Raw genomic sequence first — 96,106 nt, 5'->3', positions numbered from 1 at the left:
TCATTTCTTCTGCCCCCTTCCCTTCTATTTTACCATACTTTCCGGGCGGGGGGGATTAAATCAGTGGTTCCTTAGAACGGTAAACTGCCATCATCCGCAGGCTCTCCAAAATTCGGAGCGAAGCCGCCCGACAGGCCGCCAAAGGGGTCGCCGCCAGCCGCCTCCACAGGTCCGCCGACGCTGGCCGGGGGCTCCTGATCTTCCTTTGTTTTGGAGTCGCCGAAGTAAATATTCTCCGCGACGATCTCAGCGGAGCGGCGCTTGTTGCCCTCCTTGTCCGTCCAGTCCCGCATCTGCAGGCGGCCGGAGACCACAGCCATGCGGCCCTTGGTGAGATACTTGCTCGCAAACTCGCCGGTGGCCCGCCAGGCCACAATGTCGATAAAATCGGTGGCCCGCTCGCCGGTGCTCTTGTCCTTGAAGTCCCGGTCGCAGGCGATGGAAAAGCTGGCAACGGGGACTCCGGACTGGGTGTGGCGCAGTTCCGGGTCGCGGGTCAAGCGCCCCATGACGGTGATGTGGTTCAACATAGAATATCGCTCCTTTTCTTTAATTCTTAGCTTTCAATTCTTTTTCAGGCGTGTAGCGGAGAAGGTTTTGATTCACATACTGGCTTGCATAGTGCGTCAGTACGCCGCACAGCTCGCCCATGATCTTAGCGGCCTCCAGGTCGCGCTTCAGTGTCTTTATCGTGCCAATGGGGAGCACAAAGCGTCCCGATTCATCAAATTTTCCCGTTAGATAGCAGTCGATGTAAATGCCCTCGCTGCCACCCCAATTAAGGTGCGCCTCGAAGTCAAATTCGTAGGCAGTCAGCTCCACCTGCTCTTTCCGTCCCGTTTCATGGGCACAGGGCAGAATGTAATCCAGAATCGCCTCCGCCTTGCCGAAGTCGCCGTTCTCTCTGGCCATATGAATGGCTGTGCAGAACAGGCTGCCGCCGGTATCTCGAAGGACTTCCCCAGGCTGGAGCGGATAATTCTTTTCCAGCCACAGGCGGGCGCTCTCCCGGTCATAGTCGTGGAACAGGTTCAAGAACTCTTTGCTGCGGGCAAATTGGGACCGTTTGTCCCGCCGGGCGTAAAAATCGCTGCGCTCCTTGCAGAGGCCGTGGTAGCCAACCTGAGGCAGGAACGTGTCATAGGGGTGGGCGGTCTGCATGGTATTATAGATGCTTTTCAGCAGATCGTCGCCGGCAAGCCCCTTGGGGAGGAGGATCATCTCCTCCAGATCCTCATAGCACCGCTTACAGTAGCCCGTCAGGTGGATGGCGCCGCATTCGCTGAGTTCACAATAGACCAGCTGCCAGCCTCTGGGAATAAAATGGCTGTTGTAAAAGTTTGCAGCAGCTTCATCGCTGCCCGCCATGTGGCGGTTACATTGACAATAGGAAAAAACCATCTTATTTAACTCCTTTTTTATGTTCCCGGCCCCTGAAGGGGCCGGGAAATTCTTCTTATTGCAAGGCGGCCAACTGCTCCAGCGGCGTGTAGGTGAAGCCTACCGCCTCATGGGCCTGACGGCTGATGCTCTCCAGGTCGGTCAAAAGTCCGTCTGTCATTTGCTGCTCACTGTCGCTCTGGGCCTCGGAGGCCAGCTTCTGCTGGTCGCCATACAGCCGAAGCAGCTCACCCCGCAGCTTAATCAGGGCTTTGCGACCAACCTGTTCCTTGGCCGCGTCAAATTCCTCCTTGGCCTCGGCCGCCATGCCCCGGATGTTGTTCACCTTGTCTTGCATGGGGTTGATGCACATGCGGTTCAGTTCCGACTCCACCACAGACCGCTCCCCCGGTTTCTGCCAGAGGTAGTTTTTCAGCGCCAGAAGGTCCTGGGGCTCCACCTGAGTGTGCCCGGACAGCCACGCCTTAGCCTGTGCGATGGGGTAGTAGTTGAGGTATTTGCGGTCGGACACGGGAATGTCGTCCTTGCGCAGCTGGCACAGGATATCGTCAGCCAGTTCGTTGATGGCCTCCGGAACCGGAAGATTTGCAACCTCCTCCTGCATCTGCTTCAGTTCATCCAGAGTGATGGAGGCGGTGATTTGTCCGGTGCGGCCAGCCTGCTTGTCCCGCAGGACGGCCAGCCGCTTGTCCCGGTCCTCAATGTTTGCCGTTACCACCTTCAGTTCCAGACGGTCATACAGGGCCTCAAGGATTTTCTCCTGGGGATCGCTGAAATTGGGCACCTCGTTTGACGCCGCAAAGAAGAAAATGGTAGGGATAGGGTATGTACTGCCCTCGTTGGTGTATTTGCGCTCGTTTAGAGCGGTGAGCAGGGAGTTGAGCACCCCGTCGTTGCACTTGAAAATTTCATCCAGGAACACAATGTCGGCCTCGGGAATCTTACCGGCGGTCTGTACCATAGGCTCCCCCTTGTGCAGGGCAGCTACGGCGGAGCAGTAGGTTTCCAGCTTCTCCGTCGCCTTTCTGATGAATTCAAAGGTTGCAGGAGTGTCCTGTTGCTGACCGTCCATCGCACATTTCAAATCGAAGCGAAGATTATGATAGACACTATCCTGCTCCAAAATATTTTCTGGCACAGCGCCAGGGATCAGACTGGACAGGTCTATGCGGCCGAAAAGCTGTTCCTCATCCGTCTGCTTGGACAGAAGCCGCTCAAACTGCCGGGCTCCGGTGATCCGGCTGCGGAAAGCGTTGATGGCGTAGCTCTTGGCCTGACCGGGAGCGCCCAGAATAAACAGGTTCTTCCGGGTCAGCAGGGCGATGGCGATCATCTCCACCAACTCCTCCCGCTCGGCCACCTGGGCGTTGACATCGGTAATTACGGCAAGCATAAGCAGCCTCCCGATTCAATTCAATCTCACATAACTCAATAACCTGCTGGCACTGGTCCATCTCAAAGCCACCAATATGGGCGTTTTTCTCCGGAAGGTCCATCCGGCCAGCCAGCCACTTGTAGGCCCTGGTTCTGGTCATGCCGTTTTCCCGCCAGAAGGCGTCAAAAACCTGGTGGGTCTCCCGCCGTTTGAGCCGCAGCACCTCATTGGCCACGTTGCCCAGGGGACGGTTGGTCCCCTTATGGCAGCCCACCCGGGCGTTGCAGTTCTGGCAGAGGTAGATGTTCTCATTGGTAAGGCCCAGCCGGTCGGTGGAGGCCCCATAGATTTTTCGGGCCGGAACCAGTCGAATCACACCGCCGCAGTAGCGGCAGATGGTGGGAATTTTCATTTGTGTCCACCCCCTACGCCGCTTTCTTTTCTGCGGGCGGCCGCTTCGCCGCCTTTTTCGGCTGTGACCCTCCAGGCCGAACACCCGTTTGCATATAGAAGGCATTTTCCGTGTTCAGTGTCAGCATCCCGCCGGCGGCAACACCCAGCGTGGCCGTCCCGGACAGGGACCGCAGGCAGCTGCTCAGCCGCTTGGTGAGATACCAATATTCCCCCTGGGGCATTCCGGTCAACGGGGCCACGGTAATGTCTGGACATAGTATCTGGGAAGTCGGGGACAAAACCGCGCCCAAAAGTTTCGTTTCTTCAAGAAAAGACCTCCTATACAAACCGGCGAGGATGTGATATACTTGCCTCTCGGTGATGTAAAATGATTTTTGTTTGTGATAAATGCTATTTTCTCTTTAGCCGTTCCACTGAACCAGAGCAGTGTCCTGACTGCGGCAAGTACGCCGTCCGTCTGGCGAATGAAGCGGAGCGGCAGGAGTATGAGGAACATTTGAAGGAGTTTCAGTCCTAAGCATAGACCATCTGAGAAATGGCGCCAATGTGCCGGGCAAAGCAGGCCAGGAGCAGCGGATTAAAGATGCCGCAGGCCCCGGACACAATCATGTCACTGGCCTGTTCCTGGGGGTAGGCCGGCTTGTAGACCCGAGGATGGATGAGCGCGTCAAAGGCGTCTGCCAGCCCCACCACCTGGACCCAGGGAGTGATGCTGTCCCCGGCCAGCCGGTCGGGATAACCACTTCCATCCCACCGCTCATGGTGGTGACGGCACACGTCGCAGATCAGAGGGAACGCCTCACACTCCCGCAGCTCCGGGATATTCTCCAGTAGTTCACAGCCCTGGGTTGTGTGGGACTTCATCACCTCAAATTCTTCCTGCGTCAGACGCCCGGGCTTGTTGAGTATTTCCTGCGGAATGCTCCGCTTGCCCACATCATGGAGCAGGGCCAGGGTGGCGTACAGCCGGATTTCTGCCACAGTCAGCGGCGGGATGACAGCTGCGGCGGAAAAGGTGCGCAGAAGCTGTCTGGTCAGGTTTTCAAACTGTACGCTGTGGGGAGCGTGGTCCATGAGAAGCTGCTCCCGACGCAGAACGGTAAACGTAGATTCTATGTTCAATTTTGTCACCTCGTTGATAAGATAGATAAACAATCGGCAGGAGGAATTTCCACATGAGTATCGTGATAAATCTGTACTATACAGGAGAAACCGGGAACGCCCGCAAATTTGCGGAGGAGATGGAGCGTAGCGGAACCGCTGATTTAATCCGTCAGGAGAGCGGAAACGAGCGGTACGCCTACTTCTTCCCGATGGACGACCCTGAGACGGTTTTGCTGATCGACATTTGGAAGGATCAAGCCTCCATTGATATGCACCACGCCTCTCCGATGATGAAAACGATTGCCCAACTGCGGGAAAAGTACGATTTGCATATGCGGGCGGAGCGGTATGTCACAGATACGGATGGGATGCCTTCTGCTGATTCGCAGTTCATAAGGCGTTAAGTTGAAGGGACGGCCCATTGCTGGACCGTCCCTCTGTTTTGGCTTAATAGCCTGTCTTGGGGAGGGTGGGAATAACGGTGTTGGTCAGCTTGCGGATGACCGTCACCCAGGTAGCCTGGGCGGTCTGCCATGTTCCCTGATACTTGCCGCCTGCGTCGGCCCGGTTGATCAGCTGGTAGCCGTTGGCCGCCGTCCCGCTGACGGTAACTGTCAGGGTAGGATTGGCAACCGACTGGAAGCCAACCGGAACCTTGCCGAAATCGCAATAAATATCAGTGACATACTCCCCGGCCTGCATGGGGATAGCGTTCAGGCTGAAGGAATAGTTGCTGCTGGTAATCAGGTTGGACGCCAGCACCTGATAGGTTGCCGAGTAGTTGGTCTTGTAGAGAATACGGTAGTTCAGCCGGGCGCTGTAAGTGCCGGTGGTGAAAATGGTCGCCCGGGCTGCGTCGGTGGGAATGCGATCATGCCAGTAAAAATCGGAGAGCGCCACGTTGCTGGTATTCGCCACTGTGAAATCGTAGCGCATCTGACTCCCGGCCAGGGCCTCGGCGTTGCCCCGCTTGGTGATGGTCACACCCAGGTTGGAGGGCTTGTCGTAGTCGCTCACCTTGATGATCTGCCCAGAATATTCAAGCGTTTCATCAAAGGTTTTCCCGCTGAGCTGCCAGTAGGTGGGAGCGGTTACCTCCACAATTTTGTAGCGCCCTAACGGGAGGGGCTTGGAGGCGGCCACACCTCTGGCGTCGGTGGTGATGTAATCGACGACCTTGCCCGAGCGTGCTTCGCTGATCTCATACACAGCACCCTGGAGGGGAGCGCCTGCGGGGGTGCCGGTGACCTCGTTGTACTCGGCGGCGTACTTGTAGATTTGGAATTGACCGGTAATCGGGGTGTTTTCCCACTCGATTTCCACCGTTTTGCCCGGCTGGACATAGACAGTCTTGTATTCCTTATCCAACTCATAGCCGGGTGCGGCCTCCAATTCGCGGATATAAAGCCGTCCCTTGCCCTGGACAGTGAGGTCGTCGATGTAGATGTACCCCTGGTCATCGGTGGAATACTCGCCAATGGGGTTCTTGTTCTGGTCGTAGACCAAAAACTTTACGTTGTAAATCCCCAGGCCGGTCACGCTGTCAATCTTGTGGAGGATAATCCCGCTGAAGGGGGCGTTGGTCACGGTCAGCGTAGTGGTCTTGTTGTCCTGAATGGTGAAATAGTGGGGTGTGGTGTCGATTTTGAAGCCCTCGGCGGCCTCAATCTCCACACAGTAGTAGTCACCCGCATCCAAGGACACATGGACACGGCCATTGTCCCCGGTGGTCACAGTGTCCACCAGCGCGCCGTCCATCTTCCGGATTTCAAAGGTGACACCCTTGATCCGCTGGGACTTGTCCGCCTCGGATACCTTAATCAGCTCCAGCCCACCGATGGGGGCGTTGTAGAAGGTCAGCGTTTGCACAGAACCGGACTTGATCTCAATGCTCTGGGGCGTGGAATCCAGCACATAGCCGTCCAAACTTTTGGTTTCGCGGGCGGTTATGACCGTTCCAGGGGTGAGGTCCTTGATGGTAATGCGGCCAAACTGATCGGTTTTGTAAATACCATTGTTCGGTCCCACAAAGGCCCCGCTGCTGTCGGTAATCAGGAACTCCACCCCAGCCAGGGGCTGGTCCTTGCTGCCAGTGACAAACTTTTGGATGACCAGCGCCTGGGTGGGTACGTTGTAGACAGTCACGGTCTGCGTATCGTTGGCGTTGACCTGGACGGTCTGCGTGCGGTACTTTTCCTCGATATAGTACCCCGGAATTGTCTCAATCTCGGTAATGATCACCGTTCCGACAACACCGGAAATCTTGATCTGCCCATTGGCATCGGTGGTGTAAATACCGTTGGTAGAGGTCTTGCCGCCGTCCTGGTCCACGTTGGAACCGTCCGCATAGGTAATTTTGAAGGTTACTCCAGCCAGGGGGTGCTTGTCGATTGCGTCCACCTTATTGATAATGAGATTGCCTGCCTTCTGGTTGACAAAGCGGAGGGTCTGGCCACCAATGCCGCCCTCGATTTTAATGCTCTTGGGGGTGGGGTCCAGCACCACGCCGTCGGGCACGCGAATTTCCCTGGCGGTGACGGTAATTCCAGGCTCCAGGTTGGGGATCACGATGCGGCCATTTTCATCGGAGATGTACTCACCATTGTTGGGACCGATAACCGCACCGCTGGAATCGGTGACAAGGAATGTCACGCCCTTTAGGGGCTGTTCTCCGGTTTCCGTTTCCAGGTACTTCTCAATGGTCAATGTTGTCTTGGGCAGGTTTTCTACGGTCAGGTTGTTCCCGCCGCCAGATGTACCAGTGCTGCCGCCGTTGACGATTCCTCCACTGCTGTTCCCGCCGCTGGCAACACTGTTGCTGCCGTTGCGGACAATGATAGTGCGGGGTGTGGGGTCCAGCACATAGTTAGCGGGCACCTTGGACTCCACGACCACTACCGTGGAATTGGGGATAAGACCGGTGACGGTCACAGTCCCGTCGGCTCCGGTGGTGTAGCGGCCCAGGATATTGCCGTCGCCGTCCTTTAGCGTAAATTCCGTGTTGGGTACGGGCTTTCCGGTGGTTGCGTCCACCTTCCGAATGGTGAGAGAGCACAGGGGCTCATTGAGGAACACCAAAGTCTGGGTGTCCATCGGGTTGACCGTGACCGTCTGGGTCTGGGTGCTCTGGTCAATGACATAGCCGGGGGCCGCTTTGACCTCTTTTGCTACCACCGTTCCGGTGATGCCGCTGATTCTGATTTCGCCTTTGTCGTTCGTGGTGTAGAGGCCGTTGCTGCTCAGGTGGCCATTGTCGTTATCCACAAACCCACCGTTGGCGTAGGTCAGCTGGAACTGCGCGCCGGAAATAAACGCACCGGACACACTATCCTTTTTCTGGATTACCAGAGTCCCCGCTTTGGCGTTCCAGAAGGTCAACTGCTGGACCCGACCGCCCTTGATAAGAATATCCTGGGGCGTTCCGTCCAGCACGAAGCCCTCCACGGTCTTGATCTCTCTGGCAATCACCGTGGTTCCGGGCTCAATGCCTTCCAGGACGATTTCTCCCGCCTTGTCGGTGTAATAGCAGCCATCGTCCGGGCCAACGGCAGCCCCAGAACCGTCCACCACCTTGAAGCACACCCCGCTCAAGGGCTCGTTCTCAGTGCCCTCGATGAACTTCCGAATTATTAAGGTAGTACCTGGTTCATTATCGAAAATCAGGCTGTTGGAAATACCGGACTTCACCACAATGCTTTTGGGCGTCTCATCCAAAATATAGCCGGTTGGGGCTTTGGTTTCGGACACCATAATCGTGCTGCCGGGCTCCAGGCCGGAGACGACCACCGTACCGTCCGTCCCGGTTTTATAGATGCCATTGGTGGGACCGACCGCGTGACCTTCGCTGTCCCGGACGATAAACTCAGCGTTCGCCAGGGGCTTACGGGTCACAGCATCCCGTTTCGTGATGGTCAGGGTGGCCTTGGGGGTGTTGGTTATGATGACGGTCTGGGTATCGCCGCCCGAACCGATGACCACATTGGTGCTGGGGCTGTCCATGACGTAACCGTCCGGGGCCTTGATCTCCGAAAGTACATAGGCGCCGGGCGCGAGATTGGTGATCCGGATTTCGCCCTGGGAATCGGTAGTAAAAATGCCGTTGGAGGTCAGCGAGGATGTGCCGATCACACCGTCCAGGCCCACCTCGCAGCCAGCGGCGGTAGTGATACGGAACTGTGCGCCGGGCAAAACCTGGTTGGTCTGACTGTCCCGTTTCTGGATGATCAACTGGCCACGGGGCTGGTTCTTCATGGTCACACTGACCGTTTTTCCTGCTTGAATCACGATGATTTGGGACTGCGTATCAATGAGGAATCCCGCCGGCGCTTTTGTCTCAGTCACCACCACGCTTTTTCCGGGAATGAGGCCCTCAATGCGAACCTCTCCGTTTTCGTCCGAACGGTAAACGCCGTTGGAATCCCCAATGAGGCTACCGTCTGAGTAAGTCACCTTGAACTCCGCGTTTGCCAGGGTGACGCTGGGATTGACGCTGCACACCTTCCGAATGAGCAGGGAGCCGGTGGGCTGGTTGCGGAACTCCAGGGTCTTGGTCTCGTTGGACTCAATCTTGACCGTCTGGGGCACGTCGTCCAAAATGTACCCGGGTCTGGTCCGGGTCTCCTTTACCACCAGCGTGGTTCCCGGCATGATGTCGGATACCAGGATAGTACCAGCGCTGTCGGTGGTGAAGTAGCCGTTGCCGTTGCCCACAACCGCACCGTCGCTGGTGGTGATAAAGAACTGAATGTCACTCAACGGCTCCTTCGTGATACTGTCCACCTTCTTGACCAGGAGGGAACCGTACTTGCTGTTGGTGAAGGTGAGGGTAATGCAGTCCTGCTCCTTGCCGCTGATGTAGGCCGTCTGGGGCGCGGTATCCATGACGTAGCCGTGGGGTGCTGAGATTTCTTCACACACATAAGTACCTGCGTCTAGGCCGGTGATCACGATATTGCCGTTGCTGGAGGTCGCATACTCGCCTATAATCGTACCGCCGCTGCCGGAGGTCCCGCCCAGGTAGCGGACCCGGAACCAGGCGTTGGCCAGAGGCGCGCCGGTATCCGAATCAATTTTCCGGATGACCAGGGCGGATTTTGGGATGTTCTCAAAGGTCACTTCCACGGAGGTGTCATGCTCAATATAGATGGTCTGCTCGGAGGGCTCTTTGAGCATGAACCCTGCCGGCGGCTCCACCTCGATGATTTTGTACCAGCCCGTGTCCAGGTTGTCCAGGTGGATGATGCCATTTTCATCGGAATAATAGTAGCTGCTGGTCAGCTGCTGGTAGGTGCCATTCTGGTTCTTGTCCTTGGACACCCAAATTTCAAACTTAGCGCCCTTGATTCCGTCTCCGACGATAGAATCTACCTTATAGATGGTGAGGCCGGGCTTCTTCTCGTTCTCAATGCTGACTTCGGTGGTCTTGCCGGGCCGCAGATAGACCTCGTGGGGCGTAGTGTCCAGAATGTACCCCGCCGGGGCCTGTTTTTCGGTGATGATGTAATATCCTTCGGTGAGGTGCTTCTGAGGGACGGTGATCGTGCCGTCCGCGCCTACCGGGAAGTCACCGATTTTCACGCCGGCCTTGGTCTTGACTTCAAAAATAGCGCCAGTCAGGTGCTTGCCGTTGATATCCACCTTCACGATCTTCAAGGTGGGCCGCTGGTAGTTTTGGAACTCCACCTGGGCCTCTTTGTTGGGGAACAGGGTCACGGTCTGAGGCGTGGTGTCCAGAATGTAATTCTCCGGAACGCTCTGCTCGGTGACGGTATAGACGCCGGGCAGGAGGTCGGTGATGACTATTTTTCCGTCGGCCCCCGTGGGCTTGGTGGTGATGGTGGGGCCGTCCGCGCCCCGCAGGGTAAAGGTCACGCCGGGGATGGGATCGCCGGTGTCCTTGTCCCGCTTGCTGATGATCAGGCTGGGCCGCTTGTCGTTGCTCAGCCGCAGTTCCGCAGTCTTGCCGGGAGACAGCTCCACATGATACTCAGTGGTATCCAGGATGTGGTCGGGCAACGTGGCGGTCTCCACAACGGAGTAAATTCCGGGCTCCAGGCCCTCCACCAGAATCTCACCGCCGTTCTGGGTAGTGCGGTCGATGGAGTGGCTGGCGTCCCCTATCGGAGTGATCTTAAAGGTAACACCATCCAATGCAGACCCGTCCGCGCTGGTTTTGATCAGCCGCAGGCCGGGCTTTTTTGTATTCGTAAACACAAATTCAGCGGTGTCGTTGGCTCGCAGGTGGATGATGCGCTGGGCGTTGTCCACCACATAGCCGGGGCACTCCAGCTCCGTTACCTCGTAGGAGCCGGCGGGGAGATTGCTCAGGTCGATCTCGCCATTTCCGTCCGTGACAAACTCCTGGGGGCCGTAGCTGCCGTCGATGGCCCGGATGCTGAACTTCACACCAGGAATGGTTTTGGACGGGTCAGAGCTGTCAACCTTCACCAGCTTCATGCCGGGCTTGGTATCATTGAAGAAAAACAGCTCCTTAATGCCGCAGCCAGCGGTCAGCTCGATCTCCTGGGGGGCGGTGTCCTTGATGTGGCTGTCGTCCCCGGTGTCCACCTCCACTGCCCGGTAGGTGCCGGGTTCGATGCCGGTCAGGAGATCTCGCCGCTGGCGTTCGTCTCATAGTTGCCCAGAGAAACGCCGTCCCGGAAAATCTCAAAGGTGACGTTCGCCATGGGCCGGTGGCTCTGCCGGTCATATTTCACGATCTTCAGTCCGACCTTCGCCAGATTTTTGAAGACAAGGGGGCCGGCGGGGATGGGGTTGCCGTTGGCGTCCAGTTCCAGCTTGATTTGCTGGACCTCGGTGGTGGGCTCGTAATTGGGGGGCGGGACCAATTCCGTTACAGCGTACTCACCGGGCTTGATATACTTCCCGGACGCCTCGGTGGGGTCCCACCACTGCACGCTCTCTAACACGCCAGCTTCATCGGTGTCAAACTCATACACTCCGTTGGTGACGGAGCTGAACTCGAAGGTGGCGGGGCCGACGCCGGTGTTGGTCAGCGCGTCCCGCTTGAACAGAAGGGCTTTCCCCGGCTCGGGGATGCCGCCGTTCTCGATCCCGCTTGCAGGGCCGACCTGGACCGCGCCCGCCGCCGTGCTGTTCTCCGGGGCCTTGCAGGTCACAGTGAAGGGGGAGGCCAGCGGAGTACAGCCGGCGGGGGCCTTTGTCTCCTTGACGTACAGGGTCACAGAGCCACCATCCTCCACAATGTTGGGGACGGAGGTGCTGGCTGTGCCGTCAGCGCCGGTGGTCATCACGGCCAGAGGCGTTCCGCTGCAAGAGGAATCTGCATAGACAGAGAACTCCGCGCCGGAGAGAGGCCGCTTGTCCGTGGCGGCGATTTTCTTCAGCTTCAGATAAACGGGCTTTTTCTCAGTGATCGTGGTACCATTAGTAAAGGTCACTTTGGATGCTCCGCCGCTGCTGGTGAACTTCTTGGCCGCCATGTCCGCAATGCCGCCAGTTCCAGTGATACTGGTCAACTGGGATGAGTCGTCCTCTGTGACTTCAAACCGGAAAGAGGTATCTGCTTCAAAGTCAATTCGGATTGTTTCATCAGCCTTTAATGTAAACTTTAGCCCACTAATTGTATTTTCAATTTGGCTAGTACAATCGGCTCCATTTTTTAATGCAGTAAAGTTCGTGGGACTACCTATTGTGTATTTTTACAGAAAATGGTTGATTATCTCAAAAAAGCCTTGATTTACGGGCATACAAGCAGGATTTCAAGCTGAATTTACTACCAATTTACTACTTTTGAGGGAAAGAGCCTTGATATGCCGCCCGGAACCCTGCCAGCCCAGCCACCAGCACACAGCATTGAGAAAGAATAAATGAAAACTGAATACGACGCAAACGCGGCGTTTCTCTATCCCTAACCGGGAGAACAGGAACGCCGCTTTTTTTATGCCCTCATGTTACGCAGTAGGGGCAAAAAGAGCCTTGCTATATGCGGCTTTGCGGGCGCACTTTTGCCGGGGACAGGGATTTATACCTAACCCCGGCAAAATGGCGTTCTATCGCGTAACAAATCCACAACCAAAGGAGTGATGAAGCTATGGCAGTTTTCCGAGTGGAACGCAACAAGGGCTATACCGTTATGAGCAACCACCATTTACGCAACAAGGAGCTAACCTTAAAGGCAAAGGGGCTTTTGTCGCAAATGCTTTCCCTTCCCGAAGATTGGGACTACACCCTTGCGGGGCTGTCACAGATCAACCGGGAAAAGATAGACGCTATCCGGGAAGCCATAAAGGAGCTGGAACGCGCCGGGTATATCGTCCGATCACGGGAGCGCGACGAGAAAGGACGCTTGCGGGGAGCCGATTATGTAATCTATGAGCAGCCGCATACAGAACCTACGCCGGATTTACCTACATTGGAAAATCCAACATTGGATAATCCAATGCAGGAAAAACCAATGTTGGAAAAACCTACGTTGGAAAATCCAATGCAATTAAATAAAGATATACAAAGAACTGACTTACCAACAAAAGAAAAAAGAAATACGGATTTACAAAGTACCCATTCCATTCCTATCCATTCCCCTAACCCCTCTCCTTTGGAGCAGGAAGCGGCTACGCCGCCGGAACGGAAACGAAAGGAAGCGGAAGCACAGACCGCTTTTGAGATTTACCGGGAGATCATCAAGGAAAATATCGACTATGACATTCTCATACAGGATATGAAGTTTGACGGGGACAGGCTGAATGAAATTGTAGACCTCATGCTGGAAACCGTCTGTACCCGGAGAAAGACGATCCGCATTGCCGGGGACGACTACCCCGCCGAGCTGGTAAAAGCAAAGTTTATGAAGCTGGACGCTGAACATATCCGCTTTGTGCTGGACTGCATGAAAGAGAACACAACCAAAATCCGCAACATCAAGCAGTATTTACGGGCGGTGCTTTTCAATGCCCCGTCCACAATCGGCAACTATTACACGTCCCTTGTGGCTCACGATATGGCAAGCGGCGCACTTGCGCCACAGGAGCCGCACGACCCCTATTCATTCAAACCGGGCGAAAGCCTGTAACCACCCACAACCACAAAAGGAGGATTTTATTATGGCACAGAAAATGACGGGAGCATTGGTATTTGACGAGCGCACAGACCGCTACGACATTCGCTTTGACCTTGCCAGCTATTACGGCGGGCTGCATTGCGGGGACTGTTTCGACGTGTTCACACGCGGCAAGTGGAAGCCGACCCGCATTGAAATGAATATGGCGCAGGAATGGTACTTGGTGGGTATCAGAGCCGACGACTTAAACGGGCTGCGGGTGCGTATCTGACCGCCGCCCCATAGACTACCCCGAAAGGAGGGACAGACCCCATGCAGGACGAAATCAACGAAAAAACCGTTGCCCTGTATATCAAGACCGGGAAGCTGACCGCCGAAGTGCTGCAAAAGGCAATCAAAAAGCTGCTCTCACAGGCAAAGAAAGAGCTTGACAGACAGGCAATCCCCCACGGGAAGCAGACCCTAAAGCAGCTTATGAAGCAGAATACAGGCGTTTCCAACATTGAGATCACAAAGGACAACATCAAAGCCTTTGAGAGTACAGCGAAAAAATATGGTATCGACTTTGCGCTGAAAAAGGACGCGACGGAAACCCCGCCCCGCTACCTTGTATTCTTCAAGGGCAGGGACGCGGACGCGCTGACCGCCGCTTTCAAGGAGTTTTCCGCAAAGAAGCTGACGCAGGATAAAAAGCCCTCAATCCGAAAGGCATTAGCCGCTTTCCGGGAAAAGGCAAAGGAGCTGAACGCCAGCCGCCAGCAGACCAAACACAAGGACAGGGAGGTATCGCTATGAAGCCGGAAATCAAAAAGCTGCTTATTCTCAATCTCCCGTATCTGCTCTTTGTGTACCTGTTTGACAAGGTAGGCGCGGCTGTCCGGCTTTCCCCCGGCATGGACGCAAGCCAAAAGATTTTACATCTTGGGGAGGGCTTCACAGCCGCCTTTGCCAGTGCCGCGCCCAGCTTCCACCCCGCCGACCTGCTGATCGGCGTTGCCGGGGCGGTGATTATCCGGCTTGCCGTTTACCTAAAAGGCAAGAACGCGAAGAAATACCGCAAAGGCATTGAGTACGGTTCCGCGCGTTGGGGAACCGCCGACGATATAAAGCCGTACACAGACCCGGTATTTGAGAACAATATCCCATTGACACAGACGGAACGGCTCACCATGAACAGCCGCCCGAAGCAGCCGAAATATGCAAGAAACAAAAATATCCTTGTGATCGGCGGTTCCGGCAGCGGCAAGACAAGGTTTTTCGTCAAACCGTCGCTTATGCAAATGCACAGCAGCTATGTTGTCACAGACCCGAAAGGCACTGTCTTAATCGAGTGCGGGAAGCTCTTACAGCGGGGCGGCTATCGGATAAAAGTGCTGAACACAATCAATTTCAAAAAGTCCATGCGCTACAATCCCTTTGCCTATCTGCGGAGCGAGAAAGACATTTTGAAGCTGGTAAATACCATAATCGCCAACACCAAAGGCGACGGGGAGAAATCCGGGGAGGATTTTTGGGTAAAGTCGGAACGGCTTTTTTACTGCGCCCTTATCGGCTATATCCACTATGAAGCCCCGGAGGAAGAAAAGAATTTCACGACGCTGCTTGAAATGATAAACGCCAGCGAAGCCCGCGAGGACGACCCGGAATTTCAAAGCCCGGTTGACCTCATGTTTGAACGGCTGGAAGAAAAAGACCCGGAGCATTTCGCTGTCCGGCAGTACAAGAAATTCCTGTTATCGGCGGGCAAGACGCGAAGCTCTATCCTCATTTCCTGCGGTGCGCGGCTTGCGCCATTTGACATACGGGAGCTGCGGGAGCTTATGGAAACGGACGAAATGGAGCTTGACACGCTGGGGGACAGAAAGACCGCCCTTTTTGTCATTATCAGCGATACCGACGACACTTTTAACTTTGTCGTGAGCATACTCTATACCCAGTTATTCAACCTCTTATGCGACAAGGCAGATGATGAATACGGCGGGCGGCTTCCCGTCCATGTAAGGTGCTTACTTGATGAATTTGCGAATATCGGGCAGATACCGAAGTTTGAAAAACTCATAGCCACCATAAGGAGCCGGGAAATATCGGCTTCCATCATTTTGCAGAGCCAGTCACAGCTAAAGGCAATCTACAAGGACAACGCGGACACCATAAGCGGGAATTGCGACACGACGCTTTTCTTAGGCGGCAAGGAAAAAACGACGCTCAAAGAAATGTCGGAGCTTTTAGGAAAAGAAACCATAGACAGCTTCAACACGTCCGAAACGCGGGGGCGGGAGCTTTCCCACGGGCTGAACTATCAGAAAATGGGAAAGCAGCTTATGACCGAAGATGAAATCGCGGTTATGGACGGGGGCAAGTGCATTTTACAGGTGCGCGGGGTACGTCCGTTCTTTTCGGATAAATTCGATATAACGAAACACCCGAAATACAAGTACCTCTCCGACGCAGACCCGAAAAACGCCTTTGACATGGAAAAGCACATCAAACGCCGCCCCGCCATTGTGAAGCCGGACGAGGAATTTGACTACTACGAGATTGACGGGGAGGGCTTACAGGAGGACACAGACCATGAATGAACACCCCGGAAATGATAAGCGGCGGTTTACGGTGCTTATCAACCCGAAAATCCGGGAGGAACAGCGGCGGCAAGCTGCCTTACGGAAGTTTATCAAGGATTGTGAACGGCTTTACGAGAAGAACCGGGCGCATTTACAGGAGGACGCAAGAAATGAATAAGCGTATCAGAAAGAAACAGGAGAAACAGCGGAAGCAGCTTGAAATGAAGTGGCTGCTGGAAACGGCAAACGCCATTGACGCAGCAATACAGGAATATTGGCAGTGGCGGGAAGAAATGGAACGCCGTTATGTGGAGCTTTACGCGGAGGAAATAGCCCGCCGCATGGGGCTTGTCCCGAAACAGTGACAGGGCATAAAAGATTTGCGCCGTGGAAATGTGGATAACAGGCTATGGGGCTATGGAAAACGCCATTCACAGCACATGGAAAAGCCAAAGTGCGGCTTTCCCACGTCCTGCAAACAGCGTTTCCCACAGCCCCAAAAGAGCAGCCAGTTATCCACATTCCCACACCGCCGACTGCTACGGAAAAAGACCCTTTCCTACCTGTCATTCATAAAAAGATTTTTTAAGGAGCTGATCGGAAATCAAGAACGTAAACACGGGCTACATGGTACGCGCCCCTACCGGGGGACGTACCGCCCAACCCTTTACAACTGAATACCGCCGCGCCGCAGAACTTACGCAGCGCGGGGACACCGCCTTTATCACAGGGCGGTTTTTTTATGCGGCGGCGACCAAACGCTGACCGCCTTTTGTCCGCTTGCCGGACAGCCGCAGACGCGGCAGAAAGGATTTTACATGGCATTTTTTAATTCAGCAGTAGACGTTTTGCAGACCCTTGTTGTGGCACTTGGAGCCGGACTTGGCATTTGGGGCGTGATCAATCTCATGGAGGGCTACGGCAATGACAACCCTGGCGCGAATGCTCATGTACGGTAAAGAAGCAAGCAACCGAAAACAAGAGATAGACTGCCAGCACCACACTATTCCGAATCATAAAAATCAAAGACCCAAAGACAAGCATTGTGGAAATGTGCATAACAGGCTATGGAATCATGGATAACTCTATTCACAGCACATGGAAAAGCTAAAGTGCAGCTTTCCCACGTCCTGCAAACAGAGTTACCCACAATTCCATAAGACAGCCAGTTATACACATTCCCACAATGCCGACTACTACGGAACTCCCCTCATTCTTTCTTTGATATTTCCCTATCAACAAATTTATATAAAACCTGTTTTAGTCGTAATGTTCTTTGAAATATGCAAAACTCTATAAAAGTTATTTTTATCCTATTGACATGACTGATATTTCTGGATATACTGTATATGTCTTTTAATATACAGTTGAAGAGAGGTGATTGCTTGCATATTGTAATATCAAATAGTTCTGATTTGCCGATTTATGCGCAGATAAAGGAACAGGTAAAAGAACAAATCTTAACAGGGGAACTTGCAGAAAATGAAACGCTTCCTTCGCTTCGGCAACTGGCAAGAGATTTAAAAATAAGTGTGCTAACCACTACACGAGCCTACAACGAATTGGAACAGGAGGGTTTTATTACAAGCCGTCAAGGTAAAGGCTTCTTTGTGATGTCAAGCGGCTCAAACTTAATTAGAGAGCAGCTAATCAAAGAAGTAGAAAAAAACCTTAACAACGCAATACTGGCAGCCGGGCGCATCCCTATGTCTGATGATGAAATTGTCAGTTTGTTAAAACTTTTATTGGAGGTAGACCATGACTAAAAAATGTTTGGAATTAAAAGGTGTAAGCAAGAACTTTCAAGGGTTTAGACTCAATCATATCAGTTTTACTTTGCCGCAAGGTTACATTATGGGACTGGTTGGTTCAAATGGCGCTGGAAAAACAACAACGATACGGCTTATTCTTAATATGCTTGAAAAGAATGAGGGAGAAATCCTGGTTTTTGGCAAAGATAATGTACTTCACGAAAAGGCGGTAAAACAGGAAATCGGTGTTGTATTTGACCATATGTTTTATGTTGACAGTTGGACAGTAAGGGATACAGAAAAGGCGATTTCTATTTTCTATGACGATTGGCGGCACAATACGTTTGACGATATGATAAGACGTTTTTGTCTGCCACAAAATAAAAAAGTTGGCGACTTATCACGTGGTATGCAGATGAAACTAATGCTTGCCTGTGCCTTTTCACATAATGCAAAGCTGCTTATATTGGACGAACCAACAAGCGGGCTTGACCCTGTTACCCGTGACGAGTTTTTAGAAATTCTGCAAGACTATATAAAAGATGGGGAACGGAGTGTTTTATTCTCAACGCATATTACTTCTGATTTGGAGCAGGTTGCCGATTACATTACGTTTATCAATCAGGGCAATATGATTTTTACGGGCAGTATGGAGGATTTGATAAACAGTTATCGGCTTGTCAAAGGCAGACCGCAAGACCTCACGCCGGAGCTTGAAAAAAATATTGCCGGATTGCGTAAAACAAATATGGGATTTGAGGGGCTTATTACCGCAAATGAAGCAGCTCAATACGGGCATTGTATTCTTGATACTGCCACGATTGATGATATTATAATTTATATGAGCAAAGGAGGTATAAAGAAATGAGAGCTTCTATGAAAGTCGCAAAACTGGATTTTTTCACGATGAAATCACAGCTATTTTCATATTTGTCGTTGGCAGCAGCCGTTTTGATGTTTGGATTTATGGGTTCCTCTGTTACTGTGTTATGTATTACGGGCGCATGGTTCGTAGCATTGCAGGCTTCCAGCATTTTTGCCATACAGGAAAAAAACAACCTTGACCACCTATATGGTTCTGTCTCCGTTGGTTTAAATGATATTGTTCTTGGACGATATATTTTTATGTATGTAAACTATCTTATCACTTTTTTGGCGGTTATTGCCCTATATTTTGGCTTTGCGTTTTATCGAAACGCAGCGATTAGTATACAAGATATCATGTTTGGATTCAGTTTATCTTTTTTGGTTTTTTCTGCAATAACGGGAATACAAATGCCCTTATATTTCAAAATGGGCTACACCAAAGCCAAAATGTGGTCTTTGATTTCTTTTGTAGCAGTAATGGCATTCGTGTTAATTCCTTCTTTTGTATCCGCATTGTCTGGAATTGTAAAAAGTTTGCAGTCGCACACAATCATTTTAACGCTTGGAGGTATAGCGGCAGGCAGTATGATTCAATTCATTTCGTATCGAATTGCTGTTGTTCTTTATCTTAAACGAAAATAAGAAACAATAATTCAATGTGAGGAGGCAAAATATGTTTTTCAGTAAGTGCAAAAAGTGTGGCGGCAAAAAAGTTTCCATCATCACTAATATCGACATTGAAATACACGGAACCATGCGGAAAGCAACAAATGTTCCGGCAAAACAATGTGAAAAATGCGGGGATATTGTTGTGAATGATATTATATTAGAACGCCTGAAAAAATATGCCCATGATTATCCATCAAGGAATCTTGATTATGCAAAATATGAAGAGGAAGAAAGCGCAGCGTCACAAATCCTTTTTTAGCTGAATGATAAATATGCAACCGTAAACCATGCACCGCCCCATGTGGGAGAAAGGGGGAATCATTTATGCCTTGCACAGAAGCATACAAAGAACATATCATGTATACGTTCAACGGCTTTTGCAAGACCGTCATACGCTTTGCGGCACTCAACGCATGGCGTGACAGAAGCAGACGGCGGCAAAAAGAAATATCCCTTGAATACCTCACAGAAGAAAAATTTTACCCTTTAGGCACAACAGACGAATATTTTGAAGCACCCTATGAAGAATACCCCATAACGATATGCGGGCAGACAGTTATCCTCACCAATGGGGAGCTTGCCGCCGCCCTGTTATCCCTGCCGGAGAGAAACCGGGAAATCATATTCCTTTATTTTTTCGGGGATTATGCGCAACAGGAAATCGGGAAAATGTACGGACGTTGCCGGAGTACGACCGGGTATCTAATCCGCAGGACGTTAAAACTCCTGCAAAGGAAAATGGAGGTGCTTTCACATGGGGAATCCGAATCTTTTGCCCTATGAAACGATTGTCCGGGCGACCAGCTGAGAGCCGGAAGCCGTGGACGAGGTTTTACGGCATTACAGCAAGCGTATCCGAATCGCCGCCATTGAAAACGGGCATATCGACAGGGATACCGAGGACAGCATAAAACAGCGGCTTGTCACTGCCCTGTTCAAGTTCCGTTTTGATGAACAGCCATACCGAAAAACTGAATAACCGCCGCTACATAGAAGCGGCACACCAAGACAGGAAATCAAAAAAGGTTTCCTGTTTTTTTGCGCCCATTTTTGGCATTTTCAAAAATCGCCAGTATTATGCCGTGCAAAGGGGGATAAAAAGAAATTTCTCAAAATTCCCGCCTATTCCGGCTTGCGTGGTGTTGTAAGGAATGAGGGGAAATTTCCACAAATCAACGTCCATTTTGCTTTTTGCTGGTTTGTAGGTATCAGAGGGAGAAATACCGCCGCTGCTTTGGCAAAATCCCCGCTTGCGGCACTAAAGGTATTGAGGGAAGCCAGCACAGAGGAAGCCGCCACTTTCTTAGAGCAAGATTCTACCACAGTACCAAATTTCGCTAATCGCTCATTTTGTCCTATGGGAATCTTGTTGGGGTTGCCACCCCAAGCCCGCCTTTTTGCGGCTTGCGCCGCTTGAAAAAATCCACCCATGAAAGGAGGTTCACAGCCATGAAAAGATACAACACGCCCCACCGCCACCGGGTAATCAAAACACGCTTGACCGAGGAAGAATACGCCGAGTTTTCCGAGCGTGTCACCCTCTGCAAAATGAGCCAAGCCGAGTTTATCCGGCAAGCCCTTACCAAGTCAAGAATACAGCCTGTTATTACCGTTTCCCCGGTCAATGATGAACTGCTCTCTGCCGTTGGGAAACTCACAGCCGAGTACGGGAAAATCGGCGGCAACTTGAACCAGATTGCCCGCTGTCTGAATGAGTACGGCGCACCTTATAACGCCCTCTCCCAAGAGGTACGAACCGCCACAGCGGAGCTTGCCGCCTTGAAGTTTGAAGTCTTGCAGAAAGTAGGTGAAGCCGTTGGCAACGTTCAAACATATCAGCTCTAAAAATGCCGACTATGGGGCGGCTGAACAGTACCTAACCTTTGAGCATGACGAGTTTACCATGAAGCCCACACTGGACGGAAACGGGCAGCTTGTTATCCGTGACGATTACCGCATTTCCTCTTTGAATTGCGGTGAGGAAGATTTTGCAATCGCCTGTATGCGCTCCAATCTGAAATACGGCAAGAACCAGAAACGGGAGGACGTAAAGAGCCACCATTACATTATCAGTTTTGACCCCCGTGACGCACCAGACAACGGCTTGACCGTAGACCGGGCGCAAGCATTGGGAGAGGAATTTTGCAAGACGCATTTCCCCGGACACCAAGCCCTTGTCTGCACCCACCCGGACGGGCATAACCACAGCGGCAACATTCATGTGCATATCGTAATCAATTCCCTACGGATTGCGGAAGTGCCGCTGCTTCCCTACATGGAAAGACCAGCGGACACAAGGGAGGGCTGCAAGCACCGCTGTACGGACGCAGCTATGGAGTATTTCAAAGCGGAAGTCATGGAGATGTGCCACCGGGAAAACCTCTATCAGATTGACTTATTGCATGGGAGCAAGAACCGCATTACCGAGCGTGAGTATTGGGCAAAGCGGAAAGGACAAGCCGCACTGGATAAAGAGAACGCTTCCCTTGCCGCCACAGGCGAACCGCTCAAACTTACAAAATTTGAAACCGACAAGGAGAAGCTGCGGCGCACAATCCGAGCCGCCCTGTCCTCTGCTGTTTCCTTTGAGGATTTTTCCGGGAAGTTGCTACAACAGGGCGTGACCGTCAAGGAGAGCCGGGGGAGGTTATCGTATCTCACGCCGGACAGGACGAAGCCCATCACCGCCCGGAGATTAGGTGATGATTTTGACCGTGCCAACCTACTGGAAACACTCACCCAAAACGCACAGAACGCCGCCAGAGCCGCCGAAACACCCGCACCCAAACAGGAATACCCCCGCAGCATAAAAGACCGCTTACAGCGCAACAAAGCCGCCATAAACGCCCCGAAACAGGACAGCGTACAGCGCATGGTAGACATAGCCGCCAAGAAAGCCGAGGGCAAGGGGAAAGGCTATGAGAAATGGGCGACCTTGCACAACTTGAAGCAAATGGCGGCTACCGTGAGCGTTTATGAGGAATCCGGCTTTTCTTCCCCGGAAGAACTGGAAGCTGCCCTTGCCGCCGCCAATGCGGGCTTGCATGAAACCACCGGGAAACTGAAAGCCGTGGAAAGCACTTTACGGGAGAAAAAGGACTTGCAGAAACAGCTATTGGCGTATATCAAGACCAAGCCAGCCCGTGACGGACTTAAAGCGCAGAAAACGGAGAAAGCCCGGAGAGCCTACCGTGAGCAGCATGAAAGCGAGTTTATCATTTCTGAATCTGCCGCCCGGTATTTCAAGGCACAGGGAATCTCCAAGCTGCCAGCGTCCAAAGCCCTACAAGCGGAGATTGAGCAGCTTATGAGGGAAAAGAACAGCCTTTACAACGAATACCGGGAAAAGAGGGAGAAAACAAAGGAATTACAGACTATAAAGAGCAACATAAACCAAATCCTGCGCCGTGAGCCGGAACGGGGAAAGGGGCGGGAAAATGAACGGTAAACGCCCCTACATGGACTACCCACAGTACAGAGCCGCCCGCCGCCTTGTACATGAGTGCTGCAACTACGATAACGGCAACTGTATCTTGCTGGATAACGGCGAGCCTTGCGTATGCGTCCAGAGTATCAGCTATTCGCTTATATGCCGCTGGTTCATTACCGCCGTTCTGCCGCTGGACGGGAAGCTGGAAGCCGCCCTTTTGCACCGGGCAGACAGGAAACGCTGTACCGAGTGCGGCGGGTATTTTCTCCCAAAGTCCAACCGTGGGAAATACTGCCCGGATTGCGCCGGACGCATGAAAAGAATCAAAGCCGCACAGCGCAAGCGGAAACAGAGGGATAAATGTCACGCTTTAGGATATTCCAAACCCCCGTAAATCAAGGCTTTTTTGACCGCCCTCAACGGGTAGGCGGTACATTTATCCTTTACCCCCACAAAAGCCGCTTTAATTGCGTAACAGAAGCCACAGAACAGACCAAAGGAGGAACGAATGGCAGACAACCGCAAATATTACTACCTAAAGCTGAAAGAGAGCTATTTTGACGAGGACGCTATCGTGCTGCTGGAAAGTATGCAGGACGGTATGCTCTACTCAAACATTCTCTTGAAGCTGTACCTAAAATCACTGAAAAACGGGGGAAAGCTCCAGATTGCCGAAAATATCCCCTACACCGCACAGATGATAGCCACAATCACCCGCCAGCAAGTCGGCACAGTGGAAAGGGCTTTGCAGATTTTTATGAAACTGGGGCTTGTAGAGCCGTTGCAGAACGGGGCTTTATACATGAGCAACATTGAACTCTTAATCGGTCAGTCCTCTACCGAGGGGGAGCGCAAACGCCGGGCAAGGCGGGCTTTGCAGGAACAAAAGGCATTGCCGGAAGCCGTGGCGGACAAACGTCCACCAGACGGGGCGGACATTTGTCCACCAGAGATAGAGATAGAGAAAGAGATAGATATAGAGTTAGAGATAAAGAGAGAGGGAGAGCTAAAGAAAGGACAGACAGCCCCTGCCCCTTTTGGCAGATACAAAAACGTATTCTTGTCAGAAAAAGAGCTTGCGGAGCTGCAAGAGGAGCTTCCCGGCAAATGGGAGTATTACATTGACCGTCTATCCAGCTATATCGCTTCCAGCGGGAAGAAATACAAGAACCATGCCGCCACTATCCGGCGTTGGGCGGCTGATGACAGGGCAAAGGGGAAGCCGAAAAAGGGAATCCCCGATTATTCCTACAAAGAGGGCGAGAGCCTTTGACCGCATAGACACAACGCCCCGTAAACAGGGCGTAAAAGACCATGAACAAGGAGGAACGATTTTATGAGTGATTATGATAACGCTATTTTCCGGCTTGCCACGGCACAGGAAGCAGAGCCGGAGGACTACACGGGCGAGGACGGGCTTTTATATTGCGGGAGCTGCCGCCAGCCCAAAGAAGCCTACTTCCCGGAGGGCAAGACCTTTTTCGGACGTGACCGACACCCCAAAGAATGTGACTGCCAGAGAAAACGCCGGGAAACGCTGGAAGCCAGCCACAGGGAATACAAGCACCGGGAGGAAGTGGAACGACTGAAACGGACAGGCTTCACCGACCCGGCTATGCGGGAATGGACGTTTGAAAACGACAACGGGAAATGCCCCCAAATGCACAAAGCCCATGCTTATGTAGAGTGTTGGGAGGAAATGAAAGCCGGGAATATCGGCTATCTGTTATGGGGCATGGTAGGCACAGGCAAAAGCTACTTCGCCGGGTGTATCGCCAACGCCCTCATGGAGAAAGAGGTTTCCGTGTGCATGACAAACTTTGCCCTTATCCTCAATGACCTTGCCGCCAGCTACAAGGACAGGAACGAATACATAGCCCGCCTTTGCAGCTTCCCTCTGCTTATCCTTGACGATTTTGGCATGGAGCGTGGCACGGAATACGGGCTTGAACAGGTTTACAACGTGATTGATAGCCGATACCGCAGCCAAAAGCCGCTGATTGTCACAACAAATTTGACGCTGGAAGAATTGCAGAACCCGGAGGACACCGCCCACGCCCGCATTTATGACCGCCTTACAGAAATGTGTACCCCCGTCCGTATTACCGGGGAGAATTTCAGAAAAGCCAAAGCAAGGGAGAAAATGGAACACCTTAAAAAGCTGCTGAACAGAAAGGAGAGCCTATGACCGACACCCCCAACAGAAGCACCGCCACTACCGCCCGCCGCCCGGATTGCGTGACAGAAGTACGCCGGGGGAACACCGTCCTTGTGGTTTCCGGCTACTTCAAGCAAGGCACGACCGCCACCGCCGCCGACAAGATGATGAAAGTGCTGGAAGCGGAAAGCGCAGCCGGGGGAACAGCCGCACACGCTATGTAATGCGATAAGCCTTAATAAAATAATGTGATATTTTTCGACATAAAGTAGCAAAAAGGACTGTACAGCAAGCCCCGCCCTATGGTATAATAAACCTACGGAATAGTGGGGCTGGCTGTCGGAAATGGAGGAAACCATGACAAGACAGACCACCCAAAAACTGATTACCGCCCTATATCCGAGATTGTCGCACGAGGACACGCTCCAAGGCGAATCCAACTCCATAAGCAACCAGAAGCGAATCCTTGAAGCCTACGCAAAACAGAACGGCTTTTCCAACCTCAAATGGTACACGGACGACGGATTCTCCGGGGCAAATTTCCAAAGACCCGGCTTCCAGTCCATGCTTGCCGACATTGAAGCGGGGCTTGTGGGAACGGTTATCGTAAAGGATATGTCAAGGTTAGGGCGAAACTATCTTCAAGTGGGAATGTACACAGAAATGATTTTCCCACAGAACGGCGTCCGCTTCATTGCAATCAATGACGGCGTTGACAGCGCACAGGGCGACAACGATTTTGCGCCTTTGCGTAACATTTTTAACGAATGGCTGGTGAGGGATACGAGCAAGAAAATCAGAGCAGTCAAGAGGTCAAAAGGCATGAGTGGGAAGCCTGTCACAAGTAAGCCCGTGTACGGCTACCTCATGGACGAGGACGAAAATTTCATCATTGACGAAGAAGCCGCCCCCGTGGTGAAGCAGATTTACAGCCTTTGCCTTGCCGGGAACGGACCGACCAAGATAGCCCGTATGCTCACGGAGCAGGAAATCCCCACGCCGGGAACGCTGGAATACCGCCGGACAGGGAGAACCCGCCGCTACCACCCCGGCTATGAGTGCAAATGGGCGGCGAATACCGTGGTACATATCCTTGAAAACCGGGAATACACGGGCTGCCTTGTGAACTTCAAGACCACCACACAATCCTACAAGTGCAGCAAGATTATCTACAACAGCGAGGACAAACAGGCAATCTTCGAGAACCACCACGAGCAGATAATCGACAAGGACACATGGGAGCGTGTGCAGGAGCTACGCAAGCAGCGCAAACGCCCTAACCGCTATGATGAAGTGGGTTTGTTCTCCGGCTTGCTCTTTTGTGCCGACTGCGGCAGCGTCATGTACCAGCAACGCTATCAGACGGACAAGCGGCGGCAGGACTGCTATATCTGCGGCAGCTACAAGAAGCGCACGGCAGACTGTACGGCGCACTTTATCCGCACCGACCTGTTGACCGCCGGAGTGACCGAGAACCTACGGAAAGTCACCAGCTACGCCGCCAGGCACGAAGCCCGGTTTATGAAGCTGTTGACCGAGCAGACCGAGAACGGGAGCAAACGCCGGAACGCCGCCAAGAAGAAAGAGCTGGAAGCGGCAGAAAAACGGATTGCGGAACTCTCCGCCATCTTCAAGCGGCTGTATGAGGACAGTGTGACCGGGCGCATATCGGACGAGCGTTTCACGGAATTGTCGGCAGACTACGAAGCCGAGCAAAAGGAACTGAAAGAGAAAGCCGCCGCTTTGCAGAGCGAGCTTTCTAAAACGCTGGAAGCCACGGCAAACGCTGAAAAGTTTATGAAAGTGGTACGCAAGTACACCAGCTTTGAGGAACTTACCCCTACCCTGTTACGGGAGTTTGTGGAGAAAATCGTAATCCACGAATCGGAAGCCCTTGACGGGAAACGCCGGGGGAAGCTCCGCAGACAGGAAATCGAAATCTATTACTCTTTTGTCGGCAAGGTAGAATTGCCCGACTAAAGCCCGACCCGTCCGGCAGTCAGCCGGACAGGGAACGGCAAAATTTTTTACACTTCTTTTACTTCTTTATCTCACATGAGCAAAATCACAGGGCATGAAGCAGCTCATGGCGGGCGGCGGCGTTGCCCTGATCGGCATGACCCTTGTACCCCTGCTTTCCGGGCTGTTCGGTTAAAAAGCGCAGGTAAGAGCCTATGCAGAGCATACTTGACGCGATCACGGAATGGATAAAGGAAATCCTCATAGGAGCCATTAACGGGAACCTGTCAACTATGTTCGGGGACGTAAACGAGAAAGTCGGCACAATCGCCGCCGAGGTAGGGCAGACCCCGCAGGGGTGGAACGCGGGCATTTTCAGCATGATACGCTCATTATCAGAAAATGTCATTGTCCCCATAGCGGGGCTTGTCATTACTTACGTCCTATGCGTGGAGCTAATCAGCATGGTAACGGAAAAGAACAATATGCACGACGTTGACACGTTTATGGCTGTATCAAAGGGTACGGCTTGATGAATTGGAACTGAACACATTTTTGACTATGAAAGGAGTTTTACACTATGGCAGCAAACAAGATTGACCGTATCAACCGGGAGATTGAAAAGACCCACGAGAAGATCACCGAGTATCAGAACAAGCTCAAAGGGCTGGAAGCGCAGAAAACCGAAGCGGAGAATTTGCAGATCGTCCAGCTTGTGCGCTCTATGCGGCTTTCCCCGCAGGAGCTTACCGCCATGCTGCAAAACGGGGCAATCCCCGGCATGACCCCCGCGCCCGTTTTAAGCGGCGCAGACAATGACGAACAGGAGGAAAACGAAGATGAAGAATAAGAAAACCCTTAAAATGCTTTTGACCCTTTGCGCCGCCCTTATCCTCATGGGCGGCTTTTCCGTCACCGCCTACGCGCAGACCCCGGAGGGACAGGACGACGCGACCGACGACAGCGGCGTTGTCTACGAGGAACCCGAAAAGGAAGAACCCCTCACCCCGGACGGGAACGCGACGCTGGTTGACGATTTCGGCGGCAACAAGCAGCTTATCACCGTGACGACCAAAAACGGCAATTGTTCTAACCGGGATTGCACCTTTACCATGTGGAAAAACGACCGTTTCTTTGAGGAAAGGAAAGTCACGTTTTCCGCGAAGATTGCCGCCGCCCTCTTAAAATCCGGCAAGGCGAACGTCAAGGGCTTGTATTCCCCGAAAACAGGCAAAACCTATGACGGAACCGTTGTTTTAGCTGATACGGGCGGGAAGTATGTCAACTACAAGATAGAGATACCGAAGAAAAAATAAGTTCCGTAGCAAGCATAGGAAAAGAGTACCCTTTGCCGCCCGTCCCACAGCTCAAAGATTTTGACATGGAGCTTGCCGCCTACAAGGAACACGTCAAGGCAGAAATCGCACAGGAAGCGGCAGACGCGGGAATGACCGTGGAGGAATACGCCGCCAACGGGTACGAGCCTTACACCGCGCCGGAGCCGGAAGCAGCGCAGACCGCCGAACCGCAGGAGCCGGGAGAACCCGAAGCACAGGAAAAGCCGCAGGAGCCGGAAAGCCCCGTTTCTGAAAAAGCAGATATGCCGGAACAAGCAGAGCCAACCACCAGTGAAGCGGCGCAGACTTCCACCCCGGAGCCGACGGAAACAACGGTTACATACTACCCGATCAATGAGAACGCCGCCCGCCGCGCAAAGGAAGCAATCAGCTTTTCCGATTACAATCCCGGAAGCGCAACGGCAGAATACCGCCACTATGTAGACGAAGCCGCCGAAATTGCCGCAAGGCAGAAAAAGCGTGTTGACCCCTCTTTCCATGAAAAAATTGACGGATTGCTTGACGCTTACGCCCGGAAGCTGGCGGCGAACATGAATAAAGGCTATGAGATCACCGCCCGCGTCCCGTCCATTATGATTGCCGGGGGAAGCAATTTCCCTGTCCGTAAAAAGGAGAAGCAGAACGCCGCCGCAGATAAGAACATGGAGGAATACCGGGAGATACAGGGCTTGCTTGACAAAATCCGCAGTACGGGCATGGGCGGTATCAGTGCCGACGACCCCAACGCCGTTTCTAAGTTGGAAAGCAAACTTGCAAAGCTGGAACAGGCACAGGAAACCATGAAAGCGGTCAACGCCTATTACCGAAAGAATAAGACCCTTGACGGCTGCCCCCACTTATCCCCGGAACAGATCGAAAAGCTGAAAGCGTCCATGTCCGGCAGCTACCGGGCGAACCCGAAACCCTTTGAGAGCTACCAGCTATCCAACAACAACGCGGAAATCCGCAGATTAAAAAACCGAATTACTGCCCTTACCCGGAGGAAAGAGCTTGGATATGTGGGCTGGGAGTTTGACGGGGGACGTGTGGAAGCCAACACAGCGGATAACCGCTTGCAGATTTTCTTTGACGAAAAGCCGGATAAGGAAATCCGGGAGGAACTGAAAGGGAACGGCTTCCGTTATGCGCCCAGCACGGAAGCATGGCAGCGGCAGTTAAACGACAATGCGATCTATGCCGCCGATTGTATCAAGTGCATACAGCCCCTTACCGGGGAACGCCCCACCGAGTTACAGAAACGGGCAAGGCAGGAAGCCGCCGCAGAAAAAGCAGCCGCCCCGGAGCAGCCGCAGGACACCGAGCCGGGAACCGCAGACGCGCCGGAGAAACCCACTACGCCGGAAACCTTTTACAAGGTGCGGCAGAACCCATACAGCGACAGCCCGGAAAACAGCTATCTCTTGCAGGAGTATGTGGCACAGGATAACGGCATGGCGAAGCTGGGGGATATTCTCTACACAGGAACCCCGGAGAAGTGCCGGGAGCTTTTGGGGAAGCTGGAAACCGGGGAGCTGACACAGGGCGACGTGAAAGACCTCTACGCAAAGGCACAGGAAGCGCAGACCGCAGCCGAGCCGGGACAGGAAGTGCCGGAGCCGACCGCCGACAAAAAAGAGCCGGACAAAGACACCTTTTCTATTTACCAGCTAAAGCGCGGCGACGAAACAAGGGACTACCGCTTTGAACCTTACGACCGCTTACAGGCGGCGGGGCTTTCCGTGGAAGCGGCAAATTATGACCTTATCTATACCGCGCCACTTGCGCCGGATATGACGCTTGAAGATATTTCCGTCCGTTTCAATATCGACCACCCGAAAGATTTTAAGGGACACAGCCTTTCAACCTCTGACGTGGTAGTGCTTCATCAGAACGGACAGGACACCGCCCACTATGCAGACAGTTACGGTTATCGGGAAGTGCCGGAGTTTTTACACGAGCAGACCCCGCAGCTTACCCCCGACACCCGCATGACCGGGGAGCAGATCAGAACGCCACGGGGGAGCTTTTCTGTAACCGATATGACCGCCGAGCAGATGAAAGAAGCCGGGTATGGATTTCACCACACGTCGGAGGACGGGAAGTATCTCATTATGGGGAACGGGACACAGGCGTTTGCAGTCGCCGCAGAGCAGCCGGAAAAGGCAAACCCCTTAAAGCACGTCGAGGACGCTATCGAGCAGAACGACAATAATTTTGACGGTATCATCAACAACACGCCCACCCCTACCGCTGACGAGCTGGAAGAAAAGGCGAGAAGCGGCGAACAGATCTCCCTTGCCGAGTATGCCGCCGCGCTGAAAGCGGAAAAGGGACAGGGCAAAAAAGCGGAGCCGGGAAAAAAGCCGGAAAAGAAGCCCTCTATCCGGGCGCAGCTTAAAGCCGACAAGGAACGGGCGGCGCAGAAGAAACAGGCAAGAAGTAAGTCGCAGGACTTGGAAAGGAGCTGACCCTATGGGGAAACGGAATAAATTTGAAAATGTGGACGTGCTGGCTTCCCTTGAAGCCATTCTGAAACAGAACACAGGATTTTATCAGAGTGATTTTGACATTGATAAACAGATCATTGCGGAAAAGGCGGCAAGCCCCAGCAAGGAGGATAAAACCCTCTTGTGGCTTTCCCGCCCGTCCGGGACGTACTGTTTCCGGGAGCGTGACGTTTTCATCAGCGACACCGCCCCGCATAATACATGGCGTTACTACAAGGAGCAGAGCCGTGACCCTATCCTTGCGTATGCCGTGGAACTGACCGGGACAGAGGGCGGGAAGATCAAGGGCAACCTGTATGAGCTGGACTATGAAAAGCACTATGAGCGCGTCAAGGACAATACCCTTGCCGCCGGGACGGTGACGCTTGTGTATGAGCATGGTACGCGGGAGCAGCCCGCAGACCGACGCTTTGACGGTTATCCCGACCCCCAACTTGGGAAGTTTGAACGCTTCGAGGTACAGCCCAAAGACCCGGAAGCCCTGCAATTTTTGTTACGGGAGGAAAAGGAAAGCCGGGATAAGCTGAAACCGGGGGATTTTAAGGAGCATATCGCCGCATTGCATGAGGGCATGATCGAACGGGAAGCGCGGCGCATTGTGGCAGACATGAAAAAGCTGTCTGCCCCCAACAGCCCGGATAAATCTCATTTCATGGTGGAGCTGTCCCCGTCCTTTATGCGGCTTGCTTCTACAAAGGACACAGAACGCCTTTTCTCCATGCTGCCCTATAAGACCCTTGCTTTCTCACAAATCAAGAACAGCTACGGCACATACGCGCTGATCGGCAAGGACGAGAACCGGGACAGACAGATAAGGAAGCCCCGCCCCTCTGTCCGGGCGCAGCTTGCACAGGACAAAAAGAGAACCGCCCCGAAGAAAGCGGCGGCGAAAACAAACAATCACGGATTGGAGGTATGAGCATGAACACATATAATCATTTTACGGTTGAGGAAACCAACCTTTTGAGTATCTACATGACAGGCAGCAAGGAGGGGCTTTTGGTGGCTATGAACGCCGCGCTGCCCTTTATGGAGGGGGAAATGCGGGACTTTGCCGCCCGCACCCTTGCCAAAGTAGGGCGCATGACCGAAGCGGAATTTGCGGGGCTTGCCCTTTACCCCGCTGACGAGGTATGAGCGACATTAAGCGGCTAACGCCGCCCCAAAGCCGGAAAGTCAACGCCCTTGTGCGCCGGACTTGCTGCAATTATGATAGTGGAAACTGTATCTTGCTGGACGACGGGAACGAGTGCGTATGTCCGCAGCTTATTTCCTATTCCCTGCTCTGTAAATGGTTCCGCATTGCGGTACTGCCCGCAGATAAGGAGCTGTACGCCGAGCTTTACCATGCGGAGGATATGCGGCGGTGTAGCGTGTGCGGCTTACCTTTTGCGTCCAGCTCTAACCGGGCGATCTACTGCCCGGACTGCCGGAAACGTATCACCCGCAGACAGACCGCCGAGCGCATGAGGAAGCTACGGGCGAATGTGACGCGATAGGGGCGAAATGAGCCTTGATTTATGCGGCTTTCCGGGCGGGAAAATAAGGCGGCAAGGGATTTATACCTTTAACCCTCAAAATGGCGTCCTATTGCGTAACAATCCAATCTCTGCACCCATGAGAAAACCGGGGCGCGGTGGCTATCTGATAGCTGCCGCGTCCCGGCTTTCTTTTTATTCGGACAGTTCTTTTATATCCTTTATTCGGTTTCCCACTAAGATATAAAGTTCCCCGTCCTCTACCCTTATAATCAGAGTATCATTTTCATCGGGATAAGTCCCATATTCCACACGTTCTATATAGCCAGTAAGTGTATTTCCGTCCTCAAAAGTAATTTGCAGTTTACTATCTGCGTCAATATAGGTTTCCATTCCATAGCTGCCATTTTCTAATGTTATTCTGTAACATGGTGTAATATCAACGATTTTCATAATTATTCCCGTTCCTTTCCTTTCTCCCGTTCCGGCTGCTTCTCTGCCTGTAAAATGCTATCTATGTTCCGCTTGATAATGTCATATTCCTGTACCTGTTCTTTCAGCTTGCCATAGTCGGCATAAAGGCTTTCTTTCTGCGCTTGGAGCTTTTCATACTCTGCTTGCAGGGCGGGGACGCTGGGGAGCTTGCCGCCGATCTGCGCCGCCTTTAGTGCTTTTACCGCCGCTTCATGGAGGATAATACCCCGTTCATGCTCTGCCCGGTATTTCTCCTTATTCCGGGCTTTGCGGTAGGCTTCATAGAGGGGCTTTGTCTTTTGGTAGGTAGTGACATTCTTAATGAGCAACGCCATATCCGAAAGACGCTTTTCCGCTTCCTTTAGGCTGTCCCCCGCCTGTTCGCTTGCCGTGGCGATTTCCTCTATCCGGGTAAGCAGATCGGCGTACTGTTCAATCTTGTTTTCGGTAAGGAAGTTCATAGTCTTTGCCGCCTGTTTCAGATTGTGGATTTTCGCCCACTGTTCATAGCCCCGGCTCTGCTGCGCCTTGATACTGTTCTCAATGTCAATGAGAAGATTAACTCCTTTGCGTTCTGCCTTTGGAGCTTTGGCGGCACGGGTGCGCTTGCCCGCTATCCGTTCTTTTATGGCTTCCTCTGTATAATCTGCGCCGAGGGTTTTTAGACGGGTAAAGCGTTCCTGTCCCGGTGCGCGGCATGAGATATATTTTCCCGGCTTGATCTCATAGCCCGCCGCCTGTAACCGCTGCAATAATTCCTCAAAACTGGACACTTGGGGAATGAGCGCGTCCACGGCGATCTTTAACTTGCCTTTCCAGCTTGTCCCGGTTTTCTCCGCTTGGTACTCCGCATAGCTTTTTCCTTTGCTGCCCTTACCGGGGACGACGACGGAAAGCCCGTTGTCCCGGCATAGCTTGTCACTCATGTTCCGTATGCCGTAATACGTCCGCTTGTTGGAAACGTACTTATGATGATCTACGAAGTTGACTGCGCAGAAAATAATGTGGTTATGGATATGTCCCTTGTCAATGTGCGTCGTGAGTACATATTCATGCTGCCCTTTTGTTACCGCGTCGGCAAGCTGCCGCCCGATCTCATGGGCTTTCTGATAGTCCACTTCCCCCGGCGCAAAGGACTGTATCAAGTGAAAAGCTAAATTGTTTCCCTTATCCCGCGCTTGTGAGAGGGTATAGCCAAACTCAATATCTGCCGTTTCATAGCTGCACCCAAAAGAGGACACCAGCATTTTTCCGTCCGTCTTGTCCGGGTTTTCGATATAGTCAAGGGCTTTGCTCAAAGTGCTTTTAACAGGCTTAATCTTTGTAACCGCCATATCTCCGCAAGCACCCCCTTAATTTCCTCTATATCCTCTTTATAGGCGTTTCCCGTCGCGTTTACGCGACGTGCGATCTGATTGACATTGACACCGATTTTCTGTATCTCTGCTGTCATTGCCTTTATGTCCGTGTGGTCTACTTGGATAATATACCCGTCAATAGCAATCTTGCGCAGATATGCCGCCATGTTGCTTGTGGGGACAAGTTTCATTTTTTCCTCAATCAGTTTCCGTTCTTCTTCTGTCACATAGAATTTGACCTGTACCGTCCTTTTCCGTCCGTTCATGGTTTTTCGCTCCTTTCCGTTTTCATAGAGGGTTTGGGACACTTCCCAACAAGCAATTTCTAACCGACCGGGCGGGCAGAAATACGGAAAAGGGTACTCTTTTCCTATGCTTGCTATGAAAGTTTTTCTCTACTCCCTACAACACAGAAAAAAGCGATTATGCCAAACTCCATAAAAGAAAAACGCTGCAACCTCAAAAGATTTGCAACGCTTCATAGCCACTATTCAATTTTAGACGGACAGTGTTATTTTTCCTCACCCTCAACCTCTGCAATCTCCCGCGCCGTAGCGGTGACTATCCGTATTCCCGTATCGCTCATATCGTCCAGCAATGCGTCAAGCTGCCGCCGCTGGGTATTCTTCCCGGTGGGCTGCGCCAAAAGAAATTGATCTACTGAGATATTGTAACGCAGCATAAGCTCAAAGAATATCTGTAAGCTGGGGTGCTGCCCCTTATTTTCAATATTTGCAAGGTAGCGAGGGGATATATACATTTCGTCGCATACCTTTTTCCGGCTCTCCTTGCGTCCTGTCCGTGCCGCCTTGATTGCCGCCCCAAAAGCCATAAAGTCATATTGTGGTACTGGTCTTTTTGCCATAATTATTCACCCTGTTACATTTTACTGTTCACCTTTCTTTTTGGATATGCTTACACAGTTCCATTGATTAGCTTGAATAATTCCTTAAATACAATGTAGAAGTCTTGAATTTATTCGTCTAACCGCATATAATTATATTGATAGAGTTTAGCAAAAAGGAGAATGAAAAATGTTGGAGTTTATTTCTGCCCCGGAAGCAGCGAAGAAATGGGGCATTTCCGAAAGGCGGGTACAGAAGTTATGTGAGGAAAAACGCATACCCGGTGTGGCAAAATTTAGTCGCTTATGGTTAATACCAAAGGACGCAGAAAAACCTGTCGATAAATGTCTAAAAGGGGAAAGGGATAAAAATGAGTAAAATATTATTATTGGAAGATGATTTAAGCCTGATAAATGGATTAACATTCGCTTTTCAAAAGGCTGGATTTGAATTAGACATTGCACGGACAGTAAAAGAAGCTGATACCGCTTGGACGGAGGGAAAGTATGATTTACTGATTTTAGATGTTTCTCTCCCCGACGGTTCCGGCTTTGAAATTTGCCGGAAAGTCCGGCAGACATCAAAAGTACCAATCATATTTTTAACGGTTTCAGACGAGGAAATCAATGTGATTATGGGCTTGGATATGGGCGGTGACGACTATATTACGAAACCATTTAAGGTTAGCGTGTTAATGTCGCGGATCAATGCCCTGCTTCGTCGGGCAAATGACTTTGGCTCTGCTAATACAGAGCTTCACTCAAATGGTATTAAAGTCTTGCTCCTGCAAGGACAGGCATATAAAAACGGGGAAATATTGGACTTGACCGCAGCGGAATATAAATTGCTTTGTCTGTTTATGCAAAATCCTAACGTCCTGTTGTCTAAAGAGCAGATATTACAGAAATTATGGGACGGTGACGGAAATTATGTTGACAGTAATACACTGACTGTTTATATCCGCAGACTGCGTATCAAAATTGAGGATAATCCCAGCGAACCGCAAATGCTTCTCAATGTTCGGCGTATGGGGTATAAATGGAATATTATTTGTTGAGGTGAAGCATGGAATTGTTTACAAACAGAGATACCAAATTTTTATTTACAGGCATAACCGCTTTTATAGCTGGATTTTTATTATTGACGCAGATAGGAATATGGATATTCCGTGATAGCTGCATACCATTCATTTCTATTCTTTCTCTTATATCAGGAGGCGGCATAGCGGCTGTTTGCTTTTGGTATTTTTATCAGCAGCATAAATTGATTGGGGTGGCTGTATCAGCAATAGACAAATATCTGAAAGGCGATACCAACGCCCGCATTGATTGTGACAGAGAGGGTGAATTATATAAACTGTTCCATTCGGTGAACACTTTGGCTGCTGTATTAAATGCCCATGCTGAAAATGAATTTCGTTCAAAGGAATTTTTGAGAGATACCATATCAGATATTTCACATCAGCTTAAAACGCCCATTGCTGCTTTGAGTATATATAACGAAATGATACAAGGTGAAACAGACGATTTACCTGAAATAAAGAAATTTACTGTATTATCAGAGCAGGAACTAAACAGAATTGAAACATTGGTACAAAATTTGCTGGAAATTACGAAGTTAGACGCTGGTACTATCATCATAGAAAAAAGCGTTGAAAACATAGCTGATATGATAAGAGATATTGAACTGCATTTTGCATATCGGGCAAAACAGGAAAGAAAGGAAATTGTTTTATCCGGGGCTGATAACATCACACTCTTTTGTGACCGTGACTGGATTATTGAAGCAATCAGTAACATTGTGAAAAATGCTTTAGACCATACAGGCACAAATGATCGGATTGTAATTGAATGGAAAGGGCTTCCTGATTTGACACAGATTACAATAAAGGATAATGGCAGCGGTATTCACCCGGAAGATATACATTACATTTTCAAACGCTTTTACCGCAGCCGCTTTTCTAAAGACACACAGGGAATAGGGCTTGGTCTGCCGCTTGCCAAAGCGATTGTAGAAGCCCACGACGGAAACATTACCGTAGACAGCGAGTTAGGCAAAGGAAGTGTTTTCAATATCACTTTTCTAAATTCAGCTAAAATTACAAAATTGTAAGTTTCAATTCACTTGGGAGTAGGAAATAGATGTTATTCTTCTTGATAGAACGAAAGGAGGATAACATCTATGACTTTTTTACAATTTAAGAAGATAGCAAGGTGGTCTGGTTTACGGGCTGCTTTGCTTGGGGCAATGGGGCTTGTAACGCTTTTGTTCCCGGAATTTCTAAAAGGCAGTATAATCTATGCAGTTGCGGCTTATGCCATTTTGAATGGCGTATTAGGTATCTTAGACTTTCTTTCCGGCAGGGGCAAAGAGGAAAAGCATATTGCATACTTAAATCTTTTTGTAACGGCTGCGGCAATCCTGTTTGGCATTTTAAGTATGGTTTATTTCCGATACCTGATTAGTATTATTCCTGTTTTTTCGGGCGCATTGCTGCTGATTGAAAGTGTCGTATACTTTATAGCTGCCTTGTGTGCGGAAAGCAAACTGAAAGCTCTTTTAGTCGTTCTTTCCCTGCTTGTCGCAGGCGGCGGCGTAACGCTTTTGGTATTTACCTTTGGATTTGGCGGTTTAGAGCCACTTGCAAGAATTTTCAGCGGTCTGCTATTTTTATCTTGCGTAATAGAATTGCTGTTTGGACTGACTTACAAAAAAGTAAATTGTAATGGAGGTACAATATGAAAAGCTATCTTGATTTGATTCCCATATCTGCCAAAAACCACAAGAAGCAAGGAAGAATGACATTATTTTGTATTATCCTTTCCGTGTTTTTAGTGACAGTCATATTTGGTATGGCAGAAATGGCAATCCGTAGCCAGCAATATCAGGAGATTAAAACTGGCGGGAATTGGCACGTTATTTTTTCTGACATTGATCAGGAAACAGGGGCGTTAATACAGGTTCGCCCGGAAGTTGCCTGTTCCAGTTGGTATGCTTATGTGAAAGAAGCAAGCGGATTTTCTATTGACGGAAGAGCCATTGGCATAGCAGGAATAGATGGGGAAGCCTATGCTTCCATGTTTGAGCATGAACTTGTCGAAGGCAGTTTTCCAAAATCTTATAATGAAATTGTGTTATCAGAATCCGCCAAGTCCATATTAAAAGTGAAACTTGGAGATATGATCACAATTGATGGCATAGGGGAAACCTTTACAATTTCCGGCTTTGCCGCTGCTTCGGCAAACCAGATGCGATATGAAAGTTTTTCAGTATTGCTTTCAATGGAAGCTTTTCGCCGCCATATTCCGGCTGAAGATTATACAGAACAGTTAGTAGTGCAGTTATCTACTTTTTGCAATATGCAGAAAGTAATTGCAGATATCACACAGACCTTTCATTTGAATGAAAAGCAGGTGGCGCAAAACGGTAATCTGCTTATGGTTCTTGGACAGAGCAATGATAATTTTGTTATTCAGCTTTATGGCTGTGCAGTAGTATTGTTCTTTTTAGTATTGATTGCGAGTGTATTGATGATTACGAGTAGCCTTAATAGTAATGTGATGCAGAGGACAGAATTTTTTGGTATGCTCCGTTGCATCGGAGCTACAAAAAAGCAAATTATGAGTATTGTCCGCAGAGAAGGATTACGCTGGTGCAAATTTGCAATCCCTGGGGGTCTGGCAGGGGGCGTTGTGGTGGTATGGATTTTATGTGCAGTCCTTAAATGGATCAGCCCTGAGTATTTTGCGGAAATGCCCGTCTTTCGTGTGAGCGGAATCAGTATTTTCTGTGGAATTGCGGTAGGGCTTCTGACTGTACTGATTGCGGCGCAGTCACCTGCCAAAAAAGCTGCCGGTGTTTCACCGCTCATGGCGGTTTCCGGTAATGCCTATCAGATAAAGTCGGTCAGGACAACAGCTAATACACGTTTCTTTAAAATTGATACATCATTGGGTATTCACCATGCTGTATCGAATCACAAAAATTTCATTTTAATGATCGGCTCGTTTGCAATAAGTATTATTCTGTTTTTGGCATTCTCTCCGGCAATCAACTTTATGAACCATGCAATCAATGCCGTGGAACCATACACACCGGATGTTTCCGTTATCAGCAAGGATAATTCTCTTTCTGTGCCAAAAGAGTTGGCGGAACAGTTTGGAGATCAGGATTTTGTGAAACGAGTGTATGGCAGAATGTTCGCCTATGATATACCAACTGAGGAAAACCGGCAAATAAATCTCATTTCTTACGAAGAACATCAATTTGACTGGGCTGACGAAAATTTGATCGAAGGGGCTGTCGAAGATGTATTTTCCACAGAAAATGCGGTGTTAGCCGTTTATAATTCGGATTATTCACTACATGTAGGCGACAAAATTATTCTGGATGCGAATGGTGTGTCACAGGAATTAAATATTGTGGGCGTTCTTTCTAAGAGTCCTTTTACGAACACTCCGGGAACCGCTAACATCATTTGTACGGAGGACACATTTCAGCAGCTATGGGGAGAATCACAATATACGATTTTAGATTTGCAGTTTAAGCGAGGGACAACAGATGAAGATGTAAATGCTATCCGTGAGATGGCTGGTTCGGAGTTCACTTTTTCGGATCGCCGCCAAAGTAATCAGCAGGCACTTGGAAGTTACTATTCGTTTGCATTATTTGTTTATGGATTTTTAGCAGTTATAGCTTTGATTACTGTATTTAATGTAATAAACAGTATTAGTATGAGTGTATCTGCCCGAATGAAGCAATATGGGGCTATGCGTGCTATTGGCATGAGTACCCGACAACTTGTAAAAATGGTAACTGCGGAAGCAGTGACATATTCGCTTGTGGGAAGTCTGGCGGGCTGCCTGATTGGATTGCCTATACACAAATATTTATTTGAACATATGGTAACTGGTCGATGGGGTGATCCGTGGAATATTCCAATCTCTATTTTAGCCAGTATTGTTTCAATGGTAATAATAACCGCTATTGCCGCTGTCGGAGGACCCACCAAACGTATTCATAATATGTCTATTATTGATACAATCAGTGCGCAATAACTTATAAAAACGTAAATAATAATGGAGGTACAATATGAACTTATTAGAGGTAAATTCTATTTATAAAACTTACGGCGCAGGTGAAACCGCCGTCAACGCATTAAAGGATGTAAATTTTTCTGTTGCGAAAGGAGAGTTTATTGCGGTTGTTGGAGAATCCGGCTCTGGAAAAAGCACACTTCTCAATATGATTGGTGCGCTTGATACGCCAACTTCGGGCAAAGTGTTTATTGACGGAAAAGAAACATTCACATTAGAAGATGAAGAACTTACGATTTTTCGCCGCCGAAATATCGGATTTATCTTTCAGGCTTTTAATCTCATACCTGAATTAAATGTTGAACAAAACATTACATTCCCGTTACTGCTTGACTATAAGAAACCCGATCTTGCTTATTTAGAGGAAATATTAACCGTATTGAATTTACAGGAGCGGCGGTATCATCTTCCCCGGCAGTTATCAGGCGGACAACAGCAGCGTGTAGCAATCGGCAGGGCATTGATTACCCGCCCTATGCTAATCTTAGCGGACGAACCGACCGGAAATCTTGATACACAGAACAGTAATGAAGTCATTGCACTTTTGAAAAATGCGTCCAAACGGTATGAACAGACAATTATTATGATTACGCATAACAGGAGCATTGCTTCTACCGCTGACCGTGTACTGCAAGTGTCGGACGGTATCATAACAGATTTTGGGAGGTGCGGCGAATGAAAGGCTATCTTGGTCTTGTTTCAGAATATGCAAAAGTCCATAAAAAGAAAAACCGCCTTACTATTATCTGTATTGCCATTTCTGTCATGCTGGTAACGGCAATTTTCGGAATGGCAGATATGAGCCTGAAAGCCCAAAAAGATGAAGCAATACGGCGGTATGGAAACTGGCATACGATAATTTCCAATATCCCTTTAGAAACAGCGGACGCTATCAGCAATCGAAAAGACGTGTCTGTTTCCGGCTTTTTGGGTATGGCTTCCAGCACAACCTATCAGGGAAAAGAATTGATTATCCAAAGTAGCAGCGAGGAACTTGCAAAACAAATGAATTTATCAGTTACGCAAGGTCATTATCCTGTTTCGGAAACAGAAGCATTGTTAGACAGACAAGGTTTGGAGCAATTCGGTCTTTCTATTGGAGATATGATTGAAATTGTATATAGCGACGGGCAGACAAGACAATATCAGATTTCAGGCACTTATGGCGATTTTTCCAGTTTGCAGGGAACAGACGCGCACGGATTACAACTGGCAGAGGGTGGGCTGCGCTTCCTGCCGGAAACAGAGTATCAAGAGTATAATTATATCCAATTTAAGAATGGAACCAATATTAACCGTGCAAATGAAGAAATAAAAACCGAATTTTCCCTGACAGATGAACAGATTTCCACAAATGTTATGCTTCTTGGCTTAATGGGGCAAAGCAAAGACACTACCATGTTGGAAGTCTATCTTACTGCGGCAATTCTTTTTCTTCTTGTTGCCATGACTGGAACATTTATGATCGCCAGCAGCTTTAATATGAGCATTTTAGAGAGGACACAGTTTTTCGGCTTATTGCGTTGTCTTGGGGCTACAAAACGGCAGATCAAAAGATATATCCGCAGGGAGGGATTATTATACTGCCTGAAAGCAATTCCCGTCGGATTACTTTCGGGGAGTGTCATTCTATGGATTGCAATTTATGTATTAAATGCAATTAACTCACAATATCTCCCGGAAATGCCACAGTTTCAATTTAGCTTCCCCGGTATATTAGCGGGTACGGTAATAGGCGTTTTTGTTGTAATGCTTGCGTCAAGTTCTCCGGCTAAAAATGCCGCAAAGGTATCTCCGCAAACAGCCGTAACAGGGAATATCAATCAGACTGCTCACCAAAACTTCAAAAAAGCGTCTAACACAAAAGCATTTCATGTAGATACGGCTATGGGACTGCGCCACGCCTTTTCTAACAGGAAAAGTATGGTTTTAATTGCGGGTTCTTTTGCAATCAGTATTACCCTGTTTTTGTGTTTTACCATATTGATTACGTTTATGAACCACGCGTTAAGTCCTTTGAAGCCTTATGCGCCGGATTTGTCGATAGAGGGAAATGCGCCGCATATTTCTCTGCCCCATTCCCTGAAAGAAGAAATAGAACAGCTTCCGGGAACAGATAAAGTATATGGGAGAATGTTTTGTACGGATATTCCCGCAAATGACAAAAAAGGCTCCAATATGGCAACTTTAGTTTCTTATGACGACCCTCAATTTTTATGGGCAAGCAATGTGCTGATTTCCGGGGATATTGAAAATGTTCAGAATGGAAACGGCGTTTTAGTGGATTATGGCTATTCACAGGAATTTAATTGGGAGATTGGCGACATTATCACATTGGATATTAACGGCACAACACATGAAACAACGGTTTCCGGCATTGTGTCTGATGTTCCACTGGATTCTTCCAATGGGGAATGGATTATTGTCTGCTCCGAAAATACGTTTACCGCTTTAACGGGAATTACAGATTATAAAATTATTGAAGTTCAGGCAAATACAGATATAGCCGGACAGATTAGGAACCTGATTACTCCCGATATGAAACTACTTGATATGCGGCAACACAATGAGGAAGTGCGCACAGGGTATTTTGCTATGGCGGTTTTTGTTTATGGATTTCTGATTGTGATTGCGTTGGTAGCTTTAATCAATATTATTAACACTGTCAATGCAAGCGTTTCCAGCAGGATCAATCATTATGGTGTCATGCGGGCAGTCGGAATGTCGGGGAAACAAATTCAAAAGGTAATACGGGCAGAAGCCGCAGCTTACGCTATCACTGGCAGCATTGCCGGGGCTATATCAGGGTTATTCCTGCACCGCTTTTTCTTTGAAATGCTTATTACTTCTAATTGGGGACAGAAATGGGAACCGCCATTCTTGGTTCTTGCCGTAGTAATTTCAGCGGCAATCCTGACTACATTTATTGCTGTCATTGCACCGTCCCAAAAAATTAGAAAGACAAGTATTGTAAATGTGGTAAATGCGGGGTGACTGACTATGAAAAAAATCTTAATTGTAGATGATTACCCTGAATTTTTAGAGGGATTAAGCTATGTTCTGAAAGACCATTATGAAGTAACGACCGCAGGCAATTTGACAGAAGCCAAAAAACAGTTGTCAACCACTTCATTTGATGTGATTTGCTCTGACTATGCAATGCCGGACGGGACAGGGCTTGATTTGTTAGAATTTTGCAGACACGAAAAGTTTTCTACATTATTTATTCTTATGTCTGCTACACGGGAAAACCATATTGTCGCAGAAGCAAAATTTTATGGTGCGATATTTATGGAAAAGACAGATAGTGATTTGATTTCGCTTCTTCGAGAAAGTGCAAACTAAAAATTCATATATAATTGTATTCCCTGCCGCACGACGGCAAAAGAAAAAAAGCCGTCGTACAGCAGAGATATTTTCACACGCCTATTCTTACACGGCGGCTTTTGAGAGATCAAAGCCGCCGTTTCTTTTTTATCTTCTCAAGAAATGACGCGGTTTCACTGGTAAAAGCGGCGGCTAAAGGAGGTAGCCGCCATGAAGCACAAACCGTATCGACAAATTCCGACGGTCATTGACATATCAAAAAAAGCACGTCCACCACCGGGGCATACTCTACCCATGAATATGAACTGTCTAATCAACTAAATACTGCTTACAATTCCTTTGCGTCCGTTTGCATTTTGCAGACGGGCGTATTTTGCTTTATCCTCAAAACTTTTTTCAAAAAGACCTGCTTTCGTTTGGCAGTTTTTGAAATTTTTGTGGTGTGGGGTATGAAAGGGGAAATCAAACAATCACCCGCTTTCGCGGACGCGAAAGGAGGTGAGAACATGAACGAACCTAATCGTACCGAATGGGAAATACGTTGCGCTTTTAACGGTTTCTGCAAACGGGCGTTGAAGTATGAAGCAAGCAACGCCCACCGTGACGTAAGACACCACCAACTGCGTGAAGTTGCTTTTTCAAGCCTGTTGCCACAGGAAGAAGAACAGCTTTACACAACTGACCGTCATTTTGCGAATGAAGAAGCTGATGATAAGTCTTTTTATGTGGCTGGAATGGAAATTACGCCGAAACTTTTGGCTGACGCTATACACGCGCTGCCGGAAGAAAAACGCGACACGGTATTACTGTATTATTTCTTTGAAATGAGCGACCCGGAAATAGCGAAGCTCCTTAATATTTCAAGGAGTACGGTACAGTACCGACGGACAAGCTCTTTTGAGCTGCTGAAACGCTATTTGGAGGAACGAGCCTATGACGAAGAACAGTAACAGCGATTATGACGAACGCGGTTTGTTGCCGTTCCCGGTAATCATAGCCGCGACCAAAGGCGACCCGGACGCAATGAAAATTGTGTTGAGCCATTACGAGGGCGATATGCTTGCCCTGTCTGTCCGCAAAATGCGCGACGAGCGCGGTAATACATATTACGGGACAGATCAGGACATATACGACCGTCTGCGTTCCCGGCTTATCCGGGCGGTATTGGATTTCAAGGTCTGATATATCCCCGTGTTTACGATCCCCTTTCCGCAAACACGGTATGTTTGACCTGTTTTGAACCTTGACAAAGAAAGCGGCGCAAGATAACGGCGGCGCAGCATAGGGCAGATCGGGTACGTCCCTTTTGCGCCGAGCCATACGGCGGGTGCGCCATGACACTATCCCGGTAGGTTTTTTCCTGCCGGGACAGCCGAGCGACTAACACCGCGCCGGGGAGCAAGTTTAGCAGCTTGCGGGCGACGACCGCGCAGAATATACAATGATACTCCCTTACCGCCACAGTCCGAGCGTTCAAAGCGTCGCAGGCAATGGGTAGGGCTGCATGAGAACCATGCAGGGGTGAAACTCCCGTGAGGTTATGCTGATAACCGCCCGATCACAGCCCCTTTTTAACTATTAACCTTTTACCCATTTTGAAAGGGGGATTTATAGAAATGAACAATGCTGATGTGCCTATTTGGGAAAAGTACACGCTTACCATTGAAGAAGCGTCAAAATATTTCCGCATTGGGGAAAACAAGCTGCGGAAACTTGCAGAAGAAAATCCCACGTCGGGCTGGGTGATCTTGAACGGGAACCGTATTCAGATCAAGAGGAAACAGTTTGAAAAAGTCATTGACACGCTGGACGCAATTTAGCAAAAAGATAGTGAAAAAGAGCCTTGAATATGCTATAATAGATGTAGGCATATCAAGGCTCTTTCCGACACGGAAAGGAGCAAAACAATGTCGGAGAAAAGACGTGATAACAGAAACCGCATTTTGCGTTCGGGAGAGAGCCAAAGAAAAGACGGGAGATATGCTTACAAATATACTGATACTTTTGGCAAAGTGCAATTTGTCTACGCTTGGAAGTTAGTACCTACGGACAAGACCCCTGCCGGGAAGCGTGACGACATATCCCTTAGAGAAAAGGAAAAAGAGATACAGAAAGACCTTGACGACGGGATAGACACAATCGGTAAGAAAATGACGGTCTGCGAGCTTTACGCGAAGCAGAACCGCCACCGGGGAAATGTAAGGTACAACACCACAAAAGGGCGTGAGCGGCTTATGAAGCTGCTGGAAGCAGATAAACTTGGTTCCTGCCCTATTGATAGTGTGAAGCTGTCCGACGCGAAAGAATGGGCGTTGCGCATGAAAGAAAAGGGAATATCCTACAAGACCATAAGCAACGACAAGCGTTCTCTGAAAGCTGCTTTTTACACAGCGATACAGGACGATTGCATAAGGAAGAACCCCTTTGACTTCCAGCTCAACACCGTGATCGAGGACGACACAGAGCCGAAAGTACCTCTCACAGCGGAACAGGAAGAAAGCCTTTTATCCTTTATGGAAAGTGATAGCGTCTATCAGAAATACCGTGACGAGGTTATCATACTGTTAGGGACAGGGCTTAGGATTTCCGAACTCTGCGGGCTGACTGAAACCGACCTTGACTTTGAAAACCGGGTAATCAATGTAGACCACCAGCTTTTACGGAGCGCAGAAACCGGGTACTACATAGAGAAGCCCAAAACGCAGAGCGGTATCAGACAAATTCCAATGAGTGAAAAAGTGTATGAAGCGTTGGGGCGCGTGTTGGAGAACCGCAAGGGAGCAAAGGCGACCACCATTGACGGGTACAGCAATTTCCTTTTCCTCAACCGGGACGGTTGCCCGAAAACGAATGTGAACTATGCTACCATGTTTCGGGGGCTTGCAAAGAAATATAACAAGTGCCATGAGGAAGCGTTACCGAAAGTAATGACACCCCACACCCTACGCCATACGTTCTGCACCAACTTAGCCAATGCCGGAATGAACCCGAAAGCGTTACAGTACATTATGGGACACTCCAATATCACCATGACGCTGAACTACTACGCACACGCTACATTCGCTTCCGCAAGGGCTGAAATGGAAAGGCTGATTGCATAGCCATAAGCAGAATTTACTACTTCTTTTACTACCGTTGAGAGGGAAAACCTAAAAGGTTTTGAGAGTATATGAGAACTTCTCCCCATATCTAAAATGCCGGGAAAGCCCGAAAATACGGGCTATACCGACATATAAGAACTTCTAAAGAGATAATCTAAATTCACCCATAATTTTACACTAAAACTCCATTCTTTTCCATTTAAGATGCCAGTCCCCACTTTTTTTGTTATTTCTAAGGAAGGGTTTGTGGGTTCTGTTTCAAAGTTAAATGGAGAGAAAATATGTAGACCGAAGGAGCGGCGCTCAGAGAAAATGGTATCCCGGATTGGTCGGGGATATTGGATGGTATCTACATAACTGTCGCACTCTCGGAAACCATTGGTGGAGTGCAGCTCCTCGCCGGTGGGAACGCCGCTTTCATCTAGCGGATACTCCAAAAATTGGTTATCTTTTCCCTGCCGCATCCAACGGGCCATATTGACCATTGTGGACGCCTGATCCCAAATCAAGTTACCCTTGACTTGGGACTCACTATTGTAAATGGAATAGGCCATCATCTCCCGCAGAGTATAAGCTCGGCGCACACCGTCAGGATCTCGGAACACGCCTCCAGTCTCTACAATGACCCGATACTTGGTGCGTAGATTGCCGTCCGCGTCGTGGATATACTCGGACCAACGCTCCATCGCCTCATCCTTGCTCCAACCGGCAACGTCGCCGCCGGACTGATTGTCCTGTTCACTCAGCCGGCCCAGGAGATAGAGGAAAGCGTCATTAGCCTTATAGACCTTGTATAGGTTGCCAGGAGTCACAGACTCAGCGTCAGTGCCCCACATGGAGGTATAGTCGCCGTCCTTCCAACCAGAGGACCAGGAGTTGGAATTGCAATGAAACATCTGCTCCTTTTGCTGATCCGTAATACCGCTTTCCGCCTGAAATTCGTCAGCGGTAGTTACCCAGCGTTTATTATGGCCAGAGGTAGCATCGTAGGAATAGACGCCCTGCGTCACAGAAGATCCAGCCATAAGCTGGGCTGCGTCAGCGCCTTTTCCGTTGTACTGCATGGCGCAGGAGTTGTACCAGGTGATGTCGCTGCGGCATTTGTCGGCGGACCAGCCGTTACTCCAGACCACATTAAGGGGAGTACCAACGACATGCCAAGTGCCCCAGTCATTGGTGTTCAGGTCAGTGACAACGCCCTGGGGGAACTCGATCAGGGTGAACCGGAGGAATGTCCGCTCCGGGTCAGTAGACCAGTCTACATTGGAAGTGGTAGGCTTTTTGCCGCCGGGACTGCCAGGGTTGTAGGCCCCCACGCCCCCAGTGGGATCGTTGGCGCTGACCTTGGCAGGAGCGCGGTAGACCGTCTGGGGACAGAATTTGGTCAGCGTCACGCTGGGGTCGGCACTGTAGGCTCGGTCGATGACATAGGGCAGCTCATAGCTGAGGTCGCTCAGTCCGTCATCCTGGGATTCGTACTCCGTCCAGCTGTCGTACTTCCAGTAGGGCACTCCGTCCAAAGTGTAGCTGTGCAACTGTGCAGGGTCACCCTTGGCCCGGCTGACGCTCACCATCTGATCGGATTGGCGGATCACCAGAGTCTCACCGCTGGCCATTGCTTCTTTCTGGAGCAGAGCTAACTGCTCAGCCAGTCCATAGCTGGCAGGAATGACATACTCAAACCGGGTCAGGCGGGAACTGAACTGCTTGCCGCTGTCCCGGTCATAAGCGATGCTGGGAATTACATCGGGCAGGTTGACCAGAACACTGTCCTTGTTGGCCCAGCCAGTGCCGTCCAGGTCGCTGCCGATCCAGCCGCTGTCCTGGTAGCCGATCTTGATGCGTTCGCCGCCCTTGTCCTCCAACAAGGCGAAGGGTACGGCGGTAGGAATCGTGGTCGCCTGAGCGGTGCCGCTCTCGGTGCGATAGACGGTCATGGGCTGGTTGCCGCCATTCCAGCCGGTAGTGCCTGCCACGTTCAGCTCGAAGCTGCCGGTGGGTGCGTAGGGGTTAGAACTGTTATCTGCGGCAAAGGCGGAGATTGGGAGCATACCAGCGGCCATAATGACAGCCAGCAGACCGGAAACAGCTCGTTTCCAGTGCGCTTTCATACATTTTAGCATTAAAACTTCCTCCTCGTATAACGGATTTTGGGGATGAAAAAGGACCGCACAGAATTGTGCAGTCCTTGCGGATGTGATTCTTTACTTGTAATTGGGGCTGTTCATGTGTGGGATAGGTGGTTTTAAGTGCATTCTTCCTCCTAGCTGTTATTTACATTCCATACATCAACACTACTTCCAGTGTAAGAAACACGATCAGGATAGCGAGTCCAAACTTCTAAGTGATAGGTTTTGTTGTCTCCTCGATAGCTGTCCAAATTGCCCATGTTGCTGTATGGGTTTTGAATATCAGGCCACTGAACTGTCTCGCCAGCATTCCCATCAGTGTAATAAAATGCGTTTATATGATTGGGAGAGCCCAAGGCTATAACCACATGCCATATTTTCCCGTTGTCGTTCCGTACTCTAAAAATAATATCTCCGGGCCTAATTTGGGCCAGATCCTCTAACCGGCGTCCAGGATTAACTGTATCTCCAAAAATGAGCGAACTAACCATACTGGCATAGGCTCCACAACCATAAACATTGCTGACATGATAACTACGCATAATCTGTCCGCTCACAGTACTTGGAATCTCGTTTTTGTGAGTACCAGGGGTGTTGTGAGTTCCCCAGACAGTGTCGGTAGGCCAATCTTTTTCAATCTCCCGAAGCAGCTCCAGCACATTTTCTTCTGTGATAGGCTTGCCGTTGGTGAGGTAGCCATCCCCAATGCCTTGAAGTGCAGCCTGTCCATCTCCAGGCTTTCCACCGTTCAGCGCCCGGTAGATCAAAACGGCGATATTCCCCCGGGTGATGGAGGCCCCGTCCACCGCACAATCTGGGAGCAGGCCCAGCTCAGCCGCTTTGTCGCAGGCGGTGGCATAGGTCCACTGGTTGGCTGGGTAGTCCAGATAGCGGAGCATGACGGTACAGGCCGCCGCCGGGGTTACCGGATCGTTGGGGCCGAATTGCTTGTTTCCATACCCGGCCATCAGCTTTTTTTCTGCGCAGTAACCGGCAAAGGGCATAGCCCACTCCGGAACATCAGTAAAGGGACAGATGGTGCGGTAGTAGGCGGCATTCCGGTCCATATCCCCGGTTTCATCCGAGAGCCGGGTCAGAATAACGGCCAGCTCCGCCCGGGTCAGGCCAGAGGATAGGTTCAGATTGCCGTTCTGGTCCCCGGTCAGGATGCCGTTTTCTTTCAGCCAGGCCGCCGCCGTTTCCTGCTCCGTTTGGACGGCCAGGGCAGGAATGGCAAGCGACAGGGTCAGTGCGGCACTTAGCAGCAAGGTCAAGATCCGTTTCATTGTCAATGCCCCTTTCATACTCATAAACTCAATTTTTCGGTTTGTTTCCCGGGATAATTTGAGCATAATACGGAACTTGCGCCCTGTCAAAGGATTATTCCAAATCCCTTTGCCGATATTTTGAACTTTGCCGGATTTATTTGATTATTTGTTTCTCACCTCCGTTTTTGAGCGTATTCCCTCACAAAAAGTTATTTGTAAACCTTTTATGAACGAACCTCCACCGCTTGTACCACGACCCGGCTCTCCGGGTGGTCGGCCAGGCAGGTGGTGAGGGTGAGGCGGTTGTCGGCGGTGGCCTGGAGGTAACTCCAGTCGGTGTTGGAGATGATCTTTACCGTCTCCACCGCATAGGTCCGGGTGCCGTAGATGGTGGTGTAGGTGATGGTGTCCCCCTGCTTCAGGTCCTTGATGGCACCGATGGCGTACTTGGTTCCCCGGTTATGGCCACATGCCCCGACGTTGCCGTCCCAGGCGGAGGTGGAGCTGTAATGCCCCAGGCCCTTGGACATACTGGTACTGGTTTCACCCTCCCAGACCTTCATGTTGATCTTGAGGGACGGAATCTTGATGGTGCCGATGCTTCCATCCTTGTAGGCCATCCCCTCCACGCTGGTATAGGCGGGCTGCTGATAGGTGGGATAGGTGGGGGTGGTGGGGACCGTGGGCGTCTGAGTGCCGGTGGAACTGCCAGGACTGCCAGCCTCCACCAGCACCGTAATGGGGCCGCCGCCGCTGACGCCATAGCCGCCCCCGCCGGTTGTCACCGTCTGCTGGAGGCCGGGGAGGATGGTCCGCTCCATCACGCCAGTCATGGTGGTGCTCTGGAGACCGTACTCCAGTTCGGGAACCTGGTAGTCCACCACGTTCCTGCCGCCGTAGTTATACTGGCTGCCGTAGATGTCCTCATAGCTGGTACTCTTGTAGTAGTCCTGGGGCGCGTCTGTGGTGAAGGAGTAGTCCGCCGCCGCATAGACGGAGGGGGTCAGCGCCAGCAGGGCCAGAATAGGCAGGATCGCTTTGGTCAGGTTTTTCCAGGTTTTCATTTTGCTTCCTCCTCTTGCTCAGTTTCTTCTTCCGGTTCTTCCTCCTGGAACTGCCGCAGCGCCCGGCGGGAGCGGAACAACAGCACACCCAGGGTGGCGATGGTTCCCGCGCCCAGAATCCCCAGGGCATAGGGCAGGACCTTCCCGGGCAGACCAGCCATAGCAGCGCTGTCCCGATCCGGGAGGATATTGATGCCGCCGGTTTCGGTCCCCAGGTAGGTCACCTTGTAAGTGACACTCTCCACATCGCTGCGGGTGATTTCCCCCACATAGTCAGCGGAGGTGACATACCCGGTGGCCACCTTGGAATACGTCTTGCCGGAGTAGGTCGCCACCGCCTGATAGGAGGCCGGAGCCAGAGCGTCCCCCACCAGGTCAGTGCCGATAACCTGCCAGTCCACGTTGGACAGATTCAAAGTCACGCCGTCCTTGACGGTGGTGGCCGGGACGTAGGACATATCGTTGCGGTCCAGCGGCCCGATTGTCTTGGTGGCGGTGACAGTCCTGGCCTGGCTGGTATAGCCGGCGGCCTCAGTGCGGATGGCGGTGTGGTCCAGATTCAGAACGCCGGAGTAGGTACCGTCATCGTAGTCCAGCGTAGCCGCCAGTTGGGTCAGGATGGTCCCCAGGTCCTTGGTATCGGTTTCCAGCGTGACCGTCTCGGTGTGGTACTTCCGGTCCGACACTTGGTTTTCCTCCTTCACAATATCCGCGAAGGTGTAGTGCCAGCCCTCCTGTTCAAAGGGGTCCTCAATCAGCGTCTGAGGGTCGGTGCCAGGGGGCAGGGTGTAGGTCTTGATGAGCTGCTGGCTGCCGTTGAGGTTCTGAACAGTGGTGTCGGTAGGCACCTCCAAGGCGCAGGCGTTGGTCACCAGCGCCGCCGCCAGCAGCAGACAGGCGAGCAGTCGCTTCATTGCCGTTTCCTCCTTCTCCAGAAAAATACCGCGCTGAGCAAGGCCAGTGCGGCCGCCAGGGTGATGGGTGCGATGAGTTTCATGCTTGTTTTTCCTCCTTGACGATATATTCTACTGCGTACTCCGGGTGGTCCCAGAGCGACGCCAGCAGTCTGAGTGAGTGCTCCAGCGCCTTTTCGGTGTCCCGCTTTTGGCGTTTCACAAAGGCGTGCAGGAGCAGGTAATCCCCGTTGGGGCAGGGGGTGAAGATGATCCGCACCACCACCCGGCCCTTCTCCCGAAGTTCATAGAGGCTTTGGTACTTTTCAATGGAGAAGTGCTTGTAGTGGGGCTCTTTCAGCTCCGGGAGGGGCGTCTGAGAGAGATAAAAAATCTGCCGGACCAGCTTGTCCCGCAGCTTGGGCTCCAGCCCCTCAATAAACTCCGCCGCTTGAGCAGGACTATCCGAGGGCTTATAAATTTTGATACGATCCATGTTCTCTTCCTCTCTTATGTAGTTTCTGCCAGCCGTTTGAGGTGGGCCAGGAAGTCCTCGGCAAACAGCTCCGCAAAATCCGGGCTGCCGCTGATCCACCACACCGGGTCGGGCAGGGAGCGGTAGATGTTGTCATATTGCAGGCAGATCAGCAAAAATTTCTGTTTGGGGTCGGCCTGTTCCGCCGTGTGAAAAATCTGGGCGATGGTCTCCTGGACGTTCTCATAGTCCTGATAATAGTCACAGAGATCGTCAAAGAACTGGCCGGCGAAGATGCTTCCAAATACGGCCATAGCATCCCGTTCCGGGGAGCCGTCCTCCGTCGTCAGTCCCATCCGCCGCAGCCGCTGGGCGGCGGAGTCCTCAAAGGGACTGTGGGGGCGTTGGTGGTTTGTCATTGCTGTCACCTCCTTTTGGGCATAAAAGTAGCCTGACACCCGCAAGTGTCAAGCTTATAAATGAAAATTTTATATGACGAAACCGACCTATAAATTGACCAAAAGGCTTTTGTGTGCTATACTGTTTACAGTAAAGAAAGAAGTGGAGTGCTGCTCTATGCCGAAACAATATACCATTACTCCGCTCAGCGAACTTCCGTTACGAAACGATTTTATGTTCAGCCAGGTTATGCGGACGGAAGAAATTTGCAGATTGTTTCTGGAATCTCTGCTGGGAATTGAGATTCAGCGTATTGAGTTTCTTGACCGCCAGAAAGACTTTACCGATAGTTATGAGTATCACAGCATTCGCTTGGATGTATATTTGAAGGATGAACAGGGTACTGTTTTCAATGTGGAAATTCAAGCGGACCGCCGGGATAATCTGCCCCGCCGGGTCAGGTTTTACCAGAGCGGCATTGACCGCGGCGAACTGCCCAAGGGTGCGGACTATGCCAACCTTTCCGAGAGCTATATTATTTTCATCTGTGATTTCGACTGCTTCCACATTGGCAAGGCGGTGGGTGAGCGGGCAGCTTTCTTGAAGGATACCGACGTCCCTTACGAGGATGGCTCTCATGTGTTTTTCCTCAACAGCCGGTACACAGAGGCCAACGCCAGCAAACCTATTTTGGAGTTTTTAGACCTGGTTCGTACAAACGATGTGGAAAAGCTGTACGAGACGCCCCTGGGACAAATGGCCAGAGAGCGGATGCAAGAGGTACGCAGTGACAAGGAACTGGAGGTGTCGTATATGACGTATGCGCAGAAAATGATGGATGAACGTAGAATCGGATATATGGATGGCTTGGAAGATGGTATGGAAAAAGGCATGGAAAAGGGCATAGAAAAGGGTATGGAAGAAGGACTAAAAAACGCCGTTGCCGCTTTGAAGGGCGTTCTTGACCCCACAGTCATTGCGGAGCGTTTCAAAATGTCCCTGGATCAGGTCATGGACATTCTCGGTCAGAAATAGTCTTTATGAAATCAGGGCGGCCCCAGTATGATGAGACTGCCCTGATTTTATTTATGAGACCTTGGCCCTTTCTTGCAGAAACTCCAGGAACAGTTTTTCGATTTCCTGGTCGCTGCCGAACTTGTCCAGATAAGGAGCAAATTGTTTGCGATTGAAAGAAATCTTCTTGGGTGGAGCCGTCAGCCGTTTTTCCGCTGCGTCTCGGGCTTCGCGCCAAGCCGCGTACATTTTCTGTCGGCCGGCAGTTGGAGGAGGACATTTGCGGACAATGTGCTGCATGATGGCCTTGTTCATCGGATAACCCTCAATAGAACACATCTCGGTAAACGCTTGCTGAGACTCAGAGTCATAGTCAGCCATGAGATCAGCGCAGGCCAGGTTCAGCTGCTTGGGCTTCTGCTCCAGAATATCAGCTAATTCGGGGATGAGCTGTGTCAGCTTGATGGCTTTCCGAATCTCATACTCGGTGACACCAAAAAATTCGGCAACCAACTTGCGAGCGTTGTACCTTTGGCGATTTTCGCCAAAGGTTTTGTCACCATCTGCATCTTCCGACCTTTGGCGATTATCGCCAAAGGTTTCTAATGTGGCATTTCTCTGACCATTCCGATTTTTGGCATCCAGAAGGGCTTTATACGCTTTTCCCCGCTCCACAATGGAAAGGCCCTGCCGCTGGATCAGGTTGGTGGAGGTAGCAATTACGATGGCTCGGGCATCATCGGCTTCCACAACCTCCGCAGGGATTGTAACCCATCCGGCCAGCCTCGCGGCAACTACACGGTTATGGCCGCTCAAAATCTCATACATGTTTGCGTTGCTGGGCCGGACGATGATCCTGACGAACAGTCCATCCTCCTGAAGCTGCTCCGCCAGAGCCGACAACTTCTCCGGGGGATAGGGACGAAAGCCGATGTCCGCTGTGCAGAAGGACACCAGTCTGTCCAGTGGGAGATCGCTGAGTTCAGCGGCAGAAACCGGCACTTTCTCCCGAAAAATCTGCTGGTAGGCTTCATCGCTGGTTTGTAATTCTGACGCCTGCTGAGTAGCTGCCATACGCTTTCTCAGCATATCGTTCATTTTTGCTTTAGGCAAGTCTCAGCACCTCCTCCGCCAGACTGCGGTAGGATTCAGCGGCGGCGTTCTTGGGAGCGTATTCAAAAATGCTCTGCCCGGCGGCAGGACACTCCGCTACCTTAATGGAGTATTCAATGGGCCGCTCAAAAACATGGAACGCCTCGCCGTAGATCTCGCTCACGCTCTCCCGGACACTGTGGCACAGTTGAGGGCGAGATTGATACATGGTCAGCAGGATACCGGCAATTTGGAGTTTGGGATTGAATTTCTCCCGCACCGACTTGACCAACTCCAGCACTTCCGGGATACCCTCACTGGCCAGAAAGTGAGCCTGGACTGGGACAATGCAGTAGTCCGATGCCACTAAAGCATTAACAGTTAAAAGTTCATGTTTCAATCCGCAGTCGATTATGATATAATCATAGCTGGCCCGCAGGTGGTTTAACAGATCGGCCATGATGTGCTCACTGACTCGTTCTGCATCCCCCACAGCATTGTACTGAGAAAGCTGCATAACCTGGAGCCGGGCTGCGGCATCTGCCAGCCGGCGGTTGGCAGGGATCAGGTCAATGCCGGTATCCGTGTGAATGATAGCCTTCTGCAAGTGGTAGTCCAGGTCCTCCGGGTAGTCGATGGCAGCCAGCAGAAGGTTGGCCAAGGTTCGGGGCTGCTCGGCGGGAGTGTAACCCAGGCCAGCGGTCAAATTGCCTTGGGGGTCATTATCAATCAATAAAACTTTTTTATTTGCCGAGTTCAGTGCGGCTCCGAGATTGATTACAGACGTGGTCTTGCCGACGCCGCCCTTTTGGTTTGATACAGAAATCGTTTTGTTTGACATATTCAGATCCTCCTAAAATTTTTCTTCTGTAACTTCGGCGATATAAGGCCAAAATCTCCATTTGCAACCCATTTGCAAAACGGATAACAAAGTATAAAAAAGGAAGGGAAAGAATAACAAATAGGGTGATATCCGGTCTATTTGCAATAAAGTCCCGAAAGCCTTGCGAATACTGGGGTCGGTGGTTAAAAAGAAAACCGGGCTATGAGTCTTTTTTACAAAAACTCATAACCCGGAGGTTGCAGGTTCAAGTCCTGTCCCCGCAACCAGAAAAACAGCCGTTTTCAATAGGAAAGCGGCTGTTTTTATAACTTTTTGATAGTCTTACATTTTTATCCATATAGAATAATTCAACTTTAGTTCAACTCGCTTCTAAAACTCACCCGTTTTTCAGAAATACATTGGCGAGTATGTCGGCGTTCTTCTGGTCGGCTTGCTCCATGACATGAGCGTAAATGTTCGCTGTGGTGGATACCTGAGCATGTCCCAGACGTTTACTGATGGACACGCTGTCAACCCCGTTGAAGTATAGGAGACTTGCCATTGAATGACGGAAAGCGTGTGGATTGATATGTGGCAATCCGTGGCGCTTGCTGAAATTCTTCAGCCAGGTGTTCACGTTGTCCGGGTGCATGGGCTTGCCACTGTCCTGAGCGAATAGAAAGCCCTGGTCTTGATAGTATCCTCCCAAGCGTAACCGCTCCCCACTTTGCCACGCCCGGTATTGGCGTAGAAGCTGCATTGTCTCAGGGGGTAGGGTTATGAAGCGGTCAGAGGTGGACGTCTTTGGCGTGTCCTCATAAATACCCCGGTCGGAACTGTAAAGGACATTGTTACAGATATGGATTCTGTTCCCCTCAAAATCTACCTTGTCCCATTTCAGCCCCAGTAACTCACCCCGGCGGGCCCCCGTGATAAGGAGCAAGTGGACCAGCGTTTTCCACTTGATGGGCTCCCGCTCCAATGCGGACCGGATAGCAGCCACCTGTTCCAGCTGGAAGTAGTTGACCTCTTTCCTCTGGACTTTTGGCAAGGTGGCTTTGCTTGCCACGTTGAACGGGACAAGGCCCTCTTTCGATGCCTGGTCTAACACAGTACTGATTAACCGATGATGTTCAACAACCGTTTTTGGGGACAGTGTACGGATATTCTTCTCTACGGTAAAGGTCTTATCCAGGGCACGCCCCAGGGCCTCAGAAATGGCTTTTGCGGCCTCCACGTTGACCGGCTTACCCTTCACAGCGGCATATACCGCCCGGAGGGAAACGCCCGTGGAATCGGCGATACTGGCCCGTGTTAGGCTGTTTTTCTTTATGAGCGGGACAAGATCAATTTTTGCTGTGGCGTGGGTGCTCCCGGCCCCGCTCCCCTCTTTCCCCAGGGTGGTATAGAGGGCATTGAGATGATCAGCCCGGAGGTCTTTCAGCTTGATATGACCGATGACGGGATAAATCCGCTCTGTCAGTTCCCGATAGCGTACAATGGTGCTGTGTTTGGCCCCCCTGGCCTCTTTCGTCTCCAGAACATAATCACAATATGCCTGGAATGTTTGGCGGCTATCCGATGTGATCCCCGCCCGGCATTCCTTCTCAAAGGTCGCTGCAAAGTCAGCGGCCTTTTTTCGTGCGCTCTTTTCTGTCCAGGTGGGAGACACGTCAAAGGTGGCCGTCCAGGGCTTCAACTGCTTCCCGTCTGGCCCCCGGCCACGGTGGACACGGATAGAATAAGAGATTAGCTTGCCGGTTTTGTTGCGGCGCTCTTGGAGATTAGCCATTATTACTTCCCCTTTCGCAAATTTTTCTAATTTTAAACTCTAAAAAATCAAAAACATCATCAATCAAGGATTCATATTCATATACACTGCATCGTCCGATTTCTTTTCCATTCTTTGTAAGTTGATATTCAATTTTGTCTAAATCCTGACTCATTTCTACAATATGGTCTGCAATATCTATAGGACCCATGTTTTTTATATCTGAAAAAGTTAAATCTGCATGTTTACTATGGTCTAAAACACTTTTATCATATCCAAGTGAAAAGAGAAGGGCAGAGAACAATATCCTCTTGTCACATATCTCAGAAATCATTTTTTTTAGAGGAGCAGATTCAAAATCTGCATTTGTTTTGAAATCATCATATCCCATTAACCACTCAAATCGAACGGGTGAAAACAACTTGACAATCAACTCAGCTGCATCAGCTGTCAAATTACGACGTCCATTGACAATATAAGAGACATGCTCTTTTGTATATCCTATTTTCTCTGCAAGGTCTTTTTGGCTTATACCTTTTTCTGATAACAAAATTTTTAGTCTTTCACCCCTTATCGTGTTAATTTTAGTACTTTTCTTTTCCATAAAACACCACACCTTAAACAGTCAAAAATGTTTTTTGACTGTTTATATAATTAACTTTTTATGTTATAATTAAACCACGATACCGAAAGAAATGCAAGCATTTTCTTTTTATATCGTGTATTATTTTTTAGGAGGGTAGTTTTATGGCGACTTTCAAGACAATTCGACAAACAGCAGCTATGGGGTTCATCACAGAAAATTACATCAGGCTAATGGTAGCAGAAGGGCGGTGTCCTGGTATCCGTGTCGGGAACAGATTCATGGTAAATGTGGAAGCCCTTGCAGAACAACTGGACAAGGAAAGCCGTGAGGTGGTGGCAAAATGACAGACATGAAAATGACCCACCCCACGGCGGCAACCGTGGAGCGGGTCGAGGCGGGAGCGGAGACTGGACAGGCCACCACTTCCACCACAAATGATACCACACCCACCCCAACAGGGCAAGCGGTGAAAATTTCCGATTTGCTGGGCCACGGCCAAAGCGCCGCTGTCCCGCTCCGGCACCTGAAAGAGCTGGCCGGTCTCCCTGGCCGGGAGGTCCGGCGGATGATCCAGTCCGAACGGCTGCGGGGTATCCCGATTTTGTCCGACAATATCAGCGGTTACTATTTGGCCGGTGATGCCCAGGAGCAGGAGAAATTCATAAAGTCCATGCGTGGCCGGGCCGCTGAGATTGAGGCCGTGGCCGCTGCGGTGGAGAAGGCGGTGATTGACTGAATGGCTGAAAGACGTAAGCTCCACGCAAGACAGCTTTTCTTCAATCAGGAGCGGCGGGCCACTGTGTCAAGTATTGGTGTCCAAGCCCGACAGGTGAAGCACTGCGGGCTAGTGGTCGTGGATTACCTGGGCCTTATCCAGCACAGTCCAGGAAAGTCCCTATATGAACGTGTCACCGAAACCAGCAACAGCTTGAAACGGCTGGCTCTTTCATTGAATATCCCGATTTTGTGCCTAGCTCAGTTGAACCGGGAGTTAGAGGGACGCAAGGGCCCGCCCAGACTGTCTGACCTGAGAGACAGCGGAGCTATCGAACAAGACGCTGACGGAGTGCTGTTGCTTCACTGCCCGCAGTATGAGGACAAAAACGGTCCAGCTCCTCTGGTGGTGTCCGTGGCAAAGAACCGGCATGGTCCAGCTGGGAGTGAACTTTTGTTCAACTGGTATCTGAACAATGGCCGGATTCGGCCAACGGCCCATGAACGGCTGAAATATGTGTGAGGGGGGCGAACTATGGGAGTCAAAAGTGCGAGAAAAGGAGCCGCCGGGGAGCGGGAGGTTATGGCTATACTGCGAGATCACGGCTACCCTGTGGAGCGTGGCGGTACACAGTCCTTTGGGCAGCGGCCAGACCTCTATGGGCTTGATGGTGTCCACCTGGAGATTAAGAGGGCTGAACGTGCCCAGGTGTGGGCATGGATGGAACAGAGCCAAAAAGACGCCCAGCGATTCGGGGACGGTGTGCCAACTGTGATTTTTCGGCGCTCACGCTCCAAGTGGTTGATTTGCATGGAGTTGAGCGATTTTCTGACCTTCTATCAAGCGGCAGAAAACGGCGAAACCCGGAAATAATCGGAAAATTTACGAAAAAGGAGAATAATTATGCTGTACGTAAAAAGTGAATCCGGGGAGTTTACCCCTATCAACTATGGCAATACCTTTGCAAAGTGCCCGAAATGCGGCACCATGCACCAGATCGACCTTGCCGATATTCTAGAATGTACTGGAGGAGATGTGGAGGAGGCAAGTGCTTTCTGTGAAAAGTGCTCCACAAAGCATATGCCCATGTTTGAGAATGCGGACAAGCTCCAGTCCATTGCAGACAGGTTTGGTGTCTATCTGGGAATTGTGCAGAATATTGTGCAAAGCGGCCTTGACCGTGATCTCTCCCTGGAGGCTTGTCTTGTCGGTGCCCGGCTGGCCCTCTCGATGGAGAGCGGCAAGGAGGAGCTTTTCAGTCTGGATGATATAGCCGCTGTCCTGGGGTGTAGCAGGGAGGAAGCCGCCACCGAACTGGAGAAGCAGGGGTTTCAGGGAGCGCAGATATCCACGCTCCCCGGCTTTGAATGGCTGTTAGGCCAGATGTGACCTCCCCCTTTTTCTAGCTGGAAAGTGTTGAAAATGCAAGAAAGTGCAAACATAAAAAAAGACGGACCGGGAGGACTACAGAAAACTACAGTTTAATCCGGACATTTCGGAGGCCCTAAAAAGAGCTGTAAAACCTTAGAAAACCTCAGATACGGCAAACATTGTTGCAAAAAGTTGCACTAAAAAAGGAGGACCACATGATTCAACTCACAGAAAAATTGGTAATGACAGCCGATAAGCACTGTTACATTGTGGGAGAGCCAAAGCAGAGGCCGGGGAGGCCCTTTGAGATCAAAGAACCGAAATATTACTCTACCGCCGCACAAGCCGTCCAGGGCGCTCTATACACGGCCATGCGACAATCTGTGGAGGATGGCAGTATCACTACACTGCAAGACTTCATCAAAGAGTTAGAGCGGAGGCATTCAGAGTTTCAAGCTATGATTGCACCGCTGAATGGTGGCTAGGCTGTGCAGAGCGGTGGAGAGGGCCGTCTAGCCGCTAGGGAGGGTAACTATACCCCCCAGCCATATATCCGCTGTACCCTGCCTGTACATCAAAGGACCGGAGGAGTAATCCCCCGGTCCTTCCTTCATGCAGCTTGTAAATAGTCGATGATTGCGACCTCGCACATAATGCTCCGCTTCACAGCCTCCACGATCTTCTCCAGCTGCTGGGCCACCTCGTCACTGTATGAAGTTTCCCCGCATTGCTGGCATACCTGGCCGGGGACGTTCTTCACAATCACTACGCACCGGCCCAGGTCAACAATGAACTTTGTCATTTGTTCAATCGTTTGTCCCTTGCAGTAAAAGCAACTCATTATTTCACCCTCCTTGTTTTCAAATCGCTTTCCCATTCGTCAGGGTCCGGATGATATGCGGTGATCAGCCAGACTTTACCCTCGCCTATTCCGCAGACTATGTGAAGGGCCTCCCTGGCCTCCGTGGTTCCCAGGAGTAAACAGCTGGGGTATGGGTAATCATCCGGGTACTGTTCTATAATCTCTCCGCTGCGGATGGCCTGGACCACACTGGCCTGAAAGATTCCTCGCTGCATAAGCCGCTTCAATATGTGGCCGGTCCAGCGGATGGAGCCGTTTTCACATAGCTTCTGCAAATCAGTAATTTCCATGCGCTATCCCTCCTCAGCGGCTGCAGGAGCGCCGCTGTCCCGCTCCATAGTCTCCGATATGGCCCGGTTAATAAAGCCGTTGACGGACTCTCCACGGGCCTCTGCGTGGGCCTGGACACGTTCATACCTGTCACGCTCCATTCGGACCCTTGCAACGGAAAACTTCTCCATGTATTTTTGCTGTGCCTTTTTGAGTGCGTCCGATCTTTCTGGCATATATTTCACCTCCCTGGGGAGCGCCGATCTATTCGGACACCTCCTCCATTATGATTTTATTATACCACGCTTGTCTATATAAGTCCATATACAAAATGAATATATATTGGCCTATATATTTGTACGGTCTGTCAATTGATATATTGGCCTATATATGATATTATAATCATGTCAGGAGGGACAAGCCCCGGTCAAGGCGGAAGAACAAATAGGGAGCGCAAGACAAGAGTTGGACAGGACACAAGGGACACAGAGAAGGTAAGGAACCCTTACAGCCCCCAGCCACCAGAGCCAATCCCCTAAATTTGAAGGAGGTAACACAATGAGTATCAACGAGATCGAGGGCAAGGTCCGGGAGCTGCGCCAGCTGCAAGCCCTCATTGAGGAAGCCCAAGCAGAGGCTGAGAACATCAAGGACGCTATCAAGGCCCACATGGGCGATTCTGAGGAGCTGCGGGCCGGGGAGTACAAGGTCACCTGGAAAGCGGTCACGGCATCCAGGCTGGACAGCAAGGCCCTGAAAGCGGCCCTGCCCGAGGTGGTGGAGCGCTTCACCAAGACCACCACCACCCGCCGCTTCTGCGTGGCATGAGAAGGAGCCGCTATCCTGGCCCGTCAAAGCATGGATAGCAGCCCCGAGATAACCCCAGAGGGGGTCAGGTAGATTATACACCCGGCCCCCTTCAATGACAAGGAGGAAAAATACCTAATGGAAAACATTCTTGCAGATATCACAACCGCTGTCAAATTGACGGCCCAGGTCCGCAGGGAGCGGAAAGAGGGAAGCCCGGCCCGCCTGGCGAAAGTCTATCGGGTGCCAGTGGTTGATTTTGGCTATTGGGGTTTTACCCCAGAGGCGTGTCTGTTCTATTTTGTCCTGCTCCGAAGGGCAGAGATCAAGAATGGCCAGGCAGCATTCCTGCTGTATAAAGATGTCCAGTGCCTTTACCACCGATTGAACGCGCATAACAATGGCCACGTTACCCAGGGGACGGTTCGTCCCCTTGTGGCAGCCTACCCGGGCGTTGCAGTTCTGGCAGAGGTAGATGTTCTCACCAGCCAAGCCAAGCCGGTCGGTGGAGGCCCCGTAGATCTTTCGGGCCGGCACCAGACGGATCACGCCGCCGCAGTAGCGGCAGATGGTAGGGATTTTCATCCATGTCCACCCCCTATGCCGCTTTTTTTGCGGGAGATTTTTTCGCCGCCTTTTTCGGAGCGGACTGTGCCAATCCGGGCCGCACACCGGTCTGCATATAGAAGGCGTTCTCGGTGCTCAGCGTCAGCATCCCGCCGGCAGCGATCCCTAGGGTGGCCGTCCCGGACAATGCTCTCAGGCAGTTGGACAGCCGCCTGGTGAGAAACCAGTATTCTCCCTGGGGCATCCCGGTCAGCGGGGCTACAGCGATGGAATCCTGAGCGTTTCCAAAGACGCCGCTGCATTGGAAGGACAGCGTCATGCCGTCAAAGGTAAGCTGCACCTTTCCATCCGGCTCAACACAGGATACATACTCCAGCCCCTTACGCAACTCCGCCACATCGGTGAGGACGGTAAACTGATTTTTCAGGGTGTTGGTCAGATGATCCGTATTGATGTAGTCGGCCTCGATCAGCCGGGCGGAGAACAGAAAACCCTCCCGGACGAACACGACCTTTTTCCCGGTGGTGCCCACCCGAAACTCGTCCTTGTCCCCGCACATCTGGGCCAGCCGGCTCAGGGAGTCGGCGGGGATCAGCACGCTGAAATCGCCGGTGCTCTTGTCGTCCCCCTTGGCGGTGACCACACAGTTCCCATCGCTCCCGGCGGCTCGGAGGCCATCTTGGGTGAACCGGAGGTGGACACATTTGAGCATGGGCTTCTCATTATGCTCATCGGCGGCGAACACCGTCCGCTTGGCCATGGAGGGGATGCCGCTGGCCCGGACCAACCTGGTCACGGCGGGGATCTCCGCTTTGGGGTAGCTGCTCTGCTCCCAGACGGAGACGTTGTATTTGGCGTCTCCGCTCCAGACCTTCAGTTGGTCACCCTTGGAATCACGCCACAGCCTCACGGTGTCGCCGGGCAGCTTCTCCAGCATCCCGGCCAGCAGCCTGGCGTCAATGGCCAGGGCGTCGTCCTCCGGGGCGGCACAGGCCAGCTTCTGCTTCAAGGTGATCTCCAGGTTGGTGGAGGTGAGGACCAGCGACTTGCTGGCGGCGTCCGCCTCCAAGAGTACCCCTTCAAGACATCCAGGGGCGAGTTGGCGGGCACGGTGGCCACCGCACGCTTGACAGCGTGCAGCAGTTCGGCCCGGTTCATGGTAATGTTCAAGCAAATTCCTCCTACGCAACAAAATCGAAGAAAGACAGCTGGTTTTCGTCCACCGGCTTCTTCTTCGACTTCTTTTTTCTGCGTTCTTCCATTGTTCGTTGCAGCAGCCCATCATAGAGCGCCTGCTTGTTTTCCGCGTCCACGGTACGGAACTGGATCGGTTCAGGAACGGCGGCAGGCTCAGGTATCTCCTCAACAGCGGCGACAACAGGCAGGGCCACGGGCTGGACACGCTCACGGTGGGGATTGATGATCGCCATCTTCTTAAAGGTGGCGGCGATGTCCTCCACGTTGTCCTTGATGCCCAGGGCCAGCTCCTTCGCCATCTGGGAGGTCAGATCCTTCACATCGCTCATGGCGGCCAGGCCCTCCTCCGATAGGTTGCCCTCAATGATCCCGGCTACGGCCAGCTTGGAGGCCATGAGCTTCATGGCCTTGGCCTGAATGGTGTCGGCGTAGTAGAGCATGTAGACCTCCACCCGGGGCGCGGTCTGGTTGATCCGCCAGGACCGGCGGGCCGCCTGACGCAGGGTGAACAGGTTGTAGCCCATGCTGTAAAAAACCAGGGTGGTAAAGGCATTCAAATCGAGCCCGGTCTCCACGCATCGGGGATTGGTGATGAGCACCTGACAGCCGCTTTTGACCCGCTTCTCCACCCAGGCCTCCCGCTTCTCCGGGGGAACAGTGGGCGATAAGATCTCGGTACGGAACCCCTCGCCGGTGAGCAGCTTCTGAAGTTTCTCCTGGGAGTCGGTCCGGGTCCAGCTGGTGTAGACCATTACCCGCCCGCCGGCGGCGATCTTCTCCCTGACGATCTCCAACACCTTTTCTTCCTTGGGCAGGATGTCGTCAAAACTGGCCTCGCTGCTGGGGTGGGCGATGACATGGCCGTCGATGGGGTGGACGATATCCGGCTGGTCGTAGGGCTGGTCCGGGTAGACGGTGAGCAGGTTCAGATAGGCGGACAGCAGCTTTTGGGCCTCCTTCCGGTCTGACTTCAACACCGCGCGAATATCCCGTTCCATCCCCTTGTACGCGCCGCACACCTTATCCGGCATCTCGACAGGAATGGGGATCTCCTCATAGTCCGGGAGGTCCTTGCCCATGTCGTTCAAGGAGAGGAAGGCGGTGTACTCCAGCAGGAACCGGGAGAACACCAGAGGCGACACCCCAGGCAACTGGCGGGTCTTGGTCTTCCGCTTGCTGGCCCGGCGGTTGGCGTTGTAGGCGGCGTCAGTGGTCTCATAGGTGTTCTCCACCACACCGTACTCCGCGTCAAACCGCTGAGGACTGCGGTAGCTCTTGCCATCCTTGCGCATCAGGCCGGGCACCAGCCGGTACAGCAAACGGAAAATGCCGGAGCTGTATCCGTTGATGAGGGTAGCCGTCATGCCCACGAACTGCTTGCTGACGCCAAAAATCTCCGCCATGGCGTCTCCCTGGCCGCTGTTGTTGTTGTACTCGTGGAGCTCATCCGCGACAAAGCCGTTGATCCGCCCCTTCATCTTCTTTTTGATGTAGGTGCTCACAGGAAAGCGGCGGCAAGCGCCCCTCACTGGGAAACTGCCCTGGGGATCAGCGGCGATCTCCCGCAGCCGCTCCAATACCGTCTCATTTTTCGTGAGAGACAGGTAATTGGCCACGAAGGACTTGCAGACCCAGCCGAAGTCCGGGATCTTGGTCCAGGGGATATTCCTGCCTGGATTGACAGGAGCCCAAAGCATGGAGCCGCACTCCCGGCAGACACGGTTTTTCTTGTGCTCCCGCAGGAAAAAAGGCGGATCAGCGTTGACCAGATACCGGGAACCATCATCGCTGTATTCCATCTGGATGGGCTTACCGCAGTCCGGGCAGAGGAACGCCCTTTTCCGCTTGCTCCAGGAGACGGCGGGGTACCGCATATAGCCGTCCCGGGCCTTCTCCTTGCTGAATACCGCGTAGACATTTTTGTCCCCGGCCTCATACAGGGCATACAGCCGCTCCAGTTCGGTGATGCTCTTGACCACCATGGCGACAGTGTCAGGCAGGGTCTCCCCGATCTCCCGCACCCACTTCTTGGTGATATGGGAGGGGCACATGATCAGGTTGAAGGTTTTGGGGACTCCGGCTTTACGCTGGGAGGCCCATAGGCCATGGAGAGCGCCCAGGGCAGTGGAGCCGATTTTCGTTTTTCCGCTGCCGCACTCGGCAATGATGAGGGCGACGCTCTTCCTGTCCAGCTGCCGCTTGACCGCCTCGGCCACGGCGAGCTGAGCATCGTAGAGGGAATAGCCTGCCTGCTGCTGGATGTAGTCATTGACGGCCAGCACCTCCTCAGACAGCGGCTCGGCAGCCGGGTCAAAGAGAGGGGTGAACTGGTCCCGGATGCGGTCGGCCACGGTGACGCCGAAGGTATTGAGGTAATCCGTGATATTTTTCACGTCCTCAAAGCTGTCTGGCTGGTCCGGGCCGGCGCCGGGAATGGAGATCGCTCCGCACTCCAGGCCTCGCTCCAGAATTTCCACCACATTTTCGTCGTTGGGCCGGAGGTCCAGCACCCAGGCGTCCAGCTTCTCCTTCAGGGAAAAGACTTCCATCGGCCGCAGCTCGCCCCGGTCGATGAGAGCGTCCAGGACGGCGTCCCGGAACTCCGGGATGAGGGGAGCGGCGGTCTTGCGGTCCAGCTCCTCAAAGAGGCGGTCCCAGTCCCCGGCGGGGACGAAGATGTAGCACTTCCTGGGCTGAATGGTCTGCTGCTCGCCGGTCTCCTCTGGGTCTTCCTCGCCGTCCGATGGGTCGGCGGATTGCGGGTCGTCGTCCACCATGAGGGTACCCACGGCGTACTGGCCGTCGTGGGACATCTGCCGCCGGTACTGCTTAGGGATGCTTTTCAGCTGCCTGGTTTTCCCACTCTGGGGTATTTCGATTGTCGCTCCGCCGTAGATGGCGTCCGACATGGCTTTCACCATCTCCGGGTAGCCGCCGAAGCGGACGGCGCTGATCACGCTGTCCTCTCCGCTCCGGTCCAGGATGATGGTGTCCGCGTACACCGCCAGGCGCACAGATTTGCCGGGGTCATAATAGGTCAGCGGGATCAATCTGCTCTGTGACATTTCATTTAACAAGCTCCTTTCCGTTTGAACAAAAAAAGGCCGTGTCCGCCTCTGAAAAGGCAAATACACGGTCGTTCCTGTTCGTTTATTGATTTCAAGGTCTATGCAGTCTGGTACGTTGGGGCGCACTACGCCCCTGGCCGCGTTCCATTCCTCCCTCACTTACTCCGCCCTAAACTTACTCCGCCCTGAAATACACTCCTATTTTATCATCCCAGATTGTCTCTGTATAGGTGAGGTTTTGTCACCTAATTTTGATTTTCATAAGACACAGCGGCGGAATCTGGATGGATGAGAGTGATAGAAAGCCCCTTCCTTCTGGCATAATTCACCGTCTGCATGGTGCCGGAGCGGAGGTTCCGGTCGTTATCATACACCGCCAGCAGACAGTCGGCATGATCCACCAGATACTGGTTTCTCAACCTGTAATTGGTTACAGAGTCATGTTCCGCAGTTCCGGCGATGACTACCTCCGTGCTGTGCTGCCGCAGGACGGACAGCCGGCGGCGGCTCTTGGGGTCCCAGTCCCTATCATGTCCGGCAAAGGGGAGGACAAGGATCAGCTCGATATCGCTGTACTCTGGCTGCTCTTTCAGCTCCAGCAGCAATTCCCCTGACCAGAGGTCTACGCCAAGAGCGCCCCCGTCATAGAAACGGCGGACGCCCTTCTCATAAAGATGAATGAGCTGCACCTTCAGCCGGCGCTTGAGCCGCTTGCAGCCGTTGTTGTTTTCGTTATACTTCCACTTGAACCGGCTAGGCCGGTGGCCGGTGATGGCACAGGCTTTGTATTCCATGATGATTCTCCTTAACAGTGATATGTTAGCATAGCGCCTGATATGGTGTATTGCTACGGATGTTATTATAAACTTGTATGGATTCTATGTCCAGAAATATGGGGTTACACTACTAAATAGAGGTGGTGTAATGCTGTGCCAAGGACATTGAAGGATATCAACGTAGAGGTGGGGACCCGTATCAAGGAGAAACGGCTGGCCCAGAAGCTGACCCGAGAGGAACTGGCGCGGCTGTCCGGCTACACCGCCAACTTCATCCAGGAGGTGGAGCGCGGCCGCTCCGGACTGTCCTCTGAGTCCATCCGGGCGCTGTCCATGGCGCTCAAGGTCTCTGCGGACAGTCTGCTGTTTGGCGATGCGCCGGAGGAATTTTTCTACATTTCGCAGAAGTTGAAAGCAGTCCCGCCTCAGAAGCGGGAGCATATTCTCAAAATTATTGAAGAGGCCATTGCCTGTTCACAATGATAAACTCCCCTATGTCAAGCGACACAGGAGAGTCACAGATGAGAACTAAGGCAGCAGGCCATGACAAAAAGCCCGATGCCCTGTTTGCAGTCCTCATAATCCAATGCAGGATAAGCAGTCTGTGTAAGAGCGCAGGAAATAATTTGGGCAGCGGTATCAATCACTTGATACCTAAATTGATATATAGATAAATTTGTTGTGTATACAGCAGTTTTTGGAGAACAATTGCAACAGTACATTGTGTTTTCTCAACGAAGGCGGTATAATAGTCGAAAGGTCATTGGGCCGGGGCAATTCCTGCTGACCTCAGCCCGGAAAGGTGGAACAGACTATGAAAATCAGCTACAAACCGCTCTGGAAAACACTGATTGACAAGAATCTGACCAAGAAAGATTTACGGCTCCAAGCGCATTTGACTACAAATCACATCGCCAATATAGGCAAAGGGGAGCATATCTTCATGCAGACCCTTATCAAGATTTGTGAAACGCTGGACTGCGATATTCCCGATGTGATTGTGCTGGTGCCGGGCGATGACCAGTAAGGGAGAAAGTGCAGCATAATAGAAAGCGTAATAAACATGGGTCTTGCCAGGCTGTGTTTTGCCTGCTGAAGATAAAGATATGGAATAATACGAATAATGCTAAAAAAACTATTGACAAGTCCAAAAAAATCCTTTATAATCCTTTCGTAAAATTTTGAGTGGACTTTTCCGGATTGATACGCCATCTTTTTGCCACACAGTTATCAGTTTGATAACTGTGTGGCTTTTTGCTGTCATAATTCAGGAAATGTTTATAAAATTTGGGGGGATATATGCTGGATGAAAATAAAGTGGCAGTTATGCCTGTTGAAAAGCTGGTTATTGAAATGTCATTACGGCCACTATTTTCTATGTTTCTTCAATATTATAAGTACACATTTTTATATTCGTAAATTAAGGGAGGAATTAAAATGGACGAAAAATTTATGAAAGAAAAACCTGTATTGCCGTTAATCTTATCAATGTCACTTCCTATGGTACTCTCAATGTTGGTAAATTCTTTATATAACATTGTAGATAGCTTTTTTGTAGCCCAAATTAGTGAGGACGCTATGACAGCATTGTCATTAGTCTTTCCTGTTCAGAATTTTATCAATGCTGTTGCTATTGGCTTCGCCATAGGAATTAACGCAGCAATAGCTTTTTATTTGGGGAGAGAAGAATATTCAAGGGCAAATATGGCAGCTACACAAGGCATGGTATTTGCTGTTATACATAGTGTAGTTATTACAGTTTGTGCGATTTCTATTATTCCCACTTTTTTGAGAGTATTTACATCATCAGAACCCGTTATTGATTTCGGTATTCGATATTCTGTTATAGCCTTTTCTTTTACTTTTATCATTATTCTAGGCGGAACATTTGAAAAAATATTCCAAGCCGTAGGTAATATGAAAGTAACTATGATAAGTATGATATGTGGGTGTATCGCAAATATTATCTTAGACCCAGTGCTTATTTTTGGGATTGGTTTTTTCCCTGCAATGGGAATAGAGGGAGCAGCATTGGCAACCGGCATTGGACAGACAATAACGCTTGCTATCTATTTAGTTGTCTACTTTGTGCGCCCTATTCGTATTCGCATTAGCAGACAATTTCTTACTTTTGATAAAAACACCGTATTCAAACTGTATTTTGTTGGTATACCCGCAACCTTAAATCTGGCTTTGCCATCTGTTCTAATTTCAGCACTTAATTCCATTCTGTCCTTATATTCAGAGGTATATATTTTAGTTTTGGGAATTTATTACAAATTACAGACTTTCCTATACCTTCCTGCTAATGGTATCATTCAAGGAATGCGCCCTTTAATTGGTTATAATTATGGAGCTGGCGAACAAAAGCGTGTTAAGGAAATTTATAATATTGTTCTTTGCATGAGTAGCGTGATTATGGTTTTAGGCACTATTATTTGTTTGCTCATTCCCGGTCAACTAATAAATCTGTTTACTCATGTGCCGGAAACAATTCATACTGGGAAAATTGCACTCCGTGTTATTAGTGCAGGCTTTCTTGTTTCGGCTATTTCTGTAACTTCATCAGGTGCGTTAGAGGGATTAGGAAAGGGTATGCCTTCATTAATTATCTCTCTATGCCGTTATATTATCATTATCATTCCGTCCGCATTTTTGTTTAGCAAACTTTTTGGTGCAGTCGGCGTATGGAATGCTTTTTGGGTGGCTGAATTTATTACAGCAATTATTTCATTTTTTATTTTTCACGGTACAATAAAATATACACGCAAAGCCCGAACAGTTAAAGGACGTTGACGGGGAGCTACTACTCCATTGCGGTAGATTACAAATTAAAGGGATAATACATGTGATAAAACGGCCCCACAGCGCAAAAGTGAAACGCTGTGGGGCCATATCATTACCACTTACTCACGATCTTGCCGTACATCTGGCGCTTCTTTTCCTCAAAACGCTGGACCAGGACGATCACGGTGTCGCCCACCATGAAATCAGAATCCTCGTGCTGGTAGGAATAGCTGCACATACAGACGGTGCCGTCGGGCAGATTGCAGAACACACCTCCGCCGTACTTCCCGGCGATGGTGGCGTACCGGCGGCTGCCCACGGGGTGGCGCTGCTCCGCGCCGTCAAAGGGGTTGGACTGGGTGGCCTTCACCGAAATCTGGAGACTGTCCTTCTCCGGGTCAAAGCCGGTGACAACACAGTCCAGCTCCTCGCCGGGGTGGTACTCCTCCCGCAGGTCAGGGATGGCGGTGTACCGCAACTCTCGCTGGGTCAGATTGATGTCATGGCCGTAGCACTCCACCAGGCACCGCCGGGGCCCCACCGACAGCACCCGGCACTTGACCTGGGCGCCGGTTCGGTTCAGGCCGGGACGGTGGGCGAAGAAATACCGCTGGGACCGGGCGGCCATGCGCCGGGAGGCCACCGCCACGCCGTTCTCCCTGTCCACCTTGATGATGATGAAGTCGATGGTCGCCCCCACCATGTTCTGGAGCACGAAGTCGGGCCGGGCCTGCTCCTGCTCCCACATCTCGGTGTCGGGGATGACCACCCGCACCCGGAAGGGCACCACGATGGCGCAGTACATGGTCTTTTTCTCCATCGCTCCGGTCTCTTTGTTTCGGACGCTGATGTGGAGGGGGTCCACGCCGATGATGGTGCCAGTGAGGGCGCTGCGGCCTCGGTAAGAGGCGTAGATGGAGTTCCACTCCTGGCGCTCCTCCGCCGTCAGGCCACGGTCCAGGGCGTTGAAGTCCAGGCCGTAGAAGCTCTGCCGGTCGCTCTTCTGGGGCGGGACCGGCTCCGGGTCGGGCGGTGGGGACGACGGGGAACTGGGCTCCATCCAGAAGGGCCTCATGACGGAGGGTTCCTCCGGGACATCCGCAGACTCCTCCGAGGACGGCTCAGGCGGGTTATCCGTTCCCTCTCCCTGCTCAATCTCCAAGCCCTCCACAGAGGTCGTGTCCGTGTCCTGGGGCGGCGACTCAGGCAGAGTGACCTCCTCGCCGTCAGCGTGCGGAGTCGCGTCCTCCTGGGGGACATCAGCGGGCGGCTGGTCCAAGCTCTCCACGACCTCCTCCGGGACCTGGGGCTCCAGCTCCATGTCATTGACCTGCTCGGGTTCCTCGGGAACAACTTTCTTTCTAGGCATAACTTTTTCCTCCTGAAAATGTATTTTTTACGGCCCATTGGAGCCATAAAAGCAATGTGAGCCGTCCGACTGCCGGGCGGCAAAAAAGTGCTTGGGCGGCAAGGCCAGTCCCTCCGGAGGCGTGCCGCTGTCGCTGATCCAGACAATGCGCTCCGACCGCTCCCGCTGGATGAGCCGGGGATCGGAGACATGGGACAGCCTGGCCACGGAGAACAGCTTCAGCTTGTCCCCACCCAGACCGAAGCGGAGCAGCCGGGGGCTGTCCACCTTCACGATGAAGTCCTGGGGTGCGCCCTCGCTCAGCTCCAGCATGACGTCGATGGCCTCCAGCCGAAGGGTGTCGGGCTGGCCCCGGGCCAGGTAGACAAAGCCGCCGTCCAAGTGGAAGTCCCCCAACCCGGAGCGGAGCTGCCGCAGCATGGCAGTCATACGGGCATCGCCGATTTCAAAGTCTGGGCGCTGAAATTTCCCCCGCACTAGGGCTTGGAGCTGACTGGTTCTGACACAGCCCAGCTTGCGCAGGACCTCCAGGATGTATTTCTGCTGATTGGACAAAAGCACAGTTACCACCTCCCCGGCGGGGCGCTCATGCGGTTAAGCTCCGGATCCACCAGCAGGTCGCTCTCGCTTTCAGCGATGCAGTTGAAGATGGTCGCCATGGTGTAGGCGGTGGAGTTCTTGACCTCCCGGTCCAGGTTGGCCCGCAGCTTGCGCTCCGCGTCCCGCAGGATCATCCCATCCAGCAGCTTCAGCCTGGCCCGCACACGCTTCTGAGGCAGGGTGGCCCCGCCCACACGGAAGTGATCCAGGTAGAAAAGCCGCTCTATGGCGTTTTCAAACACCCGGGCCACCTCCGGAGAGAAACACGAAAGCTCACAGGCGTCCAAAATGCCCATGAGCTCTCCCTCATCGTCTGTCTGTCCGCCCGCGCCTCCTGCGCTGACTGGCTGACTGACATCAGTATAGCTGGAATCAATATGACTGAGATTATTATAACTTGACCGCTGTTTTGGCGGTTCTGCAACCGTCATTCCGGCGGTTCTTGAAACGTCAGATTGGCGGTTCTGGACTGGCGGTTTTGGCGGTTCTTCTGCACCCGCACTGTAATCGGCGGTTGGCTGACCCGTCAAATCGGCGGTTCTTGAACCGTCATAGTCAGGCTCCTCCGGGACGAAGGGGGCGCAGGTATAGCTGGGATCGTCCTGGGGCTGAACGTGAGCCAGATAAATCTGATTGGCGTCACCTCGGCCACACCGCTTCTCCCAGATCAGGTTGAGCGAGGCCAAGGTCTGAAAGGCCGCCGTCACCCGCTTTTCTCCCACCCGCAGCTCCCGGGCCAACTCCTTCCGGGGGAAGATGACAAAGACCTCGCCGTAGTCGTTGACCCAGCCGTTCCTGCGGGAGAGCTGGAAGCGGTTGAGCAGGAAGGTGTAAGTCACCTTGGCGTCCAGGCTCATGTCCGCATACCGGGGATCAGAGAACAGCCAACGGGGCATCTGCATGTGGTATATGGTTTGCACGTCCCCCTGCTTCATCAGGGAGAAGCTGGGGCGTTCTTTCATCTGTGCGGCCCTCATTCGGGGTCACCTCCTGTTTTTCTTGAAGTGGATTATTGTATGTGATAAAATCAAAATGACAAAATCGCGGTTTGGAGGGATATCAAGTGCAACGAACATATTTTATGAAAACTAATAGAATTGGCTTCTCCAAGTGGAGATCGGAAGATATTGAGTTGGCAAGAAATCTGTGGGGAAATCCGAATGTGACAAAGTTTATTTGTGCTAGTGGCCGTTTCATAGAGGAAGATATTGAAAGCCGTTTGGAAATGGAAATTGCAAATGAAAGCAAGTATCAAGTACAATACTGGCCAATTTTTGATTTGGATTCTAATGACTTGATCGGCTGCTGTGGATTAAGACCGTACAAAGAAAAACAATACGAGATAGGGTTTCACCTGCTACCGAAGTTCTGGGGAAAAGGATATGCGACAGAGGCGGGTCGCACTGTAATTAAGTATGCTTTTCATTATCTTTCAGCGCTGCTAGTAACGGTAGGCGGTTGGCCCTCTCGACAGAGGGCAGCTTCTTTGCCCTCTGATCTCACGAAAGGGGGGCTTGCCCAATGGTCACATACAGTGAACTGTTCCAGTACTCACTTGTCATCATCGGCATTATCGGCCTCTTTATTGCGGCCAATAAAAAGAAGTAACCGCCCTCGGTTCCCCAACCCGGCGGTTACTTCAATCGTCTAACTAGGGGGCCACCCGCTTACCGGCAGCGCCCTTTCTATTCTCAGTATAACCGCATATCTTGATTTTGTCAATGCCCTGGGCCGTCCTGGCCTGGGGCATTTTATGCCGTGTCCCCGTGTCCGCTACTTACACCGTCTATCATGGCAGCAGTGAGCCGGTCATGATGGCGGCGGAGTATGCCGACATTCCTGCCGACGCCATAGCCCGGTATCTGGTGGAGCGGTGCGGGGTGGACGCCATTTTCGGGGGTGACAGCCATTGAGGGACAACATTTCATTCCTTGTTGAGCATGGCGTTCCCCTGGAGGAGATTCAAAGCCTGTTGGCGGATGGGCATTCTCTGGAGGAGATTACCGTCAACGCCCGCCGCATGGTGGAGCGTGGGGAATCTCTTTCCACTCGGAAACAGGCGGAGCCAGAGAGGCGGGTCAGTGTTGAAAGTGTCAATACCGCCCTCCGGGAGCTGGGCGTCACCCCAAATGCCATTGACGGGTGCCTGAGCTGCATCGCAGACCAGAACCGGTACAACCCGGTCAAAACATATCTGACCGGCGGCACCTGGGACGGTGAGGATCGTTTCCCGGAGATTTTCCGGATTTTGGGCGTCACCAACTTCAAGCACCAAACCTACATAGCGAAGTGGTTTTGCCAGTGTGTGGCGCTCGGGCTCAATCGAGAGGACAATCCCATTGGAGTCGATGGTGTTCTTGTCCTGCAAGGCCCCCAGGGGCTTGCCAAGACCTCTTTCTTCCGTATCATGTCTCCCTTCCCCCGCTGGTTTGTGGAGGGCGCTGTGGTGGATATGGGGAGTAAAGACAGCCTGATAACCGCCCTCAGCGGCTGGATCACGGAGCTGGGAAAGCTGGACAGCACTTTGAAAAAAGAGCAAATGAGCCTGAACGCCTTAGTTCAACCTGCTATGATCTCAAGCAAATCAGGACAGATATTAAGGGCTTCTTCGAGGATCAATTAGGTTACAACATTTTGCTTTCCGAATATTCTACATTTCCTTTGGACCCCAATATTGGCACATTGAACAACTGTCTACGAGTGGTTGATGAGCGGGCTGATATATTTGTTTTGGTTGTAGGGTGTCGCTATGGTAGCGTAACTGATGCAGCACGGACTCCTGGGTCTTGGGCTTCAGCGCGGACATTTCCGCCGCAACGGAAATGGTGAGCTTGCCCTCCGGGTTAAACCGCGCCAGCACCGGGTCTTTGATGCCTACCAGCTTCACGGAGTTCAAAAGCTCCTTGAAATTCTCGCTCTCGGTGTCCACAGAGAAGTTATTGAAAACGGATTTCTCCAAACAGGCCGGATGGAGGGTGATAAAATAGGTTTATCCAAAGGATCAAACAGATCACCCGGCTGACCAGGCTGATTCCTGAGATTGTCTACGGATTTATTGATAAAATCGTAGTATCCAAGCCCGATAAGGTGGATGGCAAGCGGTATCAGCGGATGGACATCCACTACAACACCGTCGGCCTATGGGTAGCATCCGGCCTGGAGGAACTGGACCGGGAATACCTGATCTACTACAGAGTCATGCAGAAACGCAGGAAAAAGACAGCGTAGCCGCAGCTACGCCATCCAAATAGAGTAAAATTGTACTTGTTAAGCTGCCCACGGGGAGCACTTCTTAATGGAGCACTCCCTGTGGGCAGTCCGATTTATTTATGGGCTCATTCAACTGCGGCGGCTATACACCGATGGATACTCCCCGCCCCAGACAATTTTACGGTATTGTTCCGGGTCGGTGTCCCCCTCGGTAGAGAACATGAGGACCCGACTGGTTTGGTTCAGTTCCAAGGCCTGGCACAGTTCCTGATAGGAACCGTCCTCCATAAGGGTGGAGATCAGGCCCATACCTACCGCTCCGGACTCGCCGGAGGTCATTGCGGTATCCCCCTTCACCGGTGCGGCCAGCATCCGTATTCCCTTGGCGCTCACCCAGTCGGGACAGGAGACAAAAGCGTCTGCATAGTCCCGGAGGATATCCCAGGAGATGGTGTTAGGCTCACCGCAGGCCAGGCCGGCCATGATGGTCCGCAGGTCGCCCCCTACCATCCGGGGCTTGCCGTCCCCGACCAGAGCTCCCTGGTAGTGGCAGTCCGCAGCCTGGGCCTCCATAACGATGAATTTGGGCGGATTGTCGGGGTACAGATTGACAAAGTATCCCACCACAGCCCCGGCCAGGGAGCCTACACCCGCCTGAACGAACACATGAGTGGGCTTCTCACCCAGCTGCTCAGCGGCCTCCCCCACCATGGTCCCATAGCCCTGCATGATCCAGGAGGGAATTTCCTCATAGCCCTCCCAGGCGGTGTCCTGTACCACCACGCCGTGTTCCGTCTGGGCGGCCTCGGCGGCGGCCATGCGGACGCAGTCGTCGTAGTTGACCTCCTCAATGGTCACCTGAGCGCCCTCCTTGGCGATATTATCAAAGCGGCTTTTGGCGCTGCCCTTGGGCATGTGGATCACCGCCTTCTGCCCCAGCTTGCTGGCCGCCCAGGCCACTCCCCGGCCATGGTTGCCATCGGTGGCGGTGAAGAAGGTGGCCTGGCCGAAGTCCCGGCGGAAATCCGGGCTGGTCAGGTAGCTGTAGCTCAGCTCTGACACATCCTTTCCCAGCTCCCCGGCGATGTACCGGGCTATGGCGAAGGAACCGCCCAGCACCTTAAAGGCGTTTAGGCCGAAGCGGAAGCTCTCATCTTTGACGTACAGACCGCCCAGGCCCAGATGCCGGGCCATTTGCGGCAGTCCGGTCAGCGGTGTGACCGTATACTGAGGAAAACTCCGGTGAAACGCCCGGGCCTTTGCCACATGCTCTTGTGACATCACGCTCACCCACCGGCCGTCACCTTTTGGCATTTGATTCAGAGTCCATCTGATTGCTTCCATCTGCAACTCCTCCATTTCCTCGCAATAATTTCAAAGTGAATGTTGGTTATGGATTGCCCTGGGCAGACCTGGCCGCCTTTTTCAGGTCTGGATTGGCCTGTGTACACATGTTGTGGTATTGAAAATATACCCGGCTGTATTCGTCATCAAAAAATTTTGAGATGATCTGAATGTGTTGAATCATGGCCTGATTTGCGGCCTCTCCGTCATTTGCGGCGATTGCGTCCACAATCGCGCTGTGCTCCCGAAAGGACTGCTCCGCCCGGTTTGGCAGCGAGGTGATTGCCATATGATAAGGGGAGGTAATCATATAGATCCGCAGAACAAAATCGGCCAGAAAATGGTTTTGCGCAACATGCATGATCTGGTCATGGAGCTGGGTGCTGAGCATGGAGTAGGAGCTCACATTGCCGTCCTGCAACGCCAGCCGCATTTGATCCAATATTCCATACAGGCATGCCGCATCCTCCGGGGCGCATTTTTTTGCCGCCATAAAGGCGGTAAGCCCCTCATTAATCTGACGGATGTGGAGCAGCTCCCTTAACTCTTCAAAGCTCAGCTGATGGACCGTTGCGCCGCGGTTTGTCTCATGCTTTACCAGGCCTGCGGCGGACAGCCGCTCGATTGCCAATCTTGCAGGGGTGCGGCTTACGCCGAATTGGGCCGCGATCTGTGCCTCCACCAGCCGGTGCCCCGGTGGAAGCTCACCTAAGATAATTTGCCGCTGCAATTCATTAAAAATCTTTTCTACCTCACTGGAAGCCCGCACATTGGACATAGAACCTCTCCCTTTGAGTAAAAATAGAGTTATACTTTTTTATCATAACATGAAACGGTCGGAAAGGCAAATCCAGCCGGGATTGGCATGTTGACCAAAAAATGAACGAGTTTGATGTATAATATGTCGATATTTTTGTTTTTCCTTGACAACCGCGCAGGAGTGTGATATTTTAAATTCATAAATTGCATGCAATTTTGTATGATTTTAGTATGCAATATAGAACCAGGCACTATGCAAACCGCAATGGATGAAGGAGGCACATTTATGACCGCACAAGAATATGGCCGCCCAAACAAACTCTTTACCCCCGGACCGGTCAACATTCCAAACCGGGTCTCATTGGCATCAATTCAAGCATGCTACCACCATCGGGTAGATGAATTTGCCCAAATTCTGACCGAGACCCTGGAACTGATGAAGCCTGTTTTTGGCACACAGCGCCAGGTATACCCGGTCCACACCACCGGACGGGGAGCAATGGAAGGGGTTATCAACAATATTCTGACGCCGGAGGACAAGGCTATTGCCATCTGTAACGGCAGTTTTGGGGCTATGGCGGCCAAAATGATGGAACGCAACCACATCCCCTGCGTCCGCTGCTGGGAGGGCTGGAGCGACAACGTGGACCTGGAGGAGTTGGAGCGGCTGATCCGCCTGCACAAGGCCACCGCCATCACTGTAGTCCATAACGATACCTCCAACGGCCTGGTCAACCCCATCTGGGAGATTGGAAAGCTGGCCAGAAGGTATGACCTGATGTTGATTGTAGACTGTGTCAGCGCGGCGGGGTGCGCCCCCTTCCAATTTGACGAGTGGGGTGTGGACGCCGTTGTGACCGCCTCCCAAAAGGGATTGATGTCCCCGGCCGGGATGAGCTTTTGTGTGCTGAGCGAAAAGGCGGAAAGAGCCTGCGCCGCTATAGAGTCCCATGACTTCTATATCGACTTTAAAAGCATCAGAAAAAATCTGGAGAAAAACGGCCAGACCCCCGGTTCCACTCCAGTCAGTCTGGTGCTGGCGGTCCATGAGGCTGTGAAAATGATACAGGAAGAGGGGGTGGAACAGGTCTTTGCCCGGCACCACGATCTGGCCCGCCGGACCAGGGCTGCACTGGAGGCCATGGGCTTTCAGCTGTTTCCAAAGAACTGTGCCTTCCGCAGCGACTCTCTGACGGTAGCGGCGCCCCCTGACGGCCTGGATGCCAGCGCGCTGGTGGCCCATATGCGGAAGCGGTATCATATTCAAATCGGTGGCGGCCTGGGTGAACAGGCGGGAAAGACCATCCGAATTGCCCACATGGGCTATTGTTACATGGAGGACATGCTCCAGTGCATCGCGGTTTTGGAGGCCGCCATGGCGGACTTGGGCTGGAAGGAAGCGCCCGGAGCCGGACTGAGCGCATTCCTGGCCGGAGAGGACAGCTGAAATGCTGAGTTGGAAGGATGTACAACAGGCGCGGGAGCGCATTCGGCCCTTTGCAGTCCGGACCCCGCTGCTCCGTGCGCCGGCTTTGGATGCCTGGCTGGGCTGTCAGGTCTATTTAAAGCCGGAAATGCTGCAGCGGACGGGCTCTTTTAAGGTGCGGGGGGCCTCCAGCCGCATGACCTTGCTCACGGAAGAGGAGCGGGGCAGAGGTGTGGTCACCGCCTCTTCCGGGAACCACGCCAAAGCGGTGGCCTATGTGGCCCAATGTCTGGGCATTGACGCGACAGTCATCATGCCTGAAAACCCCAATCCCGCCAAGCTGGAGGGCATCCGCAAACTGGGGGCCAAGGTTCTCTTCTGCGGAACCCAAACCGGGGAGCGTACCGCAAAAGCCAGGCAACTGGCCAAAGAGGAGGGCTATGTGCTGGTCCACTCCCACGCCGACTTCTATGTTCTGGCCGGACAGGGGACCATTGCCCTGGAGGTTTTGGAGGATGAGCCGGAGCTGACCGCCATCGTCACCCCGGTAGGGGGCGGCGGATTGATCTCCGGCACAGCTACGGCGGCCAAGGCCATTCAGCCATCCATCCGGGTATTCGGCGCAGAACCGGCTCAGGCTCCCCGCTATGCCAAAAGCCTGGAAGCGGGAAAAGCCCTCACCATCCAGACCGGGTACACCATCGCGGACGGCACCTGGTGCAGCCATGCGGACGCCGGTAATTTTGAGCTGATCCGCCAGCGGGTGGACGGCCTGTTTCAAGCGGAGGAGACATCCATTCAAAGTGCCGTAGCCCTCTGCGTGGCCGAGGCCAAGCTGGTGGCCGAACCCTCCTCAGTTTTGGGGATTGCGGCGGCTATGGAGGGCAAGCTTCCAGTCCGGCCTGAGGACAAGGTCTGCTTTGTCCTTACCGGCGGAAACAACGATCTGGCCGTGCTGGAGCGCGCGCTCCGCTGCGGAACTGGTTTTCAGGAGGGATGACAGATGGGAAAGACCAGCGCAGAGAAGATTTTTTCCCGGAAAACGGGCGCCGATGTGAAAGCCGGGGATGTGATTATGGCGCAGGTGGACGCCGCCATGTCTAACGACGCCTCCGGCCCCCTCACCATTGAGATTTTTCACAAGATGAAGGCCAGCCATGTCCCCTATCCGGAGCGGATCGCCTTTATTCTGGACCACTATGTCCCCTGTCCGGACAGTAAAGTGGCCAAACTCCAGCAAAGTGTATTTGATTTCAGTGAACAGTATGGCATCCCAGTGTGCAGAGGGGGAGAGGGGATCGCCCATCAGGTATTTGATGAGCGGGGCTATGTCCAGCCGGGCCGGCTGATTGTGGGCGGCGACTCCCACAGTACTACCTATGGCTACCTGAACTGCCTTGGAATTGGAATCGGCTCCTCTGACATGGCCATGGTATTCCAGAGCGGTGAGCTGTGGTTTAAAGTTCCGGAGACCATACGCATCGACTTCACCGGCAGGCCCGCACAGATGGTCGGCGGAAAAGAGGCGGCGCTGTGGCTGATCCGGCAGCTGGGGGCCAATGGCGGAAATTACAAGGCGATTGAGTTCGGCGGAGCAGGGCTGGCTCACCTCACAATGGACGACAGAAAGACCATCTGCAATATGATGGCGGAGTGCTGTGCCAAGTGTGCCATTATGCCCTTTGACCAGGCGGCGGAGCAGTATTGCCGGGAGAGAGGGCTGTGTACCGATGGAGCTGTGTTTCCGGATGACGATGCGCACTACTGCCAGCGGCTTACTGTGGATCTGTCCCAGGTAGGGCACATTGTCGCCTGCCCCCACGGGGTGGCCAACGGGGTGGAGCTGTCTGAGCTGGCGGGCAGACCGGTGGATATGGTGATGCTGGGCACCTGCACCAACGGCCGGCTGGAGGACTTTCGCAATGTGCACCGGCTTTTGAAGCAGGTTCCGGGGCAATTTCAGGTGGAAACCCTGGTTGTGCCCGCCTCCCGCGCTGTATACCTGGCTATGACAGAGGAGGGGATTACAGCGCAGCTGCTGTCCCGGGGAGCTGCCATCCTCCCGCCCGGCTGCGGACCCTGCTGCGGCAGCAGTCCCGGCGTTCCCAGAGACGGATTTACTGTGTTGTCCACCGCAAACCGAAATTTTTTGGGCCGTATGGGCAATACCGCTGCCAACATCTATCTGGGGTCCCCTGTGGTCGCCGCGGCAGCGGCGCTGACCGGCAAATTTACTGATCCAAAGGAGTTGATAAGCTGTGACTCAATTTGAAGGGACCGCCTTTTGCTTTGGTGACGATATCAACACAGACTATATCATCTCCTCCCGCCGCAAACGGGACACTTTGGATGTTGAGATTTTAAAGCAGTATCTGATGGAAGATATTCGCCCCGGATTTTCCCGGGAGCTGCACGGCACTTCCATCCTGGTTGCCGGAGAAAACTTTGGATGCGGCTCCGCCATGGAGGTGGCGGCTCAGGTGGTTCGGGGCAGTCAGATCCCGGTAATCCTGGCCAAGTCCTTTGCCCGCAGTTACTACCGCAACGCTGTCAACAACGGAATTCTCATTGTGGAGCTGGATACCAGCTCCATCCGAGAGGGGGACAGGCTTCGGGTCACTGTGGATGAACAGGGCATTTTGACGCAGGACCTGGACACGGGACTGGCGGTCCGATGCCCTGGCCTTCGCAGAGAGCTGGAGGAGATTATCCTCAGCGGCGGGCTGATTGAATATGTCCGGCAAAAAAACAAAAAGGAGGGTTGTTGACTGTGGAAGAGAAAAAGGTCAGCCGTCAAAGTCTGCGAAAGGCGTTGACCGGCCCCTCGCAGAAGGCGGCTGCTGCGGTGGGAATTGTCTGGATGCTGTATCAAATTCTGATTGCCGCACAGATGATCTATATGGTGCCTCACAAGGTGCGCATTGTCCATTTGGGGTTTGCCCTGGTGATGATTTTTCTGCTGACCCCTGTACTGCGCAGGTGCCGGCAGGACCGGATCGGAATATTTGACTGGCTGCTGGCTGCGGTAGCCGCGGGCGTATTTATTGGGATGTTTGTACGGTACGACTCCCTGATTAAAATGGGAGGCCGCTGTGCCGATATTGACGTGGTGCTGGGCATTCTGGTTCTGATTCTCATGTATGAGGGGGCCCGAAGGGTGGTCAGCCCGGGGTTGAGTGTGCTGTCGCTGATTGTGCTGGCCTATGCCTTTTTTGGGCAGCACCTTTCCGGCATGCTGGCCACTACCGGCTACAGCCTGAAACGGCTCATCAACCACCTTGTCCTGGGGGGCGAAGGGGTATTCGGCTTTGCTCTGGGGGTGTCGGCGGAGACAATCGTGGTCTTTGTCATCTTTGGAGCCATCCTTCAAGAAGTAGGCATCTCTGACTATTTCTATGACCTGGCCAACGCCATCGCCGGCAGTTCCCGGGGCGGTCCCGCCAAGGTTGCGGTTATTTCCAGCAGTCTGATGGGCATGGTCAGCGGCGAGACCTCTGCCAATGTGGCCACCACCGGCGCGTTTACCATTCCGCTGATGAAGCGGGTGGGTTACGACAGCAACTTTTCCGGCGCGGTGGAGTGCGCCGCCTCAGCGGGCGGACAGATTCTCCCGCCTGTGATGGGAGCCACCGCTTTTATGCTTGCCGATACCCTGGGGATTCCCTACATCCAGTTGGCAGTAGCGGCCATCCTCCCGGCGGTATTGTACTATGTCAGTGTATTTTCCACCGTTCACTTCCGGGCGGTCCGCCTGAATCTGAGCAGCAGCGGTGATGACAAAAAGGCCTGGATCGACTTGCTGAAGCGCTCCTACCTTCTGCTGCCCATGGTGGGAATTGTGGTCCTGCTTGTGATGAATTACACCCCCACCTTCGCGGCCTTCTGGGGCGGCATTGTAACAGCACTGGCGCTGTCTATGCTGCGGAAAGAGACCCGCCTGAACCTGGACAAGCTGGCCCGCATCCTCTACACCGCCGCCAGAACGGCCATGACTTTGGGCACCGCCACCGCCGTGGTAGGTATCGTGGTGGGCACCTTCTCCCTTACGGGAATTACGATGACCATTGCCCGTATTATTTTTCAGATTACAGGCGGAATCAAACTGTTTACTTTGTTTATGACCATGCTGGTGGCTATGGTCCTGGGCATGGGACTGCCCACCTCTGCCGCCTATGTGCTGGCCAGCATCAGTGCCGCACCGGCCCTCACCCTTGTGGGGATCAGCGATTTGTATGCCCACCTGTTTGTATTTTACTACGGCTGTATGTCTACCATTACGCCTCCGGTAGCCACCGGGGCCTATACCGCCGCCGGCCTTTCCGGAGGAAATCCCAACAAAATCGGTTTTCTTTCCATGCGGCTGGCCGTAGCCGGATTTATCGTTCCGTTTGTTTTCATCTACACCCCCGATTTGCTGCTGACAGGGGATGTAAATGTGGCCGCCACACTGTTCGGCTTCTTTGTAACGGGAGTGGGGCTGGTATTCCTGTGCGCCGCTATTGAAGGGGCCATGTTCAAGCCTGTGGGGCCCGGACTGCGCGCGGCCTTTGCTGTGATTGCACTGCTGTTAATCTGGCCCAATGTAGTTGTCTCTCTGATCGGTCTGGCTCTGGCCGCGGCCGTAACCGCGGTTGTGGCTGTGGCCGTTCATAGCAAAAAAACTGCGAGTCCTTAAATTTTACAATATCGGAGGAAAAAAACATGAAAAAAATCACCGCACTGCTGCTGTCTTTCGCCCTGTCCCTAAGCCTGGCCTCCTGTGGAGGCAGTCCCGCACCGGGCAGCGCCTCAACGCCTTCCGGCAGCCAGACTCAGCAGCCCGTCCAGCCCACCTCAGGCAGGACGCTGAGCCTGGGAACTGCCAGTCTGGGCGGCAACTTCTTCACAATGGGAGCCGCCGCCGCATCAGTTATTATGGACGGTACCGGTCTGGCGGTTACCGCGCAGGCCACTGGCGGCAGCGTGTATAACGTCGGCGCCGTGAACGACGGCGAGCTGGACATCGGCATGGCCCAGGCCAGCGCCGTGGCCTCCGGCATCAACGGAAGCGACAGCTTTGAAGGAGCCGCCACTGCGGACGTACGCACACTGTTTAATTACAGCGCCACTCCAGTGCACATTCTGGTTCGCAAGGGCCTGAACGCCAAGGACATCACCGACCTGACAGGCGCGAAATTTGAATGCCTGGCCCCGGGGGACGGCGTGGAACTGGCAACCATGAAGCTACTGCCTATGCTGGGCATCCCGCTGGATGATGTGAAGCTGGAGTACAGCGGCAGCCGTGTCCAGGCCTCCTCCCGGATGAAGACCGGCCAGGTGGACGCCATTCTGGACGCCACCGGTCTGGGCGCTTCCTGGATTGCCGACATCTATGGCGACGGGTCCGACTGGGTACTGCTGAGCCTGACTGACGAGCAGGTCAGCACAATTACAGAAGGCTCTCCCGAGTACTCCCGCATGGTGATTCCGGCGGAGACCTACTCCGGCCAAACTGGTGAAGCTGTTACAGTAGGTCTGTGGACCACCGTGTTCTGCAATGCCAGCATGGACGACGATACCGCCTATGGCATTGTAAAGTCTATTATGGAGGGCAAGGAGAGTCTGGTAAAAGCTCACAGCTTCTTTACGGACCTGGACCCCGCCAACGTGGTGGATGCGTGCATCGCTCCGCTCCACCCCGGCGCGGAGAAATATTATAAGGAAGTCGGGGTACTGTAAGTAAAACGCTTTATTGCGGGAGCGCGTACTGAAAAACGCGCTCCCGGCACTACTTCAATTTTGAGAGGAAATCAACATGAACAAAACATTTGTTGGCCGAATTGGATTTCGCTATACACAGGAGATTCGCCGTCCGGAGCCCAAGTGGGCAAAAAAACTTTTAGATTACTCAACCTGCAACATCTCAGACGGGATGGATAAGCTGTATACTATGGACTGCGGTATCCGCCAGATGTTTCCCAGTTCCAGGTTTGCCGGTCCTGCCGTTACGGTAAAGGTGCGGTCAGGAGACAATTTTATGCTCCACAAGGCCATTTCTATGGTCCAGCCGGGGGATGTTCTGGTTGTGGAGACACAGGGCTGCAACGCCTACGCCGTATGCGGCGACCTGATGGTGAGCTGTATGGCCAAGCTGGAGGTGGCTGGCCTTGTGGTAGACGGTACGGTGCGGGACATTGAGACCCTTCGGGAAATCGGCATGCCTGTGTTTGCCCGGGGAACTGTGTGCGGCGCGGGGGACAAGGACGGTCCCGGTGAGGTCAATTTCCCCATTGCCTGCGGCGGTGTGGTTGTAAACCCGGGTGACCTGGTTATGGGCGATGATAACGGCGTGGTGGTGGTACCGCAGGATGATGTGGAGGCTGTAATTGCCGGGGCTGACAAAAAGCTGGCGATTGAGGCCAAACGCCGCAAGGAAATTGCCGCCGGACAGTATGTAAAGGGCGGATTAGACGAAATCATGCGTGCAAAGGGGATTATCCAATAGAGATATGATGAAAACCACACAGAAATAACCGCAGTGACTGTATGGACAGGACTTTTACCCTTTGAGGATGGATAAACTCTCCCCCTCCTGAATAGATTGTCAGGAGGGGGGATTGCTTTGTCTGAAAAAATGCTGTCCGCCGGGAAGGGCGCGCTGTTCCTTACGGCGCTGAGCGCCGTCTCCCAGCTGCTGGGCTTTTTCTACCGGGTGGTGCTGTCCCGGCTGGTGGGGGCGGAGGTAATGGGGCTGTATCAGCTTATCATGCCGGTGTACTCGGTGATTTTGTCCCTCACCGCTGTGGGGCTGACCTCGGCGGTGTCCAACCTCACCTCTCAGCACCTGGCTCTGGGCAACCGCAAGGCGGCGGACCAGACCATCTCCACCTGTCTGCGCATATTTTTCTTGCTGCTGCTGCCCATTGGAACCGCGGTGATTCTGGATTCCGACGCCATCTCTGTATACCTTCTTGGGGATGCCCGGACCCAGTTGGGGCTGATTCTTCTCATCCCCTGCGTGGCCCTTACCGGAGTGGAGAACTGCCACAAGCACTTCTTCTATGGCTCCGGGATTGTGCGCCCCCCGGCTATCGTGGAGCTGCTGGAGCAGTTTGTCCGCACCTTTGCGGTGATTGCCCTGCTGATGATGTTTCTGCCCCAGTACCCGGAGCGGGTGGTGGGCCTGATTGTTGGCGGGATGGTCATCTGTGAAATATTTTCCTCCTGCACCCTGGTAATCCTCTACCGCCGCCGGCGGGGGGCGCTCACCGGACGGGGAGAGGAGGGGCGGGTGCGCCGAAGACGCATTTTTTCCATCGCCCTGCCTGTGGGTCTGAACGCCCTGCTGGGCAATCTGCTGGGGGCGGCCAATTCCGCCCTCATCCCCCAAAAGCTGGTGGAAGGGGGCGTTGACCGGTCTGCCGCCGTGTCCCGGTTCGGGGTGGTGTGCGGGATGACCATGCCCATGCTGTCTCTGCCCATTGTGTTTCTGGGGGCGCTGAACCTGGTGCTGGTCCCCCGGCTGTCCCGGGCCTGTGCCCTGAACCGGCCCGCCGAGGCCCGGCGGCTGGTGTCCCAGGCTATCTCGGCGGTGTCACTGCTCACACTGCCCTGCATGGCGCTGATGGTGGTGGTAGGCCCCGACCTGGGGCGGGCTATGTTCCATCAGGACGGCGTGGGGGACTATCTCATCCCTCTGGCCTGCGTCATGGCTATGAGCTGCGGCACCTCTGTGCTGGCCTCCTCCCTCAACGGCATAGGCCGCCAGCGGACGGTGGCCGCCATTTCCCTGCTGGGAGGGGCGGTACAGCTGGGATTTACCCTGGCTCTGGTCCCCCTGCCCGGAGTTGGAATGGGGGGCTATGTGGCCGGTGCGGTGGTGTCCACCGCCCTGGAGCTGGGGCTGTGCCTGTGGCAGACCGTACGGGCTACCGGTCTGGAAATACAGCCCTTCCAGTGGATGGCCGCCCCTGGCCTGTCCGCCCTGCTGGCCGGGCTGACAGGAAACCTTCTGTTCCGGGTCTTGAAGGACAGCGGTCTTTCCCCTGTCTCCGCCGGACTGGGAACAGTACTCTTTGCGCTGATTCTGTACCTGGCCGCCCTCCAGGCCCAGGGAGTCAAGGTCTGGGAGACCCTGCGGCTGGATTGGTAATACATATTGACTATAGCGAACATCAAAAATCCTGACAGCCGGGTCGACCACTGGCCGGCCCCAACAGATGATTTGCAGGGGCCGCCGTCCTCGGCGGGCCCGCTGGCCTCTTCCGCCTCATTTGAGGCGGTTTTTTGTGTTCAGACAGATCAGCCGCCCTGTGCCGGGTTTGGCACAGGGCGGTCTTTACACGTTGTCCGATTGAAGGGGAATCTGGTTGAAAATCTCTTATATCAGGTGTTTTCCATAAAGTTTTTCAGCATTTGCGCCGCCTGGGCACGGGTCGCTGTTCCATCAGGGGCGAGCTGATCTTCGTTGCAGCCGCTTAAAATACCGTTTTCTACGGCCCAGCACAGCGCATCCAGGGCGAAGCCGCTGGCTTGGTCTGCGTCCGCAAAGTCGAGGGTCTGGCCGCTGGGCGCGGGACTGCCTGCGTACTTCCAGAGCATAACCACAAATTGTTCCCGAGTGATGCTGTCGTCGGGGCCGAACTGTCCGTTGCCATAGCCGCTTGTGATGCCGTTTTCTGTGGCCCAGGCGATACTGTCAGCATACCAGGCGCCGCCGCTGACATCATCAAACTCACTTGTCGGCTCCTGCTCCGGACAGCCCTCCAGACTGTAAAGCACAGCTGCCAGCATTCCGCGGCTCATGGCCTGGTCCGGGCTGAAGGTGGTCTCACCGGTGCCGCTGAACAGCTCGTGGGCACTGGCGAAGGCCACCGCGTCCGCCGCCCAGCTTGTGGACGGCACGTCATCAAAGTCCTTGCTGTTGTCCACAATCTCCACCGTGGCGGAACCGTTTAGGGGAATGCTGAGGCTGCCATCTTCCACCATACTCTTCCGGATGGTCTCCCGGGTGCCGTCTTCATGGACCAGCACCGCTACGGTGCCGGGACCGGCGTCCTCCACCGGGACGGTAAGGGTCAGGCCGCCGGGAAGGCTCTCCACATTCTCGCCGCCGGCGGTCAGAGTCAGCACAACCGCCTGGTCCGTCTGCTCGGTCACCACGCTGACGGAGCCCCCTGGGCCGGACAGGGTGTCCAGCGCCTCGTTGGGGATGGTCACGCCGGCAACGGGGGTGGAGATGGTGAGCGCCGCGCTGGTCTGGTTCCCGATCTGGCTTACCGTCGAGGCCGGGATGGTAACTTCCGTTTTGGTCACGTCGCTGGTGATCTCCGGTTTGATGACAATGCTCTCGCTCTGATTCGCGGCCGCCTCTCTCACCAGCCTGCTGCCGTCTGCAACGCTCACAACGGTGCTCGCCGTGCCGTTCTGAACAGTTGTCCGGGTGGGAGTGGTGGCTGTTCCTGTGTACGGAGCGCTGCTTGTGCCTGAGCTGCTGCTTCCGGGAGTGGAACTGCCGCCTGTGCTGCCGCTGCTATCCGGCGGCGTGGTCTCGGTGCCGTCGCCGGTATCTGGCGGCGTGGTCCCTGTGCTGCCGCTGCTATCCGGCGGCGTGGTCCCTGTGCTGCCGCTGCTATCCGGCGGCGTAGTCCCTGTGTTGTCGCCGGTATCCGGCGGTGTAGTGTCGGTGTTGTCACTGGTATCCGGCGGCGTGGTTTCCGTGCCGCCGCCCGAAGGCGCTGGCGCAATTTCCACTTCAATTTCCGTTGCGGGGATACCCACGTAGTTTCTGTCGTCCTCTACCTTGTACCAGACGCTGTAGGTACCGGCCTCGACAGCGGTGGGAATGTCGCTCGAATACTCGCCGTACTGTTTCAGGCTGTACTCAATCGTGCCGATACCGGCTTTTGTGCTGCCGCCGGTAATTAGAGGCAGCGAGCTCCCGGTGTAAACCAGGTCTGTTTTTTTCTCCGGTTTATTGTCCAGCTCCACAAACGTCCTGTTAATAGATGCGGTTGCGCTGGTGGGCCAGGTAATGATGTAATTGCCGGTATCGCCCACAGCGGTCCCCGGCTGGAACGTCACCTGCTTGCCTGTGCCGACATCAGGCGTCTCGAAGGTCCCAACTCCTATCGTGAGCGCAATATTATCATTACCCACCAGATCGCCGGATCCCCAAACCGCACGCAGGACCGCATCAGTTTTCGTATCATAAAACTTGTCATCAGCGGTTACAATCGGCGTAACCGGCTTTTTCAGCGCGTTGAGAGGATAGGCGGCCTCCTGCGTGTCGTAGTTGAGGTCGCCCGTCCTCTTCGCCTTAATCGTGGCGGAACCTGTGCCCTTGATGGTGACAAGGCCGTTGCTGTCTACATCTGCAACGGCTGTATTGTTGCTGCTCCAGGTGACCGTCCCGCTGCCGGAGCCGCCCCTCACACTCAGGGTAAAGGTGTCGCCGTAGTAGACAAGGCCGGGCTTGTCGGTAATCTCCAACGGGGCCTGAGCCGTGGTGCTGATGGTGAAGATCGCTTGGGCATCCGCAACCATATAGTTGCCGCCTGTGATGTTCTCGACCTTGACGGTGTAGTTGCCCTGGTCAGTCCAATTTTCGCCGTTGTCTGAAACATATGTGACCATATACTCCGTGGCGGGGATCACGTTGTTGGCGCTGTCCCGGAGGATGACCTTGGGCTGCTTCACCTGGCCGTCATACTGGGCTCCGGGAGGACTCAGCTCGATCTGAGGCGTTGTTACAGTCTGCCGGGCAATCGTCACCTGCACGCTGCCAACGGGGCTGTCCGTATGATTGCTGTCGCCCCGGACCCTAAAGTAGACTGTGTAGGCTTTGGCCTCCTTACCGGTGGGGATGGACAATGTAAAATTGGTACCGTCCAGAGAGTAGACCATATCGCCGCCGGTGGGCGTCCCCGCCGTGACCAGCGCCTGGGCCTGGCTGGCGTCGTATTTCAGGCTGGGCACCGCCTGGGGCTCATTACCATTTTCCACAGCGGCGGGCACAGCGAAAATGGACGCAGTGGCGGCGGCGGGATAGGTGATATCATATTTCTCCTCGTTTGTGCCGCTGACGGAGGCACTTGAGGAGATGATGGTCACCTTTTTGTCCGTGCCCACGTTGGCGTCGCTGAATGTGCCGGTTACATCTTTGATCGCAATGGAATCGCCGGGCACCAGCTCGCTGTTGGGGACTGCGGCGGTCACTGCGGCGGTACTGTCACCCGCTCTATAGTCCCGGTCGCTGGCGGTTACCACCGCCGTTACCGGCTTTTTGGCCGCGCTGAACTCCCAGGCGGCGGATATGTCGTCGTAGTTGCCGCCCATAGAGCGCTCCGCCGTCACGATGATGGAGCCGCCCACGTCGCGCACGGTGAGCAGTCCGCCTGTGGTGATGGTGCTGTTGACCGGATTGCCGTTGGCATCTGTGACTATCCAGGTAACGGTCCCGCTGCCGGTGCCGCCTGTGGTGCCCAGCTGGATTACGTCGCCGTAGTAAACCCTGGCCTGGGTGCCGGTGATGGAAATAGTCTCCTGATCTGCCGGTACAATTTGATAGGTCCGGGTGTTCTTGCCGGTGAAAACATAATTGGAGTTGTCCGCCGCAGTAATTGTGACAGTGTAAGTGTCCACATCCACCATACCGGTACTGCCATTTGTACCCTTAATATCTACTTTATACTCATATTGGGGAATCAAGCGGCCGTTATCATAGACAGTAATATCAGGCTTCTGCGCAGTGCCATCGTACTTCAGGGTATCCTTGGACAGCGAGATGGTGGGGTCATTCACCGTTTTTTTGCTAATGCTCACTGTCAGATGGCCGGGAGTGGTGTCGCTGTGGTTGGCGTCGCCCAGCACCTTGTAATCAATGGTGTACGTCCCCACCGCAGTTCCGGTTGGAATCGTGGCGGAATAATTCCCGCCGCCCACCGAGTAGACCACAGTGCCGTGGTCGGAACCGCCCGCCTTGACCAGGTCCTGGGGCGCGCCGGTATATTGCAGGCCGGGGTTTTCCACCGGGGTTGCAATAAACGAAGCGGGGGCCTTTGTAATGGTGAAGTAGGCCGTACCCTTGACAATGTAGTTGCCGCCGTTGGCGTCGCTGATCATCACCGTCGCCGTACCGGCGTTGATGTTGTCGCGGTAAAATACGGCATACTCGCTTGTGTCAATACGATCTGTTCCGTCCTCCACGGTGACGGTGGGCTTGTGGGCAGATCCGCTGTACACATAGGGACCCGGGCTCAGCGTGATTTTCGGAGTAATCTCCTTGGGGCTGATGGTCACGGACACCTGGCCAGACCCGGTGTCGTCGTGGTTGCCGTCACCCTTTACCATATAATATACGGTGTATGTGCCCGCGTTGGTTTTCTGGGGGATGGTCTCCGAGTAGGTCTTCGGGTCGTCTGGGTCTATCTTCGACAGGGAATACACCACTGTGCCGCCGGTGGCAACACCTACCGTCACCAGGTCCTGAGCCGCCCCGTTATAGGTCAGAATCTTGGCCTGTGGGGAAGAAATCAACTGTGCGGCGGTACCCATGATCTCAAAGGGCACCCTCTCGTCATTAAAGGTGTAGTTTCCGCCCGCCGCGCACTTCACGATGACAGCAGCGGTGCCCTGGTTCTTGTTGTTGCTGTAGCTTACAGTGTAGTCGCTGGCCGCCAGCGTGGCGTTGTCGTCGTTCGCCTTCACCGTAACAGTGGGGGTCTTCTCGTTACCATCGTAGGCGTAGGAGTATTTCGGGGGATTGGTGGACTTATCAATCATCAAATCGTGGTCGGACAGGGTGACCGTCACGGCAACTTGCCTGGGCTTGATATCCGCCTTTGCGGCGGCGGGAATGCTGACGGCGTACTTGGTGGTATCCCAGTTTGGGGTCACATTGCTATCGTCCAGCATGACCGTCTTACCCGTACCGGCGTTGGCGTTGTCGTAGGTGCCTTTCAGGCCGTTGATCTGGACGGCGTCGCTTGGGTCCACCAGATCGCCGGTCTTCACAACTGCTGTGATATCCCCAGGGGCAATGTCCGGGGTGCCGTCGTAGTTCTTTGCCGCAATCGTCACCTCTGCCGTGACCGGCTTGGGCTCCACGGTAAAGGTCCAGGTATCGCTGACCGTTCCATAGTTGGGGACGGCCCGCTCCGCCGTGACGGTGATGGAGCCGGTGTCTGTGACGGTGAACACACCTGTGTCCGCGTCAATGGTGGAGCTGCCTGTAATGCTCCAGGTTACCGTCCCGTCTCCGGTGCCGCCGATGGTGCGCAGTGTTGTGATCGTGCCGCCGTAGTAGACATGCTCGGGCTGGCCGATAATGGTCAGTCCTCCCTGGGCCGCCTTGACGATCTCAACTTGAGCGGTTACATCCTGGAATGTGTAGTTTTTCTTGGAGATTTGAGAAACCGTCACCGTATGGGTACCGGCGGATGTCAGATCGTTATCCCACGCAATAGCATACTGGTCCTTGTCAATGATGGTTTTTCCGTCCTTGACTGTGACCTCCGGCTCATGCTTTGTACCGTCGTACAGATAGGACGATTTCGACAGCTCAATCGTGGGCTGGATGTCCTTGGGCTGGATTGTTGTAGTAGTACCACTGACCTTAGTTGGACCGACAGCTTCATAATTGTCAGTTTCAGCCGTCTGATACCAAACATTGTAATCCCCTGCGTCGAGGCCGGTGGGAATACTTGTGGAGTAGGGCCCCTGCTCCTGCGTCGCGTATTGGATTTCTACGCCGTCACGGGCCGCCGCGCCATGCAGCGTGCCTGCGGAAACCAACTCCTGGGGGCTGCCATTGTAAGTCAGAGTCAGGGCAGAGGGGGCGGTGACAATCGGGCTGATTTTGCTGATTACCAGCGTGATCGGGTCACTGGTGGCCGCATAATATTCCCCCGGCCGTTCCGGGAGGGTGACCATAACATTATATGTACCGGCGTTTGTGGGCAGGCCGTCTATATAGGTGGTGCTCCCCTGCTCCTGGTAGGAATATTGAAGGTAGGCAGCAAGCTTGGCACTCAAATCTGTACCCTTCGTTCCTTCGATCTTAACAGGCAGCTGGTCTTTTGTCACCGGGCTGCCGGTATAGGGCACGGTTACAGGGCCGGTTACGGCCCATTCAAGCGCAGGCTGGTCCATCCACCGGTCTACCACCACTGTTCTGACACTCGATATGTCCGTCAGGAGATTGCCATCGGTGTCGAAATAGGCATAGCCCGGGGCCAGCAGGTCGTCATAATTACCCGTCTCTATCCGGATCGCCCTGCTCTTCCCGGTATATGTGCCGGCGGAGAGCTCTACATCAGCGCCGGTGTAGACGTACAGAGCGCACGTTGTGCCGCTGATGGACGTGCCCGGGTCCGAGATAATCAGGGAGCCGCCCTCCACAACCTCCACGGCGGGGCCTTTGTTGGATACCACTGTACCCTTCAGCGTCAGCACGCCATTTTCAATGACCCGCAGTGCGCTGGAATTCGGCGCGGACAGGGTAAACCCATTCGTATCAAAGGTCATGGGCCTGGATATCTCATTTGGAGCATCATAGGTCTTATCCGCGTCCAGCGTATATATTTGATAGATGTCGTCGCCGGCGGCCAATACCCATACGGGGCACAGGTTCAGGCACAGAGCCAGTGTAATCATGAGACTCAGCACTCTGCGTTTCATACGATAACCTCCCAAACTCATGGGGAAACCGGCGTCCAGCACGCAAATCCCCAGCTTATTATTTTCAATTTTACCACCGGATTAGGAAATTGTCCACTGCTGAAACAACAATTTTCTTCCCGGCGCTGTGCCGTCCGTGGGGACAAAACGAAAAAAATTATACCACTTGTATCAGACAATACATTGTTTTTATTTTCCAGCTGAAGTATAATAGAAATATCGTCGATAAATGGAAGCGGGGTGAGAATTATGACTTAACCTGTCGAATTCCGGCGCGGCGGAAGGCGGCGCGGATTATTTGCTGACGGGCGCTATGCCATAGTACACATTTTATGAAGAAGAAAAAGGTGGCGAAATGAAATGGGAACTTGGACAAGCATAGATCAGGAAGCAGAGGCGATAATCCGGGGAATTTATGATGCTGAATATCCAAAACTGGTCCGATGTGCAGCCTCATATTTGAAAATCAGAAATGACGCGCTTCATGTGCTAAACAGGGCCGAAGATGTGGTCCAAGAGACCTTTGCCCTGGCTTGGGAGCGCAGAGAAGAGGTCTTATCCAAAGAAAATCGAGTGGCTTGGATGTATTCGACCCTTCAATATAAAGCCAAAGAGATATTGAGAGAGGAAAACAAGTGGATCAAGCGGCTGGTTCAGTACGAAAAGTTCTACCATCAGCCCGCCGATCCCTATGATAATCTGGAACTGAGGCTGGAGCTGGAGGGCCTGGTTTCAAAAAAGGATTTTGATCTGCTGTATAAGCACTATGTAGGGGGATACTCTTATCAGGAGCTGTGCCAGGAGACAGGCCTTACAAAATCAGCGCTGGGCGTTCGGGTACATAGAATCAAACAGAAAATGCAGGAACAGCTGAAAGAATAAAAAAATTTTTTTGCTGTGTAAACTTTTGGCGCTGAACGGTCATTATAATTATAGAAGGAGGTTTTGGCATATGGCAGGCAAAGATGATAAGATTTTGCCGTACGATCTGGAAAATAAGAGCATTCCAGACTTGGAGGCACTGCTCCAGCAAGATTTTATTGCGTCGGACGGGAGTTCTCCTGATGTTGATTATATTATGGCAATTATGGAGGTGATGCACAAAAAAGAGCAGGCCCAGCCGGATTATCAACCTCTGGACACCGAAAAGGCTTGGGAGGAGTTTAGGTCCTTCTATATCCTGGAAAAGGGCAGGACAAATTCCATTTATTACTCCGGCGAAGAAAATTTTTTTCAGACTGAAACCCCAAAGCAAACCCAAAAGCATAAAAAATCCAAAACCTTTCGCATACCCCTTTTAATCGCCGCAAGCCTGTGCCTCCTGGTCGCAATAACATGCGTGCCCGTTTTCGGTTACCACAACATTGTCCAAATGCTGGCCAGCTGGACCGCAGAACAGTTTGGATTTTATATGCCACCAAAAGCACAAACCAACCCTGAACAAATCCCCGAAGAGTTTCAGGAACTTCAAAAAGCCATGCAAGAACTCGGGTATGAGTTGATCGTTCCAAGGTTTCCAGAAGGATTCGAGGCAGGAAAACCAACCTTGGATTACTTTGCTGATGAAGATACACTAAAATTTTCAATAATGTATCAACGAGACAATGATTATTATATATTCAGTGTACATTGGGATAACAATAATGTAGTTAATCGATACGAAAAGAGCGATACCCTAGTAGGTACAGAAGTATATAATAGTACTGAACACTATTATTTAGAAAACAACGGGAACAATACTGTTGCATGGTATATAAATACTATTGAGTGCAGTATAGTTACAAACAAGACAATCTCTGATTTGCGAGAAATAATAGAATTAATGTATAACAAATGAGGTGCAATCATGAAAACTAAAAAAATTTTATCCATGATTCTTTCTATTGTCTTTATGGTCACCTTATGTACCCCGGTGTGTGCAGTCGAATCCAGAGCTAGTGACCAAATTGCTATATATAGTATGAAAGTTAATCCACATCCTGGTTATTTTTCTGTTATTTTTTCAGTAACCGGTCCTGGATATGTAGATAAGCTTGGCTGTGAGAGTATCTATCTTTACAAGATGGTAGACAGCACATGGGTGCCTGTACCTTCTCAAACCAAATTAGAAAACTATTCTGGTATGAGTAGCACAAATGCTTATGAGCACACAAACAGTATCCATTGCAGCAGTGAACGTGGAGAAGCTTACAAAATTGTTGTCACCATTTTCTCTGAGAACTCAAAGGGACGGGATACTAGAACTCAGACTTTTTACGAGATCAGTCAATAACCGAAAAGATGCTATGGATAGAAGTGCCGCATAACAGGGTTGCGATCCTGGGAATGCGGCGCTTCTGTGCATAGTAGGGGCGGCCTGTGGCCGCCCGTGGATGAAGAGCGCGCTCCTTGCCGCAGGCGGACAGTCTGCGGCAATCTTTTGCCATGCGTGACAAGCGTTTTCAGACAGCTGGGCTCCAATGTTTTACATTGGAGCTCAGCCTGTCGAAAAGAGGCCTGTCTGTCTTCATTACCAGACAGGCCACAAAGTTAATGAGGGATAAAATGTAGGAAG

General features: G+C 52.3%; 101 protein-coding genes and 5 pseudogenes. 70 read left to right on the top strand and 36 right to left on the bottom strand.

All coding sequences use genetic code 11. The features are described 5' to 3' along the window. Positions 1 to 71: 71 nt before the first annotated feature. Genes NFS22_RS11555 through NFS22_RS11535 form a run of 5 tightly spaced genes read right to left on the bottom strand, consistent with a single transcriptional unit; the run spans position 72 to position 3,468 of the window. The gene (locus NFS22_RS11555) at positions 72 to 530 is read right to left on the bottom strand and encodes a single-stranded DNA-binding protein (protein WP_251317907.1); all 459 of its coding nucleotides are present in this window, start codon (positions 528 to 530) and stop codon (positions 72 to 74) included. 19 nt (positions 531 to 549) lie between these two features. Further along, positions 550 to 1,401: a hypothetical protein gene (locus NFS22_RS11550; protein ID WP_251317906.1), complete on the bottom strand. Its 852-nt coding sequence runs from the start codon at positions 1,399 to 1,401 to the stop codon at positions 550 to 552. A 55-nt stretch (positions 1,402 to 1,456) separates the two neighbouring features. Further along, entirely contained in the window at positions 1,457 to 2,734 is a 1,278-nt protein-coding gene (locus tag NFS22_RS11545) for an AAA family ATPase (RefSeq protein WP_251317909.1), read from the bottom strand. Further along, positions 2,616 to 3,188: a zinc-finger-containing protein gene (locus NFS22_RS11540; RefSeq protein WP_251317905.1), complete on the bottom strand. Its 573-nt coding sequence runs from the start codon at positions 3,186 to 3,188 to the stop codon at positions 2,616 to 2,618. Before NFS22_RS11540 ends, NFS22_RS11545 begins: the two co-directional genes overlap by 119 nt. A 13-nt stretch (positions 3,189 to 3,201) precedes the next feature. Continuing rightward, positions 3,202 to 3,468, bottom strand: coding sequence for a hypothetical protein (locus NFS22_RS11535; RefSeq protein WP_251317904.1), 267 nt, complete (start codon positions 3,466 to 3,468; stop codon positions 3,202 to 3,204). Between the two features lie 89 nt (positions 3,469 to 3,557). Here NFS22_RS11535 and NFS22_RS11530 point away from each other — a divergent pair, with 89 nt between their 5' ends. Beyond that, positions 3,558 to 3,707 carry a hypothetical protein gene (locus NFS22_RS11530; protein ID WP_251317903.1) on the top strand — a complete coding sequence of 50 codons (150 nt, stop codon included), beginning with the start codon at positions 3,558 to 3,560 and terminating at the stop codon, positions 3,705 to 3,707. On the opposite strand, the gene NFS22_RS11525 is transcribed toward NFS22_RS11530, so the two are convergent. After that, positions 3,704 to 4,312, bottom strand: a complete 609-nt coding sequence (locus tag NFS22_RS11525; protein WP_251317902.1) for an HD-GYP domain-containing protein — start codon at positions 4,310 to 4,312, stop codon at positions 3,704 to 3,706. The genes NFS22_RS11530 and NFS22_RS11525 overlap by 4 nt on opposite strands. A gap of 53 nt (positions 4,313 to 4,365) precedes the next feature. Here NFS22_RS11525 and NFS22_RS11520 point away from each other — a divergent pair, with 53 nt between their 5' ends. After that, positions 4,366 to 4,698 (top strand): putative quinol monooxygenase, encoded by a 333-nt coding sequence (locus NFS22_RS11520; protein ID WP_251317901.1) that lies wholly within the window; start codon positions 4,366 to 4,368, stop codon positions 4,696 to 4,698. 43 nt (positions 4,699 to 4,741) lie between these two features. On the opposite strand, the gene NFS22_RS11515 is transcribed toward NFS22_RS11520, so the two are convergent. Continuing rightward, complete coding sequence (locus tag NFS22_RS11515; protein WP_251317900.1) at positions 4,742 to 10,861, bottom strand: SpaA isopeptide-forming pilin-related protein; 6,120 nt, start codon at positions 10,859 to 10,861, stop codon at positions 4,742 to 4,744. Positions 10,862 to 10,896: 35 nt separating this feature from the next. Beyond that, positions 10,897 to 11,793, bottom strand: a complete 897-nt coding sequence (locus NFS22_RS11510) for an MSCRAMM family protein (RefSeq protein WP_251317899.1) — start codon at positions 11,791 to 11,793, stop codon at positions 10,897 to 10,899. Positions 11,794 to 12,341: 548 nt separating this feature from the next. Here NFS22_RS11510 and NFS22_RS11505 point away from each other — a divergent pair. The 13 genes and pseudogenes from NFS22_RS11505 to NFS22_RS11445 all read left to right on the top strand — a co-directional run bounded on the left by NFS22_RS11505 (position 12,342) and on the right by NFS22_RS11445 (position 20,161). Further along, positions 12,342 to 13,346, top strand: coding sequence for a DUF6017 domain-containing protein (locus tag NFS22_RS11505; protein ID WP_478293015.1), 1,005 nt, complete (start codon positions 12,342 to 12,344; stop codon positions 13,344 to 13,346). Positions 13,347 to 13,377: 31 nt separating this feature from the next. Further along, complete coding sequence (locus NFS22_RS11500) at positions 13,378 to 13,605, top strand: DUF5348 domain-containing protein (protein WP_016284538.1); 228 nt, start codon at positions 13,378 to 13,380, stop codon at positions 13,603 to 13,605. A gap of 41 nt (positions 13,606 to 13,646) precedes the next feature. After that, a complete protein-coding gene (locus NFS22_RS11495) occupies positions 13,647 to 14,129 on the top strand; it encodes a PcfB family protein (protein ID WP_065531842.1) in 483 nt (160 codons plus the stop codon). Continuing rightward, positions 14,126 to 15,913 (top strand): VirD4-like conjugal transfer protein, CD1115 family, encoded by a 1,788-nt coding sequence (locus NFS22_RS11490; RefSeq protein ID WP_251317898.1) that lies wholly within the window; start codon positions 14,126 to 14,128, stop codon positions 15,911 to 15,913. Before NFS22_RS11495 ends, NFS22_RS11490 begins: the two co-directional genes overlap by 4 nt. Next, entirely contained in the window at positions 15,906 to 16,073 is a 168-nt protein-coding gene (locus NFS22_RS11485; protein ID WP_172523262.1) for a hypothetical protein, read from the top strand. Before NFS22_RS11490 ends, NFS22_RS11485 begins: the two co-directional genes overlap by 8 nt. Beyond that, positions 16,066 to 16,260, top strand: a complete 195-nt coding sequence (locus NFS22_RS11480; RefSeq protein ID WP_016289961.1) for a hypothetical protein — start codon at positions 16,066 to 16,068, stop codon at positions 16,258 to 16,260. The genes NFS22_RS11485 and NFS22_RS11480 overlap by 8 nt, the downstream gene beginning before the upstream one ends. 453 nt (positions 16,261 to 16,713) lie before the next feature. After that, positions 16,714 to 16,842, top strand: a pseudogene (locus NFS22_RS11475) (Maff2 family mobile element protein); the annotation flags it as partial. Positions 16,843 to 17,280: 438 nt separating this feature from the next. Next, positions 17,281 to 17,661 carry a GntR family transcriptional regulator gene (locus NFS22_RS11470; protein WP_251209539.1) on the top strand — a complete coding sequence of 127 codons (381 nt, stop codon included), beginning with the start codon at positions 17,281 to 17,283 and terminating at the stop codon, positions 17,659 to 17,661. Further along, positions 17,654 to 18,514, top strand: coding sequence for an ABC transporter ATP-binding protein (locus NFS22_RS11465; RefSeq protein WP_251317897.1), 861 nt, complete (start codon positions 17,654 to 17,656; stop codon positions 18,512 to 18,514). The genes NFS22_RS11470 and NFS22_RS11465 overlap by 8 nt, the downstream gene beginning before the upstream one ends. Further along, positions 18,511 to 19,155 carry an ABC-2 transporter permease gene (locus NFS22_RS11460; RefSeq protein WP_251317896.1) on the top strand — a complete coding sequence of 215 codons (645 nt, stop codon included), beginning with the start codon at positions 18,511 to 18,513 and terminating at the stop codon, positions 19,153 to 19,155. The genes NFS22_RS11465 and NFS22_RS11460 overlap by 4 nt, the downstream gene beginning before the upstream one ends. A 31-nt stretch (positions 19,156 to 19,186) precedes the next feature. After that, positions 19,187 to 19,441, top strand: coding sequence for a YgiT-type zinc finger protein (locus NFS22_RS11455; RefSeq protein WP_251317895.1), 255 nt, complete (start codon positions 19,187 to 19,189; stop codon positions 19,439 to 19,441). A 65-nt stretch (positions 19,442 to 19,506) separates the two neighbouring features. Beyond that, a complete protein-coding gene (locus tag NFS22_RS11450) occupies positions 19,507 to 19,965 on the top strand; it encodes an RNA polymerase sigma factor (RefSeq protein ID WP_251317894.1) in 459 nt (152 codons plus the stop codon). Positions 19,966 to 20,002: 37 nt separating this feature from the next. After that, positions 20,003 to 20,161: a helix-turn-helix domain-containing protein gene (locus NFS22_RS11445; RefSeq protein WP_251317893.1), complete on the top strand. Its 159-nt coding sequence runs from the start codon at positions 20,003 to 20,005 to the stop codon at positions 20,159 to 20,161. 143 nt (positions 20,162 to 20,304) lie between these two features. Here NFS22_RS11445 and NFS22_RS11440 read toward each other — a convergent pair whose 3' ends face one another. After that, the gene (locus NFS22_RS11440) at positions 20,305 to 20,613 is read right to left on the bottom strand and encodes a hypothetical protein (RefSeq protein WP_251317892.1); all 309 of its coding nucleotides are present in this window, start codon (positions 20,611 to 20,613) and stop codon (positions 20,305 to 20,307) included. Positions 20,614 to 20,631: 18 nt separating this feature from the next. Here NFS22_RS11440 and NFS22_RS11435 point away from each other — a divergent pair, with 18 nt between their 5' ends. The 16 genes and pseudogenes from NFS22_RS11435 to NFS22_RS11360 all read left to right on the top strand — a co-directional run bounded on the left by NFS22_RS11435 (position 20,632) and on the right by NFS22_RS11360 (position 32,072). Next, positions 20,632 to 21,027 carry a plasmid mobilization protein gene (locus tag NFS22_RS11435; protein WP_251317891.1) on the top strand — a complete coding sequence of 132 codons (396 nt, stop codon included), beginning with the start codon at positions 20,632 to 20,634 and terminating at the stop codon, positions 21,025 to 21,027. Continuing rightward, a complete protein-coding gene (locus NFS22_RS11430; RefSeq protein WP_251317890.1) occupies positions 20,999 to 22,630 on the top strand; it encodes a relaxase/mobilization nuclease domain-containing protein in 1,632 nt (543 codons plus the stop codon). Before NFS22_RS11435 ends, NFS22_RS11430 begins: the two co-directional genes overlap by 29 nt. Further along, on the top strand, positions 22,620 to 23,006 hold the full coding sequence (locus NFS22_RS11425) for a cysteine-rich VLP domain-containing protein (protein ID WP_125130396.1): 387 nt from the start codon (positions 22,620 to 22,622) through the stop codon (positions 23,004 to 23,006). The genes NFS22_RS11430 and NFS22_RS11425 overlap by 11 nt, the downstream gene beginning before the upstream one ends. A 114-nt stretch (positions 23,007 to 23,120) precedes the next feature. Further along, on the top strand, positions 23,121 to 23,885 hold the full coding sequence (locus NFS22_RS11420) for a phage replisome organizer N-terminal domain-containing protein (RefSeq protein ID WP_251317889.1): 765 nt from the start codon (positions 23,121 to 23,123) through the stop codon (positions 23,883 to 23,885). Positions 23,886 to 23,948: 63 nt separating this feature from the next. Beyond that, on the top strand, positions 23,949 to 24,800 hold the full coding sequence (locus NFS22_RS11415) for an ATP-binding protein (protein ID WP_251317888.1): 852 nt from the start codon (positions 23,949 to 23,951) through the stop codon (positions 24,798 to 24,800). Next, positions 24,797 to 24,994, top strand: coding sequence for a transposon-encoded TnpW family protein (locus NFS22_RS11410; RefSeq protein ID WP_103242804.1), 198 nt, complete (start codon positions 24,797 to 24,799; stop codon positions 24,992 to 24,994). The genes NFS22_RS11415 and NFS22_RS11410 overlap by 4 nt, the downstream gene beginning before the upstream one ends. A 133-nt stretch (positions 24,995 to 25,127) precedes the next feature. Further along, positions 25,128 to 26,750, top strand: a complete 1,623-nt coding sequence (locus tag NFS22_RS11405; protein ID WP_251317887.1) for a recombinase family protein — start codon at positions 25,128 to 25,130, stop codon at positions 26,748 to 26,750. Between the two features lie 79 nt (positions 26,751 to 26,829). After that, positions 26,830 to 26,925: pseudogene (locus tag NFS22_RS23850) on the top strand (Maff2 family mobile element protein); the annotation flags it as partial. 19 nt (positions 26,926 to 26,944) lie between these two features. After that, positions 26,945 to 27,238, top strand: a pseudogene (locus NFS22_RS11395) (VirB6/TrbL-like conjugal transfer protein, CD1112 family); the annotation flags it as partial. Positions 27,239 to 27,309: 71 nt separating this feature from the next. Further along, on the top strand, positions 27,310 to 27,579 hold the full coding sequence (locus NFS22_RS11390) for a DUF4315 family protein (protein WP_251317885.1): 270 nt from the start codon (positions 27,310 to 27,312) through the stop codon (positions 27,577 to 27,579). After that, a pseudogene (locus NFS22_RS11385) lies at positions 27,569 to 27,814 on the top strand (CD1107 family mobile element protein); the annotation flags it as partial. The gene NFS22_RS11390 and the pseudogene NFS22_RS11385, both read left to right, overlap by 11 nt. Further along, positions 27,803 to 28,045, top strand: a pseudogene (locus NFS22_RS11380) (DNA topoisomerase III); the annotation flags it as partial. The pseudogenes NFS22_RS11385 and NFS22_RS11380, both read left to right, overlap by 12 nt. Positions 28,046 to 28,077: 32 nt before the next feature. Next, a complete protein-coding gene (locus tag NFS22_RS24085) occupies positions 28,078 to 30,534 on the top strand; it encodes a YodL domain-containing protein (RefSeq protein WP_478293012.1) in 2,457 nt (818 codons plus the stop codon). A gap of 4 nt (positions 30,535 to 30,538) precedes the next feature. After that, on the top strand, positions 30,539 to 31,492 hold the full coding sequence (locus NFS22_RS11370; RefSeq protein ID WP_251317884.1) for a hypothetical protein: 954 nt from the start codon (positions 30,539 to 30,541) through the stop codon (positions 31,490 to 31,492). Between the two features lie 2 nt (positions 31,493 to 31,494). Further along, complete coding sequence (locus NFS22_RS11365; RefSeq protein ID WP_251317883.1) at positions 31,495 to 31,710, top strand: transposon-transfer assisting family protein; 216 nt, start codon at positions 31,495 to 31,497, stop codon at positions 31,708 to 31,710. Then, positions 31,707 to 32,072, top strand: coding sequence for a cysteine-rich VLP domain-containing protein (locus NFS22_RS11360; RefSeq protein ID WP_251317882.1), 366 nt, complete (start codon positions 31,707 to 31,709; stop codon positions 32,070 to 32,072). Before NFS22_RS11365 ends, NFS22_RS11360 begins: the two co-directional genes overlap by 4 nt. A 174-nt stretch (positions 32,073 to 32,246) precedes the next feature. Here NFS22_RS11360 and NFS22_RS11355 read toward each other — a convergent pair whose 3' ends face one another. From NFS22_RS11355 to NFS22_RS11340, 4 genes are all read right to left on the bottom strand, one after another. Beyond that, a complete protein-coding gene (locus NFS22_RS11355; RefSeq protein ID WP_251317881.1) occupies positions 32,247 to 32,504 on the bottom strand; it encodes a hypothetical protein in 258 nt (85 codons plus the stop codon). A gap of 2 nt (positions 32,505 to 32,506) precedes the next feature. Next, entirely contained in the window at positions 32,507 to 33,859 is a 1,353-nt protein-coding gene (locus NFS22_RS11350; protein ID WP_251317880.1) for a relaxase/mobilization nuclease domain-containing protein, read from the bottom strand. Next, a complete protein-coding gene (locus tag NFS22_RS11345; protein ID WP_172529929.1) occupies positions 33,820 to 34,149 on the bottom strand; it encodes a plasmid mobilization protein in 330 nt (109 codons plus the stop codon). Before NFS22_RS11345 ends, NFS22_RS11350 begins: the two co-directional genes overlap by 40 nt. Before the next feature lie 245 nt (positions 34,150 to 34,394). Then, entirely contained in the window at positions 34,395 to 34,748 is a 354-nt protein-coding gene (locus NFS22_RS11340) for a helix-turn-helix transcriptional regulator (RefSeq protein WP_251317879.1), read from the bottom strand. Positions 34,749 to 34,917: 169 nt separating this feature from the next. Here NFS22_RS11340 and NFS22_RS11335 point away from each other — a divergent pair, with 169 nt between their 5' ends. From NFS22_RS11335 to NFS22_RS11280, 12 genes are all read left to right on the top strand, one after another. Further along, positions 34,918 to 35,106, top strand: coding sequence for a helix-turn-helix domain-containing protein (locus tag NFS22_RS11335; protein ID WP_251317878.1), 189 nt, complete (start codon positions 34,918 to 34,920; stop codon positions 35,104 to 35,106). Next, positions 35,099 to 35,785 (top strand): response regulator transcription factor, encoded by a 687-nt coding sequence (locus NFS22_RS11330; RefSeq protein WP_251317877.1) that lies wholly within the window; start codon positions 35,099 to 35,101, stop codon positions 35,783 to 35,785. Before NFS22_RS11335 ends, NFS22_RS11330 begins: the two co-directional genes overlap by 8 nt. An 8-nt stretch (positions 35,786 to 35,793) precedes the next feature. After that, positions 35,794 to 36,840, top strand: a complete 1,047-nt coding sequence (locus NFS22_RS11325) for a sensor histidine kinase (RefSeq protein ID WP_251317876.1) — start codon at positions 35,794 to 35,796, stop codon at positions 36,838 to 36,840. Between the two features lie 69 nt (positions 36,841 to 36,909). Next, positions 36,910 to 37,470, top strand: coding sequence for a hypothetical protein (locus NFS22_RS11320; protein WP_251317875.1), 561 nt, complete (start codon positions 36,910 to 36,912; stop codon positions 37,468 to 37,470). Then, positions 37,467 to 39,785: an ABC transporter permease gene (locus NFS22_RS11315; protein ID WP_251317874.1), complete on the top strand. Its 2,319-nt coding sequence runs from the start codon at positions 37,467 to 37,469 to the stop codon at positions 39,783 to 39,785. The genes NFS22_RS11320 and NFS22_RS11315 overlap by 4 nt, the downstream gene beginning before the upstream one ends. A 34-nt stretch (positions 39,786 to 39,819) precedes the next feature. Continuing rightward, positions 39,820 to 40,503, top strand: coding sequence for an ABC transporter ATP-binding protein (locus tag NFS22_RS11310; protein WP_251317873.1), 684 nt, complete (start codon positions 39,820 to 39,822; stop codon positions 40,501 to 40,503). Beyond that, positions 40,500 to 42,818 (top strand): FtsX-like permease family protein, encoded by a 2,319-nt coding sequence (locus tag NFS22_RS11305; RefSeq protein ID WP_251317872.1) that lies wholly within the window; start codon positions 40,500 to 40,502, stop codon positions 42,816 to 42,818. The genes NFS22_RS11310 and NFS22_RS11305 overlap by 4 nt, the downstream gene beginning before the upstream one ends. A gap of 6 nt (positions 42,819 to 42,824) precedes the next feature. Then, entirely contained in the window at positions 42,825 to 43,169 is a 345-nt protein-coding gene (locus NFS22_RS11300) for a response regulator (RefSeq protein WP_251317871.1), read from the top strand. A gap of 488 nt (positions 43,170 to 43,657) precedes the next feature. Then, positions 43,658 to 44,101: an RNA polymerase sigma factor gene (locus NFS22_RS11295; RefSeq protein WP_103240158.1), complete on the top strand. Its 444-nt coding sequence runs from the start codon at positions 43,658 to 43,660 to the stop codon at positions 44,099 to 44,101. Beyond that, positions 44,085 to 44,333 (top strand): helix-turn-helix domain-containing protein, encoded by a 249-nt coding sequence (locus NFS22_RS11290; protein WP_251317870.1) that lies wholly within the window; start codon positions 44,085 to 44,087, stop codon positions 44,331 to 44,333. The genes NFS22_RS11295 and NFS22_RS11290 overlap by 17 nt, the downstream gene beginning before the upstream one ends. A gap of 434 nt (positions 44,334 to 44,767) precedes the next feature. Then, the gene (locus tag NFS22_RS11285; RefSeq protein WP_103240047.1) at positions 44,768 to 44,971 is read left to right on the top strand and encodes an excisionase; all 204 of its coding nucleotides are present in this window, start codon (positions 44,768 to 44,770) and stop codon (positions 44,969 to 44,971) included. Between the two features lie 87 nt (positions 44,972 to 45,058). Beyond that, entirely contained in the window at positions 45,059 to 46,252 is a 1,194-nt protein-coding gene (locus tag NFS22_RS11280) for a tyrosine-type recombinase/integrase (protein ID WP_251317869.1), read from the top strand. Between the two features lie 119 nt (positions 46,253 to 46,371). Here NFS22_RS11280 and NFS22_RS11275 read toward each other — a convergent pair whose 3' ends face one another. The 6 genes from NFS22_RS11275 to NFS22_RS11250 all read right to left on the bottom strand — a co-directional run bounded on the left by NFS22_RS11275 (position 46,372) and on the right by NFS22_RS11250 (position 52,500). Further along, the gene (locus tag NFS22_RS11275) at positions 46,372 to 48,375 is read right to left on the bottom strand and encodes a hypothetical protein (protein ID WP_251317868.1); all 2,004 of its coding nucleotides are present in this window, start codon (positions 48,373 to 48,375) and stop codon (positions 46,372 to 46,374) included. Positions 48,376 to 48,515: 140 nt separating this feature from the next. Continuing rightward, positions 48,516 to 49,667, bottom strand: coding sequence for an S-layer homology domain-containing protein (locus NFS22_RS11270; protein WP_251317867.1), 1,152 nt, complete (start codon positions 49,665 to 49,667; stop codon positions 48,516 to 48,518). Between the two features lie 206 nt (positions 49,668 to 49,873). Beyond that, on the bottom strand, positions 49,874 to 50,713 hold the full coding sequence (locus NFS22_RS11265) for a sortase (RefSeq protein WP_251317866.1): 840 nt from the start codon (positions 50,711 to 50,713) through the stop codon (positions 49,874 to 49,876). After that, entirely contained in the window at positions 50,710 to 51,627 is a 918-nt protein-coding gene (locus tag NFS22_RS11260; RefSeq protein ID WP_251317865.1) for a hypothetical protein, read from the bottom strand. Before NFS22_RS11260 ends, NFS22_RS11265 begins: the two co-directional genes overlap by 4 nt. A 79-nt stretch (positions 51,628 to 51,706) precedes the next feature. Continuing rightward, the gene (locus NFS22_RS11255) at positions 51,707 to 52,102 is read right to left on the bottom strand and encodes a type II toxin-antitoxin system RelE/ParE family toxin (RefSeq protein WP_251317864.1); all 396 of its coding nucleotides are present in this window, start codon (positions 52,100 to 52,102) and stop codon (positions 51,707 to 51,709) included. Positions 52,103 to 52,116: 14 nt separating this feature from the next. Further along, positions 52,117 to 52,500 (bottom strand): hypothetical protein, encoded by a 384-nt coding sequence (locus NFS22_RS11250; RefSeq protein WP_251317863.1) that lies wholly within the window; start codon positions 52,498 to 52,500, stop codon positions 52,117 to 52,119. 157 nt (positions 52,501 to 52,657) lie between these two features. Here NFS22_RS11250 and NFS22_RS11245 point away from each other — a divergent pair, with 157 nt between their 5' ends. Next, complete coding sequence (locus tag NFS22_RS11245) at positions 52,658 to 53,515, top strand: Rpn family recombination-promoting nuclease/putative transposase (protein ID WP_251317862.1); 858 nt, start codon at positions 52,658 to 52,660, stop codon at positions 53,513 to 53,515. A 51-nt stretch (positions 53,516 to 53,566) separates the two neighbouring features. Here NFS22_RS11245 and NFS22_RS11240 read toward each other — a convergent pair whose 3' ends face one another. From NFS22_RS11240 to NFS22_RS11225, 4 genes are all read right to left on the bottom strand, one after another. Next, positions 53,567 to 54,607: a ParB/RepB/Spo0J family partition protein gene (locus tag NFS22_RS11240; protein WP_251317861.1), complete on the bottom strand. Its 1,041-nt coding sequence runs from the start codon at positions 54,605 to 54,607 to the stop codon at positions 53,567 to 53,569. Further along, entirely contained in the window at positions 54,600 to 55,427 is an 828-nt protein-coding gene (locus NFS22_RS11235; protein ID WP_251317860.1) for a ParA family protein, read from the bottom strand. The genes NFS22_RS11240 and NFS22_RS11235 overlap by 8 nt, the downstream gene beginning before the upstream one ends. A 379-nt stretch (positions 55,428 to 55,806) precedes the next feature. Further along, positions 55,807 to 57,201: a site-specific integrase gene (locus NFS22_RS11230; protein WP_251317859.1), complete on the bottom strand. Its 1,395-nt coding sequence runs from the start codon at positions 57,199 to 57,201 to the stop codon at positions 55,807 to 55,809. Continuing rightward, complete coding sequence (locus tag NFS22_RS11225; RefSeq protein ID WP_251317858.1) at positions 57,194 to 57,784, bottom strand: helix-turn-helix transcriptional regulator; 591 nt, start codon at positions 57,782 to 57,784, stop codon at positions 57,194 to 57,196. Before NFS22_RS11225 ends, NFS22_RS11230 begins: the two co-directional genes overlap by 8 nt. A 143-nt stretch (positions 57,785 to 57,927) precedes the next feature. Here NFS22_RS11225 and NFS22_RS11220 point away from each other — a divergent pair, with 143 nt between their 5' ends. From NFS22_RS11220 to NFS22_RS11195, 6 genes are all read left to right on the top strand, one after another. After that, positions 57,928 to 58,110, top strand: coding sequence for a hypothetical protein (locus NFS22_RS11220; protein ID WP_251317857.1), 183 nt, complete (start codon positions 57,928 to 57,930; stop codon positions 58,108 to 58,110). After that, positions 58,107 to 58,502: a hypothetical protein gene (locus tag NFS22_RS11215; protein ID WP_251317856.1), complete on the top strand. Its 396-nt coding sequence runs from the start codon at positions 58,107 to 58,109 to the stop codon at positions 58,500 to 58,502. The genes NFS22_RS11220 and NFS22_RS11215 overlap by 4 nt, the downstream gene beginning before the upstream one ends. Beyond that, positions 58,503 to 59,003, top strand: a complete 501-nt coding sequence (locus tag NFS22_RS11210; protein ID WP_251317855.1) for a DnaB helicase C-terminal domain-containing protein — start codon at positions 58,503 to 58,505, stop codon at positions 59,001 to 59,003. A 12-nt stretch (positions 59,004 to 59,015) separates the two neighbouring features. Then, a complete protein-coding gene (locus NFS22_RS11205; RefSeq protein WP_251317854.1) occupies positions 59,016 to 59,354 on the top strand; it encodes a putative PDDEXK endonuclease in 339 nt (112 codons plus the stop codon). A 30-nt stretch (positions 59,355 to 59,384) separates the two neighbouring features. Then, on the top strand, positions 59,385 to 59,870 hold the full coding sequence (locus NFS22_RS11200; RefSeq protein WP_251317853.1) for a hypothetical protein: 486 nt from the start codon (positions 59,385 to 59,387) through the stop codon (positions 59,868 to 59,870). Between the two features lie 197 nt (positions 59,871 to 60,067). After that, positions 60,068 to 60,337 carry a hypothetical protein gene (locus NFS22_RS11195; RefSeq protein WP_251317852.1) on the top strand — a complete coding sequence of 90 codons (270 nt, stop codon included), beginning with the start codon at positions 60,068 to 60,070 and terminating at the stop codon, positions 60,335 to 60,337. Positions 60,338 to 60,462: 125 nt separating this feature from the next. On the opposite strand, the gene NFS22_RS11190 is transcribed toward NFS22_RS11195, so the two are convergent. The 3 genes from NFS22_RS11190 to NFS22_RS11180 are packed head-to-tail and all read right to left on the bottom strand — an operon-like array spanning position 60,463 to position 61,220. Beyond that, complete coding sequence (locus NFS22_RS11190) at positions 60,463 to 60,693, bottom strand: type II toxin-antitoxin system MqsA family antitoxin (RefSeq protein ID WP_251317851.1); 231 nt, start codon at positions 60,691 to 60,693, stop codon at positions 60,463 to 60,465. Then, a complete protein-coding gene (locus NFS22_RS11185) occupies positions 60,693 to 61,004 on the bottom strand; it encodes a DUF4258 domain-containing protein (RefSeq protein ID WP_251317850.1) in 312 nt (103 codons plus the stop codon). The genes NFS22_RS11190 and NFS22_RS11185 overlap by 1 nt, the downstream gene beginning before the upstream one ends. Positions 61,005 to 61,007: 3 nt before the next feature. Beyond that, complete coding sequence (locus tag NFS22_RS11180; protein WP_251317849.1) at positions 61,008 to 61,220, bottom strand: ABC transporter ATP-binding protein; 213 nt, start codon at positions 61,218 to 61,220, stop codon at positions 61,008 to 61,010. Positions 61,221 to 61,542: 322 nt separating this feature from the next. Here NFS22_RS11180 and NFS22_RS11175 point away from each other — a divergent pair, with 322 nt between their 5' ends. Beyond that, positions 61,543 to 61,812 carry a hypothetical protein gene (locus NFS22_RS11175; protein WP_251317848.1) on the top strand — a complete coding sequence of 90 codons (270 nt, stop codon included), beginning with the start codon at positions 61,543 to 61,545 and terminating at the stop codon, positions 61,810 to 61,812. A 114-nt stretch (positions 61,813 to 61,926) separates the two neighbouring features. On the opposite strand, the gene NFS22_RS11170 is transcribed toward NFS22_RS11175, so the two are convergent. The 4 genes from NFS22_RS11170 to NFS22_RS11155 all read right to left on the bottom strand — a co-directional run bounded on the left by NFS22_RS11170 (position 61,927) and on the right by NFS22_RS11155 (position 67,417). After that, entirely contained in the window at positions 61,927 to 62,376 is a 450-nt protein-coding gene (locus NFS22_RS11170) for a zinc-finger-containing protein (RefSeq protein WP_251317847.1), read from the bottom strand. Positions 62,377 to 62,389: 13 nt separating this feature from the next. Continuing rightward, entirely contained in the window at positions 62,390 to 63,640 is a 1,251-nt protein-coding gene (locus NFS22_RS11165; RefSeq protein ID WP_277614766.1) for a DNA polymerase III subunit beta family protein, read from the bottom strand. Continuing rightward, positions 63,540 to 66,620, bottom strand: a complete 3,081-nt coding sequence (locus tag NFS22_RS11160) for a helicase-related protein (RefSeq protein WP_251317845.1) — start codon at positions 66,618 to 66,620, stop codon at positions 63,540 to 63,542. Before NFS22_RS11160 ends, NFS22_RS11165 begins: the two co-directional genes overlap by 101 nt. Positions 66,621 to 66,868: 248 nt before the next feature. Then, entirely contained in the window at positions 66,869 to 67,417 is a 549-nt protein-coding gene (locus tag NFS22_RS11155; RefSeq protein ID WP_251317844.1) for an SLOG family protein, read from the bottom strand. Positions 67,418 to 67,552: 135 nt separating this feature from the next. Here NFS22_RS11155 and NFS22_RS11150 point away from each other — a divergent pair, with 135 nt between their 5' ends. The 3 genes from NFS22_RS11150 to NFS22_RS11140 all read left to right on the top strand — a co-directional run bounded on the left by NFS22_RS11150 (position 67,553) and on the right by NFS22_RS11140 (position 70,195). Then, entirely contained in the window at positions 67,553 to 67,882 is a 330-nt protein-coding gene (locus tag NFS22_RS11150; RefSeq protein ID WP_251317843.1) for a helix-turn-helix domain-containing protein, read from the top strand. Between the two features lie 331 nt (positions 67,883 to 68,213). Next, the gene (locus NFS22_RS11145) at positions 68,214 to 68,426 is read left to right on the top strand and encodes a helix-turn-helix domain-containing protein (protein WP_251317842.1); all 213 of its coding nucleotides are present in this window, start codon (positions 68,214 to 68,216) and stop codon (positions 68,424 to 68,426) included. Between the two features lie 410 nt (positions 68,427 to 68,836). Continuing rightward, positions 68,837 to 70,195, top strand: coding sequence for an MATE family efflux transporter (locus NFS22_RS11140; RefSeq protein WP_251317841.1), 1,359 nt, complete (start codon positions 68,837 to 68,839; stop codon positions 70,193 to 70,195). A 103-nt stretch (positions 70,196 to 70,298) separates the two neighbouring features. On the opposite strand, the gene NFS22_RS11135 is transcribed toward NFS22_RS11140, so the two are convergent. The 3 genes from NFS22_RS11135 to NFS22_RS11125 are packed head-to-tail and all read right to left on the bottom strand — an operon-like array spanning position 70,299 to position 73,132. Continuing rightward, entirely contained in the window at positions 70,299 to 71,555 is a 1,257-nt protein-coding gene (locus NFS22_RS11135; protein WP_251317840.1) for a hypothetical protein, read from the bottom strand. Positions 71,556 to 71,582: 27 nt separating this feature from the next. Beyond that, a complete protein-coding gene (locus NFS22_RS11130) occupies positions 71,583 to 72,116 on the bottom strand; it encodes a hypothetical protein (RefSeq protein WP_251317839.1) in 534 nt (177 codons plus the stop codon). A 2-nt stretch (positions 72,117 to 72,118) separates the two neighbouring features. Beyond that, the gene (locus NFS22_RS11125; RefSeq protein ID WP_251317838.1) at positions 72,119 to 73,132 is read right to left on the bottom strand and encodes a replication initiator protein A; all 1,014 of its coding nucleotides are present in this window, start codon (positions 73,130 to 73,132) and stop codon (positions 72,119 to 72,121) included. Positions 73,133 to 73,218: 86 nt separating this feature from the next. Here NFS22_RS11125 and NFS22_RS11120 point away from each other — a divergent pair, with 86 nt between their 5' ends. From NFS22_RS11120 to NFS22_RS23725, 5 genes are all read left to right on the top strand, one after another. Then, positions 73,219 to 73,806: a GNAT family N-acetyltransferase gene (locus NFS22_RS11120; RefSeq protein ID WP_251317837.1), complete on the top strand. Its 588-nt coding sequence runs from the start codon at positions 73,219 to 73,221 to the stop codon at positions 73,804 to 73,806. A 70-nt stretch (positions 73,807 to 73,876) separates the two neighbouring features. Further along, positions 73,877 to 74,068, top strand: coding sequence for a hypothetical protein (locus NFS22_RS11115; RefSeq protein WP_251317836.1), 192 nt, complete (start codon positions 73,877 to 73,879; stop codon positions 74,066 to 74,068). Beyond that, positions 74,065 to 74,778, top strand: coding sequence for a virulence-associated E family protein (locus tag NFS22_RS11110; RefSeq protein WP_251317835.1), 714 nt, complete (start codon positions 74,065 to 74,067; stop codon positions 74,776 to 74,778). The genes NFS22_RS11115 and NFS22_RS11110 overlap by 4 nt, the downstream gene beginning before the upstream one ends. Continuing rightward, entirely contained in the window at positions 74,739 to 74,984 is a 246-nt protein-coding gene (locus tag NFS22_RS24080; RefSeq protein WP_420908864.1) for a DUF4062 domain-containing protein, read from the top strand. The genes NFS22_RS11110 and NFS22_RS24080 overlap by 40 nt, the downstream gene beginning before the upstream one ends. Before the next feature lie 162 nt (positions 74,985 to 75,146). Continuing rightward, on the top strand, positions 75,147 to 75,383 hold the full coding sequence (locus NFS22_RS23725) for a DUF4368 domain-containing protein (protein ID WP_277614765.1): 237 nt from the start codon (positions 75,147 to 75,149) through the stop codon (positions 75,381 to 75,383). A 111-nt stretch (positions 75,384 to 75,494) separates the two neighbouring features. On the opposite strand, the gene dpaL is transcribed toward NFS22_RS23725, so the two are convergent. Both dpaL and NFS22_RS11095 read right to left on the bottom strand, forming a co-directional pair. Then, complete coding sequence (gene dpaL, locus NFS22_RS11100) at positions 75,495 to 76,709, bottom strand: diaminopropionate ammonia-lyase (RefSeq protein ID WP_251317833.1); 1,215 nt, start codon at positions 76,707 to 76,709, stop codon at positions 75,495 to 75,497. Positions 76,710 to 76,755: 46 nt separating this feature from the next. Continuing rightward, the gene (locus NFS22_RS11095; protein ID WP_251317832.1) at positions 76,756 to 77,487 is read right to left on the bottom strand and encodes a GntR family transcriptional regulator; all 732 of its coding nucleotides are present in this window, start codon (positions 77,485 to 77,487) and stop codon (positions 76,756 to 76,758) included. Between the two features lie 267 nt (positions 77,488 to 77,754). Between NFS22_RS11095 and NFS22_RS11090 the strand changes: the two genes are divergently transcribed. The 8 genes from NFS22_RS11090 (at position 77,755) to NFS22_RS11055 (ending at position 87,025) form a co-directional block, all read left to right on the top strand. Further along, positions 77,755 to 78,915 carry a pyridoxal-phosphate-dependent aminotransferase family protein gene (locus tag NFS22_RS11090; RefSeq protein WP_251317831.1) on the top strand — a complete coding sequence of 387 codons (1,161 nt, stop codon included), beginning with the start codon at positions 77,755 to 77,757 and terminating at the stop codon, positions 78,913 to 78,915. Between the two features lies 1 nt (position 78,916). Beyond that, positions 78,917 to 79,894, top strand: coding sequence for a threonine ammonia-lyase (locus NFS22_RS11085; RefSeq protein ID WP_251317830.1), 978 nt, complete (start codon positions 78,917 to 78,919; stop codon positions 79,892 to 79,894). Positions 79,895 to 79,897: 3 nt separating this feature from the next. Beyond that, positions 79,898 to 81,166 (top strand): aconitase/3-isopropylmalate dehydratase large subunit family protein, encoded by a 1,269-nt coding sequence (locus NFS22_RS11080; protein WP_251317829.1) that lies wholly within the window; start codon positions 79,898 to 79,900, stop codon positions 81,164 to 81,166. Further along, positions 81,153 to 81,662 (top strand): LeuD/DmdB family oxidoreductase small subunit, encoded by a 510-nt coding sequence (locus NFS22_RS11075; protein WP_251317828.1) that lies wholly within the window; start codon positions 81,153 to 81,155, stop codon positions 81,660 to 81,662. The genes NFS22_RS11080 and NFS22_RS11075 overlap by 14 nt, the downstream gene beginning before the upstream one ends. 2 nt (positions 81,663 to 81,664) lie before the next feature. Then, positions 81,665 to 83,569: a TRAP transporter permease gene (locus NFS22_RS11070; RefSeq protein WP_251317827.1), complete on the top strand. Its 1,905-nt coding sequence runs from the start codon at positions 81,665 to 81,667 to the stop codon at positions 83,567 to 83,569. Between the two features lie 26 nt (positions 83,570 to 83,595). Further along, positions 83,596 to 84,612, top strand: coding sequence for a TAXI family TRAP transporter solute-binding subunit (locus NFS22_RS11065; protein WP_251317826.1), 1,017 nt, complete (start codon positions 83,596 to 83,598; stop codon positions 84,610 to 84,612). Positions 84,613 to 84,688: 76 nt separating this feature from the next. Then, positions 84,689 to 85,378 (top strand): RraA family protein, encoded by a 690-nt coding sequence (locus NFS22_RS11060; RefSeq protein WP_251317825.1) that lies wholly within the window; start codon positions 84,689 to 84,691, stop codon positions 85,376 to 85,378. 117 nt (positions 85,379 to 85,495) lie between these two features. Then, positions 85,496 to 87,025, top strand: coding sequence for an oligosaccharide flippase family protein (locus NFS22_RS11055; RefSeq protein ID WP_251317824.1), 1,530 nt, complete (start codon positions 85,496 to 85,498; stop codon positions 87,023 to 87,025). A 233-nt stretch (positions 87,026 to 87,258) separates the two neighbouring features. Here the strand turns inward: NFS22_RS11055 and NFS22_RS23720 are convergent, their stop codons facing one another. Next, the gene (locus NFS22_RS23720; RefSeq protein WP_277614764.1) at positions 87,259 to 93,552 is read right to left on the bottom strand and encodes an S-layer homology domain-containing protein; all 6,294 of its coding nucleotides are present in this window, start codon (positions 93,550 to 93,552) and stop codon (positions 87,259 to 87,261) included. Positions 93,553 to 93,912: 360 nt separating this feature from the next. Here NFS22_RS23720 and NFS22_RS11040 point away from each other — a divergent pair, with 360 nt between their 5' ends. From NFS22_RS11040 to NFS22_RS11030, 3 genes are all read left to right on the top strand, one after another. Beyond that, the gene (locus NFS22_RS11040; protein WP_251317823.1) at positions 93,913 to 94,434 is read left to right on the top strand and encodes an RNA polymerase sigma factor; all 522 of its coding nucleotides are present in this window, start codon (positions 93,913 to 93,915) and stop codon (positions 94,432 to 94,434) included. Between the two features lie 70 nt (positions 94,435 to 94,504). Then, a complete protein-coding gene (locus tag NFS22_RS11035) occupies positions 94,505 to 95,389 on the top strand; it encodes a hypothetical protein (RefSeq protein ID WP_251317822.1) in 885 nt (294 codons plus the stop codon). 9 nt (positions 95,390 to 95,398) lie between these two features. Beyond that, positions 95,399 to 95,824 (top strand): hypothetical protein, encoded by a 426-nt coding sequence (locus NFS22_RS11030; RefSeq protein WP_251317821.1) that lies wholly within the window; start codon positions 95,399 to 95,401, stop codon positions 95,822 to 95,824. Positions 95,825 to 96,106: the final 282 nt, after the last annotated feature.

This window comes from Flintibacter muris (assembly GCF_943192995.1).
GTDB lineage: Bacteria > Bacillota > Clostridia > Oscillospirales > Oscillospiraceae > Lawsonibacter > Lawsonibacter muris.
This window is presented reverse-complemented; position numbering and strand designations above follow the sequence as displayed.

What these genes read in the sequence shown, in the direction of transcription:
- NFS22_RS11435 (WP_251317891.1), top strand. Translation starts at nt 20,632, where the DNA reads ATGAAAAGATACAACACGCCCCACCGCCACCGGGTAATCAAAACACGC.
- NFS22_RS11500 (WP_016284538.1), top strand. Translation starts at nt 13,378, where the DNA reads ATGGCACAGAAAATGACGGGAGCATTGGTATTTGACGAGCGCACAGAC.
- NFS22_RS11270 (WP_251317867.1), bottom strand. Translation starts at nt 49,667, where the DNA reads ATGAAACGGATCTTGACCTTGCTGCTAAGTGCCGCACTGACCCTGTCG.
- NFS22_RS11465 (WP_251317897.1), top strand. Translation starts at nt 17,654, where the DNA reads ATGACTAAAAAATGTTTGGAATTAAAAGGTGTAAGCAAGAACTTTCAA.
- NFS22_RS11175 (WP_251317848.1), top strand. Translation starts at nt 61,543, where the DNA reads ATGAGTATCAACGAGATCGAGGGCAAGGTCCGGGAGCTGCGCCAGCTG.
- NFS22_RS11490 (WP_251317898.1), top strand. Translation starts at nt 14,126, where the DNA reads ATGAAGCCGGAAATCAAAAAGCTGCTTATTCTCAATCTCCCGTATCTG.
- NFS22_RS11190 (WP_251317851.1), bottom strand. Translation starts at nt 60,693, where the DNA reads ATGAGTTGCTTTTACTGCAAGGGACAAACGATTGAACAAATGACAAAG.
- NFS22_RS11350 (WP_251317880.1), bottom strand. Translation starts at nt 33,859, where the DNA reads ATGGCGGTTACAAAGATTAAGCCTGTTAAAAGCACTTTGAGCAAAGCC.
- NFS22_RS11545 (WP_251317909.1), bottom strand. Translation starts at nt 2,734, where the DNA reads ATGATCGCCATCGCCCTGCTGACCCGGAAGAACCTGTTTATTCTGGGC.
- NFS22_RS11135 (WP_251317840.1), bottom strand. Translation starts at nt 71,555, where the DNA reads ATGCCTAGAAAGAAAGTTGTTCCCGAGGAACCCGAGCAGGTCAATGAC.
- NFS22_RS11185 (WP_251317850.1), bottom strand. Translation starts at nt 61,004, where the DNA reads ATGGAAATTACTGATTTGCAGAAGCTATGTGAAAACGGCTCCATCCGC.
- NFS22_RS11420 (WP_251317889.1), top strand. Translation starts at nt 23,121, where the DNA reads ATGGCAGACAACCGCAAATATTACTACCTAAAGCTGAAAGAGAGCTAT.
- NFS22_RS11450 (WP_251317894.1), top strand. Translation starts at nt 19,507, where the DNA reads ATGCCTTGCACAGAAGCATACAAAGAACATATCATGTATACGTTCAAC.
- NFS22_RS11495 (WP_065531842.1), top strand. Translation starts at nt 13,647, where the DNA reads ATGCAGGACGAAATCAACGAAAAAACCGTTGCCCTGTATATCAAGACC.
- NFS22_RS11095 (WP_251317832.1), bottom strand. Translation starts at nt 77,487, where the DNA reads ATGTCCAATGTGCGGGCTTCCAGTGAGGTAGAAAAGATTTTTAATGAA.
- NFS22_RS11390 (WP_251317885.1), top strand. Translation starts at nt 27,310, where the DNA reads ATGGCAGCAAACAAGATTGACCGTATCAACCGGGAGATTGAAAAGACC.
- NFS22_RS11540 (WP_251317905.1), bottom strand. Translation starts at nt 3,188, where the DNA reads ATGAAAATTCCCACCATCTGCCGCTACTGCGGCGGTGTGATTCGACTG.
- NFS22_RS11335 (WP_251317878.1), top strand. Translation starts at nt 34,918, where the DNA reads ATGTTGGAGTTTATTTCTGCCCCGGAAGCAGCGAAGAAATGGGGCATT.
- NFS22_RS11295 (WP_103240158.1), top strand. Translation starts at nt 43,658, where the DNA reads ATGAACGAACCTAATCGTACCGAATGGGAAATACGTTGCGCTTTTAAC.
- NFS22_RS11040 (WP_251317823.1), top strand. Translation starts at nt 93,913, where the DNA reads ATGGGAACTTGGACAAGCATAGATCAGGAAGCAGAGGCGATAATCCGG.
- NFS22_RS11355 (WP_251317881.1), bottom strand. Translation starts at nt 32,504, where the DNA reads ATGAAAATCGTTGATATTACACCATGTTACAGAATAACATTAGAAAAT.
- NFS22_RS11315 (WP_251317874.1), top strand. Translation starts at nt 37,467, where the DNA reads ATGAAAAGCTATCTTGATTTGATTCCCATATCTGCCAAAAACCACAAG.
- NFS22_RS11220 (WP_251317857.1), top strand. Translation starts at nt 57,928, where the DNA reads ATGGCGACTTTCAAGACAATTCGACAAACAGCAGCTATGGGGTTCATC.
- NFS22_RS11225 (WP_251317858.1), bottom strand. Translation starts at nt 57,784, where the DNA reads ATGGAAAAGAAAAGTACTAAAATTAACACGATAAGGGGTGAAAGACTA.
- NFS22_RS11530 (WP_251317903.1), top strand. Translation starts at nt 3,558, where the DNA reads ATGATTTTTGTTTGTGATAAATGCTATTTTCTCTTTAGCCGTTCCACT.
- NFS22_RS11460 (WP_251317896.1), top strand. Translation starts at nt 18,511, where the DNA reads ATGAGAGCTTCTATGAAAGTCGCAAAACTGGATTTTTTCACGATGAAA.
- NFS22_RS11290 (WP_251317870.1), top strand. Translation starts at nt 44,085, where the DNA reads ATGACGAAGAACAGTAACAGCGATTATGACGAACGCGGTTTGTTGCCG.
- NFS22_RS11030 (WP_251317821.1), top strand. Translation starts at nt 95,399, where the DNA reads ATGAAAACTAAAAAAATTTTATCCATGATTCTTTCTATTGTCTTTATG.
- NFS22_RS11065 (WP_251317826.1), top strand. Translation starts at nt 83,596, where the DNA reads ATGAAAAAAATCACCGCACTGCTGCTGTCTTTCGCCCTGTCCCTAAGC.
- NFS22_RS11230 (WP_251317859.1), bottom strand. Translation starts at nt 57,201, where the DNA reads ATGGCTAATCTCCAAGAGCGCCGCAACAAAACCGGCAAGCTAATCTCT.
- NFS22_RS11155 (WP_251317844.1), bottom strand. Translation starts at nt 67,417, where the DNA reads ATGGAATACAAAGCCTGTGCCATCACCGGCCACCGGCCTAGCCGGTTC.
- NFS22_RS11370 (WP_251317884.1), top strand. Translation starts at nt 30,539, where the DNA reads ATGGGGAAACGGAATAAATTTGAAAATGTGGACGTGCTGGCTTCCCTT.
- NFS22_RS11165 (WP_277614766.1), bottom strand. Translation starts at nt 63,640, where the DNA reads ATGGGCTGCTGCAACGAACAATGGAAGAACGCAGAAAAAAGAAGTCGA.
- NFS22_RS11275 (WP_251317868.1), bottom strand. Translation starts at nt 48,375, where the DNA reads ATGCTAAAATGTATGAAAGCGCACTGGAAACGAGCTGTTTCCGGTCTG.
- NFS22_RS11285 (WP_103240047.1), top strand. Translation starts at nt 44,768, where the DNA reads ATGAACAATGCTGATGTGCCTATTTGGGAAAAGTACACGCTTACCATT.
- NFS22_RS11360 (WP_251317882.1), top strand. Translation starts at nt 31,707, where the DNA reads ATGAGCGACATTAAGCGGCTAACGCCGCCCCAAAGCCGGAAAGTCAAC.
- NFS22_RS11115 (WP_251317836.1), top strand. Translation starts at nt 73,877, where the DNA reads ATGCCCTGGGCCGTCCTGGCCTGGGGCATTTTATGCCGTGTCCCCGTG.
- NFS22_RS11480 (WP_016289961.1), top strand. Translation starts at nt 16,066, where the DNA reads ATGAATAAGCGTATCAGAAAGAAACAGGAGAAACAGCGGAAGCAGCTT.
- NFS22_RS11440 (WP_251317892.1), bottom strand. Translation starts at nt 20,613, where the DNA reads ATGGGTGGATTTTTTCAAGCGGCGCAAGCCGCAAAAAGGCGGGCTTGG.
- NFS22_RS11320 (WP_251317875.1), top strand. Translation starts at nt 36,910, where the DNA reads ATGACTTTTTTACAATTTAAGAAGATAGCAAGGTGGTCTGGTTTACGG.
- NFS22_RS11195 (WP_251317852.1), top strand. Translation starts at nt 60,068, where the DNA reads ATGATTCAACTCACAGAAAAATTGGTAATGACAGCCGATAAGCACTGT.
- NFS22_RS11520 (WP_251317901.1), top strand. Translation starts at nt 4,366, where the DNA reads ATGAGTATCGTGATAAATCTGTACTATACAGGAGAAACCGGGAACGCC.
- NFS22_RS23720 (WP_277614764.1), bottom strand. Translation starts at nt 93,552, where the DNA reads ATGAAACGCAGAGTGCTGAGTCTCATGATTACACTGGCTCTGTGCCTG.
- NFS22_RS11205 (WP_251317854.1), top strand. Translation starts at nt 59,016, where the DNA reads ATGGGAGTCAAAAGTGCGAGAAAAGGAGCCGCCGGGGAGCGGGAGGTT.
- NFS22_RS11235 (WP_251317860.1), bottom strand. Translation starts at nt 55,427, where the DNA reads ATGTCAAACAAAACGATTTCTGTATCAAACCAAAAGGGCGGCGTCGGC.
- NFS22_RS11340 (WP_251317879.1), bottom strand. Translation starts at nt 34,748, where the DNA reads ATGGCAAAAAGACCAGTACCACAATATGACTTTATGGCTTTTGGGGCG.
- NFS22_RS11555 (WP_251317907.1), bottom strand. Translation starts at nt 530, where the DNA reads ATGTTGAACCACATCACCGTCATGGGGCGCTTGACCCGCGACCCGGAA.
- NFS22_RS11215 (WP_251317856.1), top strand. Translation starts at nt 58,107, where the DNA reads ATGACAGACATGAAAATGACCCACCCCACGGCGGCAACCGTGGAGCGG.
- NFS22_RS11310 (WP_251317873.1), top strand. Translation starts at nt 39,820, where the DNA reads ATGAACTTATTAGAGGTAAATTCTATTTATAAAACTTACGGCGCAGGT.
- NFS22_RS11200 (WP_251317853.1), top strand. Translation starts at nt 59,385, where the DNA reads ATGCTGTACGTAAAAAGTGAATCCGGGGAGTTTACCCCTATCAACTAT.
- NFS22_RS11455 (WP_251317895.1), top strand. Translation starts at nt 19,187, where the DNA reads ATGTTTTTCAGTAAGTGCAAAAAGTGTGGCGGCAAAAAAGTTTCCATC.
- NFS22_RS11035 (WP_251317822.1), top strand. Translation starts at nt 94,505, where the DNA reads ATGGCAGGCAAAGATGATAAGATTTTGCCGTACGATCTGGAAAATAAG.
- NFS22_RS11280 (WP_251317869.1), top strand. Translation starts at nt 45,059, where the DNA reads ATGTCGGAGAAAAGACGTGATAACAGAAACCGCATTTTGCGTTCGGGA.
- NFS22_RS11405 (WP_251317887.1), top strand. Translation starts at nt 25,128, where the DNA reads ATGACAAGACAGACCACCCAAAAACTGATTACCGCCCTATATCCGAGA.
- NFS22_RS11415 (WP_251317888.1), top strand. Translation starts at nt 23,949, where the DNA reads ATGAGTGATTATGATAACGCTATTTTCCGGCTTGCCACGGCACAGGAA.
- NFS22_RS11160 (WP_251317845.1), bottom strand. Translation starts at nt 66,620, where the DNA reads ATGTCACAGAGCAGATTGATCCCGCTGACCTATTATGACCCCGGCAAA.
- NFS22_RS11090 (WP_251317831.1), top strand. Translation starts at nt 77,755, where the DNA reads ATGACCGCACAAGAATATGGCCGCCCAAACAAACTCTTTACCCCCGGA.
- NFS22_RS11145 (WP_251317842.1), top strand. Translation starts at nt 68,214, where the DNA reads ATGAAAATCAGCTACAAACCGCTCTGGAAAACACTGATTGACAAGAAT.
- NFS22_RS11255 (WP_251317864.1), bottom strand. Translation starts at nt 52,102, where the DNA reads ATGGATCGTATCAAAATTTATAAGCCCTCGGATAGTCCTGCTCAAGCG.
- NFS22_RS11260 (WP_251317865.1), bottom strand. Translation starts at nt 51,627, where the DNA reads ATGAAGCGACTGCTCGCCTGTCTGCTGCTGGCGGCGGCGCTGGTGACC.
- NFS22_RS11330 (WP_251317877.1), top strand. Translation starts at nt 35,099, where the DNA reads ATGAGTAAAATATTATTATTGGAAGATGATTTAAGCCTGATAAATGGA.
- NFS22_RS11365 (WP_251317883.1), top strand. Translation starts at nt 31,495, where the DNA reads ATGAACACATATAATCATTTTACGGTTGAGGAAACCAACCTTTTGAGT.
- NFS22_RS11245 (WP_251317862.1), top strand. Translation starts at nt 52,658, where the DNA reads ATGCCGAAACAATATACCATTACTCCGCTCAGCGAACTTCCGTTACGA.
- NFS22_RS11170 (WP_251317847.1), bottom strand. Translation starts at nt 62,376, where the DNA reads ATGAAAATCCCTACCATCTGCCGCTACTGCGGCGGCGTGATCCGTCTG.
- NFS22_RS11125 (WP_251317838.1), bottom strand. Translation starts at nt 73,132, where the DNA reads ATGAGGGCCGCACAGATGAAAGAACGCCCCAGCTTCTCCCTGATGAAG.
- NFS22_RS11425 (WP_125130396.1), top strand. Translation starts at nt 22,620, where the DNA reads ATGAACGGTAAACGCCCCTACATGGACTACCCACAGTACAGAGCCGCC.
- NFS22_RS11085 (WP_251317830.1), top strand. Translation starts at nt 78,917, where the DNA reads ATGCTGAGTTGGAAGGATGTACAACAGGCGCGGGAGCGCATTCGGCCC.
- NFS22_RS11140 (WP_251317841.1), top strand. Translation starts at nt 68,837, where the DNA reads ATGGACGAAAAATTTATGAAAGAAAAACCTGTATTGCCGTTAATCTTA.
- NFS22_RS11325 (WP_251317876.1), top strand. Translation starts at nt 35,794, where the DNA reads ATGGAATTGTTTACAAACAGAGATACCAAATTTTTATTTACAGGCATA.
- NFS22_RS11250 (WP_251317863.1), bottom strand. Translation starts at nt 52,500, where the DNA reads ATGACAAACCACCAACGCCCCCACAGTCCCTTTGAGGACTCCGCCGCC.
- NFS22_RS11300 (WP_251317871.1), top strand. Translation starts at nt 42,825, where the DNA reads ATGAAAAAAATCTTAATTGTAGATGATTACCCTGAATTTTTAGAGGGA.
- NFS22_RS11080 (WP_251317829.1), top strand. Translation starts at nt 79,898, where the DNA reads ATGGGAAAGACCAGCGCAGAGAAGATTTTTTCCCGGAAAACGGGCGCC.
- NFS22_RS11485 (WP_172523262.1), top strand. Translation starts at nt 15,906, where the DNA reads ATGAATGAACACCCCGGAAATGATAAGCGGCGGTTTACGGTGCTTATC.
- NFS22_RS11305 (WP_251317872.1), top strand. Translation starts at nt 40,500, where the DNA reads ATGAAAGGCTATCTTGGTCTTGTTTCAGAATATGCAAAAGTCCATAAA.
- NFS22_RS11345 (WP_172529929.1), bottom strand. Translation starts at nt 34,149, where the DNA reads ATGAACGGACGGAAAAGGACGGTACAGGTCAAATTCTATGTGACAGAA.
- NFS22_RS11410 (WP_103242804.1), top strand. Translation starts at nt 24,797, where the DNA reads ATGACCGACACCCCCAACAGAAGCACCGCCACTACCGCCCGCCGCCCG.
- NFS22_RS11550 (WP_251317906.1), bottom strand. Translation starts at nt 1,401, where the DNA reads ATGGTTTTTTCCTATTGTCAATGTAACCGCCACATGGCGGGCAGCGAT.
- NFS22_RS11265 (WP_251317866.1), bottom strand. Translation starts at nt 50,713, where the DNA reads ATGAAAACCTGGAAAAACCTGACCAAAGCGATCCTGCCTATTCTGGCC.
- NFS22_RS11060 (WP_251317825.1), top strand. Translation starts at nt 84,689, where the DNA reads ATGAACAAAACATTTGTTGGCCGAATTGGATTTCGCTATACACAGGAG.
- NFS22_RS11210 (WP_251317855.1), top strand. Translation starts at nt 58,503, where the DNA reads ATGGCTGAAAGACGTAAGCTCCACGCAAGACAGCTTTTCTTCAATCAG.
- dpaL (WP_251317833.1), bottom strand. Translation starts at nt 76,709, where the DNA reads ATGGAAGCAATCAGATGGACTCTGAATCAAATGCCAAAAGGTGACGGC.
- NFS22_RS11180 (WP_251317849.1), bottom strand. Translation starts at nt 61,220, where the DNA reads ATGCCAGAAAGATCGGACGCACTCAAAAAGGCACAGCAAAAATACATG.